Below are 115,343 nucleotides of genomic sequence, written 5' to 3' on the forward strand. Positions count from 1 at the left end.
GCCCATTCGCCAGAAATGTAGTCTGCAGCACGCTCAGGAGTGCCAATACCACCGCCTGCAACAAGCACCAAATTTTCGCACTCGCGCACTTGCGCGTAAGTTGTCATAAGCAAATCGTCAAGAGATTCCCACGAATGGTGACCACCTGCAGCACCGCCCTCAACCTGTACAATAATCGTGGCTGGAGCAACAGCCTTAGCAATTCGCACAACTTGACGAATTTGGTCAACTGTTCCAGGCTTAAACGTTACGTAAGGGAATCCATCAGCTTGCAAAGATGCTACTAATTCCTTGGCTTCGTCAAGTTCTGGAATGCCTGCAGAAATAACTACACCATCAATAGGAGCTCCCGACTGCCTCTTTTTTGGCACGATTCGCTTCGAACCAAATTGCAAATTCCACAGGTAGCGATCCATAAACATGGCGTTAAATTCAATAGTTGCGCCTTCGCGAAGCTGATTTTCAAGCGACTTCATATGACGATCGAAAACTTCTGCAGTTACTTGACCACCGCCAGCAAGCTCAGCCCAGTAGCCCGCATTTGCTGCTGCAGCAACGATTTCCGGCTCTACTGTCGTTGGTGTCATTCCTGCAAGAAGCACAGGAGCTTTGCCTGTAAGCTTGCTAAATTTGGTAAGCACTTTGCGTCCTGCAGGCGTGTTGATTACTCGAGGCGCAAAATCAGCCCAGCAGCCTGTACGCTCTGGTTCAGAAGCTGAGTCAGCTGTTGAAAGCTCAGCGCGAGAGCGCAATGTAGCAGCCTCTACGATTCCAGCGCCGGTTCCTTGCACAAGCACTCCAGTAAGCTTTCCGAGCACCTCGCTAGGACCCATGTCTAAAATCCAAAGCGAGCGCGCGTCGTTCTGCTCCAAAACTTCGCCAATTTGCGCAGCCCAATCAACAGGAGTTACAAGCACAGCATCAGCCAATTCGCGCGCAACTGTAGTGTTCAAACCAGCCTCACTAGCCCACTCTACTACCTGCTCAACTGCAGATTGAAGCATTGGCGAATGGAATGGCACTGTAACATCCAAATATTCAGCAACTGGCGCAAATACAGCTCCACCGCGAACTTTCATTTCGCGCAATTTTTTCGAACGCTTTGTTTCTTTTTGCGCTTCGTTTGCAACAGCTTCCATATCTTCCGGGTATCCTGCAATAACCACGTGATTGTAAGCGTTTTTAACAGCAATTGACACTTCACCGCGCGTGCGCTCTACGCGTGAAATTAACGCTTCTGCCTGCTTTTTAGTAACTCCTTTAAGTGACAGCATTGGCGTGTGCTCGCCGTCACCAGTAATTTCAAGCATTCGAGATTCACGATCTCCTGCAGCTCCAATTAAGTAGGCAATTGCAAGTAATTCTTCGATTTGCGCGCGAGCTTTTTGCCAAGACTTTGCTTTTATGCGAGCTTTTACCATTTCTGCTGCGATTACGCCTTGAGAATGACCCAAAACTGCGCACGGCTTGTTTACTTCAAAGTTGTATCCAAGATTTGTTAAGTCGCGCACTGCACCGAACTGTGCAAGCGTAATTCCAGGCACACTAAGAAGCGCGTTTGCAGCGTTAATATGCTTATTTTCTAGCGCGTCAAACACGTTTATGTCGCCGCCTGCATTTGCTAAAAGCTCAGAATAAATTGGCGATAGCAAAGCTTTTGCGCCTACTTCGTACTCGTGAAGTTCTGCGTTTAATTCTTCGTCTGAACCAAGCTCGCGCAAAGCTTCAACCCACGGAGTTGACTGACCTGCAAACACGAGTGCGTGCGGATTATTAGCGAGTTGGTCGAAAAAGTATGTTGTCATGATGTTTCCTTCTCGTTGATTTGGATAAGTTTTATAAATTCTGTAAGTTTTGTAAGGTTTATAAGTTTTGTAAGTTCTATAGTTTTTAGTTATAAGTTTGATAACCCCTATAATTTTTATAAATCACTTACATTGGCTGATTCCCGTGATGCTTTCCAGTTCTGGAAACTCGCTTTTTACTTCGCAAAAGCTTCAATGAGCCAGCAATCATATCGCGAGTCTGCTCCGGGTCAATCATTGCGTCAATCTGACCAGTTTCCAACGAAAGATTTGCGTTAACAGTAGTCACCTCATACTCGTCAACCAGCTGTTTTCTAAGAGCCGCAACGTCTTGCCCACGCTCTTTAGCTTTTTGCAAATCTTTACGATGAATAATATTTACGGCACCTTGCGCACCCAAAACCGCAATCTGGCTGGTTGGCCACGCGTAATTTACGTCCGCACCCATCGACTTGGAACCCATAACGATATAAGCTCCACCGAAAGCTTTGCGCAAAATCACCGTAACCAGCGGAACTTGCGCGTTCGCGTACGCATAAATCACTTTCGCACCTCGGCGAATAATTCCTGCGTGCTCTTGATCTGAACCAGGCTTATAACCAGGAGTATCTACTAGAGTCACCACAGGCAAATTAAACGCGTCGCACAATCGCACAAATCGCGCGACTTTTTCGGAAGAATTTACATCCAAAATACCAGCGTTCACCTTCGGCTGATTTGCTACGATTCCAACAGGATGACCCTCAATGCAAGCAAAACCAACCACTGCAGAAGCAGCATACAATTCCTGCACTTGCACGAACTCACCGTAGTCAACTATTCTGCGAATCACGTCAAGCACATCGTAAGGCTGACGGTCGTTATCCGGCACAATATTCACCAACTCGCGCGCAGTTTCACGATCCGCGCGCGTTGCAGCGTAGGCAAAAGTTGGAGGCTCTACCTCACAGCTAGATGGCAAATAAGCCAAAACTGTGCGCGCGTAGTCGATTGCGTCAGCTTCATCCTCTCCCAAATAGTGAGCGACACCGGAAGTTGCGTTATGCACAAGACCGCCGCCCAAATCGTCCATGCTAATAGCCTCGCCGGTTGCAGCTTTAACAACATCCGGACCAGTTACGAACATATTTGAGTGCTCGCGAGTCATAATAATCAAATCTGTCAATGCAGGGCAATAAACTGCACCACCAGCGCAAGGACCTAGAATAATTGAGATTTGCGGAATCAAGCCGCTCGCTTCGCAAGTTTTTTTGAAGATACGCCCGTATTGCATAAGCGCGCTCACGCCTTCTTGAATGCGAGCGCCGCCGGAATCAATTACGGCAACAACTGGCACGCGAAGTTCAACAGCCATATCTAAAAGATGGCAGATTTTCTCGCCCTCAGCTTTGCCTAAAGTTCCACCGCGCACAGAAAAGTCTTGTGCGTAAACTGCAACTTTTCTGCCATAAACTTCGCCAAAGCCGGTGATTACAGCGCATCCGGCAACGTCGTTATTTATGTCACCGCCGTTAAAACGTCCGATTTCCACGAATGAGCCGGTGTCAAAAAGCAAGTCAAGACGCTCGCGAGCAGTGCTTTTACCTTTTGCGTGCTGACGCTCTAAAGCTTTTTGTTCTGCGTCACGAGCAAGTTGTGCTGCGTGCTGAACTGCAGCTTTCCCGCGACGAGGCTGCAAGTTTGTATCGTCAGCAGAGCTATTAACAGAAGAGTTATTAACTGTTTTCGCTGAAGTTTCAGAGATTTCAGACTTTTCTTTTGCTAAAGTACTCATTTCTGCTCTCCTTCCGGCTTTTCAGAAGACTTTTCAGAAGATTCAGAAGACTTATCTGCGCTCTTATCCGCGCTTTTATCTCCAGCAAGATCAATCGTCACAAGCTTTGCACCCGATTCCACGCCGTCACCAGGACCCACAAAAATTCCAGTAACAGTACCAGCTGCAGGAGCGTAAACGTAATTTTCCATTTTCATAGACTCAAGCACCACAAGCAAATCACCCTTGGCAACCTGCTGACCTTCAGCCACATTCACGCGCGTAATAACAGCTTGCATAGGTGCTGCGATTACGCCAGGAATCTGCTTTTGTTCTTCAGATTTGTGAGTACTTCCGCGAAGCGAACGTCCACGCAAAGGCTGCGAAGCTCTAGAAACGCTACGAACTCGCGCAGAGCCGGTCAAATTGTCAACAATATCTTGCGGAATCGTAAGCTTTACGCGCTTATTATCAACCTCAATAATGAAGGATTCCATTGCAGGCTGCTTATTTTCGGATTCATCCGCAGACTTTCCAGAAACAAGCGAAGCCGGCTGACCGCCCAAAGAAGCTGCAGGAACGCGGTTCAAATACTTGCGTTCCATCCACTTAGTAGACACATCAAAACTGTGATTTTCCGCAGTAAACTCAGGGTCGTTAAAAATCTGCTCAAAAAGTTTCGCAGGAGTTGGCACGCCCTCAATACAAAGTTCCTTCAAAGCGCGACGCACGCGAGCAACAGCAGTTTCGCGACTTTGCGCAGTAATAATAAGCTTGCCCATCATCGAATCGAATTTTGGCGAAATATTATCGCCAACTTCAACGCCAAAATCGACGCGAATACCAGGACCGGAAGGCCACTTTATTTTCGTCAAAGTGCCGGAACTTGGAGTCAAATTCGTAGCAGGATCTTCCGAAGTAATGCGAAGCTCGAAGCTGTGTCCGCGAGGCTCTGGATCCTTAATCAACTCGCCGCCGTCAGCAATATTGAGCTGTTCTCGCACTAAATCAAGTCCACTAACTTCCTCACTAACCGTGTGCTCAACTTGCAATCGCGGATTAACTTCCAAGAAGTAGACTTTATGCTGAGAAGTCACCATATATTCGCACGTGCCAAGACCAACGTAGTCAACAGCTTCAAATAGGTTACGAGAATATCGGTAAAGCTGATCTTTTTCATCGTCAGTCAAGAACGGTGCAGGAGCTTCCTCAACCAGCTTTTGGTTTCGGCGCTGCACCGAGCAATCGCGCGTGGAATATACGGTGAAATTTCCGTGAGCGTCGCGGCCGCACTGTGTTTCAACGTGGCGAGCCTTGTCAATAAAACGCTCAATAAAATATTCGTCTAAGTCGCCGCCCTGCAAAGCGTCGTGATTCATGTAAAAGCCGCGCAACTCGTCGTCGTTACGAACGACTGTAATGCCGCGTCCGCCGCCGCCATCCGTGCGCTTCATCATCACTGGATAGCCGTGAGTTTGCGCAAAAGTTAAAAGTTCTCGAATATCTTTCACAGGCTCCGAAATTCCTGGAACTGGCGGCACTTTCGCGCGAACAGCCACGCGGCGAGCCGTAATCTTATCTCCCAAATCAATAAGCGCTTCCGGGCGCGGACCAATCCAAATAACCCCAGCATCGTTGACCTTCTTAGCAAAAGACGCAACTTCCGAAAGGAAACCATAGCCAGGGTGCACAGCATCCGTGCCGCTTCTTTTAATAATGTCAAGAATCGCATCTTCGTTTAAATAAGTATCGCGATATGTGTCTCCGGAAAGTGCGTACGCTTCGTCTGCCATTTCTACAAACTGCGCGTTGCGATCAGTCGGTGCGTAAATAGCAACGGTAGAAATGCCCATTTCGTGAGCCGTGCGAATAACTCGCAAGGCAATTTCACCGCGGTTTGCGATGAGGATTTTTTTGATATTCGTAACCATACGTTACAAGATATTAGAAAAGTTGCGTTTACGGATGAGTCGACATACACAAAAGCTAGAGCAAAATTTTGTACACTTCTCCAATGCACATGATTTTTATAACACGTAATGTGATTAGCGAAACGGAAAACAACCGGCAAAACCGTTTAATTGACAACCTATTAGCTGCAAACGGCAAACCGGAAATAACCAAAAGAAGGTTTTCATGACCAACATAGATCAAAATAATGCAGCAACAGCATCAGCAAATTCAAACGTTGCAAATAAGTTGAAAGTAGCTGCAGCATGGCTTGCAAAGCCAGCGCTTCTCACTGTGCTTTTGGCTCTTTCTACCATGGCAGGCGCAATTTATCTTCCTATTACTCCTGTGCCTATTACGTTGCAAACTCTTGTTTTGTGCATTATTGGTTTAACGTTGAGCTGGCGAGAAGGCGTAGCTTCTGTAGTTATGTATCTTGCTGTTGGTGCGGCAGGTTTGCCTGTGTTTGCTGGCTTTAAGGGCGGCTGGGCTGTTTTTGTTGGCCCTACTGCAGGATTCTTAGCCGGTTTCATATTTGGCGTTGCCGCAACTGCAGCTTTGAAGCGCGTATTTGACGTAGCTCTTGACGCAATGATGCCAGAAAACTCCTTCAAGAAGACTTTCGCACGCTTCTGCACTTACTCTGTAGCTTCTATAATCGGCACGATCGTGATTTACGCATTCGGCATTTTCGGCCAAAGCTACCTAACTGGCATGCCACTTTCAACTGCCGCCGCAACCTTGATTATCTTCATGATTGGCGATTTGATTAAGGCTTTTGTTGCGAGCGCGGCTTGCTCCGGCTTGTACAACGCACTTAACAAAAAGCGTGCGTAGCAGAAACGTTATATTGCAGAAAAACGGCATTTCCTTTACACGACTGTAAAAGGAATGCCGTTTTGTATAAGATTGCCGCGCACTTGCTCTTTGACTGAGATAACTAGCAAACAGCTGACGCTTGCGCTTTAAGCGCTCGCTGCTGAGCTCAAGCATGTCGTCAGCGCACGCCAATCACAGCCGAATTACTAATGAACTACCACGCGAATCTGCCCTGCCTTCGTCAATCGAGACGAAGGCAGACCTCGCTTGCGTTGAAAGCACACCGTGCTTTCAACTCTAAGCAAGCTCGGCGCTCCGAGTTGCTTTCGCGCGCTGTGCTGCGCTCAAGCATGTCGTCGCGCTTCATACGCAACCGCGTGCACATCGCCACTTTTTACCACAATTTCCTCGCCAGATGCCTCACGAATTGTAAGCGACGCATCTTCTCCAAGCCGCACAGCAGTTCCTGTCACAACGCTTCCATCAACCGGATGCACGTTCACTTTGCGCCCAAGCGTCCAACACACACCATTTACCTCTTTAAGCAAATCGGCAGCGTTACTTGGATAATCACGCATAAAATCGCACAATCTCGTCCTCAATCCAGTAACTATTTTTGCAGCAATCGTATCACGCAATTCTTTAGATTCCGGCAAATCAGTCATATGCATTTGCAACGAAGTTGCCATCTTAATTGGCAGCACTTCTTGCGGCACGCACAAATTCAATCCGATTCCAAAAATTACTCCAACAACATTGTCTTTGCTTGGATCGGCTACAATTTCTGTTAAGATTCCGCCTTCTTTACAATCGTGCAAAAACACGTCGTTAGGCCATTTAAGTTTTATCGCGCAAGCATCACCGTGTATCGGCGAACTTCCGCACTCTTTAAACGTTTCTAGAAGTGCGTCACGAGCTGCAAGCCCTGCAATAATAGGCAGCCAGCCATTGTGACTTGCGTCCATAACAATTGACTTCGGCAGCAACGTTACGAATGAAACTAAAAAGCTTTCTCCCGGCCGACTTACCCACGCACGCCCTAATCGTCCTCTTCCTGCTGTTTGCTCGTATGCCACAATCGCAACTATTGTTGGCTTTCCGTCATCTCGCGCGATTATTTCGCCTTTTTGTATCATTTCTCGCGCAATATTTTGCGTAGAATCTGTAATTGCGAAATATTTTACCAAATCTGCTACTTCTGATGTCTGCGGCATCAATGCCACACTTTGCGAAGAAAAAATAGTCATATGTATAATTTACATCAGATTATATTTTTGCGCGCGTCATTGCATGTTTTGCGCGCAATAGCAAACAAAATAGCTAGGCATCAATTAAGCAGGTGTTAACACATGGAGCGCATACGTCGCAAAACGCAGTACAAGAAGCCGCGCAAATTGCGTGCTGTTGTAGCACGTTTTTTAGATTACACTCTTGCTGCTTTGCTATGCTTTGTACTTGCTTTTTGCACTAGCTTGGGACCAATTTTCCGCAGTCAAGATATTAAAGTTCATTTAGGATCAATCGCTGATTTTTCGTTGGTTAATGCTTTTATTTTCGTTGCTGCCTTCATAATATACGCATTAATACTGACTGCGCTTATTTACTACGGTAAAAATAAAAAGTTTTTGCCTAAATATCAACGTTTTACGAAATTAATAAAGTCAATTGCGTTAAGAAAAAATAGCGAAAATAAAAAACAGTCAAAATTACAAAAATTTACTACTAAACACACTATTTTCCGCAATATTTCGCATTTTCTTTTAAAATTTGCAAAACTATTTTTTAATTGCGCTAAATGGTTCATTAACCACTCCACTCGCAACAGAAGAAACCTACTTCTTACTTTTTTCGTGGGCTGGATTTGGGTTCCAGCTACGTTACTTGCCGCATACGGTGCAGATATATGCTCGCAAATTCGCGAGTACAGTTGGACTTGGAATAAAATTACAGGCTTAGATCAGCCTTATATCGGCTTCTTTAGCTTTGTCCCAATGGATATTTACCCAACTGCGCACTACTTGTGGCCAACTTATCCAACTTATTTAACAAATCAGCACAACATTGTTCTAACTGTTATTTATGGCGCAACAACAGCAGTCTCCAGATACTTTACCGACTCAAACGACGCTGGAATTGTAGTTCTTGCCTTTGCACAATTTGTATTTGCAGCATGGTGCGTTTCTGCAACAGCACACCGCTTCTTAAACAAACCTTGGCTTGATGCAGAATCTAGCTCAACAAATTGCAGCACAACAACTTTTGCAAGATTCGTTATTCTGCTTATGTTTTTACTTAATCCGCTTGTGTTGTGCTCAACTATTGCGCTTACAAAATCTCCGCTTTTTGCGTTCGCTTTTGTTTGGTGGTTTGGTATAAATTACGAGTTAACTAATTGCTATCATGCGAAGGACACTAAAAATACACCTAGCACAAAGCCAAATGCGCAAAAGCCTAGACTTCACACTGTTTTGGAATTAATTGTTTCAGTGTGCGTAATGCTTATTGCTGCAAAATACGCTTGGTATATTCTGGTTGTTCAATTCGTGCTTTTGATTATTTTTGAGCGCAAACGCTGGCGTTTGTGGGTTTGCGGAATTTTGCTTCCAATCGTTGTGATTCACGGCTCGTTAATTATGCTTATTTCGAGCGGTGCTATTATTAGCGGCGATCCTATTGAGAGTCGCGGCATTCAGTTACAACAAATTGCACGTATAGCTAAGCTCGATCCGCATAGCATACCGCGTAGTGCAAAGCGCATTATTGCACCAATTTTTAATCTGGATCAAACTGCAGAAGCATACAAACCTTATGACGCAGACCCTGTGAAATCTTCCGGATTGCAGTCTAAAAAAGTGAGTTATCGTTGGCGATACGTTACTAAAGATAATATTCGTAAATTAGATTTCGCTTGGTGGCAAATGATTACGCATAGTCCACTCGTTGCAACTGACGCTTTTCTTGCGAAGACTTACGGATACTTTGATATTTTTGACCGCCCGTATGTTGGGCCAGAATATTACATAGACACTGACAGCATACACAAATCTGATTGGATTAAATATTGGAATCCTAAGTGGCGAACTAAATTTGCAGAAGATATTAGCACGTTTAGTGATATTCCTGTTTTAAGTTGGCCAATTCACGGAAATACTTTCGTTATTTTTACACTACTTATTGGTGTTGCAGAAATTATTCTTCGCCGTTGGCGCACATTGTTATGGCACATTCCACTTGCCTTGCTGGTTGGAGTTATGATTCTTGCTCCAGCTAATAATTTTGAGCGACACATGCTACCGTTAGCTTTTGTTTTCTGCTTTGTAGCACTTACTTTTTGGCGAGATACTTTTACTCAATCGCGCTATAATAGTAGAGAATGTTAGGATCAAAGGCATAAGATGGACGAGAAGAATACACCTCAGTTTGCGCAAGATAGCAGCGCTGCTTCTTCTGTTATGTCCGAAGAAAATTATGAAGATAAACTTGCAGGAAACAGCTTACTTAGTAACGATTTTCTTTCGATACTAGCAAGCGTACAGGCAGCAGAAAAGCACGCGGAGGATTCTAATATTGCCAATTCTCTTGAAAATCAACAGTTAAACAAAACGCAAGTAAACGCTGTATCAAATGATCAAGAAAGCTCTTCTACAGCAAAGCAATCTAAAGCAGAGCAAGAAAACGAAGAAAAGCACAAACACCACTTGTGGCATCGTCTTTCATCAAATCAAAGTCGTTCGAGTCATTCAAGTCAATCTTCTGAAAATACTAAAGGTAATAATTCACCGAGTTTTACTCCATTGCCCAGCGCGCAAAAATCAACTAGCTCGGAACCGCTTAGAATTTTCGACAATCGTGATGGCCAAGTTTTTGACGCGGCGATGCGCTTGCAATTACACTCGATTATTGCCACGTGTTTAATGAATGGTATTGCAGACGCTCGTATTGACGCTTTCATGCATTTACTTCAATGGTCAGATTCGCCAAAAGTTATTGTTATTGCAGGAACTTTCGGCACTGCAATTAAGCCAGATGACGGACCAAATCGCAAGCCAGCACCAGATATTCCACCTGATAACACTGACACTTTGCGTCGAAATATTTGGCCACAGCTTGGTAGTTGCAATGCGTATGATGCAATAGTTGAGCGCACACAAAGTAGTGCTTTGCAGCGCATTACGGGAGCTTGGCAAAAAACGCAAGCACTGATATCAGCATCTACGAAAAATTCTTCTACTTTTGCAGCGCCTTCTCATATTATTCTGCTTGCTGTGCGCGAAAATCCTAGCGATCAGGCTTTAGAGAAGCTGTGCAAAGTTTTTGAGAATTCTCATAAGACGATTTGTGTTAGCAGCATGGTTGAAGGCGTTGAGCAGATTTCTTCCGCTCTTACTGCTACTCTTGCCGCGATTGCTGTTGCTCCAGCAGTAAAGCATTTGCCGCAAATCATTCACACAGATGATTTGCTTCCAGAACGAGCGCTTATTGGCGATGCCACAGCTTTTGATACTCTTTACAACAAGGTGTATCAAAGTTTGGCTCCTTACAATCATGACGATCCGACTCTGGAAACTATTGACATGTTCTTACGCTTTGGTGGAGCTCTTGACCAAACAGCACACGAACTTAATGTGCATCCAAATACTGTTCGTTACCGTTTACGTAAAGTTGCGCAAACTACAGGATGGGATGCTACGGATCCGCGCGCCGCTTATGTACTGCAAACAGCTATAACAATTGGCAGAATTCGTGATTCGCACTAAGACGAAGTGCACGACAATAAAGACGCGCGGCCTAAACTACTCGCGCGCGTGATGTTTAGACCGGATTTTCTTGCGTAGGCGACCTAAACTACTCACGCACGTGCTGTTTTGGTCGCTTAGACAACGCATAAGTAGAAGTGTGTTACATATCGAAAATGCAGCTCTTACTGCACATCTCCTACTACGCAGCGCTTACCGCAAAAAATTATGAGTTGAATAGTAATCTTTCAAAGAATCTTTAGTAATTTTTTGAACGCATATTGCCGAACTATTAGTAGCATCATAAGCATTCTTCCATGGATCTTCACTATGTGTCATAGCACTCAAATCACTACCAGAATATCCAGCAAACTTTTCGCATACCTTTTCCACAAGAATCTTTTGGACATCTGTTAAAGAATTATCCTGAAGCTTCTCAGTATTGGGAATTACAAGCTCACCTTTACGAATCAAAAACTTCCCACGATGCAATGCAAATAATTCCGGGCAAACAGGACCATTCCTCCATGCCTGAAAATCCTCGTTAAATAACGGATGCCCAGTAGCAGCCAAAGAATACGCTTGCGAATAGTAAGCTAGCTTCTGCAGCTTCATAGTGGTAATAGTTCCAGTAATATCAAGGATGTACGATGCCACGTTAAAGATTGTTGTCATACGCACCTCCCTTTTATAAAACATACAAGTTATATATTATATTCGTATGACGATAATTAGCCGAAAGCAAGCTAACGCAGCTGGCGAAATACTTAAGGAATTGAGAGATCAGCAAAACTCAGAAGAGTATGGCAAGCAGATATCCATCCTCAACACATGGCGCCATCAGCATGAAGAACCAGCACAAATCTTTTTCAAAAAACTTGTTGGAATCATAAATAAGTACCCAGACGCAATGGCTACGTATCGTCTTAAACGCAAAGAATCAATACTTAAAAAGTTATACCGCAGCAATGGAAATTTTGAGCTTGGTGCAATAGATGACATTGCAGGGTGTAGGGCGATTGTAAATTCTGTGAGTGAAGTTTACAAAGTTTATGATGAAATTCTTAATCTTAAAGAAGCTGGGGAAATCGATATTAAGAAAACGAAAGACTATATAAAAAATCCAGAAGAATCCGGATACAGGTCACTGCACGTAATCGTAAAACAAACATTAAACCAAGAAAAAAATAGATAGACAATATAGGATTGAACTACAAATACGAACCAAGCTTCAACACTATTGGTCAACAGCAGTAGAAGCTATGAGTGAGATAGATAATGTAGAATACAAAGATCCTACTTTGATAAGTGAAGGTAATACTCGAATACAATCTTGCTTACAATTCTTCAAAGTAATCTCTAAGTTATTTGATTGCTGTGAAAATGATGATGATTCTTGCAGTGAGTCTAAGAAAAAACTCGCAAATTCAGTGCGGACAAACAATGATTTTAAAGAAATTATTGAAGATCTTAAAGCTGCGCGCAATAGTGTAACTATTAATATGCAAAAAAATAGTACACAAGGCGGCGAAGGGCTTTACCTATTGGAGTTATCGCGAGAAACGCAAGAATTAACCATACATTCATACACTATGGATTGTGTAGAAAAAGCCATAACGAATTATAACAGCAAAGAAAATAGCAGCATAAACGGTGAAGATAACAAAATTCAGGATGCAGAAATCGATAACAGTAGTGTAAATAAAAACTTAACAGTTAATAAGTCAAGTGCTCAAACATCAGATATAACTGACTTGAACAGCGTACTTATTTATGCACAAAACGAAGAACAGCTAAACGATACTTACCCTAATTACTTATATAACATAGAAAAATTCATTGAAAAAGTAGAAGAACTTATTAATTAATCAATGAATGAATGAAAATTGGGATAATAATCATGAATTCTTATTCACCTGTGTGTTATCTTCGCAGTCAAATATATTCTTTATGCATGATGAGATGGTATTCTGCTTACTTTGAAAAAGATTACATACAATAATGAAAATAACAGATAAAATAATAAACCTGTAAAATCCTAACCACATATGTTCTGTAATAATTTCATTATTTGGCAATTTTGTACCACCACTAACATTGGAGCAATCATAAATCCAATTTAATAATTCTGATAAATACTCAGAAAGTTTCAAAGATAAATACAACATTGCTTCAAAAACTACTGCCATAATATTAATGACAATCAATTTATATTTATTACTATCTGAATCTTCTATTTTTATATCAAATATCCCTTTACATAGAATCTGTAAATTTTCCAATTTAAGCAAAAATACAATGCATGCTGTTATTAAAGTAACTACAGGCCAATTAGACTCATTTATAAATCCCAAAAGTGTAATAAATATTGATAGGCCAAAAATCAATGATTTTTGCTTTTCCAAAAAAATTCTAACGCTTCTATATATTAAAAGACATAATGGTATAAACCATAGAATGAACATTGCTAGCGATTTATAACATTCTGGCAAACCCTTAGTTGTATCATAATAAATATATGCAGAAATACAAAAATATAGATAAACCTGGATAGAAGGTATTAAAAATAGAACTTTATTGTTCTTAAATTTTAAATAAATAAGAAACAATAAAAGTAATATTAAGTACACTACACAAATATTAATAATAGAATATGTTTGCTTTGAGTCTTGAATATTATCACTAACAACTGCAGCTATTGTAATACACAGTAAAAACGCAAATAATATAATTAAAAGCGCGCGTGCCACTAATGTGCAATTCCTAAGACTGTTAAAAAAGGAATATAATTTATCTTTTAAATTAAGCATTTCAAACCCGCTTTTAGTAAGTGCAATATCTGCGTACTACAATGACAACGCAATTAACTTTGTCATAATTGACTTATTCATTAATGGAAACTTTGTTATTAATTCTCACAAATTGTATATCTTCTATTTCAAAATAATATTTAACCTTTTTCTTCATTTTCTTTATAAGACACGAAATTTTTTCTTTATCAATCGACTCCGACTGCATATCATCTTTACTAATTAAATCTTTCACCATAATGTGACTACCCCATTGTCGAGCACCTGGATTTACTTGTTTAGCTTCCGCTAATATCGATTCTTTATATTCCACACAAATATTACTAACTGTAAAATTAATCTTATTAGTAAATACAACTTCAATAGTCTTATATCTAAGCGTCCCACCATGCCCTGCAATAGTTTTTCCAGGATTTAATCTAAACGCACAGCTCTGTGCAACTTTTAATAACCTATCCCTACGTTTCTTCTCATATATCTCTTGTTTTTCAATATCGCTTGCAACTTGTAGTCCAGCAAATATTAACGCACCCCCTGCAAAAATACCACTAACCCATTCACCAATCGCAGAAACCCATTGCGCTGCAGTATCATCCCAGTGAAAACAAATAGCAGCTATTACCAATACCAACGAAGCAATTAAAATCATAAATCCAAAAACAACAAATACAGCAAAATAACGAATACGCAATTTATCAACCTTCATACAATAACTATACGCCAACACAATTTATATAATCAATAGGAAGAATTGTTCACTTAAGAGGTTATAGGCCAGTAAATAAAAAATCGGGCGACGCATAAATGCATCGCCCGCAAAACTTTCGTTTTCAAATCGTATTTAATAAGTTACTATGCTTACTGTACATCATGCACAATCTCTTTACACATACGAAAAAGGACTTGGAGACTGATGCCCCTAGTAGCACCAAACCCAAGCCCTTTAACAAAACCGACTCGTTTCCCTAACAAACAAGCCAGCCAAACACTCAACAGTCACGCCCCCGAAAACCAGCGCACAACACTACCGTGAAGAAAGAGATTTGGCAAAACAGTAGAATCATGCAAAAGCCCGAAAGCAAACCCGCCACAAAACACTAAACAGCATTCGCAGCACGTTGAGTGAAAGATTTAACAAGTGAGCGCACCATACTCACGTACGGCACGCTCACAAATCATTAAACAATCAACACACTTAATGTGCTAAAAGCTTAGTGACGGATCTTGCGAAGAGCAGCACCCATGCCAGCAAGCACAGAAGCAGCAACAGCAGCCAAAGCTACAGCAGCACCGGTCTTAGCCAATGGAGCAGCCTTCTTATCAGACTTCTTGTCAGACTTCTTGTCAGACTTCTTGTCGTTAGCCTTGTCATCAACCTTCTGACCATGACGCTTGAGGTAGTCAGCGACAGCTTTGCACTCGAGAGAATCTTCACCGTAAAGCTTCACACACTTCTTGTAATCCGTGTCCATATTGCCAAATGGAGTATGCTCATACTTATCTTTCTCGTCAGCCGCAACCTTAGCAGCCTTCTCAGCATTCAAACGATCAGCAAGAGCACCAGGGTCCTCAGTCTCATATTGCCAATTATCATCCTTCTCATCCTGAGCAGCAGGCTTATTCTCTGCAGGCTTATTCTCTGCAGGCTTATTCTCTGCAGGCTTATTCTCTGCAGGAGGGTTCTGTGCACCAGCACCTGGTTCTTCTGCCATTGCTGGGGCGGCGAAAGCCAAGCCGGAAACGAGGGTGGCGCCAGCAGCGAGTGCGGCGATAGCCTTCTTATTCAACATAATATTTTCCTTTCTTCTTCTCCTTCACGCCAAACGCGCGAAGAAAAAATTAACATTCACAACTTAAGTTTTGTGAATAACTACCAGCGCAGAATATCCAGCCGGAAGCTGTTATTAACATACCCCCCCCCCGTTCGAAAAAGTCAAGAGCAGACGCACAACTCATTAACAGAAAACATTTATATTTTTACGGAAATATTTCAGTCAAACTATTTTTAAAAGTAAAAAATACAGTATTACGCATTATTTTTCGTAAAAATGTCAATTTCAAGGTTTTTAAAGATTTTTCTCAGAAAACTCTCAGAAAACTCCTGAATACTCCCCCAACCAGCCGCAAAACCGTTGCAATATAGCCACTCTTGCGCGACACGCCGCGCACGACCACGCGCCCTCAACCTCTCCAGTCACCTATTCATTACCAACACAGTTTGCGTACTGCACCAGCAACGCTAATCGCAATTACTCGTTACTAACGCAGAAACGCAGTAACAAAAAACGCTGAAAACATGACTCAAAAGAGCACATTTTCAGCGTTTATAAGTTTTAAACTTAATTTACTACGTACCAGCCATGCTTTCGCATAAGCTACGCAAGCAATAAATCAGGCAGCAATGCTGGCGATATCAACTGGAACACCAGGAGCCATCGTAGAAGTCACAGTTACCTTAGTAATGTAACGACCCTTGATGGTGCTTGGCTTCAAGCGGCGGATTTCGTCTGCGACAGCCTTGAAGTTCTCTTCAAGAGCCTTAGCATCGAAGGAGAGCTTGCCGAAGAGGAAGGACAGGTTGCCCTGGCGATCCACGCGGAACTCAATCTTACCGCCCTTAATGTCAGCAACAGCCTTGGCTACATCCATAGTCACGGTGCCAGTCTTTGGGTTTGGCATCAAGCTACGAGGACCGAGAACACGACCCAAGCGGCCAACCTTACCCATCATGTCTGGGGTTGCAACAACTGCATCGAAGTCAAGGAAGCCACCGGCAACCTTTTCGATCAATTCGTCATCACCAACGATGTCGGCGCCAGCTTCCTGAGCCTCAGTAGCCTTTGGGCCACGAGCAAACACCAAAACCTTAGCGGTTTTACCGGTGCCGTTTGGCAAGTTCACAACGCCACGAACCAACTGATCAGCCTTGCGAGGATCCACATTAAGGCGCATAACAGCCTCAACGGACTCGTCGAAAGCGTGCTTTGGCATGCTCTGCAACAAAGCAATTGCTTCAGCTGGGGTGTACAGGTTATTGCGGTCGATCTTCTCAGCCGCTTCACGATACTTCTTAGAACGCTTAGCCATTTCTACACTCCCTTTCAGTCGGTAACGGTAATACCCATCGAGCGAGCGGTGCCCGCGATGATCTTCATACCGGCCTCGACGTCACGTGCGGAGAGGTCAGGCATCTTAATTTCGGCGATTTCGCGCACCTGAGCCTTGGTCACAGAACCAACCTTGTGAGTCAATGGATTCTCGGTGCCCTTCTGAATGCCAGCAGCCTTAAGCAACAAAGCAGCGGCTGGTGGGGTCTTCAAAATGAAGGTGAAGGAACGATCTTCATAAACGGTGATCTCTACTGGGACAATCTGCCCCATCTTGTCCTTCGTCTGGTCGTTATAGGCCTTGCAGAAGTCCATGATGTTCACGCCGTGGGAGCCTAATGCTGGACCCAGTGGTGGGGCTGGATTTGCCTTACCAGCCTGAATCTCGAGCTTAATAAGCGCGGAGACTTTCTTTTTCGGAGCCATAATATGGTTCTTCTTTCTTGTACAAGCGGTTCAAACGGTTGTTGCAAACGCTGATATAGTCGCTTCTTACAGAAGTAAAGCACTTACGAAACGTTGCTATAAAGCTGTTTTGCAGCTTCCTCCCGCATCTTGTATTGCTGTGCTGTGCTAGCGGATTCCTCCTCCAGTCACAAGCCTTCCTATTATGCCACATCTTCGCGACACGCTGCATTACGAAATCTGCAACTATTTTTACGCAGCTACTTTTGCGCAACTATCTTTGCGCAGCTATCTCAGTAGACAATTCGTTAAGTATAGCGTTTCTAGTCCACGCACTCACAGTCATTTTTCTGCGCTTTGCATCGGCTTCGATTAAATGCCAAACGGTATCACTTAACCTAACAGTACGCGGTTTCAACGGCTGAGTTTCATCTTCCTAAGCTCTTCCAGCAAACTCTGTAATAGTGGCACCAGGAAAATTATCTTCTGCCTCCTCAGCCCACTTATCAACAATATCGTCAGTAATAACGAACCCATTTTCCGCAGTATACGTATTCTTACTCATCTCGCATCCCTTATCTCTTGTAAAAATCCCTTTGTAAGACGATTCGCATGAATTATAAGTATTGCGTTGTTTTCAAGCTACCATATCATGCTTTACTTCTATGCTCTTAATACAAACTCCACAAATCTCGAGCAACGCTATAACTAACTCAGAGCAAATAAGAGAACAAGAGAATATCACATTTACTTAAGCAAATTATGAACTGAATAGTACTCTTTCAAAGAATCCTTAGTAATTTTTTGAACGCATATTGCCGAACTATTAGTAGCATCATAAGCATTCTTCCATGGATCCTCACGATGTGTCATAGCACTCAAATCACTACCAGAACACTCAGCAAACTTTTTGCACACTTTTTCCACAAGAAGCTTTTGACCATCTGTTAAAGAATCATCATTCAACTTATCAGTGCTAGGAAGCACAAACTCCCCTTTACGAATCAAAAACTTACCGCGATGCAATGCGAATAATTCTGGGCAAACAGGACCATTTCTCCATGCCTGAAAATCCTCGTTAAATAATGGATATCCAGTAGTAGCCAAAGAATACGCTTGCGAATAGTAAGCTAACTTCTGACGCTTCATAGTAGTAATAGTTCCAGCAATATCAAGGATGTACGATGCCACGTTAAAGATTGTTGTCATACGCACCTCCCTTTGCGCAACTACATTTGCGCAACAGCAAAAGTTGGAAGTCTACTTCCAAGTTGAGCGCAAAACACTAGAACATTATAAAATGTTAAAACTCTAACTCAGGATTCTTTAACAACTCATCAAACATCGCATGATACAAGCGCAAATTCAAAGACTCTATTCGCGTAATAGTCGAAATTTTGCCGCCAGCATCTTTCGACGAAGCGCCACAAACGTAAACAGCCTCATCATCCGTTCCATAATCTATAACCACATACCTATCGTGATACTTTCTGCCAGCAGTCTTAAACTTCAAATCAACACCAGGACAATCGCTTACAAAATCACCCAACATGCTTTCCGTAAGCATATTCTTGCTCCTAGCGTTATCACTAAAAACTACGATTTCAACCCCTTCACCAGCAAACCGTAATAGTTCCAATGTTTTAAGACCAATATAATTATCAACAACGTAAATGCTTTTCTTAGCTGATTTATATATTTTGCAATACGCAAGATCCGCTTCTATTTTATTGCCGTCCATAAGAAGAAAATGTTTATACGAATCTGGATTAATAAAATTATCCATTACCTTATTAAAATCTTCCTTCGTTGCCATTTGAGATTTTATTTCCGCTATATCATTAGTATTCTGATTCGTTTGAATCGCAAGCTTAGCTAATTCCTTCGCGCCAATAAAATCCTTATTTTCAACAATATAATCCTTCATTTGCTTAAAGGTTCTAATAAGCGCTTTCGACTGAATTATGGCAAGTTCGCCTCTTAACACAGTCATGAGCATATAAATACCTTGCTCCGTAAAAGCATATGGAAGCTTTCTGCGACCACCCCAACTTGATGTAGAATTTTTCGACATCAAGTTTTTGAACTCATCAGCAGTTAGCTGAAACATAAAGTCATCATCAAACTTTTCTATGTTATTTTTTACCTGCTCGTTGAATCTTGCCGTAGTATACCCATATATTTCAGCAAGCTCAAAATCAAGCATGACTTTTTGATTACGAATGTTGTAGATTTTCTCTTTTATTGTTTCAGCGTCTATTATCATTCCAACAGACGCGTTTTTAGAGTCAGCGATAATTAGATTTTTATTCCCCTCTACCATAAGATCACTCCTAAAAAATGTGCGTAAAACCTAGCGCTGTACAACAAAAACTACATTTCTAACACAAAACCCATGAATCGCAAGCAATCAGGGTTATTCCCAAAAATCAATCACAAGCCATAAAACATCTAACAACTAGCAAAACTAGCATGCATCAGCGCATAAATATAATTCTATAAGATTCCACAAATAAAAAGCAACAAAAAAATCGGTTTTAATACAAACGCACAGCACATTTATGTAGTGCGCTTGTACCTGATTTACGGCATGTCATGCCAAATCAGCCAAACGGCTAAGCCGTGAGGAATAAGTGCACTACATAGCAGCGCGAAGGCAGGTCGGAACGCTACACCAATCCACACATATAAAGTGGTAATATTACGAGATTCAAATCTTTTCTAACGCTAAGCTGTTTAGGAGCAAATACATAACTAGTTCCAATTCTTTTTGAAAACTTGTTCTTAAATTTATCAAGAGAAACTGTTTTAAACACATTCCCAGATTTAACTTCAATAGGAGATATACGCATTTTGCCAGCAGAATCCTGAAAAGCTTTAGAAATCAAAAAATCTATTTCCATAGTATTTTCCGAATTTTCTTTGTCTCTATTTGAATAGAAGAATAGGCGATGTCCAGATGCTATTAGCTGTTGCGCAACAACGTTTTCAACTAGCATTCCTTCATTAATTGAGATTTTTCCAAATAAAATTTCTTTATACAGATCATTAGACGCAATACTACTATCTGAAAGTATCATAGAAGTCAACAAACCGGTATCAGCCATATAACATTTTACTAACGCATCATCTGCATTAAGATTCAATCCCACATTTGGATCTGTAGATTTGTAGCAATTATTTGTAATACTCGCATCCGAAAGCCAAAAAAACGCATCCTTATAGTCACGCATACGAGCATTCTTACCTAAGGAAGTAATCCTATATCTTTTTTCATGTCTGGAAAGCTGTGCTGGTATTCCATCAAACACAGACATAACTTTCATTTCATAACCTTTTGCAAACTTTGCAGCATCCTGCCTATAGAGCGAAAGAATACGACGCTTAACCCTATCTACTCGAGCAAAATCTCTCGAATCAACATATTCATTTACAGACTGCGGCATGCCACCAACTAGCATATATTCTCTAAAAAGTCGCATCGCTTTTTTATGTAAAACATCTGGCAAAGGATTTAACTCATCAAATGAATCTTTAATAACTTTCGATAGATTTTCTTCTCCAAAAGCCCACAAAAATTCTTCAAAATCAAGAGGATACATGCGTTCTTCTTGTTCTTCAGATGGAATCAATATTGTTTCAACATTGTGTTTAATAGACAATAACGAGCCAGTCTCTATATAGTCGTATCTGCCATCTGCAACTAGTTGTTTTACAAATTCTCTAGCCTGTGGGAAAAATTGCACTTCGTCAAAAACCATTACCGATTCACGGTTATAAAGTTTCACACCATATAGTGCAGATATGTATGTAAAGAAAGTGCTTAAATCTGAACGATAATCTTCAAATAGCCGAAGCGCATCTTTTGATGCTTGCGAAAAATCAATAAGAATATAAGACTTGTATTCGTTTCTTGCAAACTCTTCAACTATAGTACTTTTCCCAACTCTTCGAGCACCTGTTACTAAAAGCGCTGTTGAACCGCGATCAGCATTCTTCCAATCGAGCATTTTTTGATAAAATTTTCGCCTTAACATATAACACCACTCTTAATTACCACAAAACCGTTGAAAATACTATTGTTTTATAGTATATATTTCACGAAAATCAATGTCAATTTATGCTAAATTTTCACGAAATCAGGGGTAAATATATGCCGAATTTTCACGAAAATCAAGGTGTTATTTCTCTAAATCTTCGCGACACGCTGCATTACAGCAATTCTAAGCAGTTATATGTTTGGCATGAGCAAGTGAAGCAGCACGGCGGTGGCGCTTGCGAACCGCGGCAATAATCATCGTCGTAAGAATCACAGCGCAACCAATAAGCGCGAGCACAAACATCGTCATCCAAAGCGGCCACTGCAACTTATCGCCCGGCGCGGAAACAGGATCCGGCAGCACGCGATAGCCTGTCACCAGCAATCTCTGCGTATTAACACCATACGGCGTACACGTAAGCAGCGTCGCCAGATCACGCCCATTCTCGCGTTGAAGCAACCTAATATCATGCGGATCGACCACGCTAATGCGGAATACCCTGTAACGCAGCGTCTCCCCCTGCACGTCAAAGTAGAAGAAATCACCCTTCTTCAACTCCACTAAATCATCAAACATGGTCGCATTTGGCAAACCCGTATGCGCCGTCACAACAGCGTGACGCGTTTTACCCCCAACCGGCAAATCTGTGCCATACAAGTGTCCAGCGCCATACGCCAAAACCTCCTGCGAACTACCGTGGTAAATCGGCAGCTTAACGCCAATCTTCGGGATTTTCACAATACCCATAATCCCCATCGGCTCATCCAGCTGCTTCGCATACTCCTTATACTCCGGCGTCTTCATATAATCCGTCGTGCCATCGTACGGATCAGCCGTAATAATCGACTTGTGGCGCGCATTATAACGACGAGCCGCGTTCAAAATCTTCTCTCTAGCGCTCGCAGTCTGCTTACGACTCAGCCGATCATAAGCTACAGAAATCTCCTTCGACACCTTGTTATTCCACAACGTTGACGCAATCGGGTACGTGAAGCACAGAATCGCTGCAAGCGCGAGAACGATTGGCTCTAAAATACGGCGGAGTTTGGATTTGGGTTTTTTAGCGGGTTTTGTTGCAGTTGCGGAGGCTGCGGTTTGCGTTGCTGTGGAGGCTGGTGTTGTTTCGGTTGCAGAAGCGACGGGTTTTGCTTTGAGTTGCTTGAAGAAAGCATATACTTTAACAACAGCGTCGTTTAATTTCATGCTTCTTCCTTGTAACGTTTATACACGTAAATTTTGTTTCAAATTACGCGTGAAAACACACGTTTTTAGAGCAAGTGAGTCTAGGATTTAGTTCAGTAAACCCTAGACTCACACTTTGCTATTAGACTACAAGACCAGCTTTAGAAAGCGGATCAAGCGTTCTGCTGCTGTTCCTCTTCTTTGCGATTGCGCATGTAGAGGAACACGCTTGCTGCAATCAAGCCCATGCCAGCAAGCGCAAACAGAATCACGCCAGCAGCACCAGTTGCAGGAAGATTGAACCAGAACTTGTTACCGCCTTTTTCACCATGCAATGGAATGTTAGGGAATTTCAAAGTATCAGGATTATCGTTGGTAGTTGTATCCTTAACAGTTATTTCCTTAACCACAGGAGACAAAGCAAATCCTTCAGGAGCCTTAACCTCAACAACGTACAGCGTTGAACCAGCTTCAGCCTTGTAAGGATTAGAGAATTTACCGCCTTCAACAGTAGTTTCATCAAATGCAGAAGCGGCCTTGCAAGGACTATCTTTCGCATCTACTGCTGTATTTTCCTTAAGAGACTTGGTGCACAAATCTGCTTTACCTTTGTCGGTAAATATCTTGAATTCAGCACCAGAAAGCTTTTTACTCTCATCTTCAGAATTGTACTTATCAACCTGCAAATAACCAAACTTGACTGTAGGCTTACTGCCATCAACATTAGGAATTATAGGATTCGGTGCAGTAGTACCCTCATCATGAGCTGGGAAGAAGCCAGACTTATTAGTAATAGTCTTATCTGTAGTAGAATCCTTGAAGGCTTTACTTATGTCAAACGCAAGCTCAACCTCAACTTGAGGAGCCTCAGATCCAGCAGCAACGTTATTCAACTTAGAAGCAATTTTCTTCAAACCTGCTTCAGTGAACTTCACAAGAATGCGAGTGTGACCAGCAGCAAGACCTTTAGTATCTCCAGCTGTAGCAATCTCAGCATTATCAGAATTAGCCTTTGCAGTAACGGTGTAGTCGTTGTTCTCACCCTTAGTAAGGGTAGAATCACTACCTGTACCGAACTTTACAGACTGCACAGCAGCATCAAGTCCCTTATTAGGTTCTGTAAACGCTGAGGTTGGAGCATCATCGAACACAGCGTAATCCTTGAGATTCTTCTCAGTCAAATCCTTGTCAATCTTAGTCTTGTTCACCTTTGCGGTAATTGTGTAGTAAATTTTATCTTTTACACCAGCAAAAATGTGAGATTTATCAACATTCTTCTTAATTGCAGAAGAAAGATCAATATTCTTTGGCTTAACTACAGGATTATACTCATACACAGTTGTGGTCTTGCCATTATCAGTCTTCTGTTCAATCAAAGGCAAAGTCATGTAGAAACTACTGAAATCGTAAGCACCATAACCATCAGGAACCTTCTCAACAATCTTATACAAACCAACAGAAAGATTATTAAGTGTAGACTTACCATCCTTGTCTGTAGCAGTCATATTGTGCACATCAGTTCCAGTTCCAAGAGTTACAACTCCAGCTTCTTCCGGATGAGCGTTTAGCTTAGAAACAATACCAGCAATCTTCTGCCAAGAATCATACTGAGCAAGATTCAAAGTAACATCATTAGTTCCTTCCTTAATGGATGCAACTTTAGTTACAGTGAAACTAACATCTTTAAGAGGTTCAAAACCAGCAGGGCAAGATGTATCTTGCGTTTTGCCTGTCTCATTAGATGCGGACGCATTAGCAGTACTAGACGAAGCAACGGTAGTAGTAGTTGTAGAGACATCCTTTTTCTTGCACTTAACAATAGTTAAACTACCGCTTTCCGGAGCACCAGTCTCCCACGGAGCCTTAGAACCCTTTTTAACAGAAGGTTGTGGAAGAACCGGCTTACCACCAGCCCACGCAACTCCAGCCACAGTTACAGCGCCGGCGACGCACAGCGTGCCAGCCATCGCAAGCGACGCAACTGCCGCCACGAATTTATTAGTGAACTTTTTCATGTTCACTCCTTTCGTAATGCCGTTTTACGGCAAGTAGAGAATTAGTTTGCATTGATAATGCTCTTGACGAGTAAAGTTTTAAAATTTTTGGCATTTACCTTGTGTTATCACGCTCCCGAATCCCGAAAGACTGCGCAATAAAACAATACGCAATAAAACAATGCGCGAAACAGGAAGGCTTGATACGCAAATGCGTACGTAGTCGCCTTATGCGAAGCACAGCGAGTAAATGCATATACAACTGCTTCATACGTGATTGCATAAGCCTCGCCGCCTTCCAAAAATTAATTTGCGAGCGCACTCACTTTGACTTACCACGAAGCCAGCCGCCAGCAGATTTACCAACAGAGCGGCAAGAATACCAAACTGCAAATTCCAACTCTGACCGCCCGTATTCGGCAAAGTAAAATTACTCGCCAAGTGAATATTGAACGTAAAAGCAGCAAAATCCTTCTTTTCTTTAAAAGACGCTGGAGTAGCAGTTAGCGCAGAGCTTATTGAATCAGGCGTTAAGCTGCCTTTTAGACCATCAAACTTAGTAAGAGCATCAGGCTTCAGCGCAAACACAACGCACTGGTAATCGCCAACCTTAGTCGGCTTTATGCTCACTTCCATAGAAGCTTGAGACGCAATCTTATCCGCAGTACATTCGTTATCGCCTTTTCCTGCTTTATTGCATCTAGTTTGATCCTTATCCCCAGGCACACTCAACCCAAGCTCGTCAAGATTTCTGCTCCAAGTATTGTATTCAAGAGACTTATTCTTCTTCTCGCCCTTCGAGCACAGCACGCGCAACGTAATCTTATTCGTGCTATCCGCCGCAGAAGTAGCATCAACAAACGGCTTAAAACTCATGCCGAGTATCGCAGAAATATTGTTATTGCTGCTAGACAATGCCGCCGGCAACGAACCATCGCTGGTTTTAAACGGATACACTTTCAGCGTAAGATCATTATCACTAATTTTTGGCTTTGGCTTATCTCCAAACTGGATTATTACAGTCTTATAATCCCAGTCAACGCCTTTCGCAATAGATGTTTTATTGTCCCACTTATCTTCAACAATGTTTCGTTCTGGATTATCGAACAATAACTTCATATCTTTATTAGTTTTGACTCTTTTGCCAAACTCTTTTGCCAATTTAGACGATTGTGGCTCTTTATGAGTTGATAAGTCTTGTTTTAAGTCAACATCCTTAATAGCAAACACTTTGCACTCAAAAGTGCCAGCCTTCGTAGGCGTGCCACTAATCCAGCTTTGAGAGCGCTCAGTATAATCATCATTCTCATACACAGCAGAATTCTCTGCATTTTCATCAGGTCGATTCTGATTTTCCATATGCTTGAACTGCTGCGTACTAAAGCTCAAACCATTAACACTGTCTGACGTATAACTATCAGCATTATCACCACTACCCTCTTTATGGCAAATCATATGGTGATAGATAGAACCAGGCTTAGCTTCCGACTGCGAATCAATAAAAAGCTTATTATTAATAGAATCGTAAGTATCTTTCTTATCAGTACTGTCAGTAGTACTGCCGTCAGTACCTCCGCTAGGAGCTGAACCTTTAGACTTTGGTTTTATAATAATTTTATTACCACTTACCGCAACACCATCCTGCGCATTCCCAAAATCGTATAAGCTAGGCGACAAATCACCGGGATGAGCCTTAGGTAAATCCTTTTCATCAAGTTTCTCCCTAATGCTCTTAGATCTGGATTTAGAACCATCTGGATAATGTATTACAAACTTAAACTTATACGTCTTAGCTGCCATCCATTTGCTTACAAAAAAACGTATAGAACCATCGCTATTAGACACACCATACGTAGATTTAACAGTATAACTGCCACTGTTATCCTTGAAAAAAGCATACTTCACAGAATCATCACTTTTAACATACTCTTCCAACCCAAGCCAAACGCCATCAGGTAATGTTTGCTGCACTTTACCTGCAACTTTTATTTTTGGAGTAAGAATCTGAGGAACCCTATTATAAGGCTCACTATCAGTACCTTTAATAATTAACTCACTATTATAAGTAATGCTGTAGCATTTTTCAGGAGTCTTATACCTTTTATTATTCTTACACGCTTCCGGAAGTTCAGGCTTTTCATTCACACTTCTGTCAGTGCCTTTAACAGCTTCCGCAGAATCAGCAGCTTTATTTTTAGCATCTTTAACGTTTTTCTTTACAGCAGTCTCAGCTAACTTAGGCTTATCGACACCATTGTTGTTAGCATTATGCTGCTTCTCAAAAAGCTTCGATTCCTTATTATCTTTATTTAAAGTACTTGAAGTATCAGTATTTTTCTTATTAGGCTCAGTAGTATTATTAGATTCACTCTGCTTAGTCTGCTTATTCGATTCACCATCGTTTTTAGTAGAACCAGCCTTCGCACCCTCAGCCTTCTCAGTAGAAGTAGCACTTTCGCCAGCACTCAACGCATAAGTTGGAGCAATCACAAAAGTAGCAAGCAACATTGTAATTGCCACGAAAAAAGCAAATAACGAACGGCGAATTGAGCGCACTAGTCGAAGGAAACGGCTAAATATATGCGAATTAAACATATACACCTACCTTCTAATTCGCCCTCTTATATCATAATGTCGTTATTACAACGGCACTGAAAAACTCGAATTCTCGCTAAAATTCTCTGCTAAAAACGCTCTTCTCAAACACTCAGCACTATACCCCCCCCCCACGCCTATTTGCAAGCCAAACTAAATATTTGGAAATATTTATTATTTACATTGATAAAAGCACTGTAATTGCAAGAAAATTTAGGATTATTTCCCTATTTTACGGCGTGTCGCGGTAAATAAACAAAACTAAGCAAAAGCAAGCAAAGCAAAAAACAAAAAATAAACAAAACAAAAAAAACCGGAGTGCAATACGCACCCCGGTCTATAAAATCTACAAAAGCTAGCTACAAAAGCCTAGGCTTTCAGCTCAAACAATCGGCTCCACTTGGTTGAATCCAAGCTCCACAGGAGTTTCACGTCCAAAGATGGAAACCAACACCGTAAGCTTCTGAGTTGTAGGCTCCACATCCGAAACCACAGCTGCCATCGTTGAGAATGGACCGTCGGTAACTGTTACCTGATCGCCAACCTTGTAAGCAACCTCAACCTTACGCTTACGTGCTGCAGCCGGCTTATCGCCAGCATTCTTCAAAGCTTCAGAAGCAATCATCGGAGCCATCATTGACACAACTTCTTTGCGGCTCAATGGTGCAGGCTCTCTAGAAGGACCAACGAAACCAGTCACGCCCTCAGTCTCGCGCACAATACGGCGAGCGTTCTCATCCGGCCACATGCGAATCAACACATAGCCTGGCACACGCACGCGAGTAATAACCTTCTTACCCTTTTCCGTATGCTTCTCGACTTCTTCCATAGGAACTTCAATCTGGAAAATCTTATCTTCCAAACCAAAGTTCTGCACGCGGGATTCGACGTTAGTTTTCACGCGCTTTTCGTAACCAGAATACGTGTGAAGAACGTACCACTTGCCTTCCAAAGTGCGAAGTTTCTTAGAAAATTCTGCTACAGCGATTGCGCCGGCATCAGTTGGGTCAGCTTCGTTCGCATCGTCAGCATCAGTAGTTTCATCAGCATCGCTAGTTTCGTCAGTTTCGTTAGAAACATCAGCAACACTGTCAGCAGCAGCGCCATCAGCTACATCAGCTGCAACATCAGCAGATTCCTCATCCACATCAGCTTCAACAGACTCGCTAGAAGCAGCAGCTTCATCATTCACAGCTGACTCGTTTGCTTCGTCAGCATCATGAGAAGCAAAAGCCTCATCAGCTTCACTCGCTTCTTCGAAATTGAATTCATCAGTCATCTTGCATACACCTTCAAAATTTCAACTCAGCCAATTTCAACTCAGCCGAACAGCCACATTACGGACTTACCCAAACCGAAGTCCATGCAGGTGACGAAAGCCATCAAAAATACAACAAATATGAAAACTGCAGACGACCAAGCAAACAACTCTTTGCCATGAGGTGCAATAACCTTGCGCGTCTCGTCAATGGTTTGCTTAACGAACATGCCAATACGCACGAACAAGTTATGCTTTACTGCTTTCTTAGTACTGCGTGCCTGCGCCATGCTTGAATCCTTCGTGTAAAAACTTGAACAAAAAACTGGCAGGGACGGCGGGACTCGAACCCACAACCTACGGTTTTGGAGACCGTTGCGCTACCAATTGCGCCACATCCCTAAGGTGAACTCGCTCATCATACCCCAAAAGGAACGAAATAGCAAACCGCCAGATAGACATACTATCTCATGGGCATGATTTCGTTATATCATCGCACAAAAAGCGAGTGTCGCATTGTGCAACGGCAAGCAAGTTCTTATTTTGCAATACATACTTGCTTAAGCTTCAACCCACTTCTTCATGCGACGCATGCCCTCAGCAAGCTGGTCGTCAGCAAGAGCGCAAGAGAATCGCAAATAGCCAGGAGCACCAAAAGCTTCTCCCGGAACCGCAGCAACATGCGCTTCGTCAAGCAACATTTCAGCAAATCGAGAAGAAGTATGCGGCAGTTCGCGCTTCCCGCCAAGCGGACGCTCAAGCAACGCCTCAATGTTAGCAAACGCGTAAAAAGCGCCGTGAGGAAGAGGACAAGTAACGCCGTCAATATTGTTCAACGCTTCCACAATTGCTTTGCGTCTAGCATCAAAAGCCTCACGCATAGTGGCGACCACATCCAGCGAACCGCCGACTGCAGCAATTGCTGCGCGCTGTGAAATATTAGAAACATTAGAAGTCATATGGCTTTGAAGCTTAATTGCAGCTTTAGCAACATCTTCCGGCGCCACCATCCAGCCAACACGCCAGCCAGGCATTGCGTAAGTTTTAGCAACACCATTCAAAATCAGCAGCTGCTCGCGAATTTCCGGCACCTCGACGCCAATATACGAAGTCGAAATGCCGTCGTAATGCAAGTGCTCGTAAATCTCATCAGAAATAACCCAAATATGGTGTTTTACAGCCCACTCGCCGATTGCGCGAATAGTTTGCGCGCTCCAAATAGCACCTGTAGGATTCGAAGGCGAAGTTACGATAATTGCGCGCGTGCGTGAAGTGCGAGCGGACTCAACTGTCTCAACATCTGGCTCAAAACCGCGATCTGCACCTGCCAAAACCGGCACAGGCACGCCGCCTGCAAGCTTTACTGCTTCCGGATAACTCGTCCAATACGGAGCTGGAATAATAACTTCGTCGCCATCATTTAAAAGAATTTGGCAAGCTTCGTACACAGCTTGCTTTCCGCCGTTTGTAACTACGACTTGATTTGAGGAAACTTCGTATCCGGAATCTCGCTGCACTTTACGAGCAATTGCTTCTCTAAGCTCAGATAAACCTGCAGTAGCAGTATAACGATAGTTGCGCGGATCTTTACACGCTTGTGTTGCAGCATCAACAATGTAAGAAGGAGTAGGAAAATCTGGCTCTCCTGCACCAAAGCTTACGACGTCAATTCCGTCAGCTTTCATAGCTTTTGCCTTGCCGTCTACTGCCAAAGTTGCGCTCGGAGCGACTCGGTTAATACGCTCGCTTAATACGCGCCAATTTTCTGAGGATGAAGTTTCTGCAATATTCTCTGCCATGATTTACAGTGTAACCTTAAGCCGCGAAACGGGCGAAACAAGCGAAACTGTCGAAAACACCAAACCAACCGATGAAATCGACAAAACACAAGCCGCTAGCAATTACACAAGCACGAGATTATCGCGATGAACCACCGGATGCGCATACTGACGGCCGAGTGATTCTTCAAGCTCATCGCTCGTACGCCCCATAATCTCCGGAATTTCCTCCGCGTCAAAAGCCACTAAACCCTTAGCCAAATGGTTACCCTGCTCATCGTCAATCCACACAGGATCCGTCGCCGAAAACTCGCCGCGCACACCAACAATACCAGCCGCAAGAAGGCTCGCACGTCCGCCGCGCACAGCTTTAGCAGCACCAGAATCAACCACCAAAGTTCCGTGCGGATTAGACGCAAACCCAATCCAAAGTCGCCTAGAAGAATCGCGCGTATGCACCGGCGCAAACACAGTGCCAACAGCATCTCCAGCCAGTGCCGGACCAGCATTTCCAGCGCAAGTAAGCACGGTTGGAATACCCGAAACTGCCGCCACATGCGCGGCTTCCAGCTTCGTCACCATACCCCCAGTACCTACACCCGAAACGCTTGCGCCAACTTTCACTTCTTCTAAAGCACGCGTCACATCTGGCACAAAGCTCACTCGTTTTGCGCCAGGTTCGCTAGGCGGCGCAGTATAAAGCGAATCCACATCTGTAAGCAGCACAAGCGCTTCTGCACGCACAATATTCGCAACTAATGCTGCAAGTCTGTCGTTGTCACCGAATCGAATTTCGTTGCTAGAAAGCGCATCATTTTCGTTTACGATTGGAATTACGCCAAGTTCAAGAAGCCGCAGCATTGTGCGCTGAGCGTTACGGTAGCGAGACGGCGAAATAGTAACGTCCGCAGTAAGAAGCATTTGCCCGACTCTGAAACCAAATTGCGAAAATGCTGCTTCGTATTGAGCCATAAGCAATCCTTGACCAACTGAAGCTGTTGCCTGCTGAGTTGGCACATCTTTAGGACGCTCATTAAAGCCGAGCAAACCAAATCCAGCTGCAATTGCACCAGAAGACACAAGCACAATGCGAGCACCTTGCATTTGCGCGTGACTTATTGCAGTCACAAGAGCGCGCAACTTTTGCACATCCAGCTGCCCAGACGCGCTCGTAAGTGAGCTTGAGCCAACTTTTACAACGATTGTGCGCGCCTCACGAATTGAACACCGAACCCCATCTTCGGTAAGCTCAATTTCTGGATTATTCATAAGATTCCCCTTGACCTTGATTCTTCTAGTTTTCTTGCTCTTCGCCACGGCCAAACAAGCTATTTTCATCATGGCGATCGTCATCCACAGAAGGATCCGCCCAGTGACCCGACTTTCGCTCAGCCATCATCGCGTCTCGAACTGCGCTCTTTGCATCCATCATGCTGTGATAATCTCGTCTACGCTCAGCATTCGTGCGCCTTGCTCCGCGAGGATCGTTCGCTTCGATTCGCAAATCCTTGCCACGCGCACCCAAGTTAGCGCCGTCCAATCCTTCTGCACCGGCAGCGATACTTGGATCCCAGTCGAAGCAAACCATATGATTCCCAGTGCCAATACGAATTTCGTCTCCTGGACGCGCGCCCTTCTTGCGCAATTCATCCTCAACGCCAAGCTTTGCCAAGCGATCCGCCAAATAACCAACGGCTTCGTCGTTGTCGAAATTCGTTTGTATAACCCAGCGCTCAGGTTTTGCGCCAGTAACAGTGAACCAAAAATCACCATTCCTGTCTTCCTCGCGCTTAATTTCAAAGTCTGCACTATTTCCACGTCCATCATCGCGGCGACGACGCAAAGCTGAAGTCTGCTGCTCAAGAGGCTGAATGACAACACGCTCTTCTTCACGCGCTGCTTCCTCGGCAGCGAGCTTCTCGCGCATCTTTTCAACCAATCGTCCAAGCGCAAAACCGAGCTCTTTCAAGCCTTCGTGAGACGCGGTAGAAATCTCAAATACAGTCAATCCCATTTTCTCAAATTCACCGCGTACAAAATCAGCCAATTCTTTAGCTTCAGGCACATCGACCTTATTTAGCACAATAATGCGCGGACGCTCAGGAATTGGAATCGCACCCAACGGAAGCTCAAGCTTATCAGCGTATTGCGCAAGCTCATGCTCAAGAGCGTGGTAATCGCTAATTGGATCGCGATTTGGCTCCAGCGTTGCGCAATCAATTACGTGCGCAATAATCTCTGTGCGCTCAATATGACGCAAAAACTCAAGACCTAAGCCTTTTCCTTCGGAAGCTCCTGGAATTAAGCCTGGAACGTCTGCAATTGTGTAGCGATAGTTGCCGAAGCTTACAACACCTAGGTTTGGCACCAAAGTAGTAAACGGATAGTCAGCAATTTTCGGCTTAGCTGCACTAATTGAAGCAACTAAGCTTGATTTTCCTGCAGAAGGGAATCCAACTAAAGCTACGTCTGCAATAGACTTGAGTTCCAAAATTACGTCGCGTTCTTCACCAGGCTCGCCTAAAAGCGCGAATCCTGGGGCACGACGAGTTTTGTTTGCGAGTGCTGCGTTGCCAAGACCGCCAGCACCCCCCTGCGCCACAACGAATTTGTCTCCAACATGTTGCAAATCCGCCAAAACTTCGCCTGGTCGCTTTTGAGAGTCTACAGCACCGCGTGCAGTAAAAACAACAGTTCCAACAGGCACAGGAAGTACTAAGTCTGCACCTTTTGAACCGTCTTTAGTGTCACCTAAGCCCATCGTACCGTTTTCTGCAGTGCGGTGAGGCATGAAGCGGTAGTCAAGTAAGCTGTTTGCGTTACGATCAGCTACAAAAATAACGGAACCACCGTCACCGCCATTACCGCCATTTGGACCTGCTAATGGCTTGTACTTTTCGCGACGAACTCCGGCAGATCCGTTTCCACCATCTCCGCCTTTTACATGCACTGTTACTCGGTCTACAAAATCACTCATACTGCTACCTTACTCGAAGATAAACACTTAAATTCTCGGGAACATGCGAGAACAAAAAAGCCGCACCGAACGGGGGTGCGGCTTAAACGTTTTATTGTCGACTTATTGTCGAATCTGTTTAGGCTTAGCTAAGATTCAGGCGGTAACAACGTCAACAACCTTGCGGTCGCGACGAATACCGAACTTCACATTGCCGTCCACCAAAGCGTACAGCGTGTGATCCTTGCCCAAAGCAACGTTCTGACCTGCGTGGAACTTAGTGCCGCGCTGACGAACGATAATGTTGCCAGCCACTACAGCTTCACCGCCAAACTTCTTAACACCAAGATATTGCGCTTGTGAGTCGCGACCGTTGCGCGAGCTAGACGCACCCTTCTTATGTGCCATCTCACTGTCCTTTCAGGTTTATAACACCGTCAATCAGGCGATGGCCGTGATCTTGACGAGAGTCAACTTCTGACGATGACCCTTGCGACGAGCCACACCAGTCTTGTTCTTATACTTCATAATGCTAATCTTTGGACCTTTGGCTTCGTCGTTCAAGACTTCTGCCTTCACCGTGATCTTAGCAAGATCCTTGGCACTCAAGGTTACCTTAGCACCGTCAACAACGAGCGCGACCGGGAATTCCACGGTATCGCCCTTCTTTGCATCGAGACGGTTCACGAGAATGGCGTCGCCAACCTCGACCTTCTCTTGATGGCCACCGGCCTTCACAATCGCGTACATAATTCGTTCCTTAGCTCAATTGAAAGCTTACTTTTGCCTTGCGCACAGCAAAACACGCGCGGCAAGACACCGACTATCAAAAATACACCTACCCATGTACTAACGTCAAGTCGCTAGATTCATGAGTCAATGCAGACAATATTCAATATTGTACTCAAGGCATATACTTAGTCACTATTCAGAGGCTCAATCATCACTTTCTGTAGTTTCTTGCGTAGTTTCCTGCGTAGCATCTTGCATAGGTTCTTGCGTAGTATCTTGCGCAGGTTCTTGCGTAGGTTGCTCCGCAGTATACTCAGCAATCTCTTGCGTAGTATCCTCTAAATTATTTTCAACTAATTCTTCAGAAGTTTTATCAGCTTCACTAGTTTCCGCAACTTCACTAGTTTCAGCAGTTTCGCCAGCATCCGCAGTTTCGCCAGTTTCATCCGCCTTAGAAGATATAGACTCTTTGTCAGAATTCAAAAAATTGCTATACTGCGTTTCTTCTTCAGATTTATGAGCTGCGTCAGTAATTACAGATGCGGCAGCTATACGCGCTAACTTAGCTCTCACTTCCGCGCTAGAACCCTGCTGCTTAACAGGAGCAGGCTGTTCCGTTGCGCTTCCGTGACCATACTTGTTTGTTTTAACAAAAGGATCTCCGCCCTTAAGCGCGTAAGGATCCGCATATTCCGAAGAAACAGTAGGCTCATCGTGCAAAATAAATCCACGTCCCTTGCACGTTGGACACTCTTCAGAGAACGCTTCAACTAAGCCTTGGCCAACGCGTTTACGCGTCATTTGCACAAGACCAAGAGACGTAACTTCAGCAACCTGATGCTTCGTGCGATCCCTAGCCAAGCATTCCAAAAGCCTACGCAAAACCAAATCGCGGTTCGCTGGCATAACCATATCCACATAATCAATCATGACCATGCCACCAATATCGCGCAAACGAAGCTGGCGCGCAATCTCTTCAGAAGCCTCCAAATTACAACGAGTAACCGTTTCTTCCAAAGACTTACCACGCCCAATAAATCGTCCAGTATTCACATCGATCGTAGTCATTGCTTCCGTACGATCAATCACAATAGAGCCGCCAGCTGGCAAATAAACCTGACGCTCCATGCCCTTACGAAGCTGACTATCAATCTGCCACTTATCGAAAACGTCTTTGCCTTCATGCTCAGCAGGATCCCAATATTCAACCTTGCTGCGCAAATCTGGAGCCATCATCTCAAGATATTCATCAATTCGCTGACGCACTCCCTCGCCTTCCACAATAAGCTTTTGGAAGTCATCGTTGAAAATATCGCGCACAACACGAATTGCCACATCAGGCTCACCCTGTAACAGCTTAGGACGCTTTCCATGCAAGTATTCTTCGCGCTTAGCTTCAATGCGCTCCCACTGCTTAACGAGCGAATCTAAATCTTTTTCAATCGACTCCTCGCTTGCACCGTCAGCAGCAGTACGAATAATAACGCCCATATCTTTTGGTGCAATCTTCGACACAATAGCGCGCAAACGCGAGCGCTCTCGATCTGAAAGCTTGCGGCTTACACCTGTCATACCGCCAGATGGCACAAGCACTAAGAAACGCCCTGCAAGAGTTACTTGCGAAGTCAATCGAGCACCCTTATGTCCAATTGGATCCTTAGTAACCTGTACAAGCACAGGATCGCCAGACTTAAACGCAAGCTCAATTCTACGAGGTTGACCTTCAAGACGAGCCATATCCCAATTAACTTCGCCTGCATAAAGCACGCCATTCCTGGCCTGACCAATATCTACGAATGCAGCTTCCATGCTTGGAAGTACGTTTTGAATGCGCCCAAGATAAATATTTCCAACAGTAGCAACTTCTTGAATATCAGAAACGTAATGTTCTACAAGAATATTGTCTTCAATAACGGAAATTTGCGTGTGGCGATCGCGCTCACGAACAACCATTAATCGTTCAACATTTTCGCGACGAGCAAGGAAATCTTGCTCCATAAGAAGGTTTTGACGGCTACGCTCACGCCTATTATCTCTACGGCGTTGGCGCTTTGCTTCAAGTCGCGTAGAGCCTTCAATATCCGTAATTTCGTCTATATACTGCTGCTTGCGCGAGCGGCGAGAAGTCAAGTCGTCTTCGTTCGCATTAGTGTAGTCGGATGACTCTTCCTGAGAAGACGCAGAATTTGCGTCATCAGAGGATTTAGAACGGCGGCGACGACGGCGACGCGTATAAAGAGTTTCTTCCTCATCTTGCTCACGAAGTTCTTCTGGATCTGGAATTAAATCGCGATCTTCTTGAGAGACTTCATCTAGACTTGTGCGTTTTGTGCGAGAATTCACGTCATCGTCAAGATCATTTGAAATATCAATGTCTAAATCGCGACTTCCGTTGCGGCTTTCATTTCGATCAGTGCGAGAGCTACGACGGCGACGACGGCGACGCGTAATCATTATTTCATCGTCATCGTTGCCATTATTCGCATTATAATCGTCGTTTGTACCTCTGTTATCGCCTTCGTCACTGCTATTACGGCTATCTCTGTTATCTCTGCTATTGCTACCGCCTCTGCTGTCTACTGCACCGTTTTCATTTCGAGCGTCATCATCATTAGAGATGTTATTCGACATATTGCGACGATTAGAACGCCTATTCGAAGTATTTTCTGCAGATAAAATATCGCTAACATCAAGAGTTTCATCGATGCGCGTATCAATGGGAGCATAAACAATATTGTCGTATGCAAGATCCTCTTCAATTTGCTCAACTTCAGCTGCAGCACGTCGCTCAACAGCATTCAATCTGCGAGAACGGCGAGAACGCTGGCTTTTGCGAGTTTTTTCATCGCGATCATCTTGCGAATCCTGAAAATTCTTAGCGTACTCAGAATCTTGAGAATACATAGAATGACTTGTTTCACGCGATGTTTCACGACTATTCCCTCTGCCACTATCACGCTTTATTTCGCTTGAATTCTCGCGTCTTTCAGAACGAGACTTGCGTTCGCTACTATCACGACTATCACGAGAATCACGGCTATTGCGTCCACCGCGCCTTCCGCGAGAAATATCACGTAAATCATCGCGCAAATCATCATTCAAGCCATCACGCGAGTTGTCACGCAAGTCATTACGAGAACTGCTGCTTTCTTCACTACGATTGTTCACTACCTTAGGAAGAACTGGCTCCTGGAATAGGAGCGAAGTTATCGGGCGCGATTTAACAACATGCGGCTCAGAATCCTTCGTACTAGAATCCTCAACTTTTAGTTCCATTGCTTCTCCAGCCGCACCGGCACCACGAGTAACTCGTCGACCGCGACGGCGACGCGTAACGCCAGAGCTTTGCTGCAAAGTATCGCCGGCAGCTATATTACTTTTCGCAAAATCTGTAGATTGCATTATTCCGGACATTTCCGCAGAAGTAGCGGTTTTAGACACAGTTCTACTATTTTCAGCTTCAAATTCATTGAAGCGTTCTCTTATTATTCTGGGCACTATGCTCCTCACGAGACGCTGCATCGTCTCGCATCCCTGGCTTTAAGTTGAGCACGCACGTGCGCGAGCCACCCCAAAGCTCTTTACAAAGTCTAGCTGCGCGACAGCGGACGCCAGCCTCGGAAAACGCTCACGAGGGGATCGACGCCATCGATTGCCTGGCGGCTTGCAGTGCCACCGCTCTCTAGTATGCCATATTGCCGAGTCAAATATATGACTCGTTGAATATTAAAATTTGCATCGCTGTTTTAAGCCAATTAGCAGTTACTAAAAATTCCAATAATTTCAAACTCATCCATAACGCACATAAAAGTTGCGTATCTCTCCTATAGTTACAACATAGGTTCGCACGCATGCAATTTGCGTGCAATTAACGAATTTTGGAGGCAAGAAATGGGCTTAATCAGCGCAATGCAAGGCTTTTGCGTAATTGGCATTGTTATTGCTGCAGGCTACGTTACTGCTCGCATGCGCGTTGGCGGTTCACAGGCTCAAATGGTCCTAAATCGCGTAAGTTTTTTCGTTTCCAGCCCTTGCTTAATGTTTGCAATACTTTCTAAAGAGCCTATTTTTGAGATTTTTCACTCTTCGATTTTTGTTGCATTCTTTTCTGCAATGATTGTTGGAGTTGCGTTCGTGCTGCTTAATCGCTTTTGCTTCCATCTTCCTGCAGCCGACTGCACTATAGGTGCTCTCAATTCTCTTTATTTAAATTCAAACAATATTGGCTTGCCGGTTGCGACTTATATTTTGGGAAATCCTGCGCTTGTTGCTCCGATTTTAGTTATGCAACAGGCTGTATTTACTCCTGTTGGTTTGACGGTTCTCGACATTACAACTACTGGAAAATGTTCGCTTAAACGCATCGCTCAGCAGCCTTTAAAACAGCCACTTTTAATTGGTTCGCTTGGTGGAATTATTATTTCTGCAATTTCCGCAAAAGTTGGCTACTTCCCTGTTCCTAATTTTCTTTACGATCCAATTAAGATGATTGGCGATTCTGCAGTTCCAATGATTTTAATGGCTTTTGGAATGTCGCTTTACGGAAGCAAACCTTTACGAAAAGATTCCAATCGCGCTGCTATTGCCACTGTTGCTGTGCTAAAAAATCTTATTATGCCTGCAATTGCATTTTTGCTAGCTTATTTTGTTATGGGTTTTCGCGGGGCGACTTTGTATGCGTGCGTTGTGCTGGCGGCACTTCCGACTGGTCAAAACGTTTACAATTATGCTGCGCGCTACAACGTCGGCTTAAGTTTTGCGCGCGACGGCATACTGTTTTCTACGGTTACCAGCCCAATCTGTATAGCAGTAATCGCCGCTATTTTGGGGTGATTAATCCGCGCGCAATCGTAGAACTTTGTAATCACAACACTTTGTAATCACAACACTTTGTAATCATCTTGCTTTTTGAGCAAGAAGCAGTTTGCATGCTTCTCGCACAACGTCCCCAACTTTCACACCCTGCTTATCCGCAGAAGCTTTTAGAGCATCAGCATCTTCAGCAGATATACGAAAAGTTATAGGCAACATAGCTTCTTTGTAAAGAGGCGGTCTGCCGAGCGGCTTTTTAATACGCAAATTACCAGCTTTACCGTGATATTTGCCTTTTTCAGCATCACTTTCCCATTTATCAAGCATTTCATCAGTGACATCAACGCCACCTTCACCACGAAAATTAGCCATAATCACTCCTACCTATCTTCTACCAAAAATTTGTCTAATTTCTTCTTGACTAAATCCCATTTCAGCAAGAAACTTTTTAGTTGCAGGCACTACATGAAAAATAATCCATTCCCCATCTTCGCCCTTATATGCAATAAGTTCCGTAATAACTCCGCGAGAATCCCAAGCAAGTGAAAGCATCTGACTAGGCTCATATTCACCTTGCCTGGGAAGCTCTCTACAAGATGAGTTCCACATATTTATTACTTCAGTTTCGCTGAACCAAGGTCGTTTTCGAATAACTCTAGGATGCACTAAAACCTTCATAAATATTATCTCCCAACTCTCAATACTTTCGTATACGAAATATTATCACATTGTGCCAGAGATTATCAAAATATGGCTAATCGAACTAATCAAAGCATGCAAAAAGCCTAATGCAAATTGGCAAAAGTTGGAAGTCTGCTTTCAGATTCCGCAAAACTAACTCATACTTGGAAGTCTACTTCCAAATTGAAGCTAACTTTGCGCAACTACCTTTGCACAGCTAACGAGTCGAGGCAAGAGAATCAAGACACGCGCGGAAACTGTACTGCACACGTACCAGAAGACGAGGTAAATATCAGCATTAAGTGCAGAATTAAAAAGTGATTAAACTCAACTTTTTAACACGGAATCCAAACTCTTTATTCCAGAATTATTCAAATTCTCAAGAGATAAAATCTGCGCTCGCGCCAAATTTCTAAGTTCCACCATTCAATCTTCCTGTGGTAAACCCTTAGAAATCAAAACAGCGTTATAGCTTTCCATATTCGCCAATACCAGAAGTTCATTAATACTCACCTCGTCTCGAATGTTGCCTTTTGACTTAGGATTTGCGTCTCTCCATTGCTTAGCAGTCTTATTAAACAATGCAACATTTAACAAATCTGCTTCATTTGCATACTTATACATCAACTGCTCAGAAGTCAAATCCTTCAACAAATATTCTTTAATAGCATCCGTATGAATCTTGTAATTAATCTTCGAAATCTCACGGTTCAAATTCCAATTCAACGAAAGCTTGGAACCCTCATCAGATTTAAGTCTTTGATAATCTTTGATAATATATAGTTCAAATTCCGCTGAGATCCAAGCCGCAAACTTAAATGCTATATCTTTATGAGCGTAAGTTCCGCCATTCTTACCAGATTTGGAAACTATGCCAATAGCATTTGTTGATTCTACCCATCTTTTAGGAGATAAAGTAAAAGCATTAGAACCAGCCTCATTCTTAAAGGAGTCGAATTCGACCCCTTTAAAATTCGGATTGTTAATACTCTCCCACAATCCCAAGAATTCAATAGTATTCTTTACTCTCAGCCAGTTTTTAACAACATCTTTAGGCTCTTCTTTGTTTTTATATCTCGCAATATCGGTTAAACTAACGTAATCATTCCTAAAATCTTCCGTATAAACCTGAATTGTAAAGCCTTTTACCGTAATAATATCTTTTTTAATATTTGATGCATTAGACATAATTGCCCCCTAATATTTACGCAAATTTACGCAATTAGTTGCTTTATTTGATTTGTTTACTTTATTTCTATGCGCTTAACACAAAACCCATGAATCACAAGCAAAATTACAAAATCAAGCACAAGCCACAAAACATCTAACAACTAGCAGAAAACTAGCATGCATCAGCGCATAAGTAGTATTTTATAAGATTTCATAGATTAAAAGCAACGCAAACACGTAGATAAAATAAAAAAGTTAATTCCCAAAACAATACTCTAAATAAAATTTCGCAAGTTGGAAGTCTACTTCCAAGTTTAGTGCAAAATGGCAAAAGTTGGAAGTCTACTTCCAGATTCCGCAAAACTAACTCATACTTGGAAGTCTACTTCCAAATTGAAGCTAACTTTGCGCAACTACCTTTGCTTAACTAGCGAATCGAGGCAAGAGAATCGAGACGAGCGCGGAATGACGGCCAATCCGTGCGCATTGCCGTAAGCAGCTTCAGCTTAGGCACGTCGTCAATCGGCACCCACTTAATTTCCATACTCTCGTCGTCGTGCGCGCAAGGATTCACACTATGCCCCAGCTTTTCAAACGCAAAAACCGTTGTATAACACCAATTTCCATGATCTTCGCGGTAAGCTCCAACAACTTCAATATCTCCCGAAGTGATATTTGCTTCCTCGAAAGACTCACGCAACGCGCCCTCAATCGCGCTTTCTCCGTCGGAAATTGCGCCACCAGGGATGCCCCAAGTGCCACCTTCAGCGCTCCAAAGAGCACGATGTTGCATCACAACGTGCGTCACGCGACCAGTTTCAGCATCTCGCCTAGCAAGCAGCACTCCAGCAGCTCCGTTATGACCCCAATGTCTGCGGCCACAATCGCAATGCACCCAGCCATCTCCCGGCTGATGCACATTTTCTTTAGGCACTTCCGTGGAAGTCGGATCATTCTTTTCGCCAGTTTCTTCCAAGCTTTCCTTATTCCACAAATCCGGCCAAGCGTATCCAAGCTCCGAAACCATTTGTCTCAGCAGCGGCAAGCTGATTCCAAGAACACCGTGAGGATCTCCATTAATGCTTTCAATAAAAGCTCCGCCAAAACCTTCTAGCGTAAAGGATCCTGCCACTTCCAGAGGCTCACCAGTTGCTACATACGCGCGAATTTCCGCGTCATTCATTTGCGCAAAAGTTACGCTTGCATGACTTGTTTTGCAAATAGTTTTACCGGTTTTTGCGTCGATTAAGCAGTGACCAGTCCACAATTGTCCTGTTTTTCCACTCATCTGCTTGATTCTCTCAAATGCCACTTCAGGAGTATGCGGCTTTCCGTAGCACTCACCATCGAGTAAGAACATGGAATCGCAGCCAACAATCAGCACACCGCTACAATCATGAGAAGATTTACTCGTATATGCAAAATCGTGAATATCGAAAGTTTTTGTAGGAACAGTAACGCCTGAAAAATCGCGAGTTTGCGCCGTATCTACGTTATGCGTTACGTCTGATTGCGAATCGCTTGCTAAAGCATTACCAGCAGATTCAGAAGATTCAGATCCCGCAGGTTCAGCTTCCAGCGGATACCCCACAACTAAATCACCACTAGCTGAATCGGCTGCATCCGCCACAAGTTTCCACGCATGGTACACAGCTTGAGCTTTTGCACGAGCCAAAATAGAAACTCGCTGCTCAACGTTCAACTGCTCAACGCTCGTACCTCGCTCACTAGCGGCATCACGCAAAGCCGCCGGCTCATCCACTTCGCTTACGTGAATTACCGGAATCACGCCAGCGGCCGCCAAAACAGCCCTACGCGCTGGAGACTGTGAGGCCAAAATCAACGAAACTGTCATACCTTACCCTTCCCTTTTACAACTTCACATAGGTTATTCGCGAGTTATTGCAACGCCAATAGAATCAACCTGCACATGCAAAACACGCCAGCCAGCACGCGAAAGCCACGGCTCAGCAATTGAGTCGATTTTTTGAGCTGCACTCTTGTTGCACTCAGCGTCTCCTGCATAAAATACAGCAACGCACGATCCTGCTCCCGAAATCGCTGCAGCAAAACCATGCTCGCGCAACGTTTCCACTAGCTTCCACGAATCTTTCATAAGACTTGCACGATACGGTTGATGAAGAGCATCTTGAGTTGCTGCAAAAAGTAACGCATTTCGCGAAATATCAGATTTTACTGTGCCTAATTTATTTTCAGAATCGCTATTTAACTCACCAAAAGCAACCGGTAGCATTGCAGTTCGCGACACGTTAAATATTGCGTCACCATACGGCACTTTTGCTGGAAGCGCGCGCCTAGCAAGCTCTGTAGAAAGCTCGAAATCAGGAACGAATACAGACACGGAAATATCTTGCGAAACTTTGTATCGTACAGTATGAAAACCGGTAGAAAGCGGAGCTTCGCAATCTCCAGCCACGCGCACAGAGCCTTTGCCTTCCCCAGCATCAAGCTTCCAGCTCATCGTCAAACCGCCAAAAACTGCAGGAGCAACATTGTCTGGATGACCTTCAATTGCGGCCGCGATTTCGAAAATTGCTTCGCGGTTAAGATCACCTTCGTGCACAAAAGCCCAAGCAGCAGCAACTGCAGCAACAATCGCTTCTGCAGAAGAGCCCATACCGCGCGCTTGCGGAATCCGATTATGCGCTTCTAACGTAAATCGCAAGTTTGGCAGACCAAATATTTTACAAGCTTTGCGAAAAGTCGCTACAACTAGATGCGTTTCATCTTTTGGAAGCGTATCCTCGCCTTCGCCGTGAATAATTACGCGCACGTTTCCAGCATAATCGAGCGAATCAAGCGAATTTTTAGAATGATTATCATCCAGAGTAAAAACTAAAGAATCCGCATAATCAAGCGCAATACCGGCTGTATCAAAACCAGAACCAAGATTTGCGCTAGTCGCTGGCACGCGCACGGAAACACTGTTACACACTGGCTTCATACGATCACCCGCAGCTTCTCTGCTGTATAACGCGCAAAACTAGCGGCTTTCCACACACAACATCCAACTTCTGCAAATCCTCACAAATAGCTTGAACTGCAGCTTCCGAACATTCGCGCACAAGCACGCGCACACTGCCAGGTCCACCAAGACCGCACTGTGGGCAATCCGAATCAGCTTCAGCTTGCGCATACTTAGCTTGGCACGCCGAAGCCAAACGTTCAGCCGCAACGCCATGATCTACAAAAACATCCATAACTTCGCTGCACAAAGCCAAAGAAGTATCTTCCATATTGCAACGAATCACAAAATCCGCTCTAGTCTGCTCGCTAGAAGCCGGCACATACTTGTTGTACATTGGCACGCCAAAACCTGCGCATCCACGCACAAGATTTCGAGCAGCACTAACAACATCTCCAACAACAGCACTTGCAGTTGGAGCGCCGCCGGCACCGCGTCCGTAGAACATCAAATCGTCTGCAGCCTGCGCCTTCACAAACACAGCATTAAAACTGCCGTGAACCGACGCCAAAGGGTGCTCCGCACTAACAAGCGCCGGATACACATTAACGCTTACTCCGCCATTCGATTTTGACTTACCGTCGCAATGCCTTTCGACTGCTGCAAGTAGCTTAATTACACGCTTTTCCGCGCTCGCTGCAGCAATATCTTCAGCAGTAATCGCGCTAATTCCTTCAACGGATACGTCGTCAATACTTACTGGCATTTGGAATGCAAGAGTTGCAAGAATCGCAGCTTTATTTGCAGCATCGAAACCTTCAACATCTCCGGTCGGATCTGCCTCAGCATAACCCTTTTCTTGAGCTGCGTGCAAAGCCAAATCAAAATCAAGTCCGCGCACAGTCATTTCGTCAAGAATATAGTTGGTAGTTCCGTTTACAATTCCGAAAATTTGCGTAATTTTGTCACCAATAAGCGACTCTCGAAGCGGTCGAACAATAGGAATCGCTCCTGCTGCAGCCGCCTCAAAGTACAAGTCAACTCCGTGACTTTCTGCACACTCGTATAATTCCGGACCAAACTTCGCAAGCAACGCTTTATTTGCAGTAACAACAGATTTTCCGTGGCATAGCGCACTTTTTACAAAAGTATGAGCCGGCTCAAGTCCGCCAATAAGCTCGACTATAATATCAATGTCTTCGCGAGCGCACAAAGAGGCAGTGTCTGTAGTTAGCAAATCACGCTTAATCCAAGGCGCATCAACTTCTTCCGGGCGTAAGCATGCAACTGCTGCAAGCTCAATTTCAGCGCCAGTTCGCTTCTTAAGCTCATTGAACTGTTCAACTATTAGTCGCGCTGTTTGAGACCCAACAGTTCCAGCCCCAAGTAGGCCTACGCGAATAGTTTTAGTCGACTGATTGCTTTGCATAACTTTCGCCTCCTTCGTTGATTTATTTTATATTTTATTTTTATGCGATTATTTTTTACTCGCTTTTACACAAATAACATTAGCAAATTAAGAAGTATTGAAATAATCAAAAATGCTATTACTCCAACAGTTCCGTACAATGCTTTGTTGCCAGCTTTATTCGGAAGTTCTTGCGGAGCATTGAAGAATACAAGATACTTGCGGCGGCGAACTAGCAAAACCACGCCTACTATAAGCATGGCAATCATAAACATCCCATAAATTCCAGCTAGAATAAAACCGGTTGGCAGTCTAGTTAATTCCTGACGAGACATCTTTTCTACGTCAATCATATTTCCGCTTGCATCAACCAGCTGCTTTTCCAACCACATTGCAACTATGCTTCCTTGGAAATTCACAATCATATGAAGAAATATGCTGTAGCTCAACTTGGACGTACGAATATAAATGTAGCCAAAAACAAGTCCAAGTCCAAATGCGTAGAAGAATTGGAAAATGTTCATATGGAAAAGCGCGAAAGCAAGTGCAGAAAATACAATAGCTCGCTTTTCTCCGTACGCGCGCAAACGAGAAAGCAGCTGTTTTCTAAAAAGCCATTCTTCCACAATTGGCGCAAGAATTACCACGAATATGAAGGTTTCCCACATATTTCCCGCTGCAATAGTGTCTGATACGCGATTTTCTGCTTTGCCACCGCTAAGAACTGTTGCTAGGAAAACGCCAACTATATTACCAATGTACATAATCGGTATGCACACAGCAAAGAATCCGCCAAATTGGCTAAATTTCATAGAGAATTGTCGGGTTTTTGCCACAGGAACAGTGCGCATAATAAGCATTGCGATTGGTAAAGCGACTAAACACTGCGAAATATCCGACACAAGTAATGTGTTAAGAGAGTCGCTTAGCATGCTCTTAGGCACAAACTGTGAAGAAAGAACTCCAAGAACATAGGCAACAGCAATCCAAACTACGAGGAATACGCATAAAGACATGCCAATAGTTCCTTGACGTTTGCGCGCTAACAAATAAGTGTCGTCGCGCCATGAATTTTGCAAATCTTGCATACTTATTCCTTTTTATTGCTGCTTTTTGTTTCTGCTTTACAGTTGATTAAATTATTTCAAAACGCCTTCAATAAGCTTTGTGATTAAATCGTTGTAGCTTATTCCAGTTGCTTCCCAAGCTTTTGGATACATGGAGATTGGCGTAAATCCAGGCATCGTGTTGATTTCGTTAAGAATTACGCGACCATCTTTAGTTACAAAAGAATCTACGCGACTTAGTCCCCGCCCATCTGCCGCTTTGAACGCTGCAAGCGCCGTTTTGCGAACGCGCTCTAAAGTTTCCGCTGGCAAGTTTGCTGGAACTTCAACGTGCGAAGCTGCGGAATCCATGTATTTGCTGTCAAAATCGTAGAACTGGTCTTCACCAGCCTCGCGCTTGTCTAGCACAACTTCTCCAGGCCAGCTTGCTTTCGGTTCTTCGCCGTCGCGAGCTGCAAGAACCGCGCACTCAATTTCTCGTGCATCAATTCCCTGCTCTACCAACACTCGCCAATCGTGCTCTGAAGCCTCAAAAATAGCTTCTGCTAAGGCTTTAGCATCGCGCGATTCAACTTTTGTAACTCCAAAACTGGAACCTGCGCGGCTTGGCTTTACAAAAAGCGGATACTCGAGTTTTGCTGCTTCAACTTGAGTAAGAATTTCTTCTGCGTATGCATCAAAGCGATTTTCCGCGTCGCTTGCAAACTTGCGCGCATCAAGTGCAATTCCAGGAGCAACATTAATTCCGGCAGCTTTAAACAGTTGCTTTGCATAGTATTTATCCATGCACGCAGCCGAAGCCAATACTCCACAACCAACGTATGGAACTTGCATCATTTCTAGCAAGCCTTGCAAAGTGCCATCTTCACCGTTCGGACCGTGAAGAACTGGGAAAACAGCGTCAATATGACCCAAACTTGTAAGTGTACCGTCATTTTCGCGGGCTAAAAATCCGTCTGCGCCTTTGGCAGGGTCTAGCACAACATCGCGCGTTCCAGCAGTTTTTGTTATTACCGGAAGCTCTCCTTCTTCCATACGGAAGTTTCGCGGATCTTCGCCGCCAACAATCCATTCGCCTTGTTTTGTGATTGCGATCCGCACAATGTCAAAACGATTTTCGTCTACAGCACTGAGCACTCCAGCAGCAGATATGCAAGAAATCGAATGTTCGTCTGCCTTACCGCCATACAAGAACACTACACGCTTTTTCGTCATTTTTTTCCTTTATATATTTTGAATTATTCTAATTATTTTGGACTAGTTTTGATTATTTTCGCAAACGCTACTTACTCTTCGCAAACGTCGTCGTCGAAAAGCATTGCGAGCATTTCTTGGCAGGAAATTCCTTCTTCAAGCACGCGAGCCATTGCACTTGCAAGCGGAGTTGCAACACCCAAACGCTTGCCCATTGCAACTACTGCGCTTGTGGTTGGCACGCCTTCTGCAACACCATTGCTCACGGCAGTTGCTTCTTCAACGCTCATGCCTTTTCCAAGATTTGCACCGAAAGTATAGTTGCGGCTTAGAGGAGATCCACAAGTTGCAACTAAATCACCAAAGCCAGCAAGACCTGAAAAAGTGCGCGAATCCGCGCCTTCTGCTACGCCCAATGCCGTCAATTCTGCCAAACCGCGCGTTTCAATCATAGCCGCCGTGTTTTCGCCATATCCTGCACCTCGAGCCATACCAACTGCGAGCGCAACCACGTTTTTAAGCGAGCCACACATTTCTACGCCGATTACGTCTGTTGACACAAATGCTTTAAAGTAGCTGTTTGAGCATGCTTTTGCAACTACTTCTGCCTGAGATTTTTCTGCGCAAGCAACTACTGCTGCAGCCGGGTGGCGAGATGCAACTTCCTTGCTCAAGTTTGGTCCGGAAAGTGCAGCAAAACGGTTACGCGGTAAGTTCAAAGCTTCGCACACAACTTCATCCATACGTTTGCCGGTTGTGCGCTCAATGCCTTTCATCAGCGAAACAACGATCGCATTTTGTGGAATCAAACCCACAAAACCTTCCAACGCAACGCGAGCAAACTGTGCCGCAATCGCCACGACTACAATATCCGCATTTGCAACAGCCTCTGCTCGGTCCCCAGTTGCAGTCATGTTTTCTGGAAGTTTTTCTACGCTAGGCAGACGCACGCCATTATGATGATGATCGCGAATTCCTTCAACAATTTCTGGCTCTATTGCCCACATTGTCACTTGATTTCCTGCATCCGCAAGTACTTGTCCAAACGCAGTTCCCCAAGCACCAGCACCCAACACCGTAATGTTCATGTTTTACGTCCTGCCTTTCGGTTGTGAGTTTTATAAGCTACTGTATAGCTATTTATTTGTAATCACACTATTACATAATTCTACACATGCCGCTTTACGGGATTTTTAAAAGATACTTTATTTTATTCTTCTGTATATTTTTTATTCTTCCGTAACGCGTTTCATCTGCCTGTAATCAAAGTATCCTGCAGGAGATTTTTCTCCACGAATTTCTTCCATAATCTGCGTCATACGCACACGCACGCGACGAGCCAACTCTTCAGCAGATTCAAGAGGAGGTAGCTCTCCCCAATTTTCACTCCCCTTTAGCAAGTCAGCATAATCAAGTTGAGTATCGTAGCACATTACAACATTTTTCTTTGGCCATGGCCACCAGTGGTTAATGCTTGCCGCGCCCCATGTAACCGCGCAAAATAGCGGAATCTGATGTCCGAGTCTGCGCGATGCTTCGAGAGCAATTATACCAATTCCGGGCTTCATGCTCATAGGCCATTTTTTAGGATCGCGCGTAACTGTTCCTTCAGGCCATACACTTAAAGGTCTGCCATTGGTGAGGATTTTAATAGATTCTTCTTCTATTTCTCGCGCTTTTCCGCTTCTGCGAGGAACCGGCTGCATGCCTACAAGCTGGAACCATTTGCCTAAGATTGGCCAGTGAGCGAGTTCCGCTTTTGCCATGTAGCGCGGACGACGACCTTGGTGGAATAGTGCAGTCATAGGTATGAAAACATCAAACATCGTCACGTGTGTGCAAGCTGTAATAAACACGCCTTCTTCTGGCACGTTTTCCAATCCCCACGCCTTTACTTTGCAGCGCGAACGCAATACGCGCGACGTTCCTTCGAGCAGTCTTTCGGCGGCTTTAGGATTTTGCGCGTCAATTTCTACCTGATTTGGCTTGCGTTTTCCTGTCGGATAGTAATACGTTGGGTCAACTAAATTGTGTTTACTTGCTAAAAGCTTTACTTGCTCATCACTGAGTGGTTTTACTGCACTTCTTGGCGAAGGTTTTCCTTTTGATACCATGCTTTCTATTGTGCAGCATGCTATAAACCTACGCTACGACCTACTTTTGCAATCAACCCATGTTTAGGAGAGCACGCCCAAGCGAGCACAAAGAGAGCGGTTGCTACGAGCACAATTGTTCCGCCCGTTGCCGTATCAAAGCTCCACGAAATATACATTCCAACAATCGAAGAAACGCAACCAATAACAGGAGCTAAAACCATCATCCTAGATAGCCGATCAGTAAGCAGTCGCGCAGTTGCAGCAGGAGTCACAAGCAGAGCAAGCACAAGCACGTTTCCAATAATTTGCACGGAAACAACTACAGCGATAGCCACTAACACGTACAACATTCCATCTAGCCATGCAACCGGCAATCCCATTGCGCGCGAAGTTTCTCGATCCATCGATACGCACACAAGCTCTTTGTGGAACATGCATAATATAGCCAAAATAATCAAACCAGTAATAGCAACAACAGCAATATCTGAATCAGGAATACCTGTAATCGAGCCAAACAAGAAGGATTCCAAGGATCCAGCGTAGCCAGATGCTTTAGAAATAATCACAATTCCAAGAGCGAAAGCAGATACGAAAAATACGCCAATAAATGAGTCTTCGCGAAGCCTACGGTTTTGGCTAAAAATAGATACGATTAGCGCGGTTGCAACTCCTGCGAGTGCTCCTCCAAATAGCAGATTTCCTTGCAATACGAAGGCTATAGCAAGTCCTGGGAATACTGAGTGAGCTACAGCATCTCCGATAAACGCCATTCCTCTAAGTACTACGTAGCATCCAACTACACCGCAAATTACGCTAGAAAGGCACGCTACAATAAGTGCTTTTAGCAAAAACCAAAGGTCTGGATTTGTTAAATCTTGTATAAATTCTATTGGAGATAACATTACTCTTTCACCACACTTTCCTTACCAATTACGCGCTCAACTGCTTTAATAAGCGGATTTTGCGGAGCTACGTGGAAGGTTCGTACCCACTGTTCTGTTTGCAAATTTTGCGGATCGTCGTCACCCACAATAGTGCCATCAAATAGCATTATTCTCGAGCATGAGTTAATTGAGCCAATAATATCGTGTGAGCTCATGAGAATTGCTTCACCAGAAGCAGACAATTTTAAGAACAAATCGGTAAGCAGCTCCTGAGTAGGCATATCAAGTCCAGTAAACGGTTCGTCTAGCAAAAGTAAACGCGGCTCTCCAGCCAATGCTCGCGCAACAAGAACGCGTTGCCGCTGACCTCCAGAAAGTTCACCAATCGTGCGATCTTGGAAATCAGCCATTCCTGTGCGTTCAAGCGAGTTTAATGCAATCTCGTAATCTTCTTTTTTAGCGCGACGAACGTAACCAATATGACGAATCCTACCCATCATCACTACATCTAAAACAGAAAGTGGGAAATCCCACGCAATATCGTGACGTTGAGGCACGTATCCAACGTAAGATACGCGAGAATTAAGTTTTGCACCTTCCATATGAGGAGCACGCACTTCGAGTTTTCCAGTATGCGGAATCAAACCCATAATTGCACGAAATAGCGTTGTTTTACCGGCACCGTTTGCACCAAGTAATCCCACGAATTCGCCACTATTAATGGTAAAAGAAACGTCTTTTACAACAGCGCGATTCCCGTACGAAATATTCAAATTTTGTGCGCAAATTACTGCATTTTCTTCCATATTTATTACCTTTAACACTTTCACTTCAAACATTTCGCTAAAGAATCCGCGTTAGCTCGCATCATATCCGCGTAAGTTCGCACATTCGCGTCGAAAGCGTCACCATAAATTGGACAAACTTTCACATGCGCTTCAGATGCAAGCTCTTTAAGCACAGACGAGCGCGAAATTAAATTTGGCTCTAAAAACACTGCAGGGATTTCCAAGTCGTGTAAAATTTGCGAAAGCCTACGCCTATCTTGCACGCTCGGTTCGCTTGAAGGATTGATTGTTACAAATCCCGCAATATTTACGCCATAAGCTTTACCTAAGTATGCAAAAGCGTCATGCGTTGTAACCAAGTTGCGACGCTCTTTTGGAATTGACGCAACTTTTTTACGCATATAAGCGTCTACGTCGAGAAGTTTATTAATATATCGATCCGCATTTGCGCGATATTTGCGAGCATTTTTAGGATCGACTTCGCACAAGCGGTCAGCTATTGTGCGCACATAAGCAATTCCGTTTTTCACTGACTGCCATAAATGCGGATCAATATCTCCGTGAACATGTTTTCCAAGAACAGCTTGTGGAAGTTGATAGATTTTCTGCCGCGCAAATCCAAGGAATCTATAGCCTTGTTCAGCTGGAATTTCTTTTAAAGCATTAGTCGGCACTTCTACTACTACATCTCGCGGCTCATAATACACGCGCTTTGGCGCAACCGACCGCTTTTTTTGCAAAGTGTCAACTCTGTACAAAAATCCGCGTTTAGCTAAATCGTAAGCCAAATCTGCATGGCCTTGATTCAAAACTACGCTAGCTCCACGCTTTTTCGCTAATTTCTGCGCGTTAATGCCGACAGCAAAACGCATAGTTGCGTTTCCTAAACTTGCAACTCTTTCGTTTTGAGCATTGAGCATATCTGCATGAAAGTCGAGAGTGTATTCTCCTGGCTTACTAAAAGCCCAACTTAAATGCGTGTGCGCGTCCGCAGGCAAATCTACATGATCTTCATCGTTAATTCCGTTTGCTGAATTAACGTAAGTTTCTACACTTCCAAAAGTGCCAGTAAGGTAAGCGAAAAGCGAACCAGGACCAGTTACTTTAGTTGCAGTTAAGCGGATCCTGTCCGAACGCTTCATGTTGTATGCTTTTGGCTTTATTACAGTAGCGCGTCCTTCTTTCGTTACAGTGGAAGGCGCGTTTGATTGCGAAGATTGAGAAACCTGAGAAGACTGCGACTTATCAGGTTTCTCTTGAGATTTTTGTTGCTCTTTAGCATCTTTAGCTTCCTCAACCGTCTGCGAAGTTTGGCGTTCTGTAGCAAGACCAAGCCAAATAGTGTCCAACGACACATCTTCGACCATTGGAATAATATCCGCCGCATGTTTCACGCTTTCTTCAGCAAGTTGCACATTTGGCACGCCTTTTCGCAAATTTGCGTCTAAAGCAGTAATAACACCATGCTCCTCAAGCATCATGTAATTACTAAAAGCCACATCCGCATACACAACGTCTCGAATTGAACGCAATCGTGGCTCGTAAGAGTGCGGATCTGCATTATCAGGTACGATTGAACTCACATTTGCAGCATCCCCTGCTACATTCGCCACCATATCACGCAAAACGCCTGTAGTTGTAACTACATTAATGCGACCATCGCGATGTCCTGCACGATTCCCGTTAACACTACCACAAGCAGAAAGCGGCAAAATAAGCGCGACGACTGCAATTGCACCAATCGAAGAAAACAAAGTTTGCTTTACTCTTCTGGGCCTATGAATCACCCTCACACACTCCTACTACTAATAGCGCAACAGCCAGTTGAAGTTAATAAGTCCGCGATTGTAGAGATACCAAATCCCTGCACCCAAAACGCCAAGCACAGCAATAATTCCACCAGCAAGAAGCGAATAAGCAAGTAAAGGATTTCGCTTAAATAATCCTGTTACACCTTTTGCTTCAGACTTCGCAACATCGTCATTATCGTTCAATTTCTGTCGGTACAAACTTTTAGCGAGCCTCTTGTTACTAATTTTTGAAACAAGACCTTTATGCTTTTTAGCTTTTCTTGGCAATTGTTTTCCAGAGTGTGAATTGTTCAATCCTAAACCACGACCACCAACAAAAGGATTTCCGCCACTACCATTATTGCCGCTAGGACGAAGCAACTTATTAGGTTCTGCTGGACTATAAGGTGCAGGAGGACCAACTTTTTTGCCTTGTGTATCTTTTTTCCCCTTGCTTGGCCCGCCGTCAGCATACCCCATTGGCGTTTCTTGTGGATCAACACCAACAGCAAAATGAATATTGCGAGTTACTGTAGAATTTCCGTCAGAAGCTTGGAATTGCAATGTGTAATATCCCGGTTCGTCGAAATCCCAATTCGCATGAGCATGCGTATTCGCAGGTATCGTATAATCTGTTGCTCCTTGAGTGGAGAAAATCTCTTGATCTCCACCGCCCAAGCCGCCGAACATCCAAACGCGTACGTTTCCAGGACCTTCAACTCCTGTTAGGCTCAATTGAGTTGGCTTATGCGGATTCATAGACTGATTATTCCAACCCATCCATGGCACACCATCAATTTGAGTTTGAGGTATACGATACACGCCGTTAGTTTTGCCAGCATCACCAACTGCGAACACAACTGTATCTGTGTCTCTAAATACGTGACTTCCTGTCACATCTTCTTGCACAGCCATATCAACTTTATTTGAATCGCCAGTATATACAGCAATATCAACATGACCGTGGTCTATAACGAGTTTGTCACCCTTGATGTCTTTGAACTTTGTCGCAGCAGATTGCTGACTTTGAGAATCTTGCTTTCCGCTTTTCGCGTTATGTTCCCCATGAATAAGACCACCGTTATTACTCCCAAAAAGTCCTTGTTGTTGCATTTTTGCTCCAGACCATGGAGTCACATACACAGTGTTGTTGTTACCGTTAATGAAGAAAGATCCGTTACTTTGTTGCACATTAATGCTGTGATCCTCACCTTGAGAATCATCATTATCATCTGAATCTTCTTCGTCATCTTCACCATCTTCATCACCGTCATCACCGTCAAAAGATACGCCATCATAATCAGCAAAATCCCCAGCTGTTACATCATGATTAGTGACGTGGAATGTATAGACTTGCTCAGAACTTTGCTCCTCGTCACCAACGGTAGTAGTAGCCTTCATTTTTAACTTGTACACACCAGGACGGTTAAAAGACCAATACATGTGCGAATGCTTGCCACCAGTCTCAGTGATGTCAACATCTTTCGGCCATCCGTCAACAGAACCAAGCATTTTCTCATAATCGTCACCGCTGCGAGTGTACATAAAAACTTCGCCGTTGTGGGGTGCTTCGATACCAGTTAGCGACAATTTAACTGTTGGATTAACTTTTGTTGTAGAACCAGCTCCCTTATATAACGGTCTAGTATCTAAACCAGGCCATAATGCACCAGTATTTCCAGCTCCAGATTGATCAAAGAACCAGACTACACCTTCGCGAGTTGTTGCGTAGATTTCTTTTATTATCGGATCGTTCTCATCTTTGGAAAACTGCATGATATTTTTAGAGCCGACTTCAAAAATAAGTCGATTCGTATCATACCGAGTGCCATTATGATCTTCACTTTCAAACGCATCGCCCAAGGTACCTAATACCATGCGCTTGCTTGTAGCATCAAAGAAAGTTGCAAAAACGTCAGTATGACCTTTATACGCGTGGCACATTGTAGCTTTACTATCAGCCGCAGGTTGTGAAGCAGTTTTATCTAATCTAGCAGCAGTACACGCTGCAAAATTGGCTTTTTTTATGGCAGTAAAATCTTTAGAAGATTTCTTTCCGCTTACAACAGTTGCTTCACTGCCATTGTCAGCAAAAGCCGTGGGAGTTCCCATCATCATGCCACACAAGCACACGCCCACCAACAAAGCGCGAGATAATTTCTTTATACTATTACGAACCATTTTCGTCACACCATTATTTCCACTGAGTGCCATCAGATTGCACATTGTCTGATTGAGAATATTGAGAATTATTAATTGGTGACATTACTGTCGTTTCTTGATCACGCACTAGATTTGGCAAGGTATTGTCACCATTTGCATTATTCACAGAATTTGCATTATTTGCATACTGTTGATTAGCTTGTGCAGAAACTTGCTTAGCAAGCGCAAGATTTCGTGCTTTCTTGCTTTTAACTACAGCTATTAGTACAAAAATCACAATAATTACGGCAATAATAGCCACAAAAATACCTACAATTTGAAGAACTAAAGCTGTATCGTCACTTTTTTCAGATACTTTGTGAGAATGCTTATGCTTGTTGTGAAGGAGTTCGTGATGATGATTAGCTTCATCTTTTTCGGATTCATCGTTATCTTCTTCATCTTGACCCTCTTCGTCGCCCTCGTTGCCACTTGCTCCAGCAGCACCCGCACCTAAAGCAGCATTAGGATCGGTATTATCTCCAACTGCAAAATTAAGAACACGCGTATCGCTTACTGCGCGTCCATTTTTAAGCTTTCCTGAAAAAGTAAGCTTCACATGATAAATTCCAGGCTTAGAAAACACCCAATTCACGTGAGTATGAGCGTTGGCTTCAATCCAGCTGTTTTGCGGATATCCTTTAGTACTATCCCAAAGTTGCTGTGGATTGTTGTTGCCATTTTCTAAGTAAACATGCAGTTTACCCGGGCCGCTTACTCCTTCAAGAGAAAGGTTTGCACCGCGATCGAGCTCGTTAAGCACGCCACCTTCCTGCGTATTCCAACCAAGCCACGGCACATCAGGATTTTGAGTTTGTGGAATTACGTAAAGCTTGGTTCCAGGCTTTTCGCCAATAAAACTGTAGGCAGCATCATCAGGCATAGGAATTATTGAATTGCCACCTAATTTAAATACCACATTTTCTGGGTCTCGCCACACTGGTTCGTCACCAGTATCATCACGAATCTTCAATTTCCATTTGCCGTCGATTAGCGTTGGTCCAAAATCAGCATGACCTGCTTGAATCATAACTGGCTGATTGCCTTCATTAGCATAAGCAGTTTCCTGCATTGGATTTGGTGCGCATAAAGATGCAACCAAAGTTACTAAAGAAAATATGAGCGCAAGCAACGCAGTAGAATATACATGCTTTCGTTTTACTTGCAATGTTTCATTTTGTTTGTAATTCATTATTTAAACTTTCTAGTAATAATACGAATACCATTTACAACAATTTCAATTTAGAACGTATCAATGCTCCGCATGCGCCAGTTATTGTGCATAAGCCGACGCTCGCACCTGAAGCTGCAACCGCAACCCACTTAGTCGAGGAACCATCACCTTTTGTATCATCTGAATCATCTTCATACGCTTCATCAGATTCTTCGTTGTATTGCCTTGCACCTTGCAAAGCATGACGTTCAGTATTCTTAACAAAATCAGAGTTATTGACAGAACTATTTTTAGACTTATTGCCAGAATTATTATCTGTTCTTACGAAATTACGAATAGTCTGTCCACTTTTCTTAGAGCTCTTGTTCTTAGTATGAGTTCCGCCAGAAGTTCGTCGCGATGAATTATGTAACGATGTTCCGCTTGAATTTTCTGTTCTTGTAAAAGAACTAGAACCAGAACTAGCACCACTTTGCGTATTATTTTTAGAATTATTCTTACGATTAGTGCGGTTAGTCTTATTGCGATTCTTCTTTGTGCGCTTGAATTTTCTGTTGGATTTCTTAAAGAAATTAGATTCGAATTGGAATCCACCATTAGAACTAGATCCAAATAGTCCCGAATTTGCAGTGCCGCCGAATACACCTTTCAAAAAGTTCTTTCCACCAACAAAATGCTTAGTCTTATTTTTGCGCTTATTACGATGCTTCTCATGGTGCTTTTTCCCGTGAGGGTTCTCATCATCTTCAGAATCAGAACCACTTTGATCATCATCGCCATCATGGTTATGAGAGTGAGGAACACCTTTCATCTCAATAACATAATCGCAAAACTCATCAAACATTTTATTACGGTAAAGTTCACCGTTCTTTAAAACTAAGGAAGGACGAATCGTTGCACCTTGCATTGACGCATCAAGTTTTAGCTCCAACTTGCTGTTCACGGCACCAGGAATGCGCTTAAATTCGCTTTCTCCTTCCTTTTTTATCAACCAAACATAATCTTTAACAATGGAAGTTACTGGACTTGTCGGATCGTCAATTGGCGTACCGGTAACACCGTCGGTTGCAACATGAGGGTTAAGCAATACTGTTTTCGCGTGTAAAGTATCCCCTGGTTTGAAACGCTTATAAGGAGCAATTGCTTTTACTACAGGATGTCCGTCAGCACCGTGATCTTCAACGGCGATGGTTGCAGACGCAGTATCTTTGCCAACTTGCGTTTCACCTTCAGTTGCGTGAGCATACACTTTCATCTTGTTCATTGCAGGCTCAGCTGGAAGCTGCAATCTCTCAGCAAAAAGAGTGGTTCCATACGCGTCAGGACCTTCGTCAGCACGCACATATCTCCACTCAATACGAGCACCCTTTGGTTTGTTAACTACTTTTAAGTCTAAACCGCCATAACCTTCGTATGAATGATAATGTGGATGAGGTCCGGAATCACGAATATTGCCGATGCGCATATCTCCGCCATCGTCTTCATCTGTGTCTTTATGATCTTTGGAAGCTTCGTGCGCTTCTTCATCATCGTCAGGATTAATAAAATCACCGCGACGGTGCAAATCAAGCGTTTCTGTAATGCCAGAAGCAGGTACTTCGCCCGAATATGTATCTTCTACTTCAAAAGTGTATTCTGCAGGTTCGGTTGTGATCTGCTTTTTAGTGTTTTTATTTGTAATAGTTGCTGCCACTTTTAGTTTGTAAATGCCAGGTTGAGTAAATCCCCAGTTTGCATGCACGTGGCCAGCCGTATGTTGGTGAATTACGCCAGGTAACATAAATCGACTGCCATCAGTATCAGGTTCGTCGTCTAAATCATTCTCTTCAAATGATAATTTCTTCGAATTTTTTCCAATGCCATCGGTAGTCCAAAGCAGAATGCGCCCGTTCATTGGTCCAGTAACTTGCTGAATTGCAATATCTGCTGTTGCATCATCTGCGTGAGATGCGCCAACTAAAGATGCAGCATAACCTGTGTCCCAACCCGGGAAAAGAGGGTTTCCTTTTTGATTTCCGGAACTATCGAGATAGTAGTATTCAGTAGCGAGAGCAGGAAGTTGCGATTTTGTAGTGTACGTGCTTTTAGCTACGCGCAAAGTAGTGTTTTCAGGCTTTAAGAAAGTAGCAGCGTCTTTTTCGACGGCCATAATGAATTTACCATTGTATTGAATTGGGTAAAACACGTCTGTATGGCCATGACTTAGCACTTCCTTTTTTGTAGGATTGTATTTTTCGCCAGGATTACTATTTTCTAATGCAACTGCCGGTAAAGCTGCACTAAATCCTGATGCAAGCACCGCAAACGCAAGCACCACAACGCCGCACATCGCGAACGCGCGTTTTACCATATTCTTAATGACCTGAGTCATATTACTGTTTCGCTCTCTACACTTCATCTTCTCTATTTCGCCTATTCGCGCTCTTCTTTCACGAATGACTATTGAAGATATCTTTACAACGTCTATCAATAATAATAATGATTCTCATTAATAGTCAAGTCGACACTCCGATTAAACAAAAACGCTGGCAGTTTAGAGCAACCAGCGTCGATTATTTAATGATTGATTATTTAATAATTATTTATATTTTTAGCTAAGATCTTAGCCTTCTACAATATCCGCATTAAGGCAAGTCTTAAAGTGGCGCAAAGCCCATTCGTGACCTTGCGGATCAAAGCTTGCGACTGCATCTTTGTGAACTACGATTTTGAAGCCAAGATTATACGCATCAACAGCAGTGTGAAGCACGCAAATATCCGTGCAAACACCCACCAAGTGCAACTCCTCAATATGACGTTCGCGCAGCTTAATCAGCAAATCCGTGCCATTAAACGACGAGTAGCGAGTTTTATGAATGTAATACACATTGCTTTTATCTTTATTTTCCTCGTAAAAATCACCAAGCGCGCCGTACAGCTTCTGACCGTGAGTTCCGGCGATATTGTGAGGTGGGAAAAGTTTAGTTTCAGGATGATACGGATCGTTCAAATGATGCGTATCAATCGCAAAAACCACGAACTCTCCAGCGTCAAGAAATTCCTGCGAAATCTCAGTAATACACTTCTCAAGCTTTTGCGCAGGCTCACCTACAGTCAGAGAGCCATCGCTTGCCACAAAATCATTCGTATAATCAATGTTAATAAGGGCTTTATTCATACCTACTCCTTGTATGAAATTTACAGAATAATCGCAAATAGCATTACTGCTAACAGCATTATTGCAAATAGCTCTACTGCAATAGCATAATCGCTTTAGTTACAATATTCCGCATTCTTAATTGCTTGATTTTATTTCAATTGATAGCCCAATTATCAACTCAATTGCTGGCCCAATTGCAATCGGCGCAATACCTTAATATTCAAAGAATACTCAAAGCTCACTTGCTTCTGCACCGACTATCATCATTTAATCACTACCTTGCGGCAAATGATGCTACAAAACGTTTGCCGGGGATTTTTCGTTACTGGTGCAGTACGGTTTCTGCGCGCATGTCTCTGTTGTCTGTTTTTAACTACATTTGCCGTAAGTTTTCCTCGCGTTTGCGAGGCGACCTGCTTGAGCGCAGCATTGCGCGCGCGAAAGCAATTCGGAGCGTGAGCTTGCTCAGACGGAAAGTCCAGTGGACTTTCCTTGCAAGCTCAGCAGTGAGCGCTTATAGCGCGAGCGTTGTCCAGAGTTTGGAGGATTACAAAAACAGTAGTATACGAAAATAAAAAAAGCGGGGAGTGAAAACTCCCCGCTAGAAAAATAATGCGGCAGCGTGCTAGTCTCCCACACCCTATCGAGTGCAGTACCCTCGCCGTGTCAGGCCTTAGCTTCCGGGTTCGGAATGGGACCGGGCGTCTCACCTGAGCCATGACCACCGCAAAACTAGATTATACACTCAAAACCATTGAGTGGCAACACGTGGCGGTTTGGGAACCGGACATGAACGCGAATAAAAACTCTCTTACCAACTGATCGTTAAGCAAAACATTCAGTACTCATTAACGCTAGAAGAATAATACTCATAAGGAACTCACCCTCCCCACTAGTAAAAGTGAGGAAGAATGTCACCATCGCCCGTTAGTACTAGTCAGCTCCACCCCTTACAGGGCTTCCACATCTAGCCTATCAACCACGTGTTCTACATGGGGGCTCACACACTAAAGTGCAAGGAATGCTTATCTTGGAGCAGGCTTCCCGCTTAGATGCTTTCAGCGGTTATCCCTTCCGAACGTAGCTAACCGGCAGCGCCACTGGCGTGACGACCGGCATACCAGAGGTTCGTCCACCCAGGTCCTCTCGTACTATGGGCAGGTCTCCTCAACATTCCAACGAGCGCAGAGGATAGAGACCAAACTGTCTCACGACGTTCTGAACCCAGCTCGCGTGCCGCTTTAATCGGCGAACAGCCGAACCCTTGGGACCTGCTCCAGCCCCAGGATGCGACGAGCCGACATCGAGGTGCCAAACCATCCCGTCGATATGGACTCTTGGGAATGATCAGCCTGTTATCCCCGGGGTACCTTTTTATCCGTTGAGCGATGCCACGTCCGTACGCCGGCACCGGATCACTATCTCCGACTTTTCGTCCCTGCTCGACCCGTCAGTCTCACAGTCAAGCCCGCTTGTGCGATTACACTCAACACCCGATTGCCAACCGGGCTGAGCGGACCATTGAGCGCCTCCGTTACTCTTTTAGAGCAAGCAACCGCCCCAGTTAAACTACCCGCCAGGCACTGTCCCCTGACACGGATAACGTGTCGAGGTTAGACGCCAGATATGGAAAGAGCGGTATTTCACCTGTCGACTCCACGCAAGCTAGCGCCCACGCTTCACAGCCTCCCGCCTATGCTACACGATCCACACCTAACGACAATACCAAGGTATAGTAAAGGTCCCGGGGTCTTTTCGTCCTTCTGCGCTTAACGAGCATCTTTACTCGTACTGCAATTTCGCCGGGCTCCTGGCCGAGACAGTGGGGAAGTCGTTACGCCATTCGTGCAGGTCGGAACTTACCCGACAAGGAATTTCGCTACCTTAGGATGGTTATAGTTACCACCGCCGTTTACCGGGGCTTAAATTCACCGCTTCACCGAAGCTAACGGATCCTCTTAACCTTCCGGCACCGGGCAGGCGTCAGAGCGTATACAGCGGCTTACGCCTTCGCACGCTCCTGTGTTTTTGGTAAACAGTCGCTACCCCCTAGCTTGTGCCACCCCCAACAGCTCCGCTTGTAAAAAACATCACCATCAGGGGTCTCCCTTATGCCGAAGGCACGGGAGTAATTTGCCGAGTTCCTTGGCCAGGATTCGCCCGATCGCTTCGGTATACTCTACCAGACCACCAGTGTCGGTTTAGGGTACGAGCGGAATCACACCTCACGTTGAAGCTTTTCTTGGCAAGCAGGATCACCGGAATCAGCCTTACAGCCTACCCATCACGCCTCAGCTTTAACATCCCCCGGATTTACCTAGGAGACAGCCCACACGCTTAGCCACGGAAAACCACCTCCGCAGCCGGCTACCTACCCGCGTCACTCCCACGCTAACCTACTACCGATACAGTCCCAACACAAACCAGCCAACAACCCCGAAAGGCAATCAACCAGCAAATGAAGGTTAGTACTCTCAGATTCAGTTCGAACGGTGTAACACCGGTACGGGAATATCAACCCGTTCATCCATTCGACTACGCCTGTCGGCCTCGCCTTAGGACTCGACTCACCCGGGGACGACGAACGTGGCCCCGGAACCCTTAGTCATTCAGCGGACGGGATTCACACCCGTCTCTCGCTACTCATGTCTGCATTCTCACTCCTGTAAAGTCCACGACAAGTTCACACTGCCGCTTCACCCCATACAGGACGCTCTCCTACCCCGCATGAAACAAATCATGCAGCCGCGTCTTCGGTGGCGTGCTTAAGCCCCGCTACATTGTCGGCGCGGAACCACTAGACCAGTGAGCTGTTACGCACTCTTTCAAGGATGGCTGCTTCTGAGCCAACCTCCTGGCTGTCTATGCGACTCCACATCCTTTCCCACTTAGCACGCGCTTCGGGACCTTAGACGACGATCAGGGCTGTTTCCCTTTTGACGACGGAGCTTATCCCCCGCCGACTCACTGCCGTGATAAACCTAACAGGTATTCGGAGTTTGGCTGCTATTGGTACCCGGTATGGGCCCGCAAGCATCCAGTAGCTCTACCCCCTGTAAGCAATAACACGACGCTGCACCTAAATGCATTTCGGAGAGAACCAGCTATCACGGAATTTGATTGGCCTTTCACCCCTAACCCCAAGTCATCCCCCCAGTTTTCAACCTAGGTGGGTTCGGTCCTCCACACGGTCTTACCCGCGCTTCAACCTGCTCAGGGCTAGATCATCCCGCTTCGGGTCCAGGACATGCGACTCAAACGCCTTTTAAAACTCGCTTTCGCTACGGCTCCCCCACCCGGGTTAGCCTCGCCACATACCACTGACTCGCAGACTCATTTTTCGATAGGCACGCCGTCACCCCACAAAGAAGGCTCCGACGGATTGTAAGCGCACGGTTTCAGGAACTATTTCACTCCCCTCCCGGGGTGCTTTTCACCTTTCCCTCACGGTACTAGTACACTATCGGTCAGACAGGAATACTTAGGCTTACCCAACGGTCTGGGCAGATTCACGCGGGATTCCACGAGTCCCGCGCTACTTGGGAATAAACATAAAGAGACATCGCACGACAAGCTACGGGGCCATCACCCTCTACGGCTGGGAATTCAATCCCATTCACCTAGCACGACATTTTATCACTCTCCTCAACCCCGTCAGAGGCTGAACAGTCCATCCCACGACCCCGAATGCGCAACACCTGACGGCTATCACACGCACCCGGTTTAGCCTGATCCGCTTTCGCTCGCCACTACTCACGGAGTATCCTTTCCTGCAGGTACTGAGATGTTTCACTTCCCTGCGTACCCCCCACAAAAACTGTGGTGACCACTCATAACAGTGGCCGGGTCTCCCCATTCGGAAATCCTCGGATCAAAGCCCACTCGGCAGCTCCCCGAGAGCATATCGCAGCCCGTCACGTCCTTCATCGGTCCTGTCTACCAAGGCATCCACCATACGCCCTTACCAGTGACAAACACTAAAGTAAGAACCCATCAGCAAAATTCTCTAGACAAAAAATCATCACACTAAACGATCACAAAACGATCAAGCGACTCCAACAAAAGGAGCCGGTTGAAATTGATAAAAGCAAAAAAATCGAAACAAAAAAGTTTCGCATTTTACTCGCGTCCACTATCCAGTTCTCAAACCACCACAACACCACAAAACCCAAGCCAAACACTCAAAAGCATCAACCTGAAATCCTGTGAGTCAAGGACCGCAACCCCAAACAAAGGGGGGTGGCAATCCGGGAACCCAAAAGCATGCCCAACAAACTCATCTAAAAAAACGTTAACTATTGTTTTTCCACACCAGTAACCACACTCAAAACCGAGCGTGCACAAAAAAACTCCGTAGAAAGGAGGTGATCCAGCCGCACCTTCCGGTACGGCTACCTTGTTACGACTTAGTCCCAATCACGAGCCTCACCTTAGACGGCTCCATCCCAAAAGGGTTAGGCCACCGGCTTCGGGTGCTGCCCACTTTCATGACTTGACGGGCGGTGTGTACAAGGCCCGGGAACGCATTCACCGCGACGTTGCTGATTCGCGATTACTAGCGACTCCGCCTTCACGTAGTCGAGTTGCAGACTACGATCCGAACTGAGACCGGTTTTAAGGGATCCGCTCCATGTCACCATGTCGCATCCCGTTGTACCGGCCATTGTAGCATGCGTGAAGCCCTGGACGTAAGGGGCATGATGATCTGACGTCATCCCCACCTTCCTCCGAGTTAACCCCGGCGGTCCCCCGTGAGTTCCCGGCATAACCCGCTGGCAACACAGGGCGAGGGTTGCGCTCGTTGCGGGACTTAACCCAACATCTCACGACACGAGCTGACGACGACCATGCACCACCTGTGAACCTGCCCCGAAGGGAAACCACATCTCTGCAGTCGACAGGCACATGTCAAGCCCAGGTAAGGTTCTTCGCGTTGCATCGAATTAATCCGCATGCTCCGCCGCTTGTGCGGGCCCCCGTCAATTTCTTTTGAGTTTTTAGCCTTGCGGCCGTACTCCCCAGGCGGGACGCTTAACGCGTTAGCTCCGACACGGAACCCGTGGAATGGGCCCCACATCCAGCGTCCACCGTTTACGGCGTGGACTACCAGGGTATCTAATCCTGTTCGCTCCCCACGCTTTCGCTTCTCAGCGTCAGTAACAGCCCAGAGACCTGCCTTCGCCATTGGTGTTCTTCCCGATATCTACACATTCCACCGTTACACCGGGAATTCCAGTCTCCCCTACTGCACTCTAGCCCGCCCGTACCCGGCGCAGACCCACCGTTAAGCGATGGGCTTTCACACCAGACGCGACGAACCGCCTACAAGCTCTTTACGCCCAATAATTCCGGATAACGCTTGCGCCCTACGTATTACCGCGGCTGCTGGCACGTAGTTAGCCGGCGCTTATTCGAAAGGTACACTCACCCGAAAGCTTGCTCCCAATCAAAAGCGGTTTACAACCCGAAGGCCTTCATCCCGCACGCGGCGTCGCTGCGTCAGGGTTTCCCCCATTGCGCAATATTCCCCACTGCTGCCTCCCGTAGGAGTCTGGGCCGTATCTCAGTCCCAATGTGGCCGTCCGCCCTCTCAGGCCGGCTACCCGTCGAAGCCTAGGTGGGCCATTACCCCGCCTACAAGCTGATAGGACGCGACCCCATCCCATGCCACTAAACACTTTCCCAACAAGACATGCGTCAAGTTGGAGCATCCAGCATTACCACCCGTTTCCAAGAGCTATTCTGGAGCATGGGGCAGGTTGGTCACGCATTACTCACCCGTTCGCCACTCTCACCAACCAGCAAGCTGGTCAGATCCCGTTCGACTTGCATGTGTTAAGCACGCCGCCAGCGTTCATCCTGAGCCAGAATCGAACCCTCCACGAAAAACTTCAATGAAGAGCCAACAAAAGGCTCCAATATTAAAAAGAAAAAGACGAGACATTCTTTAAGGAAAGAACATCCCAACAAAAAACCTCACCACCATTTAACCATCTCTCAGGCACCCTGCAATCTGCAAGGCAGGCAATGAACTGGCAATAATTAACTAATAAGTAGTACAGACACGCTCTTGAGTTCTCAAACCACCACCACACCAGCCGGCCCATCAACCTCAACCGAGGAGAACCAGCCGCGCTGAGCAGCAAGAGATAAACTTACACCAACCCACGCTAAAACGCAAACCCACCAAAAACAAACACCCCAAAACCATTGAAAACAAGCCAAAACACCGGCGTGTCGAAAATCGCGAAAAAACACCAAAAAAGCATGCTATCTGATATTGAATCTATAAAAACTTTTTAAAAAATAATAGATTTCTTAAAAAAATACACAAAAATAGGATAAAAATACGCAAAAAATCAATAACGCTCACGCATCAACACGCATATTAAAGATTTCTGCCAGACCTGCAATATCTGGCTCACCATATTTCGCAACCAATTGCATCCAACGATTAGCATTGTCTTCGCCAAATCGCGCAGCCTTGCGACGATAAGAATCGACTGTCAAAAAACGAGGAGGTATCGATTTGCTGTTATATTTATCCGCAACCATAACAATTTCTTGCTCAACTGTTTGCGGAATATAGTCTTCAGCAGGAAGAGACAAATTTTGCGCAATAACTTGCTCTCGAGTTAAGCCAACTCCAGTATGATTGCGCGCAAATTGCGCAGCATCCTCACTAAAACCATTATCAATTAAATATTTATATCCGCGCAAGCCATGCAAAATATAATTCGGACCATCAAAGCGCAATATACCACCAGCGTTGCTACTGCCATCACTTTCAAGCACAAAATACGTGCCAATATCGTGCAACAATCCACCTATTAAAGCTGCGTATTCATCAATATACTGTTTTGGAGCTAAGCCACCACTAAGCGCAGGTAATATTGCATAACTATCTCCGACAAGCTCCTGAAGGCAATTTTTTGCTATTTCAGCACGCTTACGCAAAGTTTCACTCATTTGAGCAGCACGATTTTCAGCGGACAAAAGCATATTGCAATGATGAGCAATTTGCCAAGCAATTGTTGAGATTACAACACAATGACCGTGAATAAGCTCATAAGCAGCAGAAGATGGTGCAGTTGCACTATGCAATTTCTCTACTTCACCAAAATCAGGTAAATCAGCGAGTTTTATCGAGTTGCAATTAAGTATACTTTCTGCACCATTTTCCATTTTAAGGCTCTTCCTTAAGATTCTTACTTAAGATTATTTTTTGCACTCTTTTCAGTTGCTGCACTCTTTTCAGATTTCACACTATTCGCATCATTGGCACGAGCAGCATCCTCCACAGCCTGCACAACAGCATGCGTTACATTCGCTGCATCGATATTTGCTCCATCTTTATTAGGCTTCTTCACGCTAACTTTTTTTGTCTCTTTAATTGGAACTGGGCTAATTTTCCCAGTATTGGCAAGTTTTTCGTTAGCAAACATCACATTAGCAGCAGCAATATCTCGTGCGTTCATAACAGCAGTCTGCTCCGCATCAGTAGGTCTGATATCTTTCACAACGTGAATATTAGTTTCAAGCGCTGAGGCACCTTGCAAAGATTGAACTGCTCGCTGAGAACAGTCTTCACGCTTCAAACGCGGAGGTCTGCGAGTAGAAATAAACAACGGCTGCACTTCAACAACCGGATTGTAAGGAGCCAAACCAAACCATTTAACAGGCGTACCAGCAACATGTCTAATTGCATATTTCATCTTTAAAGATAACGCTCCACGCACAGAAATATTAGATTCCGGCATCAACGCTTTGTGCAACAGAACATATCGAATTGGTCCAATATCTGGATCTGCATCAACCTTCGGATACACGGATTTTTGCTGAGGAAGTTCGCCCGTGTGCGACAAGTCATGCATAATTTGGTGAAGATACGCTGGTATAGAAGGCGACACTTTAAATCCGAGTTTAATTTTTACGCGGAATAAGTAGTCCGTACCGAAATTCTCTACACAATACTCACGAGTAAACGGAGCGTCATCTGTTTCTACAGAAACAGCCCACCAAGCTCTAGCACGCTTTGGATGGTCGGCAAAAATAGAGAAGAAGATTCCAGTATCGAGACGCTTCATTTCACAATCGGAAGTCAAATACACAATATTGTCAGCGAAATACGGAATACGGAAATCTCCGTGCAACTTATCTAGCACAGGTAGGAAATCTTTCGGTTTCATGTGCAAACGTTGCGAACGCTCAATTTTAGTTCCATCTTTCCAAGTGACCATAATGATCAAAATTGAAACACCGAGCAGCATAGTAAACCAGCCACCGTGCATGAATTTCGCCATGGAAGCCACAAAGAACATCATCTCAATCATGAGGAATACGATTGCAAATATGAAGGCACCAAATCGCTTCTTCTGATACCACATGTGCACTGTAAGCAAAATAGTCGTAGCAAGCATAGTTAGAGTTAAAGCTAAACCGTATGCGCCAGAGATATGTTCAGAATCGCGGAATACTGCAAGAACCGTAATAGTGGCAACACACAGCACAACATTCACAACTGGAATATACAGCTGTCCACGAGTTCTAGCAGGATATCGCACTTGCAAATGTGGCATCCAATTTAGGCTTGTTGCCTCAGAAACCATTGTGTATGCGCCTGTAATCAGCGCTTGAGAAGCAATAATGCCAGCAGTAACCGAAAGAATAACGGCAACATATCGCACATTCGGTTCAAGCATTTGGAAGAACGGGTTCAAACCTTCTATTGACCATAATGCTTTATCGTTTTGATTTTTCAACATCCAAGCGCCTTGCCCAAAGTAATTCAGCAGCAAAGCAATTTTAATAAACGGCCAGGTTGCGTACACATTGCCTCTACCAACATGACCCATATCAGAATATAACGCTTCAGCACCGGTAGTAGAAAGGAAGATCACACCCATAACCGCTAATCCCTGCACATTATGCGTGCTAAACAGGAATTTTATGCCATAAATCGGGTTAAGTGCTTCAAAAATAGTCCAATCTTGGCCAATGTTCATGACACCAACCAGCGCAAGGAAAGCAAACCAAAGCATCACAACAATGCCAAATACTTTGCCAATTCGCTCGGTTCCGCGTTGCTGTACAGAGAAAAGTATGACGATTATAATAACCGTAATCATCATCGACAAATTCTCATTTTCTAAGAATATTGGCTTAAACACTGCAATAGTGCGCAAACCTTCAACTGCTGAAGAGATGGAAACTGCAGGAGTCAGCACAGAATCTGCCAAAAACGCGGCTCCACCAATCATTGCCGGTATTGCAAGCCACGCGCCTTTTTTACGTAGAAGCGAATATAAAGCAAAAATGCCGCCTTCGCCTTTGTTGTCTGTTCTCATTGCAACAAATACGTATTTTACGGTTGTAATTAATGTGATTGACCAGAACAGTAGCGAAAGCATTCCGTAGATAGTCGCGCGATTTATGTTTTGTAAGCCGCCTTGACCTGCTAAAAATGTTTGCGCAGTATAAAGCGGAGAAGTACCAATATCGCCATAGACAACGCCAAGAGCAACAATTGCCATTCCCAATGTAAAACGATCGGAACTGGTTTGCAATTTTGCCCACCATCTACCTAACGGACCTCGTACTGCACTAGCAACAAGCTTTTCTGCTTCTTTTACCTCTTGCGCTTGCTGCTGAGCTATTACTTTGCGCTCTTCGCGTGTTGTCGTTTTTTTTGACACCTGAGGAGCCTTAGTAAACGAGGCAGCTCGCAATATAGCATCCTTAGTACCTTTTAAGGATTTAGTGCTTTTCTCGGAATCTTTCGCGCCGTTGCGAGGATCCTTTGTACTATCGTTTGATGGTACAGTAGTGCGTGACTTAGTCATGCTTAATTGTTCCTCCATATATGAGGTTTCTTCTTGATGCCAACAAGAAGTCGCATAAACCTCACACCTCACAGTTTTATTTCCGTACTTGGATATTGTATACAACAATAGTGCATCGCGCAAAAAATATTAAAAAATCCTTGAAAATTAAGGATTTTATATTCCTAAAATTCGTAAATTTTTCGCGTATTTTCGCGTGTAACTTTCGCTGCTTGCAATAACGATATATTTAGAACTTCAGAAAGTGTTTCTAGCGTATAAGGAACCATATAAGGCGCGTTTGGCCGTCCACGATACGGCATTGGCGTTAAATAAGGCGCATCCGTTTCAACAGTTATATGGTCTTCGCCAATAATTCGCGCAGATTCGCGTAATTCATCATTGCCTTTGTAACTTATAGTTCCAGAAAAACTTGCGTACCAACCGTGCTCTTTCAATATTTCGGCTAAATCCACACCACCAGCATAACTGTGAAATACTGTTCGCTCAGGAGCGCCATCTTTTAGTAAGACTTTTACTACGTCTTCATGCGCATCACGATCGTGAATTTGTAAAGGTAAATTCAGCTCTTTTGCGAGCGCAATATGGTCGCGAAAAGCCTCTATTTGTGCTTCTCGCGCAGGCTCTCCCGTACGAAAGTAGTCTAAGCCAGTTTCGCCTATTGCCACTACTTCTTTTGGATGAGCAATTACTAGCGAGCGCAAATGTTGCATAGCTTCGTCAAATGGAATATCGTGATACGGCTTGTAAACTATTGGCAATCCGTCAGGACCTTTAGCTCCTTTGTGACCGTGTAATACTGCTTCGTTTGGGTGTATTGCTATTGCTGCGCGAACTGAATTTTCATGCGTTTGAGCAAACTTAATCGTCGGCTCCCAATCTGGATATTCACATCCGACTTCTAGCATGTGCGAAACGCCTGATGATTTTGCTTGAGCAACTAAGTCGTCTACAGTAGGTTCCGCTATTACATCGCGGCCTTTTTCTGCTAATTCTTGATTTAGATTATGCGCAAAATCCACAACGCTAAGCATGTGCGTATGATCGTCTGCAATTGTTATTCCTTCTTGTAGCAGATTTTCCCATACTGCAGATTGCGTTGCTAAAGCCGGCGCCCAATTATGTTCGCGATGATGTTTACTCATATTTTTAAGTCTACTCGCAAACTCAACTGTCAATTTTTATTGAATGATAAGTATTTATAAAACTGCTTTGCGAATTGCATCATATTGCGATTTTACAAGACGATAATACGCTCCTCTTGCCTCCATAAGCTCGTTATGAGTGCCTTTTTCAACAATTTCTCCATGATCGATTACACAAATCAAATCCGCATTCTCAATCGTCGAAAGCCTATGCGCTATTACAAAAGATGTGCGATTTTTAAGTAATTGAGCTAATCCTGCTTGTAATGCTTCTTCTGTACGAGTATCAATATTACTTGTTGCCTCATCTAGAATAAGAATTCGCGGATTCGCAAGCAATACTCGCGCAAACGATATAAGCTGACGCTGACCTGCAGAAAGAGTGGCTCCGCGCTCTTCAATTTCAGTATCGTATCCGTTCGGTAATCCTTCAATAAATTCGTGAGCATGAACTGCACGCGCTGCAATCTCAATTTCTTCATCAGTGGCATCGAGCTTTCCATAACGGATGTTCTCGCGTACGGTTCCACTGAAAATAAAACTATCTTGCAACATTACGCCCATTTGTTTTCTAAGAGATGCGAGCGTTACTGAACGTACATCGTACCCGTCTATAGTAATCGAGCCTTCTGAAACGTCGTAGAATCTAGAAAGAAGACTTACGAGAGTTGTTTTTCCTGCACCAGTAGGTCCCACAAGAGCTACAGTAGTGCCAGGATTAACATGCAAATCAACCAAGTTTAATATTGGCCTTCCATCTTCTTCGTAACGGAAAACAACGTCGTTTACGTCTACTTTTCCTTCGATTTGAGGCAATTGAATAGCATCTGGCTTATCTACGATATTTGGCTTAATTCGTAGAGTTTCAAAAATTCGTTCCAAATAAACTGAGCACGTTACAAGTTGCGTATAGAAGTTTCCAATATTTACTACTGGATCCCAGAAAGTAGTCGAATACCAAACAAATGCTATAAGTGTTCCCGTGCTCACGTTCATTGCACCTAAGTTTGCTATGCCAGAGTAATACAAAAGCGCTATTGCTGCAGTCTCAATAATTGAAGCACCAGGCCAAAGTAACATTTGCACTCTAACGTTTCGCATCCAAGCACTTCTTACTTCTGCTTGTTGCTCTTGGAAAGTAGCGTATGCTGTAGCTTCTCGCGCAAAAGTTTGCGTTGTTTTTACTCCTGCGATTGATTCGTGCAAATACGCATTTAAATTACTTTGTTTATTTGATAATTTTTTAGACGCTTTTCTTTGCAAAATTTGTAAAGTTCGCGTCCAAATTATAAATATTGGGAATAGCGCTAAGCTCCACAAAGCCATTCGCCAATCTATAACAAACATTGTTATTAATGTAATAATAAGCACAAAAACGTCGGAAAATACGTTAATTAAACCAGACGAAAGCGTGTCAGAAAGCGTATTGATGTAGTTTACGATGCGAATCAGAATTTTCCCATGCGGACGCGAATCAAAATAATCAAAAGATAATGATTGAACATGCGTAAAAATATCGCGTCGCATGTCTTTGATTATCATCTGGCCGATGCGCGTAATTGCTAAAGTTCTGTACGCTAAACCAAGCTCATACAATATAATGAGCAGTGCGAATACGGCAATAATTGTATATAAATAATTGACGTTTTTCTGAGACAATACAACGTCGATTAGCGTTTTCGTAATCATTGGCATCGCTGTCATAATGATGCTGCCGCTAATAACTACCATAATTACGAATAGAAGTTTAGTAGCATACGGCTTCATATATTTTCTAACGCGCATAAGTTCGTGCACGTTTATGTGTTCTTCTTGACCTTCGTCTTCACGATAAGTATTACGTTGTGCCATTTCTACTCCCCCTTCGTTTCGAATCCTGCAGACCTGCCAGTTTTAAAGCCAAGTTGCTTTCTATAGATCTCCCAATACCTCCCGTGCGCTGCAACAAGCTGAGCATGCGTGCCGCGTTCAATAATTTTCCCGTGATCTAGCACAACAATCATGTCTGCATCTTTAACGGATGAGATTCTGTGCGCAATAGTGATTATTGTGCGCGTGCCATCAAGCTTTTTCAGCTCCTGCTGAATATGCTCTTCCGTTTCCATATCTACAGCAGAAGTTGTATCGTCCATAATCAAGATTGCAGGATTATTTGCCAACGCTCTAGCTAAGCTCAAACGCTGCTTTTGCCCACCAGAAAGACCTACCCCACGCTCGCCTACTACTGTTTCATAGCCTTCTGGCATATCCATAATAAAATCGTCTGCTGCAGCAATTGTTGCCATCGTGCGAATGGTATTATCTAATTCCTTACAATTTTCTTTAGTTTGAGGTAATCCAAAACTAATATTTCCTGCAATAGTGTCCGAAAATAGGAATGTTTCCTGCGCAACTATGCTAACTTGGTTACGAACAGTTTCTAACGGCCATTCGCGCACGTCTTTTCCGTCAATTAAAACACGACCACGCGTAGGATCATAGAATCTTGCTATAAGACTTACGAGAGTTGATTTGCCGGAACCAGTTTCACCAAGAATACCCAGTTTGCTTCCAGCAGGAACGTCTAAATCAATATCTTTTAAGATTGGAGAGTCTTGATCGTCTGGGAATGAAAAATCAACATGCTCAAAAGTAATTTTACCTCTAATTTTAACGGTTTCGTCCGCTTCTTTTGGATGTCTAATATGCGATTCTTGCGTAAGAAGTTTGCGAATATTCACGCATCCTGCGTTAAAACGCTGCCAATCATTAATAAGCCAGCCCACCATTCGTACAGGCATGTGTAGCATCCAAAGGAAGCTATTAAAAGTGACGAATGCACCTAAAGTCATGTTGCCATTCAAAACAAGCCATCCGCCGAAACCAACTGTTATAAGCTCAAGCACAAAACCCATGCCATCGAGCCAAGGCATGTATTTTTGAGTATTTTTTGCAAGCGTAATATTGCAATTAAAGTAGTCTTCGTTGCACTTATCGAATTTCTTAGTTTCGTAATCCTCACGCACGAAAGCTTTTACTACGCGATTCCCCTCGATATTTTCTTCCACCATTGAATTCATGCGCGCAAAGGATTCACGAATTGCAAGGAATTTCGGTCTAGCTTTTTTGCCCATAATTTTTGCGAGCAGAAACAAAAATGGCGTAATTGACATAAGTGCTAAAGCGAGCTTCCACTGAATTGAAAACATTATAACCAGCGCTAGCACGAACATTACTACACAATCTAACGCCATATACGAAACCCAACTTAAAATATGACGAATCGCGTCAGTATCCGATGTCATACGACTCATAATGTCGCCTGTGCGCGTGTGATTAAAGTACGTAAAATCGAGAGAATGAAGCTTTTCGTACTCGTCGCTCACCAGGCGATACACGGCATTTTGACCAAACTTTTCCATTAAAAGCTGGTAAATATACCTTGAGCCAACGCGAACAATCATCATTGCTACCATCAAAACGCATACGCTTATAAGCAAATTATGCTGTTTGCCAATAATGATTTTGTCTACAATAAAGCCCGAAAGCAACGGCATTGTCATTGCCATCGTGTCATTGATAATAAATAGAAAAATAGCAAGCCAAACTTTCCACATGTCCGGCTTACAGTATTGCAATACCCAGCGCACGTTACTCGCATCTTTGCGTTTATTCGGATTGACGTACATGCGCCAGCTTCTCCTTTGTTTCCGATTTTGCTTTTTGAGACTTAATTTTAAATTTATACTATTTTCTCACATTAGCATACACAAAAAGATGTGGCGTGTAGCCAAAAGACTACACGCCACATGCTATAAGTTAAGCAATCAGCTTAGTAAACTTGCGCGAATTATCGCTACAAATTTACTTACTTCTGCCAGCCCATATCCTCTGGGTAGGTGCTTGCGTAACCAGCAGGGCCGTTGTTAGCAAAGCCCTTCTTGAACACCTGGTAAATAGGAGGAGCAGAAACTGGAAGAGTTCCGTAGAGTGCGAGAGCTGCAGACTCTGCCTTGTTTGCATAATCAGTCTGTTCCTTGTAATCGTAGGTCTTGCCAATCTTGTTGAGCATAGCATCAATCTTCTTATTGCCAACGAGACCGAGGTTGGAATCGCTATCAGACTTGTAAACCTGGCTTGCTGCAGACAAGAAGCTCAATGGAGATGTGGACTGCCATGCCAATGGAAGCACCTGGTACTCGTGCGAAGCAACAACCTCGGAGAACTTAGCAACAGCATGGTTCACAGTCTTGCACTTAATTCCAGCCTTCTTCATCATGGCCTGGAATGCGTTAGCAAGAGCTGCCTGAGTAGAATCATCGCCGAAGAAGGTGAAGGAAATCTCAAGAGTCTTGCCATTCTTGGCGTAGTAGCCATCCTTGCCCATCTTGTAACCAGCAGCTTCAAGGGTCTTCTTAGCGTTTTCGGTGTTGTACTTGCCGTCAGCAGGAAGATTGTTCTTGTAGCCAGCCTGGAACATGGAGAGAAGCTCAGAACCTGGCTGCTCGCTCTTCCAGTTCATGCCCTGGAACTGAATCTTGTTGTAGGTAGCAACGTCGAATGCCTGAACAACAGCCTTACGAACTGCAAGCTCGTTAAGTGGCTTGGACTTAGCGTTGAAGTTAAGCACGCGAACCTTGGTGCTGTAGCCGTAACGCAGCTGAGCGCCCTTAACGCTACGAGCAGACTTGATTGCGTCCTTAGAAGAAATGGTATCGGTTACAGCATCGATTTCACCGTTCTGGAAAGCGTTCAAAGCTGCAGTATCTTCCATACGCTTTACAACGACCTTATCGAGCTTTGCCTTCTTACCCCACCACTTTGGATTGCGGGTGAAAACAACCTGATTTTCGGTTGCGGATTCAATCTGGAATGGACCTGCACCCCACTCGTTGTGAGGATTGTTTACCCAACCCTGGTTGAAGGTCTTAACGTCACCGGCCTTTGGATGAACCAGTGGAGCGAAAAGCATTTCCCATGTTGCGCATGGCTTCTCATAAGTCACTATAACCTGCTTTGGAGTGGAACCTTGTTCAACACTCTTGATGCAGTCATAGCCTTCAGTACTTGGGACGGAGTATTCCTTGTTCTTTCCGTTCAAAGCCTGCCAAGTAGCCTTAAATGCGGTGTAATCAATATCAGTGCCGTCATTCCACTTGGCCTTTGGGTTCAAGTTGTACTGAACAACGAGTGGCTTATCGCTAACCTTCTTGACGGAAGTGATGTAGTCAGGGTTGTACTTAAGCTTTTCACCCTTAACGGTGTCATAAGCCATAAGATTTGGCTGGTAGAAGCCCCACAAAGTATTCATGTAACCAGAGTTACCGTCGTTAGAAGCGTAATTCCAGTTTGGACCGAGAACAGGAAGAGCAACGGTGTAAGTGCCGCCGTCCTTAACGTTGTCACGTGACTGTGGATTATCGTAACGCTTGTTGACATCTGGCATTGGAAGTTCGCCAGTGTAAGAAGTGTCAACACCAGCAGCTGGCTCTTCAGTCATACCTGCTTTACCAGCATTGTTAGTAGCACCGCCGCAAGCGCCGAGCAGCATTGCAACAGAAAGTGCAGCTGCGGCAAATACAGTCAGTTTACCTGCATTTGTATTTTTCATGATTCCTCTCATTCCCCGGATGATGTCCGTCTTCCGGTATGTTGTATGAGTATATACAACTCTATGACATTCGACAAATCGTTTTCACAAAATATTGATTTTTTTCTTTTCAACTTTATGAAAATTAGGCAAAAAAGAATAATTTATTATCTATAATGAGCAAAACAGAAAATTTTTTAGTTTATTTTGGCTAAAAAACAAAATATATTACGTTTTTTAAATTTATGTTACACAATAAAAAATCGCGCATGTTGTAATAAACATGCGCGACTAAGTAATTTATTCAGATTGATGAAGATTAACTAAAATCAACAAGTCATGAATTACCTAACATCGTCAAAATTATCTTCTTCAGAAAGAATAATACGCTTACGGTTCTTCTCAATTGTAGGATCCGGAATTGGCACAGCGCTAATCAAAGCCTGAGTGTAAGGGTGCTTTGGATTATCAAACACCTCATCCGTTTCACCAGATTCAACAATTCGACCGTGATACATAACAGCAATACGGCTAGAAATGTGACGAACCACAGCCATGTTGTGAGCCACGAACAAGTAAGCAACACCCAACTTGTCTTGCAAATCTTCAAGCAAGTTAATAATTCCAGCCTGAATAGAAACATCCAAAGCCGAAACTGGCTCATCAAGAAGCAAAAGCTTAGGATTCACAGCCAAAGCGCGAGCAATAGCGATACGCTGACGCTGACCGCCGGAGAACTGCGTTGGGAAGCGATCAACTTGATCAGGATTCAACTCAACCAATTGCATAAGCTCAGCAATACGCTGGCGAATTTCTTCCTTCGACTTCTTTTGCACGAGCAAAGGCTCGGCCAAAATATCGTAAACAAGCATACGAGGATCAAGCGAGCTCATTGGGTCCTGGAACACGTACTGAATCTTAGAACGAAGTTCGCGACGCTGCTCACGAGTCAACTTATCGTTCAACTCAGTACCAAAAACTGTAATAGAACCAGACTCAGGCTTCTTCAAGCCCATAATCTCCATCAAAGTCGTGGACTTACCAGAACCAGACTCGCCAACCAAAGCAACTGTTTCGCCTTCACGAACCTCAATACTCACACCATCAACCGCGCGAACTTCGCCAACCTTGCGTCGCAAGAAGCCACCGCTAGTAATTGGGAATGTTTTAACCAAGTTCTTAACATCCAAAACAACTTTTCGTTGTTCACGAGGAATGCCTTCAAACATTGGCTTAATTGGCTTTTCGGTTTCCGCATGAAGCAACGAGCGAACAGTTTCGCTTTCAGCTTCAAGACCCATCATTGTGCTGTCGTCGCCGCTTTCTTCTTCAGCCATAAGCATATCCATAGTCGGCTTAGAAATTGGAGTCAAACGACGAGTGCGCTTTTGATCAACGCGAGGAACAGCACCCAACAAGCCAATAGTGTACGGCTGAGTTGGGTGAGCAAAAATCTCTTCAACGCTATTATGCTCAACCAAATGACCCGCATACATAACAATAACTTCGTCTGCAACGCCAGCAATTACGCCCAAATCGTGAGTAATAAAAATCATTGCAGCGCCGGTTTCGCGCTGAGCTTTCTTCAAAACTTCCAAAACCTGAGCCTGAATAGTCACATCCAAAGCGGTAGTAGGCTCGTCGGCAATAATAATGTCAGGATTATTGGCAATAGCCATAGCGATCATCACGCGCTGGCGCATACCACCAGAAAACTCGTGAGGGAAAGCCTTCAAACGCTCAGCCGGCTTAGTAATACCAACCAAATCAAGCAATTCAATAGAACGCTCGCGAATCTGCTCTTCAGTCATGTCAGGATTATGAATAACCAAAGCTTCCTTAAGCTGATCACCAATAGAGAAAACAGGGGTTAAAGCAGAAAGAGGATCCTGGAAAACCATGGCAATATTCTTGCCACGAATCTTACTCATTTCTGCATCAGACTTAGTTAAAAGCTCCTCGCCCTTATACTTTACAGAGCCTTTAACGCTAGCGTTTTTATCCAGCAAGCCCATAACAGCCAAGGACGTAACCGACTTACCAGAACCGGACTCGCCAACGATACCAATAGTCTTTCCGCGGTACAAATCAAAATTCATTCCGCGCACAGCATGCACAGTACCAGCTTCAGAAGCGAAGCTAATTTGCAAGTCGCGTACTGAAAGCAACGGTTCGTTGTTTTGATCTTCCATCGTGGTTTCTTCCTTAATAGCGTTATTTGCAATATCAGTCATGTTTATCACTCCAAACGCTCGTTAGTCGGCCTTACCAACAGACCTAGAATATGGATCAATGGCATCACGCAAACCGTCACCAATAAGCTGCACGGAGAAGGTTAGCAAAACAAGCACTGCAGACGGCACCAAAAGCACCCACGGAGAAGTCTGCACAACGCTTTGGCCAGCATTAAGCAAAGTACCAAGAGAAGTATCCGGAGCCTTAATACCAAGGCCCAAGAAGCTCAAAGCAGTTTCGCCGTTAATCGCACCAATAACACCAAGAACCGTGTTAATAATCAATACAGAACCCAAGTTTGGAACCAAGTGGCGCACAATAATGCGGAACGAAGAAACGCCCTCGAACTTAGCTGCACGAACATACTCACGTTCGCGCAAGCTCAAAGTCAACGTACGAAGAGTACGAGCGTAACCAATCCAACCAAAAGCTGTTAAGCCAAATGCCAACCACAGCCAATCGCTACCACCACTAGAAGCACTAATGATTAAAGCAATCAGCAGGAAGGAAGGAACAATCAGCAGCATGTCCAAAAGCCACATACCAACCTGCTCAAACCATCCTTCGAAGTAAGAAATAGCAGTACCAACCAAAGCAGCAATAACTGTAATGGTAATAGAGCTAACAATACCAATGGAAAGTGAACGACCAAGTCCGCGCACAACCATTGCGTACATGTCTGAACCGCCTGGCGTAGTTCCCAGCCAATGCTCTGCAGAAGGAGGAGTTGCTAGAGAAGAAAAGTCTGGTTCGTCGTAGCTCCACTTTGAAATCTTTGAGCCAAACAAAGCAAAAAGAATCAAAATTACGAACATAACCAAGCCCACAACTGCAGACGGGCGACGGAAGAATCGACGCGTATAAAGCGTCATCTTACCAGTGCGCTTAAAGTTGCCCCAGGCACCAGCAGTAGCTTTTCTATCTGCAGCAGATTCTTGAGGTTTTGAAGATACATCTTTTTTATTCATATCAAATTCACCTACACTGTTCTGCTAGTTCAAACGAATACGTGGGTCGAGCCAAGCAGAGAAGATATCTGCAAGCAGAGCACCAACTAAGGTACATACAGCACCAAACGCTGCAATAGCAACAGAACCGTTAATATCGTTCTGCATAATGGTCTGAACGAAGTAGCTACCAAGACCGTTAATAGCAAACACGGTTTCAGTAATCACAGCACCCGTAAACACGCCTGCAATAGAGAAGGCGACGTCAACAGCTGTTGGAATCAAAGAAGTACGCAAAGCGTGGCGGCGAATAGCCAAATTCAAAGGTAAGCCCTTAGCGCGAGCCGTACGAACGTAATCAGCATTCATAGTATCGAGAAGATACGTGCGCTGCGTTAAATGATACCCAACCATGCCAGGAATTGTCATAACAATCGTCGGCAAAATCAAATGCTGAAGGAAGTCAAGAAGGAACATGAACGGGTCAGAACCCTGGTAAGAGTGCAAACCAGTAACGTAGAAAAGTCGCACGCCTGTTGCGTGGTTAATGCTAATAGCAGCAAGCACAACCATCAAACCCAAAACTGCTGCAGGAACAACCAACAGGAAGGTTGCGGTGGAATTAAGAACTCTATCTTGCCACTTGTACTGACGGATAGCAGTGTAAACACCAACGCTAACACCGAGAACAATGCCAAGAATTGTAGCGCCTGTAACCAGCTGAACAGATGCGCCAATACGAGACATAATTGCCGGACCAACTGGAGCTTGATCTGGGCTCAATCCCCAATCCCACTTAGTAAAAATGTTGTAAATCCAACGGCAATAACGAGTAAACACTGGAGTCTGGTCGTTAATATTTGCCAAATCCAAAGAACGGTTGATTGATGCAATAGGTGGATGCGGATGCCTAGACATGTAGTTCGAACGCGGTCTCATAAAAGCACTTGTCAAGAAATACGTCATGGATACGGCAACAAACAACATCACCACATAATTCAGGCATCGTTTAACGATGTATCGTATCATTGTGACTCTTTTCTACGACTAGCCATTTTTTACCTCCATTCGGCATCCATAAATCTTGTGATTTACAGTATTGCCGATCTAACACTCGACCTTGAAAAGGGCGTGTTTGAATCAACCCTTGTCAATCCGGGACACATAATTAGTATATTTTTAGCCAAGCTATGTACAAAGAGACAAACAGAAAATATTTTTGCACAACACTTTTCTCAATACCCAAGGGAAAAATTTCGTATATATAAGTTACATTATACATATCTAAACATGCAAAAAAACGCAAAATATCAGTGATTTCTAGCTATATTTTTACACAAAGACATGTATTTTAAAATCAAAAAAGTATTTTTATACATACAAAATACGTTTTATAAGCAAATATAATAAATTCAAAATTTAATTACAAAAACTGAATATTTACCGAAAAAATTGTAGTTTTACTAAAATAATTAATAGTATTCAAGCAAATGCCGAAAATAGGCATAGACAAGAAACACACGCGAGACATTGAGCAGTATACAATATTTTTTATTCGTACTTTCAACTCTAAAAGGAGAATGAATAAGCTCATGGCTGAAAACGTCAAAGCCGTAACTCTGGAACATGTAAAAAATTATTCCAAACATTTTAACGAACAGCGCGCAAATCTTCTCGCCGCGAATGCAGCAGTAACAAATGGTGTGCTTAAAGCCGCAACAAGCTACCAAGGCAAGCGTGCTCTTCCTCGCGAATTCTCAATAGAATTAAAACAAGGCAGCATTACCAATCAGAAGCGCTCCGGACGCTGCTGGATGTTCGCCTCACTTAATACTTTGCGATACGAAGTAATGCATAAGTGGAATTTAGACGACTTTGAGTTTTCAGAAAGCTACCTATTCTTCTGGGACAAGATTGAAAAAGCAAACGCTTATTTGGAAAATGTGCTTTCAACACTTGATGAAGATGTTAATAGCCGACTTTTTGAGAGCATTAACTATGGTCCAATCGATGACGGCGGCTGGTGGCAAATGTTCGTCAACTTGGTAAACAAGTACGGACTTATGCCAAAGAGTGCATATCCAGATTCACAGAACTCAGTCGACTCTGATGCATTCGTACAATACATCAATACCAAGTTGCGCGAGTTTGCATACGAATTGCGTGAAGCTCATAAGAACGGAACTTCTTTGGAAGAATTGCGCGAAATGAAAGTTCGCGATTTGGAAACCGTTTATCGTATGACAACTATTGCCCTGGGTGAACCACCTGCACAGTTTGACTTCTTCGCACGAACTAAAGATGACGATGACGATAAGAAGGACGGCGAAAAAGACGAAACCAAGAAAGATGGCGAGAAAACCGGCAAAGCTGACAAGCCAAAAACCGGCAAAGATGAGCGTCCAATGATTTGTGAATACGGAATTACTCCACTTGAGTTCGCAAAGAAGTACGTTCCAGTTGACGTAAACGACTTCGTAACAATATGCAACGCACCTATGGAACGCACACCATTCAACAAGCTCTACCAATTTAAGTACAGCACCAACGTAGCTGAAACAAAGGAAATGGAATTTGTTAATGTGCCTCTCGATGTATTCAAAAAAGCAGCTGTAGACCAATTAAAAGATGGTCATCCAATCTGGTTTGCATGCGATTGCACGCAGTTCTCCTTGCGTGACAGTGGATTCTTCGATCCTGCAGTTGTGCGCGTAGATGAATTGTTTGACGTGAAGTTTACATTCGATAAAGCTCACGGCTTGGAATATATGGATTGCCCAGGAAATCACGCAATGACATTCACTGGCGTGAATCTTAACAAAGATGGCGAGCCAGATCGCTGGAAGATCGAGAACAGCTGGGGCAAGGATGCTGGCGAAGATGGCTATTATGTTGGCTCAGCAGAGTGGTTCGATCGTTATGTGAACGAAATAATCATCAACAAAAAGTACCTTGACAAAGAAACTTTAGCTGTATTGGATCAAGAACCAGTAATGCTTGAACCGTGGGCGCCACTTTCGAAGCGTTGCCGTTAAATCGTTACCATTAAAATTAAGTTTGGTAACTATGTGAGCGCAGATTGTTTTTGCAGTCTGCGCTTTTATTGTTGTTTTACTTTTTTCACAAATTAAAAAGAAGCCCGGCGGGAAGAGAAACCCGCCGGGGCAGAGAGAAAGAGAGAAGAAGGTTTCAATTATGGGGTTCGAAAACGAACCTCGCTAATGGCGAACCATTAACATATGTTAGTATAGCTAAACATTCGTCCAAAGAAAAGAGTTTTTCCTTAAAATTTCCTTAAAATATTTTCTTTTAGAGAACCATTTGCTATGTTCTTTAATTTTACAATTTATTTATTGAGAATTTCAACCTATTTCTCACTATTTTCCAAAGATTTTTTTGCTGCAGCAAGTCTTTCCGCCTCGACACGCTGACGCTCGGACAAAGCAGATGCAAAACGCTCAAGCTCCTCCTCAACTGCTTCTTTTGGAATCTTGGCAAAAATAGGACTTGGCTTAGGCACAGGCGTACCTGCTACCAACTCCTCACTCTCCCAAGGATGAACAGTTTCCCCCAAGCGATAATCGCCCGTAATAATCGGATACTTGAAGTCTGGATTATCCAAATCTTCAACTTCTTCAATATGAGGCAAAGGCGAGAATACGCCAGTGCCACCAAGTGCTTCCCAAACTTTTTGAGCTGCATGAGGCAAGAATGGCGCAAGCAGATGATTAGCATCCGAAACAGCCTGAGCTGCAACATGCAACACAGTACCAAGGCGATCCTCATCATCTTTAATTTTCCAAGGCTCAGTTGCAGAAATATATTTATTAATATCCGCAACTACTCGCATTGCTTCAGTAAGAGCATTCTTCTGACGATGACGCTCAATCAAACTACCAACCAAAGCAAAAGCATCAGAAGTTTGATCGAGAAGAGCGCGATCCATTGCAGTCATAGAATCTTCATCAAGAGGAGGAATTGCACCAAAGTTCTTATTAATAAGATTTGCCACACGATTGACAAGATTACCCCAGCTTGCAGCAAGTTCTTCGTTATTGTGACGAGCAAACTCAGCCCAAGTAAAATCAGCATCAGAATTTTCTGGACCCGCAATAGAAATGTAGTAACGCACAGCATCTACAGGGTAACGTGCCAAAATATCCTTCACATAAATCACGATTCCGCGCGAAGAGCTGAACTTCTTGCCTTCCATAGTCATGAACTCAGAAGCAACAACCTGTTCAGGCATGTTCAATGGGCCATAAATGCCAGCCTCACCACCTTTAGAACCAGCACCGTTGTAGGCAAGCATTTCCGAAGGCCAAATCTGAGAATGGAAAGTAATGTTATCTTTGCCCATGAAGTAGTATCCAGGAGACTTAGGATCACACCACCAATCACGCCAAGCGTCTGGCTTGCCTTGTCGACGAGCCCATTCAATAGATGCAGACAAGTAGCCAATAACAGCATCAAACCAAACATATAAACGCTTATTTGGATTATCAATCCATCCTTCAACAGGAACAGGAATGCCCCAATCAATATCGCGCGTAATAGCTCGCGGCTTTACTTCATTAAATAATCCAAGCGAGAAATTAATAACATTCGTGCGCCAACCTTCGCGAGAATGAAGCCAGTTAACATTCGCTTCAGCCAAAGCAGGCAAATCTAGGAAATAATGTTCAGTTTCTTCAAAGCGCGGAGTTTCACCATTAATTTTAGAAACTGGATTAATAAGCTCATCCGGATCAAGCTCGTTTCCACAAGCATCACATTGATCGCCACGAGCACCATCTGCGCCACACAATGGGCATGTGCCTTCAATATAACGATCTGGCAAAGTACGACCAGTGGAAGGAGAAATAGCAACCTTCTGAGTGCCCTTGTAAATATAGCCGTTCTTTAAGCACTGACGGAACATTTCTTGCACAACATGCTCGTGATTTGCAGTGGTAGTACGCGTGAACAAATCGTAGCTCAAACCTAAATCGCACAAATCCTTAGTAATCACACGATTATAACGATTAGCAAGCTCTTGTGCAGAAACGCCTTCCTTATCTGCTTCAACCAAAATAGGTGTACCGTGCTCATCCGTGCCAGACACCATTAATACGTCATTACCTTTCATGCGCTCGTAACGCGCATATACGTCTGATGGGACCCCGAAGCCTGCGACGTGACCAATATGACGAGGGCCGTTAGCATACGGCCAAGCAACATTCACCAAAATATGACTCATAGACAATTATTATCTTGTTCAACGCGGACAGTACATAAGAACATTGCAAAAAGAATCCCAAATATACGAGAAAAACACGCTGGATAACAAGCCTCACACGAGTTCATCCACATATCCACAAGTTATAAAACCAGCCTGGAATTGAAGCAAATATAAACATAATCTCAACTTATGCACTACGAAACTAATGCACTAGAAAACATGCACTAAAAAACAACAATATGCACAATACGAATCGTAAATAATCGCGCTGAAAAATAAATATGCAAAAAGAAAGGATTAAAGAAAATTGAAAAACCAACAAAATATGCGCAATTTATTGGATATTTGCGAAGAAACACAAACGCAATTCCCAGAATTACTTGACGACAACCATTTACCAGGTCCAATGTGCATGAAAAAACTTTCTCAAATTGGTGTATTCAATAGGCTTGATTTAAATGTAGGATATTCAAATAAGGCAGCTATTTCCACTCAAGGAAGAAGCAATATTGTGAGCAATCTTATGCCTACAGAAAGCATAGCCTGTTTATTTACTGCAGCATGGGTTTGGATAGGAGGTCATTTTCCTGAAAATATAGATGTTATTGATTATGGGCACAGAAGAAAAAAGCCACACGGTCATGCGATTCGCGCATTTCGAAGACACTTAAACAATGAAGAATACGTAATACTTGGGAAAATTAGAATAACAACGCCAGAACGAACAATTTGCGATTTAGCGTACACTCCAAGCGAAAACGAAGAGTACGAACCTTATAGAAAAGATATTGCTCACCTATTGATATCTAAATACAGCATTGACTTGCGAAAATGCAAACGTACTATTGACGGAAACCCATATTTCCCAGGCTCAATACATGCAAGAAATTGGATACGAAACATTGCGAAAGAAGCAAACAAACCATGGAAATGAAGAACTCTTATGCAACTAAAACAAACAGCCCTCCAAAACCACCTATAATACTCACGCCATCTGTTGCTATCGACCCTGCAACAAAAACGGAAGTGCTATGGTACATCGCGCAAAAAATACCGGAACTTCGAAAATGGATTATTGCAAACCCTTCAGCAGACGCGCAAATTTTAGAATATATTTCTCAACAAGGTGGACCTGACGTTCGTTACAGTTTTGAAGTGCTATTTTCTGCGTATGACAGCAATGAATAGAAAGCAAAAAATAGTAGCAAAAGCAGAAATCTTATTTTTGATCAGGTTTATGCTCAAGACAAGACGCATAAACTTGCTTACGATTAGCAAAAGATCCGTCAGCAAACGGATGCTCTTTTACTACTTTCGTAATGGCTTCTTTTATGCGCAAGCCTTCAGATTCTGCACATTCAAGCGAAAGCTTTGCAAGAGCATCAATGCTTAAATCTGTGCTTTCAGACTGTACTTCTTCGTCACTTGCACCACCGATAACTAAAACTATTTCACCTCGAGGAGGATCCGCTAAAACACCATCGTGAATACTTTGCACAGTTCCACGACGAATTTCTTCAAAATCTTTTGTAAGTTCACGGCATAACGCCATTGGACGATTAGAGCCAAGTACTGCCAATATGTCTTCCATAGCTTCTGCAATACGATGTGGAGCCTCATAAAATACTATTGTTCGTCGCTCGGCTTTAAGCGAGCGCAAATGCTGTTGACGCTCACCAGATTTACGAGGCAAAAAGCCTTCATAACAGAAGCGATCGGTTGGCAATCCAGAAAGAGCAAGCGCATCTAAAACTGCACTAGGACCAGGCGCGCAAGTAACAGGCAAATCTCGCTCTATTGCACGTCGAACAACAGCAAGACCCGGGTCGTTAATGGTAGGCATACCTGCGTCTGAAACAACAAGAACAGTGCTACCCTGCTCAACTTTGTCTAGCAAGCCATCTGCCTTATTTCGCTCATTATGATCGTGGTATGCGATTACGCTACCAGAAACATGCACACCAAGGCGATTCGCTAAATCATAAAGCCTACGCGTGTCTTCAGCAGCAACAATATCAGCAGTTTCAAGAAGATTAATTAATCGTGCAGAAGCGTCTGCCATATTCCCAATAGGCGTAGCAGCTAAAACAACTTTACCTAAACTATCTTCTTCGTTACACATCTTGAATCTCCTTATAAAACTTCTTAAAACTCTACACGAATTTATAAAAGAACGCACTTACAAAGCGAGGTATTTGATTAGAATTATGCTTAGTGTAATTGCAATATAAGCGAAACGAAAAGAGACACTATGAAGATTATAAATCAGAAAATAAAAAGTATAGATGGAAGCGATGCGCAGCTTATTGGGTATATTTTAGACGATAATTTAGATAGCAAAGGCTTGCAAAACCGTCCTGCAATTCTAATTTTGCCAGGCGGTGGCTTCTTGCGCGTATCGAATCGTGAGGCAGAGCCTGTTGCCATGAAGTTTGCTGCAGAAGGATTCCACACTTTTGTGTTGCGATACTCGCTTACTCCAAGCACATACCCAACTCAGCTTTTAGAAGCAGCAGAAGCGATGAGCTTAATTCGCAAAAACGCAAAAGAATGGCACGTAGATGCGCAAAAAGTTGCAATTATTGGATTCTCCGCTGGAGGGCATGTGGCTGCAAACCTTGCAACTAGCGTTAGCGACGAAGTTGAGGAAGCAAACGGGTATGCTGCTGATGACGTGCGACCAAATGCTCTTATGCTCGCATATCCTGTTATTTCTGCTGGGAAATATGCGCATAAGCCAACGTTCGATCGTCTATTTGGAGAAGTTAGCAACGAAGAGCGAACTGAACTTGTCAATAAACTTTCGCTGGAAAATCACGTGGATCGTAAAACTCCACCTGTATTTGTATGGCAAACCATTACTGATCAAACAGTTCCAGTAGAAAATTCAATAATGTTTGTGAACGCTTGCGTTGAAGCTGGAGTAAGTGTTGAAGCGCACCTGTTCCCTAAAGGACCTCACGGCTTAGCTTTGGCAGTTAAAGAAACAGCAAAACGCGACGAAAACGGAAATGTGCTTACTGAATTTGTTCAGCCAGAAGTTCAGCAGTGGGTTAAGCTTGCTTGCGATTGGTTGCATCGCACTTTTGCGTAATTTAACTTCAACTCTCCCGCGTTTGTTCCCTTTTTAACCCATTTGGTAAACAAAGCAAAAACAAAACGTCGCCCACACACCATGATTGATATGTCGACGACGTTTTGTTACTTGCTATTAATAAGTAATTTTAATTAATCTCAATATTTAAGAGAAAATCACACTATTAATATTTCACACTATTTTTGGCATTGGAGTAGTTAGTGAAGATGTGAGATTTACTTGCACAACTCCAGCTCCAGCGTGAACTTCCACTTTCTTCAATGTCACAGTGCGCTCTTCAGCAGACTTATGATCGTCGTCAGTCATAGTTGCAGGAGATTTAACAGCAACTAGCGCAAGACTGTTAAAATCAGCGCCAGCATTCGCGCACAAATCCTCAGCTGCAGATAACGAATCTTCAAAACCAGCTTTTTCAATCACACGTTCAGTTGGAACACCGTAAGCTTCTGCGCACAGCAAGTTAATTCGCTCCCTAAGCGTCTTTCCACGCCTACTTTCTGGAACTTTCGTTTCAACATCATCAGTTATTGCAGACACAAAATCGTCCAGCTGATTTGCCAAACCATCGCCACCATCGCGGAATAAATTGCCAACAATCGGCTTTCTGAATCCTAAAGACTTAGCTTGTTCCAACAATTCAGGAACTTGATTATCTTCACCTTCCCACAAATTAATCAACGGGAACGTAGGGATGTTAAGAAATTCCAAACGAGAAACATGGAATGGGTAACGCCAAGCCAAAGTTTCGTCATCTCGCCAAGTAGTTGCGCGAGTAACTACAACTGCAGCAGCAGGCCACTTTGCACCAAACTCGCGAGCAGCAATATCTAACCACTTTTGAGCACCAGCATCCGTACCATAACCTGCTTCTACAACCACAACATCATGCTCAGCGCAAGCCATTTCAACACTTACAAGGCTTGGAATACCAAGCGAAACGTTCGCAAACGGGCCACAATGAACGTAAATTGGAGAACCATTAATCGTCTCAGTTTTAGCAGGCTTTACAGCGTCGGCAAGAATATTGGTGATTCGCCACAAATCCACAAACTCGCCAAACTGAACAGGCTTACCGTCTTTTGTGCCAGCAATCATTGAAGAAACACGATGAGAAATCTCGTCCATACTGCGCGACAACACTACGATTTGCATGAGCTCGCAAGTTGGCGTCAAAACGACGCGCTCAGGAACAGTCCCCTTGCCAAAATCAACAGCAATGCTTCGCAAAGATCGCGAAGGAACTTCGCTAACTCGAGGAACTAAAATAGTATCAAGGGCACCCTCGTCGACTGCTTTTTCCGCAAACGACACAAGCAAATTCTGCGCGCAAGCAATAGCAGCCATTTCACCACACAAACCCCAGTCAATCAACTCAGGGTGAGAAAGCGAAGACTTACCGCCACCACTTGCACCACCTTTAGAACCAGCAGCTGTAATGCCCATGCTTGGCTGACGAAGAACTGCAGCTGCGTCCACACCTCGCTCACGCAAAGCATCAACCAACGCAATAGTTGTAGTCGTTTTACCTTCTCCGCGAGAAGCTTTCAAAGGAGTATCAGCAGTAACAAGCAGAACTTTACCGCGCTTCCTAGGCTCCTCTGGATGTTGCTTTAAATAATCCAAGTACCCAAAGGCATCAATTTTTTTAACCAAACCGAATGTTGTAGTGTATGAATCAAGAATGCTCATGTACCCCTCTTTCATAGGCATATTGGCACAACTATGCATGCGGATAATGTTAATTACATGATTCATACTATACGATTGTTTGTTCGCAGCATAGGCACCACACGCAATATCTATACGCGCTATTAGCAACGTCTATAGCAAAATAACAAAAGATAACAAAAATGCCTTCCACATGAAATAAAAAGTTCATTTCTTAGGAAGGCATCTGAGTTATTAAATTATTTTCGTAAGTTTTTCCATATCAATTACGAGAAAACTTATTTAATTGCATTTCAGTGATCGGAACGATTAAAACCATTCTTCATACGCATGCTAGTGATGTACAGAACTGTGTCAAGCAAAGAATCGGTTTCTTTCTTCAACTTTGCTGCCATGTCGTCATTTGCTTCAGCCAAAGCCTCACGCACTTTGTCGTTACGGAGCTCTGCAATAATAGCTTCAGGATCGCGAACTAAATCATCGTAATCTTCACCTTCATCACCTTCACGCTCTGGCTCGTAATCAGCCAAATCAACGCCAAGAAGATCTGCCACGGCAGCATCCGTAGACTTGACCATTGCGTGACCAAGGGAACCGACAACTTCCTGGTAGCGCTCAATCGAATTTGCAGTATCGTTAAATGCGGCATCCGCAAGAGCAGCAATAATGCGATTCTCCCAATAGAAGTTTTCGCTTGTTACGCGAGTAGTCGTATCTTCCAAATACTTTGGAGTGCGATTTACGTTTGGATAGAACGGAATCAAAGAATTGAAAGGATTAGAACCGTAAGTAATCCACTGAATTGCACGCATTGCTTCCGGCATGTAAGGGCGGATTTGCATTACAGCAAGCTCGCTTTGACGGTTAATGCCGATTGGACGCAACATGTGACGAGTATGCTCATCTCCAAGCTTGCCGTAAGGATCATACTCAGTGCCCTGATAGTGAGAGCTCAAAACGTACTTAACGTCTTCAATGGTTACCTTGCGCTCAGGCTGGCGAGCCCAAGGAATATCGTTGCTGTCCGGACGATGATCAGCGTCTTTACCATCCCACACTTCGTCATACGGATTCAAGAAGCGCTCCATGAACCATGCACGAGGAGTGTTGTAAACGTGGTCGGCATCCGAATGAGAGCCGAAAGCGTCGCGAGGATTGAAAGGAGAAGCGTTTTCAACCGACAAATCCAAGTAATTTTCTTCAATAAACTCAAGCAAATCAGCCGAGCACATATGCTCCTCTTGAGTGTCAAAAGCATCATCTAAATCGAACTCGTCAATTCCAAGCTGGTTTGGCATAACAACATAAGCTTCATCCGGCACACGCTTAGCAATCCAATGATGACCACCGACAGTTTCAAACCACCAAATCTCGTTCACATCCGAAAATGCAACGCCATTCATCTCATAAGTGCCGTACTTTTCAAGCAATGCGCCCAAACGCTCAACACCTTCGCGAGCGCTACGAATATAAGGCAAAACAAGCGTTAAGAAGTCTTCTTCACCAATTCCACCCGGCACTTCCGGCTTATAGTCAGCATCCCCAACTTTGCCTTGCGCTTTTTGAAGCTCAACCATTGGATCTGCGCCTAACACACGCTCGTTGGATGTAAGCGTTTCAGTTGCGCTCATTGCAACGTTTGCTTCGTTAACGCCAGCTTCTCCCCAAATTCCTTCGCGCAAGTCTGCGTTTGGCACGCTTGTGTATTGCATTGGATTATCCGGCAACTCAACTGTTACGTGGCTAAGAACAGACTTATAAACGCGAGGTTGATCTTCCGGCTTTACTACCACTAAGCGCTTTGGATTAAATTCGCCATTTGCGGAGTCTTCGTTACGCGCAATAAGCGTAGATCCGTCGTAGCTTGCTTTTCGACCAACAAGAATTGTTGTGCATGCCATATTTGCATCCTCTGTTTTTAGATTTTATATTTTATTTTTAGATTTATTACTGTTTGATTCTAACGCTTAGGCGTTAACTGCTGACCTAATTGGTTGCCCTCGTGCTTGCGTTTAGGCTTTACCAGTAAGGAACATGCCATCAGCATCTACACCTGAAGTTACGTTTCTTACTTCACGCAACAATTCATTCATATAGAATCCCGGTTTAAGGTTTGGCAAAGGCTTTTCTGTACCAAAAACTTCAAACATGTATTCGTGATCTTTATCAGGAGGCTGCGGGCCGTTGTAACGCATAGTAATTGCTGGATCAGTGCAACCAATAAATCTGCTAGCTTGCGAGTTACGTCCTTGAAGCGCTTCTGGAATCATAGAAGTCATCGTGCGAGAAAAATCTTCCGGTATTTGCAAAGCGTGAGAATCGTTAAAATCAAACATTAACGCTTCAACAGGCACGTTTGCAGCAGTCCAGTGAATCCACTCAAAACCGCATACCGGTATTGCGTCGTCGTCAACAAAACGCCAATGCAAATAATGCACGAAAGATGGCAATTTATCTATATAAAATGGAAACGAAACTACTGGAATTCCATTGATTTTATTCTGCTCCGGCGCAGCTTTAGAATAATCGTCTGGAACAGTAGTGAAATCTGTAGAAATATTCATAATTTAAGTATCTACCATTACACAACACTAATCAACTGCGCGAGTAACAAATAAACGCAAACGTTCACGTAATTTAATTGTTCAAGCAGATTGTGACGCTCAAGCAAAAAACACTACAGAAACAACGCTAACTGCATAATTTGACGGTCAATATAAAACGTGCGCCCAGAAAAATCTAAACTGGGCGCATTAACTAAAATGTAATTTTTTACCGTACTCTATTTATTTTGTAACAGCCTCCTCATGAGTTTCAGCAGCCTTAGCTGCCATAGCTGCTTTCTTAGCAGCACGCTCTTGCTTCTTAATTTCTTCAATGAACTCAGCATGCTTTACTGCAGGAAGCCAGCCAGTGTTAACAACCTTAACCTGCCATACCCAAGCCAAGGCAAACAGAATAACAGCAACAATAATCAAGCTTATAGCACCAACGCCAGCACCGAGGTGAGCGAAGTTACCCACAACAGTACCAATCCAACCAAAGTCAGCATCGCCGAAGGTGGAGTTTGCCAAGCCGAAGGAACCCATAACAGTAAGCAATACTGCTGGAAGGAATGTAATAATTAAACCGTTAATAAAACCACCGAGAATAGCACCACGACGACCACCGGTTGCATTACCAAACACGCCTGCACCACCACCATCGAAGAAGTGAGGCACCATTCCTGGGAGAATTAATGCCAATCCCCAAGCTGGACCCATCCAAATTGCAATAAGTCCGAGAGCTACAAGACCTCCAACGAAGGAAGACAAGAAGCCAATAAGAGAAGCATTAGCACCGTATGGGAATACGATTGGAATATCCAATGCTGGACGAGCGCCTGGAACGACCTTGTTAGCAATACCCTGGAATGCAGGAACCAATTCACCTAAAATAATACGAACGCCGTAGAGGATGACACTAACACCAATTCCAAATTGCAAAGCCTGAGCAAAAGCCGCCATGTAGAAGGCACTATAGTCCGTAGGATGAGACGCGAAAATCTTGAAGAGTTCCTTTACTGGCAACACAACCGAAGCCCACACTGCGAATACCAAATACAGCACAACCATCAACAAAGTCGTGGAGACCATTGAATCACGCAAGAAGCTCAATCCCTTAGGGAAGTTGATATCTTCAGTAGACTTAGACTTCTTACCAACAGCAGCACCAACAGCACCAGAAACAATGTAACTTAAGGAGTTAAAGTGACCAATCGAGAGCTTATCGCTACCAGTAATACGGTTCATAAAAGGCTGCGCAAAAGCTGGCAGAACAACCATAACCGTTGCCATAATGACAGAGCCGACAATAACAATAAGCAACTGGTTGCTTGCGCCAAAACCAACGGAAAGAACTAGAGCCAAAAGCATAGACATGAACACCATGTGGTGACCAGTCAAGAATATGTACTTCAGAGGAGTAAAGCGTGCAGCAAGAAGCATAAGAACGAAGCTGAGCACAATAATGTACGCAGAAGTAGCACCGTACTGACCTGCAGCCTGAGCAGTAATAACCTCATTTGTAGGTACAACACCATGAGCACCAGTAGACTTCAAAACCAAGTCACCAAATGGAGCAAGAGCGCCAACAACAACGCCAGCACCTGCACCCAAAATGAGGTAACCCATAGCAGCCTTTAAGCCGCCTGCAATCACCTGTCCTGCACTACGCTTGAGTGCGATAAGACCGATTGCTGCAATAATACCAATCAAATAAGCCGGCACATTCAAAATCTGCTGACTTATGAAATTTAAAACCTGAACTACAATGTTCATCTTATTTCCTTCTTTTTATTTAGAAAAAGCGAATAGCGCATGAAATAACAGTATGACTATGCCAAAGCAGTAAGCACGCAATCAGCATAATCAAACGTTTATTTGTTACACATAATTTATGCGTAACGCTCAAGCACACCCTTCACCTCTTCAACATCCATGAAATTTTCAATTGTTTCTACAGGAGTGGTAGTGCCCTCAAGCTCTGGAGCAAGCTGAGGAGAAGTGAGCACAAGATCATTCATATTGGCAGTACCTTTTGCACTTCCAGCATCGGAAGTAGTAACTGTAACATCAAGACCTAAGTCTGCTGCCGCAGCCTCAACATTGATTTTTAAAAGTACAGACGTGCCAATGCCGTTTCCGCATACACATAGAATATTCATAGATAACCTCTTTCGTTGAGTTGTATTTTTTTAATTTTGCAAAATTAGCTAATTCTTTAATATTTAACTTTTAAGAATTGCGCGAATTTCTTTAGCGTTTTTTGCTTGCGCAAGTTCTCTAGTCTTCACAGGATTAGACAAAGCTGCAGCAACCGCGGACATAACGCCAATATGCTCATTTTCATCGTGACCTGCAAGACCAATTACTAAAGAGACCGGATCGTTGGCAGTGTTACCAAATTTAACAGGCGTACTTAAACGAATCCAGCTCAAACCACTTTTTAACACTGCTTCCGACGGGCGCGAATGCGCCAAAGCCAAGCCTGGGGCAATAACAATATACGGACCCATTTTTTCAACTGTTTCAATCATCTGATCCGTATATTCATCAGTAGTAAAGCCAGACTCCTTCAAAGCATTGCCCGCAAGACAAATAGCATCACGCCAATCTTTCGCTGCAATATCAAGGTTTACTGCAGAATCCGGGAGAAGCTCATCAATATCAGCACTCATATTTTCTCTTTTCTAAGCATGTTAATTATTCTTGATTATTTCTGATTGGTAATCGAATTTTTAATGTTCTTCGTAACGATCATATTTTGAATTACTCCCTTGGCTTATTCTTGCATGATTGAGTGGTAGAACTTTCCAGCTAAAGCCTCATGAGCTTTAGCTTTAGCTTCATCAAATGTAGTTTGAGCAAGTTCTGCTCGAACATCGTCCAAAGCAACTGACGTCATAGAAAGCGAGTTAATACCGAGACCTGTAAGAACAATCGCTAAGTCTGGATCTGCTGCAGCTTCTCCACACACTCCGACTGGCATACCATGTGCGTTACCAGCGTCTGCAATCATTTTGATCGCGCGCAACACTGCAGGGTGCCAAGCAGTTTGATAATTAGAAACAGACCCAAGGGTTCTATCTGCTGCAAGAGTGTATTGCGTCAAATCATTCGTTCCGATAGATACAAAATCAGCAACTTGAGCAACCTCCTCGGCAACAAGAGCGATAGAAGGCACCTCTGCCATAATGCCAACCTTTTTAAGACCTTTAGATTTACCAAGTTTTACAAAATATGCTGCTTCATGTTCGTCTGAAACCATTGGAGCCATCACCCATAAGTCAGCATTCGTCACAGCATCAGCACGAGATAATGCCTCCAGCTGACCATCTAGAACATCCATATGCTGTCTTAGAGTACGCAAACCTCGAAGTCCGAGGGCAGGATTTGGTTCATCTTCAGGAGTCAAGAATGGTAACGGTTTATCTGCTCCAGCATCAAGCAATCGAATAACAACTTTCTTGCCTTCAAACTGAGATAGTAACTCTGTATAAGATTCTGTTTGTTCTTCTATACTAGGCGGTTGCTCGTTACCAATAAACAGAAATTCCGTTCGGAATAGACCTACTCCTTCTGCTCCATACTCATGAGCAGTTACGGCATCTGAGGGCTTTCCTACATTTGCCAAAAGAGGAATCAAATGACCATCTTTTGTACTTCCAGGCAATCCACGCAATTCACGAGCGCGGCTTAAACGCTCACGAGACTCTTTAACATGCGCGATCTCTTCTTCACTAGGACTGCTTATAACATGACCATTAACGGCATCTACTACAACAATTTGATGATTCTTCAGCTGAGAGGCATCGTGTGCTCCAACAACAGCAACAATTCCACGAGCACGAGCAAGAATAGCAGTGTGACTTGTAGGACCACCATCAAGAGTGACAATTGCCTGAACCTTGCTTAAATCAAGTGAAGCTGTATCAGCAGGTGAAAGATCCCTAGCAACCAGCACAAAAGGCGAATCACTTTCCGGCACCCCAGGAGCTTCAACACCAATCAAAGATGCAATAACACGCTGGCCAACATCATGCAAATCTCCTGCACGCTCAGCCATGTAACCACCAAGATTACGCAACATGTCTTCAAATTGTGCGAACCCTTCCCAAGTGGCACGTTCCGCTGTTTTCCCCTTATCAATACCAGATTCAATTGCACTTATTAACGCTGGATCCGATGCCATCTGTGCAAGAGCTTGCATAATTGGTGCTGCTTTTCGAGTCCCCTCATCCTTTGCTTCAAGAGCCTCACTTGCACGATGGTTTAGGTCTTTATTTACTTCATTTAAAGCATTTTTAACAGCCTTTTTTGCATCCTCAGCCAACAACACTAACGCACGAGGAGAATCCTCTGGCTCATGCAAAGCAGGTGCCATACACAATACTTCACCATATGCCATCGAGCGCCCAATGCCAACACCAGTGATTACCATACTTAAAACCCTCCTTTAGGTTTAGAAACTTTATTACGGCCGCAACGCCGCATAAGCATTTCTTGTAGGTAAACGTTTCTTACTAATGAAACTATACACCATTAAAAACGTTGTTACAACAAGTGAAAACGTTTTCTGTATTTTTCAATTAATTATGCTACACTTAATGTTGAAAATAGCAAACAAAAAAACCTTAAGAAAAAAATATGGTTTGCTTTTATATGAAAAATAAAAATAAAAGCAGAATTTGTTAATTATTATTCAAAGGAGAAAAAATGGCAATTGCAACTCGTACTGTTACTATTGAAGACTCAGTTGGAATACATGCTCGCCCAGCGTCAGAATTTTCTCAAGCCGCGATGTCCTCAAATTGCATTGTAACGATTGCGAAAGGCGAAGGTACCCCTGTAAGTGCGAATAGCATTCTTTCAATTATGGGATTGGGTATTACTAAAGGAGATTCAATCACAATTACCGTTGATGGTGAAGACGCTGAAAATGTAGCTAACAATCTTGTCGATGTAGTCACGAAAGGCGAATAATATAAATAAATAAGTGTACATAAACTGACAAATAAATAATATTCAATTTGCGGTGCTGTTTACCAATAATTACAGCACCGCACTTATTCGGGGGCAAATATGACAAATCAAACTAATCAAAACGCCTCCATAACTCATGTAGCAGCTCTTGCAAAAGTTTCAATTGCAACAGTATCTCGTGTACTTTCTGGTAGACGAGCCAAAGATGACGATATTGCAAAACGCGTAAGAAAAGCTGCAGAGCAGCTTAATTATTCAGTAAATTATGCAGCAAGCGCATTAAGAAGTGACACAACTAATACAATCGGCGTAGTAATAGGCACAAGCAACGTAGATGATTCATTCAGTGTAAATATGCTTTCTGCATTGGATGAAGCAGCTCATGAAATAGATAAAATACTTCTTGTTGGAACTGGAAAAGACGCAGAAGCTCAAGAAGAACGCATAGAAGAGCTTATCGGTCATAATGTTGACAGTCTTATTGTCATGCCATCTAACAATAGTGATTTAACAAAAACACTTGAAAACTACGTTGACAATCTTCCCATTGTGCAAATTGGTGGCACTGCTACTTCATTCCACGTCAATTGGGTTGGCATGGATCAAGAATCAATGATGGAAGCTGCTTTAATACATCTTTCGCATCACGATGCCCATAATATTGCTTATTTAAGTGGAAATGTTGACTCCACACAAAGCGCAAACCTATTTGCCAATTTTCAGACTGCTGCAAGCCGATTAAGTTTACTTTCTGAGCCAGATTGGACAACTTTTGGAGAACTTACTTATCAACGTGGATTCAAGGATACAATGCGGCTTTTTTCTGATTCTACTGCTAAGCAATCTCGCAAACCAGACGCTGTTATTTGCGCAAATGACGCTGTCGCACTTGGAGCACTTCTAGCTTTAGATGAGCTTTCTTTGCAAGTTCCGCAGGATGTTCTCGTAATAGGTTACGGAGATAGCAGACAGGCAGAAATATCTGAACCAAAGCTTTCTTCAATCCGTCCTCCGTACCAGCAAATTGCACGCGAAGCAATCCGCCTAACCGCTGTCAACAAATCAGAGCAACATTGGTTACCTGCACATATGGAGTTTAGACCAGAAATCATGCGACGCGAATCAACAAATTCACCAAGAATAGGCACAAGCGATATGTCACTTCCGTGGAGGATATGATACTTTTGCATTTTATTGACTTTGCAAAAGTGAGCAAAATAGCGCTTCAAAAACAAGAGTTGCGTTACCATTTCTCGAAAGCCGACGACGAGCAGTAGCAATACTGTCAACGCAATCCAAGGCTCTACTTGCTGTCATGCTTTGTGCCAACTGGACAATTCTAGACTTGTATTCCTGATTTATAATTGGCGAAGACTTTTGCGCGTCGTTAATAACAACTAAAACGTCTCTATACACGCTATCGATTGCGTCAAGAGAACGGCATAACACGTCACGGCTTACACGAGTTACTTTACGTTTTACATCATCCTTTTTTCCAATTGCATTGTAGTTTGCGCGCAATTTGGGCGGAATGCGATCCTCATCGCCTAATCCGTTAATTCTGCGAAATTCTTTTTGTTGATCCTCAACATTTCGCTGAACCTCATCTTCTGCTTGTGCTTTTGCATCGTCAATAAGCATTGCAGCAAGCATAATTGCGTCGGCAGCATCATGCATACGAAGCAATCCTGCAACAAGCTCATCTCGCCTACTTAAAGCACGCTCATCGCTTGCGTAAATAAAAGCAGTTGCTATATTTCCTTGAGAAAGCCTGGCTGCACGACTCGCTAGCTTATTATCCGCATCCGTTTTTTTAGTAAGATATTCTGCTATAGACTGCTCGTTTGGAGTAGCTAATTGCACAAGTTGTGTACGCGAACGAATTGTTGGAAGCACATCCATAACACTTGAAGCGCATAAAAGCCAAATCGTATGCTCACTTGGCTCTTCAATCTCTTTAAGAAGAACGTTCGTGCTACGTTCCAACATTCGGTCAACATCTTCAATAATTATGATTCGCCAAGGAGCAGTGCTAGGCATCTGCTCAGAAATCCCAATTGCCTCACGCACATCGTCAATGCTAAGAGTTACGCCTTTTGTTGCAAGCGTATGCACATCAGGATGCGATCCTGCTAAAACTTCTTTGGCAGTTTTACTAAGCTCACCTTCGCCACTAATTCCATCACTGCCTTCTCCATGATCCGGACTTTCGAGAGCTGCAGCGAAAGCGCGCGCAACTTGCGCACTACCGAAGCCAGCAGATCCGCAAATCAGCCAAGATTGCGCTATTTTGCTAGCGTCCGCACAAGCAATGTTTCGCAATCGCGAAACTACCTGTTCTTGCCCAATAACGCTATCCCACACACTCATCGCTTCACCCCCTGCATAGCTTCTCTACTTCTTCACTTTATAAAGTTCGCCATTTTATTTAGTTTCAATTTCTTCAATTAAGTTATGTACGTCTTGCACAATAAGTTCAAATAATGATTTCGCCGAGAACGTTGCGTCTAATACGCGATAACGATCTGCAGACTCCTGCGCTAAATCTAAAAATGCTTCTCTAGTGCGACGAGCGAAATCTATTCCAGCTGATTCCATGCGATCTTGCTCGCGATGCAAACGCTTAAAAGCATCTTCCGGTTGCATATCTAGCAAATAAGTGCGATTAGGCCATAGCGAATCCGTTGCCCACTCACTTAAAGTTCGCACATCATCCTTAGTCAATTCGCGACCGCCTGCTTGGTAAGCAAGCGAAGAATCAATATAACGATCCGTTATTACTACTGCACCACGGCTAAGTGCCGGGCGAATCACTTGCGCAACATGCTGTGCACGATCCGCAGCAAAAAGCAAAGCTTCTGTTCTGGCAGATACACTCGTGCCATGCAACAGTATTTCGCGCAAAGTTTTACCCAACTGCGTACCGCCAGGCTCACGCGTCACTACAACTTCTCGCCCCAAAGATTGCAAATGATCTTTAAGAGCCTCAACTTGCGTAGTTTTGCCAACGCCATCAATGCCCTCGAAAGAAATAAATAAACCTTTATTTGCATAAGATTGCTCACTTCTGCAGCCGCAGTTTCCTCCGCAAGCGCAGCCACCAGAAAAATCGTCATTCTTAGATGCCATATTTTTTTGACTCCATATGCAAGGTCTATTTAATCTTTAGATTTTATTCTATGCTTTTTTAGCGGTAGATTTCTTTGAAGTAGTCTTCTTTGTAGAAGTTTTCTTTGCGATAGATTTTTTCGCAGTAGACTTCTTTTCAGAAGATTTTGCAGTGCTCTTAGTCGCGCGCTTTTTGCGTTTTACGGGACCTGCGGCGCGCTTTTGCGCCAAAAGTGCAAACGCATCCTGCGGATCAATCGATTCAGGCGTATACTGCTTTGGCAAAGTGCGATTCGTTTCACCATCAGTAATATAAGCTCCGTAGAAACCATCCTTAATCACTACTGGCTTTCCAGTTTCAGGATCTGCGCCAAGCTCACGAAGAGGCGGCTTGGCGGCACCACGAGTACGCTTAACGTACTTTGGTTGCGCAAATAAATCTTTCGCTTCTTGCAAAGTAACAGTAAAAATAGCATCTTCACTAGAAAGGGATCGCGTATCCGGCTTAGATTCCACAGTTTCTCCAGCAGAAGTATCTACAGCAGAATATGTTTTAGTTAAATATGGACCGTAACGACCATTATTTGCTTCGATACGAGCTAGTTTTACAACGCCTTCGGCATCAACTTCTTCATACTCACCAACCAAACGTGGCAAATTCAAGAGTTGCAACGCTTCTTGCAAAGTCAAAGTCGCTGGATCCATGGTTTTAAACAAAGAAGCCATTTTTGGACGAGCTTTAGAAGCCTTAGAAGACTTAGAATCTTCCGCGTTATCCTGCTCTTCTACCAGTGCCACGTACGGACCAAAACGACCATTGCGCACTTCTACGTTCCCACCCGTTTCTGGATCTACTCCAAGCACACGTGGACCTTCAGCATTATTCTCAAGCAATTCTCGAGCAGCATCAACAGTTAACTCATCTGGAGCTAAAGTTTCTGGCAAAGAAGCATGACGAGGGTTGCCTTCAGCATCAAGATTCTTAATGTCTTCCAAGTACGGACCATAGCGTCCAATACGCACATGCAAACCATCGCCAATGTCTATGGTATTTATTTCACGCGCATCAATTTCACCAAGCTCTGCAACCTGCTGTTGCAAACCAATATGAGCTTCATCAGCAGAATTAGCAGCACCCTCACCGGAACCGAAATAGAATCTAGTTAGCCAATCGCGACCGGTTTCTTCACCATGCGCAATTCTGTCCAAACCATTTTCCATATCAGCAGTAAACGCGTAATCAACATACTTTGGGAAATTCGCTTCCAAAAGTTTAATTACAGCAAAAGCAAGCCAAGAAGGAATTAACGCACGTCCACGCTCATACACGTATCCGCGATCAATAATTGTAGAAATAATCGTTGCGTAAGTAGAAGGGCGTCCTATTTCCTTAGCTTCCAAAGTTTTAACTAAAGAAGCTTCAGTATATCTTGCAGGAGACTGAGTTTCGTGAGAATCCGCACTAACACTTTTAGCTTCAAGAACATCCCCAGCTTGCATTTGAGGAAGTGCCTTATCGCTTTCACCTTCAGTTGCATGAGCATTGCCAAAAACCTTCATAAAACCAGCAAAAGTAATTACTGTTCCAGAAGCTTGGAACAAAGCTTCTCCATATTCTCCAGCAGAAGCATTTAACTTAACAGTTGCTGTAAAACCTGTAGCATCAGCCATTTGTGACGCAAGGGTTCGTTGCCAAATAAGCGTATACAATTTTAGCTGATCCGCAGGTAATTTATCTGCAAGCTCGTCCGGGCTTAAGAAACGCGCTCCAGCAGGGCGAATACATTCATGAGCTTCCTGCGCTCCTGCAGACGTAGTTGCGTACTGCTTAGGAGATTGCGAAACATATTCGTCGCCAAATGCTGCACGAGCAGCACTACGCGCAGCTTCGATAGCTTCTTTGGAAAGCGTTACGGAATCCGTACGCATGTAAGTGATATAGCCGTTTTCGTATAGAGATTGTGCAGCTCGCATAGTTTGGCGAGAGCTCATTGAAAGTCGGTTTCCAGCAGTTTGCTGCAAAGTTGATGTAGTAAAAGGTGGCAAAGGACGACGACGATACGGCTTCGTTTCCATAGAGTCAACTACAAAATCTGAATTCTCAAGAGCTTTAGAAAGCTTAGATGCAAAATCAGCATCAACATGCAAAGCTTTTTGTGATTCATCTTTTGTAGAGACCAACTCACCTTTTGAATTGAAATCTTTAGAACCAGCCAAACGACGACCAGAAAGCTCGCTCATGCGCGCTTCAAAATCAACATTTTCGCCATCTGAGCCTTTAGAACTTAAAACCGCGCTAATATCCCAGTAAGACGCCTTAGTAAACGCCATACGCTCGCGTTCGCGCTCAACAATCAACCTAGTAGCAACAGACTGCACGCGTCCAGCAGAAAGACCAGGACCAACTTTCCTCCACAAAACAGGAGAAAGCTCATATCCATACAAACGGTCTAACACACGACGAGTTTCTTGCGCATCAACCATATTGTCGTCAACATTTCGAGTATTACTAAGCGAGGCTTGAATTGCATCCTTAGTAATCTCATGAAACACCATACGCTTTACTGGCACAGTTGGCTTCAACGCTTCTACCAAGTGCCACGCAATAGCTTCACCTTCGCGATCCTCATCAGTTGCCAGATATAATTCGTCAGCTTTTGCGAGCGCAGACTTTAAATCGGAAACAGTTTTCTTTTTATCTGAGCCAACTACGTAATATGGCGCAAAACCATGATCGACATCTACACCAAACTTGCCAAACGCTGCTTTGCGTGAGGCTGGAACTTGGCTTGGCTGAGCGAGATCGCGAATATGCCCAACTGAAGCCATGACGGTGTAGCCATTTCCTAAATACCCGCCAATTTTTCGCGCTTTCGTGGGAGACTCCACAATGACTAGCTTATTCTGTGCTGCCATATTCGCTCCTTTCCTAACACAATCGAACATATAATTCCGAACTATATGTTTCACGCTAACTGTATCGCAACTTAAGTTATACGTCTATTACATTCCACCTCGGTGGATAAAAGCAGATAGAGTAGACAATATTACTTAGAAGCAGATGGAGGCGTCGGCGGAGCGCCTACTAATCCAAGCCTACTCAACGGCGAAGCTGTAGAGTGACGCATTACCATAATTACGCCAAAAACAAGCAAAGACACGCCTATAATCAGCCAATAAGTTGCTACATAAGATACGCTTGCAGCCCATTGAGCAAAAATATCAACACCAGGAAGAATTTGCCATATTAAATAAAGTGCATACAAACACGCCAACACACCAATCGTAATCATAGAGCTTCCTACAATTTGAACGCTAATTGAGGAACGTCGATAAGCTGGCATATCCATTCCACTACTGCGAGTGCATGCGAGCATAATAAGCGTTACAGCACCAACGATAAGTAATGACATAAGAACGTCAGAAACTCTATGCCAATGCGCTGCAACCAACGAAAGTTCCACAAGAACGCTTATAAAAGCTGCAGCTACCGCTGCCCATGCGCGCCAAACACGCGAAACTGCGCAAATAAGCAACGCACATGATGCAGTAATAAGTAAGGTATGACCTGAAGGTGCTGAATTTGCAGACAAATATTCAATACTTATAAGCATTGGGCGCGGAAGAATTTTTTTCAATGGTTCAGCAGCAGCCGAAAGAATAATAATTCCAGCACATTGACCAAGAAGCCACCAACGTTTACGAATACAAACTACTATGAGTGAAACAAGAGCAATTATTATGCTAGTAACTATAACAACCATAGAAACGCTTATAGGTCGCAAACAAAATGCAAGCCAAGATGGCGTACCATGAGAACCAAATCCATCAATTACCATTTCTTCATAGCTTTGACCAAGTACTGTTTGCACACTAATAAACCATATGAACGCAGCAGAAGCCAAGAAAACAATTGCAATAGCAACACACCACAATATGGTAGATATTCTAGGACGCTTTACAAGCTGACCAAGCTGATCAATATCATCTGCATCTGATAGAGAATCTTTAGAAGATAACTGATTAGTCGAATACGACAAATCGGACGAGCCAGACAAATCAGACAAATCAGATTGACGCTTAGTTTGTTTCACAAACTGTTTTACAGACTGTTTAGAAGATTTTTCTTCATTATTTTCTGGAAATAAAGGCGATATTTTTTCGTCATTATCTTCAGATGAGATTGGAGAAAATGGCGTAATAGTATTAATCGAATCCAAAGGATGCGAATAGTCACCACCTTCACTGTTGCGATTAACATCTTGCGAAGTTCCACCTACCGGCAGCGCATCATTTTTCTCAGCAGAATCATCATGCTGATTGTCAATGCTATTGGATTGAATTCCTGCAAATTCTTCACTCATACTTTAGACTTTACGACAGTATTTACGACCGCGCTAGTTTTACGCATAATAAAACCTCCGCGCACCCACCAGAGGCCACTTACCCTTGCTGCATTTCTGCCCTAGGGGGATTGGGTGACTTAGTGCCACACGGAGGCTCTATCTATATTACACGATTTTCGCTACATGTCGAGTAGTAATAAATTATGCGCGCCACACGCTCTTGCCGTGCTCTTTTGCAAATTCAGTATCTTCATCAAGCTGAGACTCGTTAGCTTCAACATCACCAGCAATATAGCGTTCAACTAATTGACGAGCTTCACTATCTTCATGCTGAACTGCAGGAGACTTCATAAAATATGAACTTGGAGCCAAAACCGGACCAGAAAGCTTGCGATCCAAAGCAATTTTTGCGGCTCGAACAGCATCGATAACAATTCCGGCAGAATTTGGAGAATCCCAAACCTCAAGCTTGTACTCCAAATTCAAAGGAACATCACCAAAAGTAGTACCTTCCAAACGCACGAAAGCAAACTTGCGATCATCCAACCAAGCTACGTAGTCAGAAGGCCCAATATGAACATTATGCTCATCCATTTCATGAGGCACGATTGAAGTTACTGCACGAGTCTTAGAAATCTTTTTAGACTCAAGTCTTGAACGCTGAAGCATGTTCATAAAGTCCATGTTTCCACCAACATTCAGCTGATACGTGCGATCCAAACGCACACCGCGATCCTCAAAAAGTCGAGCCATAACGCGGTGAGTAATAGTTGCACCTACCTGACTTTTAATGTCATCGCCAATAATAGGAACTCCAGCATCACGGAATTTTTGCGCCCACTCAGGATCAGAAGCAATGAAGACTGGCAGGCAGTTTACAAATGCGCATCCAGCTTCCATTGCAGCAGTTGCATAAGCTTTATCGGCTTGCTCAGATCCTACTGGAAGATAAGAAACAAGCACATCCACATGCTTATCTCGCAAAACTTGAGCAACGTCAACAGGTTCAGCTTCGGACTCATCGATCATTTCACGGTAATAATCACCTAAGCCGTCATAAGTTGGACCACGCAATACTTCTACACCCAAATTTGGTACATCAGCAAAACGAATTGTGTTATTTTGTGAAGCGCCAATTGCTTCACTTAAATCATGCCCAACCTTTAGAGAATCAACATCAAACGCCGTAACAAACTCAATATCGCGCACACGATACTGACCAAATACAGCGTGCATCAACCCTGGAATTTTCTCACCGTCATCAGCGTTTTTGTAATATTCAACGCCCTGAACCAGCGACGAAGCACAATTGCCGACACCGGCAATGGCAACGCGGATGCTCATATAGACTCCTTGCCCTGCAAAATAAGCGACATTACATTATGCCGCACCATACACATTTCATAATACTATTGCTTTAACAAATATGTACTAATATTCAATATTTTTAATCTTTTCTAAACAAAAACATGCTGTTTTGTAGAAAAATTCAACACCGGACGCTACGGTGGAATGTATGGTTGCACGTAAAGATGGAAGACGAGCGTCTACTTCGCATGAGAAAGCTACTCGAAGCGTATCGTCACAATCACAAAAAAATACGAATATGCCTTCATCTGTCCCACCACGCGGACAAGAATCATATCGTCCAAATTCGTATTCTTTTGAATCAAACAAAAGCAGCCGTAATTCAAGATTCGAACGTTCTCGCGCAGCAACACGCAGAAGGCGTCGTAGAACTTGGCGAGGCAGACATCCTATTATTTTTTGGGCGCTTATCGTTATTTTTGTGCCAATTTTGCTAGGCACAATTGTTTTTGCTTATCTGTATGCAACTACAGACATACCGGCACCAGACAAAGTTGCTATGGCAGATAAGACGAAAGTGTATTATTCAGATGGCAAAACTGAATTAGGTTCGTTCGCTGAGCAAAATCGCGAAATTATCAATTGTTCAGTACTACCTAAATATGTTGGTAAAGCAATAGTTGCTTCAGAAAATCGTTCCTTCTACCACGATGGCGGAATAGATTTTAAAGGAATTGGACGCGCACTACTTCATAACATCACAAAGCACGGGCGTTGGGGCGGCTCAACTATTACGCAACAATATGCGGAAAGATATTATCTCGGTGAAACAAAAACTTATTTTGGAAAACTAAAAGAAGCTATTTTAGCTTTGAAAATTGCGCAAACTCAAGATAAAGATACAGTACTTTGCAATTATATGAATACTATTTACTTGGGTAGAGGAGCATACGGAATTCAAGCTGCAGCCAAAGCATATTTCGGCATAGAAGCAAAAGATTTGTCACTTTCGCAAGCTGCACTTTTAGCAGGTATTATTCCAGCACCAAGTAGCTGGGATCCTGCAATTGGTCCAAAAGAAGCAGGCATTCGTTTTAAGCGCGTGTTACGCATTATGAAAGAAGATGGCTACATTACAGCCTCTCAGGCAGCGCAAGCAAAAATGCCTAAAACTATTACTCAGACGACTCAAAACATTTACGCAGGTCAACAAGGTTACTTATTGCATATGGTTCGCGATGAGTTAACTAGGAATGGCGCTTTTACACAGGAAGATCTCGACAGTGGTGGATATCGCATTATTACTACTATCGATAAAGCTAAGCAAGATTTAATGTTCAAAGTTGCAAGTCCTTCTCAAGATGGACGAGGAATTGTGCCAGAAGGACTGCAAGTTGGCGGAATTTCAATAAATGCAAAAGATGGTTCAATCATTTCCGTTTACGCAGGAGACGATTATCTAAAGAAACAGCTTAATAACGCCACACAAGCGCTTTATGAGCCAGGCTCTACTATGAAGCCTTTTGCGCTTATGGGAGCAATTCAGGCTGGCACTAGCTTGGATACGATGTTCAATGGCAATTCTCCACGCAAGTTTGATGGGATCGATAAACCTGTTGGAAACTTTGCAAACATGAGCTATGGCACCATTAACTTATACAATGCAACTGCAAATTCTGTGAACACAGTGTATATGGATTTGCAAAGTAAACTTGGCGCTAAAAAAGTTGCTCATACCGCAGTTATGGCAGGCTTAAATCCTGAACGAGTCAATGGTAAGAATCCGTTTACTGTGCTCGGAAACGATTCTGTACATGTAAGCGAAATTGCGCGCGCATATGCAACATTTGCAAACCAAGGAAGACGCCCAGATTTGCATATTGTTGCCAGCGTAAAAAATCCTGACGGTAAAGAGTTCTACCGTGCACCAACAGCTGGAAAGCAAGTATTCTCACCAGCCGATGCCGCTTTAGCTACAAAAGCAATGATTGGCGTAGTGCAACATGGTACAGCAACTGAAGCTCGCGCTGTAGGTAGAGAAATTGCAGGAAAGTCTGGAACAGCAAACGATGAAACTGCTGGTAGCTTTGTAGGATTTACGCCAAATATTGTTACCGCATTTGCCATATGGAATCCAGACGCAAAAGGTAGCCCACAAGTAATTAAACCGTTCCACGGATATCTTGGCGGAAGCGACTACCCTGTACACTTGTTTACAAGATACATGCGTCAAGCGGTAATAGGAACCCCGAATACTAAATTCCCTGAAGCAAAAGACACAGGCAAAATTGGCGGACCTGATGGAAAATGGGGATTAGGCGAACAACACACATTCACGCACGCAAAAACTGAGAATGAAGATAAGGATAAAAACAAGGACAAAGATAAAGACAAGGACAACGACAACGATTTAGACCTTGATAGCCAGCTGTATGGTCGTGACGATTCATCATCGGGCGGCGTTGGCAGTTACGATAATAATTCTGGCGGTCATGGTTATGACAATAACTATGACACAACTGGAGGAAACTAGTAAATCAACTGTAGCTATTTATAAACAAAACTGTAGCTAATTTACGAACAGATATGTTAATAGCTAGCTAAGTAAATAGCTAGATAGTTTGTTAATTAGTTTCGGCTCAAAACAATGTTCTCAAGCATTTTAGCAGTAACATTTTCATAACCGTTAAGTTCTGCATGATGCTTGCTTTCAGATATGTTTGCGCGCGAAAAACCTGTTTGCGCAATTACAGTTGCTCCGGAATTAACTGCGGCAGTAAGACCAGATAGAGAATCTTCTATGGCAATGCAATTAGCCATCTGCTTCGCAACTTCCTCGTCCGTACCCTCAATGCCAACCATTTTTCCTGCAGCAAGATATGGCTCAGCACTAGGCTTTGGTTTAAATCCATCATCTCCACACACATACCCAGCGAAAGCGCCTTCTGGAGCGCGATTCACAATATTTTCAACCAAACAACGCGGCGAATTACTCACCAAAATTGAAGGAATGCCAGCATCCGTAAGGCTTTTAAGTACGTCTAAAACTCCTGGAACCCATGGCACGGATTCAGCTTCACGAGCAGCAACGTAATCAACCATACCTTTGCCGATTTCTTCTACAGTAAGTTTTGTACCGCTTGGAATCATTTTATTGGCAACAGTTTCAAGGGATCCGCCGGAACATTCCCAAGCTAAATCTTCATCCCAGTATCCACCATATTTTTTTACTAAATAAAATTCCGACTCATGCCAATACGGCTCGGAATCTATAAGAGTACCATCCATATCCCAGAAAACTGCACGCAACACATGTTTTTCTTCACTAGAGTTAAGAGTATTTGCACACACATTTGTCGTCTGTTCAGCCATTCACAATCCTTTATATTGCATATATTTGCTTTAGCTTTTATAGCACATCATTTTCGCACTAATTCTGCATTACTTTTCGCACTATTAATTCTTCTCGTTAATTCTCGCTAATTTCTCACTTAAGCACAATAAGTAGCCATACCTACGTTACTATATGCTCCACGCTCTCCACAACACCACAGATTTTTCATCCGAAGACTTTCGATTTTTATAATTACTGTTATAGCTTTCTGAAGAATACGACGAAGGTAACGCTCGTCTCTCTGCAAGAATGTCCCGCCTCCAGCGACGCGCATTGCGAGAACGCTGCATTTCCACAATGTCACCATCTGCATTTGCAGCAAAAATATTGCGCTCTGAAGACTCTGCAGAATCAAGCAAATGCCTTACTTGTCTTTTCAGCTGTCGATTTTCTTCTTGCAAATCAAGTATTTGCATGATGCCAGCAAGATTAATACCTTCATTTTGGCTTAAATGCTGAGTTTGCACAATCCTGTCTATATCTCGCAAAGAATAGCGGCGAGCGCCACCTTCAGTTCTATTCGGCATTATTAAATGAAGCCGATCATACTGTCGTAAAGTTTGCGGGTGCGTATTGGTTAGGCGTGCCACATGGCTTACGGTAAATATTGGCAAATCAAGAACAAATCCTACTTCATCTGCCCCGTCAAGCGTTGCAGTACCACGCACTAAAGCAACTGCACACATTTCATACAGTGCTTTAGTTTCACGCGTTATTGGTGTCATAGCACGCCTTCCTTTGCCCTTTTTAGTATGTTTAAAGCACTGTTACAAGCAATTCAACAGTGTTTAACCTGCTAAATTATTGTTAACTTAGTTTTGTCTTAATTTTTTAATTTCTTCAGCATAAGTTTCGCCAGCAGTTTTATCAAATTCTTTTGCAACGCGTCTAAGAGACATACTTGAACGCTTTGGCAAACGAATCTGCACAACGCCAACAAAATCGCCATTTTTCCCCGGCACTCCAGCACCTTCTATACGAACTTCATCGCCGCTTGAAACACAAGCTGGAACTTTGAAAGTAACAGGATTGCCGTCTATGTCGTTTACACTAACCTTTGCACCATGCACTGCTTCACTTAACGTTAGCGGCAATGTAGAAATCAAATCGTCGCCTCGCAAAGTAAATTTATCTGATGCTTCTACTTGAACATGCAAGTATAAGTCACCTGCAGCACCACCAAACTTACCTGGTTTGCCTTTGCCTTTCAAACGAATTTTCTGTCCGGTTTTTACACCAGCTGGAATATGCGTTTTAAAAGTTTCACCAGCCGCACGCAACGATACTGTAGCGCCTTTAAAAGCTTGCTTAAATGTGAGCTTTATATCGGTTGTTATATCTTCGCCAACTTCAGGCACATCAGCTTCCTGCGGTTGAGAATACCTCTCACCACCAAAGCCACTCGTACCCTGGAATCCTGCTGAATCTTGAGAGCGCTGACCTCCACCAAACATAGAGAAAATGTCGCTCATATTTGGTCCAGCACCGTTGGATGTAAAGCGAATGCGCGAACCGTTTCCGCCCATGCCACCCATGCTGCCCATGCCAGAGCCGCCGTTGAACATAGAGAAAATGTCCGAGAAGCTCGACGCATCGAAACCACCAGCACCACCTGCTCCTCCAGCGAAACGAGCACCACCAGCACCAAATTGGCGGATAGCATCATAACGTTGACGAGTTTGACTATCTTTTAGTACGTCGTAAGCTTCAGAAACATCCTTAAATTTTTCTTCAGCTTCTTTTGTTTTGTTTAAATCAGGGTGATATTTACGAGCAAGTTTGCGATACGCTTTGGTAATCGTTGCCTCATCTGCGTCTTTGGAGACACCGAGAACCTTATAAAAATCCTTAGCTAACCATTCATTTTCAGCCATTTGTGCCTCCTTTCTTCACAAGCACATTGGCTATTTCGCTTTTGACCAAATATAGTCTGCTCGTGCCAACTCTTATGAGTCAGCACGAGCAAGTTATGCAATAAAGTCACGACTAAGAGTTTCGTTAGTCATTACTTGGCGAAGAAACGACCACACGAGCGGCGCGAATAACGCGATCTCCTATTCGATATCCTGCTTCAACTACAGCATCAACAGTTTCTTTTGTAGCGTCTGGATCTGGCCTGTGCAAAATTGCATCATGCTTGGTCGGGTCAAAATCTTCGCCCTTCTCACCAAACTTTTCCACACCAAACTTTTCAAAAGCTTTATCTATCTTAGTTGCAACAGCCTTGAATGAATCATCCATTTCGCTATGCTCGCGAATGCGGTCAATGTCATCCAATGCCGGAAGCAATGCTGTCAGCACGTCAATAATTCCATGCTGTCTGAAACGATCCTGCTCTTTGGCAGAACGATTTCTGAAGTTTATAAACTCAGCACGCTCTCGCTGTAACGCTTCCAAGTACTCTGCAGCTTCTTTCTTAGCTTTACCTAAGGGAGTTAAACTGCCGCTATCCGCGTCTTGGCTGTCTTTCGATTCTGAGGATTCAGTGGAATTCGCTGTATCCTCAGAATTTGCGGAATCCGCAGAAACGTTAGCATCAGCTTGTGCATCAGCTTTCGTTTCTGCAGGATTTGCATCTTCAGCAGCTTTCGATGAAGATTGCGCAGACGATTTCGCAGAATCACCTGTAGCTTTTACATCCAGCGAGTCAGCATCTTCCATATCTTGCAAATATTCGTTGGCGTTAAAGTCGGACATTACTTGTTGTCCTTATCGTCCTTGTCGTCGTCCACCACTTCGGCGTCAACTACATCATCATCCTTAGCTGCAGAGCCAGCCTGAGCGCCAGCAGCAGACTGAGTACCAGCCTCGGCGCCAGCAGCACCTTGAGCACCAGCGGCACCTTGAGCACCAGCGGCACCTTGCTGAGCGTAAAGCTGCTGACCGATCTTCTGAGCAGAAGTCATCAACTCGCTTTGAGCAGACTTAATCTTCTCAACGTCGTCACCCTTCAAAGCTTCCTTCAAAGCATTAACCTTGTCGGTAACTTCCTTAGAGATTTCATCGGAAAGCTTGTCTTTATTGTCGTTCACAAGCTTTTCAGTCTGGTAAGCAAAGGCTTCTGCTTGGTTGCGAACTTCAGCTTCTTCCTTACGCTTCTTATCTTCAGCTTCGTGAGCTTCAGCTTCCTTCACCATGCGGTCAATTTCGTCCTTTGGCAAACCAGAACCACCGGTAATAGTCATGGACTGTTCCTTACCAGTGCCCTTATCCTTAGCGGAAACGTGCACAATGCCGTTAGCATCAATATCGAAAGTGACTTCAATCTGCGGAACGCCACGAGGAGCTGGAGCAATTCCAGTCAACTCAAAAGTGCCAAGAGGCTTGTTATCGCGAGCAAACTCACGTTCGCCCTGGTAAACCTGAATCAACACGGATGGCTGATTGTCTTCAGCAGTAGAGAATACTTCCGAGCGCTTAGTTGGAATTGCGGTATTACGCTCAATAAGCTTTGTCATAATTCCACCCTTGGTTTCAATACCCAAGGAAAGTGGAGTTACATCAATAAGCAGAACGTCTTTGCGATCTCCCTTAATAACGCCCGACTGCACGGCTGCACCAACGGCCACGACTTCATCTGGGTTCACGGACTGGTTAGCTTCCTTACCGCCAGTAAGTTCCTTCACCAAATCCTTCACAGCTGGCATACGAGTAGAGCCACCAACAAGAACCACGTGATCAATCTGGCTTACTGAAATTCCAGCGTCAGAAAGAACGTTGTTAAATGGCGTACGGCAGCGGCCGAGCAAGTCGGAAGTCATTTCCTCAAAGTGAGCACGAGTCAAAGTCTCATCCAAATGCACTGGAGTGCCGTCAGGAGTCATTGCCAAGTACTGCATAGAAATTGAGGTGGAAGTAGAAGAGCTAAGCTCCTTCTTTGCCTGCTCAGCAGCTTCCTTCAAGCGCTGCAAAGCAATCTTATCCTTGCTCAAATCAACGCCATACTTGTTCTTAACCTCGCCAACAAGCCAGTCGATAATCTTCTGATCCCAGTCGTCGCCACCCAAGTGGTTATCGCCATTAGTTGCTTGCACCTGAATTGTGGAGAATCCGTCATCATCCTTACCAATTTCAAGCAAGGACACATCGAAAGTACCGCCACCCAAGTCGAATACCAAAATGCGCTCGTCTTCCTTGCCCTTTTCGAGGCCGTAAGCCAAAGCTGCAGCAGTTGGTTCGTTAATAATACGAAGCACGTTCAAGCCTGCAATCTTACCTGCATCCTTAGTTGCCTGACGCTGAGCATCGTTGAAGTAAGCTGGGCATGTAATAACGGCATCGGTTACCGGCTCGCCCAAGTAAGCTTCAGCATCGCGCTTCAACTTCATTAAAACCTGTGCAGAAATCTCTTGTGGAGTCCACTTCTTGCCGTCGATATCAACAGTCCAATCAGTGCCCATATGACGCTTTACTGAGCTAATCGTGCGATCAACGTTTGTTACAGCCTGACGCTTAGCAACTTCACCAACCAAGATTTCGCCGGATTTGCTGAATGCCACAACAGATGGCGTGGTACGTGCGCCTTCAGCGTTCACAATAACGGTTGGGCTGCCACCTTCAAGAGTAGCAATGCAAGAGTTGGTTGTTCCCAAATCAATACCTACTGCGCGTCCCATAATTTCTCCTTAACTAGGTATTGCACCTTTTGTGCAATTACGCTTTCCTTCAAGTTTTGCAGTTACGTGAGCTGAGCTTTATTTAGATTCCTTATTGGAAACTAGGTAAATCACCAGCTTTTTTACTTTCCAAAACTTGAGCCTACTACACTCAACTTGTAAAAGTCAACTTTTATTCCCAAAAATTACAAAAAACTTTATACAACTAGACTCAAGTTTTGCAATTTAAGCAAAATTAAGGGGAAATTCTGCAAAATTCAGTAGCATTCACGCGCTGAACTTAAAACGACGCAAAGAATTATCCAGAGCATTGTAGCGCGCCAAAACACCAATAAGCGGCGTGCCAATACCGGTTATGAGTTTGATTGCTTCAGTTGCCATCATTGCGCCAACAATAGCTGCAGTCGCGCCCAATACTGCCGATTTTGGCACTTTTTCTTTAGGCGGAGGACAAGGGTACAAGTCGCGCAATCCTGGTCCCTCCCCAAGCATAAAAACGCTTACTTGACCTTCATAATAAAGCACCGATCCGTAAACTTCTGGCGTACCAGCACTCCAAGCAGCATCCGCAATCAAAAAGCGAGTAGCAAAATTATCGCAACCATCAATTATTAAGTCGTGACTTTCTACAAGTTGCTTTGCGTTGTCTTCATTAAATCTATCTACAAGGTTGATTTTTAAACCCGGAGATAACGCTTGCAGACGCTTAGCCGCAAGTTGCGCTTTAGATTTGCCACACTGATCGACAGTATATAAAGTCTGCCTTTGCAAATTAGAAAGCTCAACAACATCGTCATCACAAATCGTAATTTCGCCAACTCCTGCTGCAGCAAGCGAAAGCAAGCATGGCGAACCAAGTCCACCTGCTCCGACCATGCAGATTTTCGCATCGCGAAGTAACTGCTGATGTTCATGCGTAAAGCCCGGCAGGAGCAAGTGGCGGCTAGTGCGTTCCACCTCAAGCTCCTGCAGGTTGTCGTAAATTTTATTAATCGTCATGTTGAATAATATGCCGAAAAATTACAGTACAAAATTTACAGTACAGAATCAGCCCAAGCGCGACCTTCAACAGGCGAAGAAGCGAGCGCATGTTCACGCTTAGGAATACGGCCAGCATCGTGAGCAAGCTTTCCAGCAGTTACAGCAGCAGCCATTGCACGACCCATCTTCACTGGGTCTGGACAGCGAGTTACAGCGCTTGCAAGAAGCACACCAGAGCAGCCAATTTCGAAAGCTTTAACAACATCGGAAGCAGTGCCAACGCCGGCATCCAAAATCACAGGAACGCCAGCTTCCTTGCATTCTTGGACAATCAGCTCAATATTTCGAGGATTCAAAATACCAAGACCAGTTCCAATTGGAGCACCACCAGGCATAACAGCCTTCACACCAAGCGAAACCAAGCGACGAGCCACAATCGGGTCGTCATTCGTGTAGCAAAGAACGCTAAAGCCTTCTTCAATAAGCTTTTCTGCAGCAAGTAATACTTCACGAGTATCTGGAAGTAAAGTATCGTCGTCTGCAATCACTTCGAGCTTAATCCAATCAGTTCCAAGCGATTCACGAGCCATTTTTGCTGTAAGCACAGCGTCATGCGCAGTTTTGCAACCAGCAGTATTTGGCAAAACGTTAATATTGTGACGCTGCAACATGCCGTAAATATCCACGCCTGTTTTTGCGTGACGGCGCATTGCAACCGTAGCCACCTCCGCACCTGAAGCTACAAGTGACTTTTCCATAATGTCAATGCTCGTCATGCCGCCAGTGCCAAGCAAAAGCCTTGAATGTAAAGTCTTACCGCAAAGCTGCCAAGTATCGGCACTTTCTTCTGTATTATTTTCTGTCATTTTAAGCCTTTTATTTAATATTTATATTTAAACCTAATTAAAATTAAATAATTAAGCGCACTAATTTCACGCTTAATTTTGTGGTGTTTCAGCCGCCTTGAACTGCGCTAAGAATCTCGATTTGATTACCATCACATATGACGGCTGATTCCCATTGTGCGCGAGAAAGCACATCGTCGCCAATTGCGACCGCTATACCAAGTCCTGCATCCGAACCATAACGTTG

The 115,343-nt window shown here is 43.8% G+C and carries 86 protein-coding genes, 1 tRNA gene, 3 rRNA genes, 1 other RNA gene and 1 pseudogene (2 of these 92 cut by a window edge); 13 read left to right on the plus strand and 79 right to left on the minus strand.

Translation table 11 applies throughout. The annotated features are described in order from the left end of the window. The 3 genes from K9E37_RS02410 to K9E37_RS02420 all read right to left on the minus strand — a co-directional run. Nucleotides 1–1,805, minus strand: the beginning of a protein-coding gene (locus tag K9E37_RS02410; RefSeq protein ID WP_248893518.1) for a type I polyketide synthase. Its footprint begins 7,762 nt before the window's first position; 1,805 of the gene's 9,567 nt are visible here — the first part of the coding sequence; it begins with the start codon at nt 1,803–1,805; the stop codon falls past the left edge of the window. A 127-nt stretch (nt 1,806–1,932) separates the two neighbouring features. After that, a complete protein-coding gene (locus K9E37_RS02415; protein WP_012914467.1) occupies nt 1,933–3,579 on the minus strand; it encodes an acyl-CoA carboxylase subunit beta in 1,647 nt (548 codons plus the stop codon). Next, nucleotides 3,576–5,489 (minus strand): ATP-binding protein, encoded by a 1,914-nt coding sequence (locus K9E37_RS02420; protein ID WP_004109191.1) that lies wholly within the window; start codon nt 5,487–5,489, stop codon nt 3,576–3,578. The genes K9E37_RS02415 and K9E37_RS02420 overlap by 4 nt, the downstream gene beginning before the upstream one ends. A 205-nt stretch (nt 5,490–5,694) precedes the next feature. Between K9E37_RS02420 and K9E37_RS02425 the strand changes: the two genes are divergently transcribed. Next, on the plus strand, nt 5,695–6,345 hold the full coding sequence (locus K9E37_RS02425; protein WP_012914468.1) for a biotin transporter BioY: 651 nt from the start codon (nt 5,695–5,697) through the stop codon (nt 6,343–6,345). 326 nt (nt 6,346–6,671) lie between these two features. On the opposite strand, the gene K9E37_RS02430 is transcribed toward K9E37_RS02425, so the two are convergent. Continuing rightward, complete coding sequence (locus tag K9E37_RS02430; RefSeq protein WP_012914469.1) at nt 6,672–7,574, minus strand: biotin--[acetyl-CoA-carboxylase] ligase; 903 nt, start codon at nt 7,572–7,574, stop codon at nt 6,672–6,674. Between the two features lie 102 nt (nt 7,575–7,676). On the opposite strand from K9E37_RS02430, the gene K9E37_RS02435 reads away from it, so the two are divergent. Further along, nucleotides 7,677–9,707 (plus strand): DUF6020 family protein, encoded by a 2,031-nt coding sequence (locus tag K9E37_RS02435; RefSeq protein WP_012914470.1) that lies wholly within the window; start codon nt 7,677–7,679, stop codon nt 9,705–9,707. Nucleotides 9,708–9,722: 15 nt separating this feature from the next. Continuing rightward, nucleotides 9,723–11,084: a PucR family transcriptional regulator gene (locus K9E37_RS02440; protein ID WP_004109186.1), complete on the plus strand. Its 1,362-nt coding sequence runs from the start codon at nt 9,723–9,725 to the stop codon at nt 11,082–11,084. A gap of 192 nt (nt 11,085–11,276) precedes the next feature. Here the strand turns inward: K9E37_RS02440 and K9E37_RS02445 are convergent, their stop codons facing one another. After that, nucleotides 11,277–11,738 carry a Panacea domain-containing protein gene (locus K9E37_RS02445; protein ID WP_012914471.1) on the minus strand — a complete coding sequence of 154 codons (462 nt, stop codon included), beginning with the start codon at nt 11,736–11,738 and terminating at the stop codon, nt 11,277–11,279. A 46-nt stretch (nt 11,739–11,784) separates the two neighbouring features. Here K9E37_RS02445 and K9E37_RS02450 point away from each other — a divergent pair, with 46 nt between their 5' ends. Beyond that, nucleotides 11,785–12,258: a RelA/SpoT domain-containing protein gene (locus K9E37_RS02450; protein WP_219705471.1), complete on the plus strand. Its 474-nt coding sequence runs from the start codon at nt 11,785–11,787 to the stop codon at nt 12,256–12,258. Between the two features lie 67 nt (nt 12,259–12,325). Next, nucleotides 12,326–12,931 carry a hypothetical protein gene (locus K9E37_RS02455; RefSeq protein WP_012914472.1) on the plus strand — a complete coding sequence of 202 codons (606 nt, stop codon included), beginning with the start codon at nt 12,326–12,328 and terminating at the stop codon, nt 12,929–12,931. A gap of 30 nt (nt 12,932–12,961) precedes the next feature. On the opposite strand, the gene K9E37_RS02460 is transcribed toward K9E37_RS02455, so the two are convergent. The 21 genes from K9E37_RS02460 to K9E37_RS02555 all read right to left on the minus strand — a co-directional run bounded on the left by K9E37_RS02460 (nt 12,962) and on the right by K9E37_RS02555 (nt 37,418). Then, nucleotides 12,962–13,468 (minus strand): hypothetical protein, encoded by a 507-nt coding sequence (locus K9E37_RS02460; RefSeq protein WP_219705468.1) that lies wholly within the window; start codon nt 13,466–13,468, stop codon nt 12,962–12,964. A gap of 478 nt (nt 13,469–13,946) precedes the next feature. Next, the gene (locus K9E37_RS02465; protein WP_116994979.1) at nt 13,947–14,579 is read right to left on the minus strand and encodes a hypothetical protein; all 633 of its coding nucleotides are present in this window, start codon (nt 14,577–14,579) and stop codon (nt 13,947–13,949) included. A 505-nt stretch (nt 14,580–15,084) separates the two neighbouring features. After that, on the minus strand, nt 15,085–15,663 hold the full coding sequence (locus K9E37_RS02470; RefSeq protein ID WP_248893520.1) for a peptidase: 579 nt from the start codon (nt 15,661–15,663) through the stop codon (nt 15,085–15,087). Nucleotides 15,664–16,264: 601 nt separating this feature from the next. Then, on the minus strand, nt 16,265–16,960 hold the full coding sequence (rplA, locus tag K9E37_RS02475) for a 50S ribosomal protein L1 (RefSeq protein WP_004106273.1): 696 nt from the start codon (nt 16,958–16,960) through the stop codon (nt 16,265–16,267). Between the two features lie 14 nt (nt 16,961–16,974). Further along, nucleotides 16,975–17,406, minus strand: a complete 432-nt coding sequence (gene rplK / locus K9E37_RS02480; protein WP_004118588.1) for a 50S ribosomal protein L11 — start codon at nt 17,404–17,406, stop codon at nt 16,975–16,977. Between the two features lie 415 nt (nt 17,407–17,821). Next, nucleotides 17,822–17,950: a hypothetical protein gene (locus K9E37_RS06445; RefSeq protein WP_004109178.1), complete on the minus strand. Its 129-nt coding sequence runs from the start codon at nt 17,948–17,950 to the stop codon at nt 17,822–17,824. A 182-nt stretch (nt 17,951–18,132) separates the two neighbouring features. After that, nucleotides 18,133–18,594, minus strand: coding sequence for a Panacea domain-containing protein (locus K9E37_RS02485; RefSeq protein ID WP_116994980.1), 462 nt, complete (start codon nt 18,592–18,594; stop codon nt 18,133–18,135). Nucleotides 18,595–18,688: 94 nt separating this feature from the next. Then, nucleotides 18,689–19,708 carry an ORF6N domain-containing protein gene (locus K9E37_RS02490; RefSeq protein ID WP_012914476.1) on the minus strand — a complete coding sequence of 340 codons (1,020 nt, stop codon included), beginning with the start codon at nt 19,706–19,708 and terminating at the stop codon, nt 18,689–18,691. 346 nt (nt 19,709–20,054) lie between these two features. Next, entirely contained in the window at nt 20,055–21,422 is a 1,368-nt protein-coding gene (locus K9E37_RS02495; protein WP_033888488.1) for an ATP-binding protein, read from the minus strand. Nucleotides 21,423–21,608: 186 nt separating this feature from the next. Further along, nucleotides 21,609–22,628, minus strand: coding sequence for a class C sortase (locus K9E37_RS02500; protein WP_102703256.1), 1,020 nt, complete (start codon nt 22,626–22,628; stop codon nt 21,609–21,611). 152 nt (nt 22,629–22,780) lie between these two features. Next, nucleotides 22,781–24,622 (minus strand): SpaH/EbpB family LPXTG-anchored major pilin, encoded by a 1,842-nt coding sequence (locus tag K9E37_RS02505; RefSeq protein ID WP_248893522.1) that lies wholly within the window; start codon nt 24,620–24,622, stop codon nt 22,781–22,783. Nucleotides 24,623–24,868: 246 nt separating this feature from the next. Beyond that, complete coding sequence (locus K9E37_RS02510) at nt 24,869–27,196, minus strand: hypothetical protein (protein ID WP_116994981.1); 2,328 nt, start codon at nt 27,194–27,196, stop codon at nt 24,869–24,871. A gap of 382 nt (nt 27,197–27,578) precedes the next feature. Beyond that, nucleotides 27,579–28,475 carry a transcription termination/antitermination protein NusG gene (nusG, locus tag K9E37_RS02515; protein ID WP_004109157.1) on the minus strand — a complete coding sequence of 299 codons (897 nt, stop codon included), beginning with the start codon at nt 28,473–28,475 and terminating at the stop codon, nt 27,579–27,581. A gap of 41 nt (nt 28,476–28,516) precedes the next feature. Next, nucleotides 28,517–28,744, minus strand: a complete 228-nt coding sequence (gene secE / locus K9E37_RS02520) for a preprotein translocase subunit SecE (protein WP_004106254.1) — start codon at nt 28,742–28,744, stop codon at nt 28,517–28,519. A gap of 36 nt (nt 28,745–28,780) precedes the next feature. After that, nucleotides 28,781–28,856: transfer RNA gene (locus K9E37_RS02525), tRNA-Trp, on the minus strand. A 158-nt stretch (nt 28,857–29,014) separates the two neighbouring features. Then, nucleotides 29,015–30,253 (minus strand): pyridoxal phosphate-dependent aminotransferase, encoded by a 1,239-nt coding sequence (locus tag K9E37_RS02530; RefSeq protein ID WP_116994982.1) that lies wholly within the window; start codon nt 30,251–30,253, stop codon nt 29,015–29,017. A gap of 102 nt (nt 30,254–30,355) precedes the next feature. Continuing rightward, entirely contained in the window at nt 30,356–31,501 is a 1,146-nt protein-coding gene (proB, locus tag K9E37_RS02535) for a glutamate 5-kinase (protein ID WP_004109151.1), read from the minus strand. Between the two features lie 25 nt (nt 31,502–31,526). Then, the gene (gene obgE / locus K9E37_RS02540) at nt 31,527–33,209 is read right to left on the minus strand and encodes a GTPase ObgE (RefSeq protein ID WP_116994983.1); all 1,683 of its coding nucleotides are present in this window, start codon (nt 33,207–33,209) and stop codon (nt 31,527–31,529) included. A 135-nt stretch (nt 33,210–33,344) separates the two neighbouring features. After that, a complete protein-coding gene (rpmA, locus tag K9E37_RS02545; protein ID WP_004106248.1) occupies nt 33,345–33,596 on the minus strand; it encodes a 50S ribosomal protein L27 in 252 nt (83 codons plus the stop codon). A gap of 33 nt (nt 33,597–33,629) precedes the next feature. Next, nucleotides 33,630–33,938, minus strand: a complete 309-nt coding sequence (rplU, locus tag K9E37_RS02550) for a 50S ribosomal protein L21 (protein ID WP_004111933.1) — start codon at nt 33,936–33,938, stop codon at nt 33,630–33,632. Nucleotides 33,939–34,124: 186 nt separating this feature from the next. Beyond that, complete coding sequence (locus K9E37_RS02555; RefSeq protein WP_248893524.1) at nt 34,125–37,418, minus strand: Rne/Rng family ribonuclease; 3,294 nt, start codon at nt 37,416–37,418, stop codon at nt 34,125–34,127. A 393-nt stretch (nt 37,419–37,811) separates the two neighbouring features. Here K9E37_RS02555 and K9E37_RS02560 point away from each other — a divergent pair, with 393 nt between their 5' ends. Next, nucleotides 37,812–38,753: an AEC family transporter gene (locus K9E37_RS02560; RefSeq protein WP_076003077.1), complete on the plus strand. Its 942-nt coding sequence runs from the start codon at nt 37,812–37,814 to the stop codon at nt 38,751–38,753. Nucleotides 38,754–38,816: 63 nt separating this feature from the next. On the opposite strand, the gene K9E37_RS02565 is transcribed toward K9E37_RS02560, so the two are convergent. The 30 genes and pseudogenes from K9E37_RS02565 to K9E37_RS02710 all read right to left on the minus strand — a co-directional run bounded on the left by K9E37_RS02565 (nt 38,817) and on the right by K9E37_RS02710 (nt 80,018). Next, nucleotides 38,817–39,104: a toxin-antitoxin system antitoxin subunit gene (locus tag K9E37_RS02565; RefSeq protein ID WP_248893526.1), complete on the minus strand. Its 288-nt coding sequence runs from the start codon at nt 39,102–39,104 to the stop codon at nt 38,817–38,819. A 12-nt stretch (nt 39,105–39,116) separates the two neighbouring features. Beyond that, entirely contained in the window at nt 39,117–39,410 is a 294-nt protein-coding gene (locus K9E37_RS02570) for a hypothetical protein (RefSeq protein ID WP_041160532.1), read from the minus strand. Nucleotides 39,411–39,740: 330 nt separating this feature from the next. Further along, nucleotides 39,741–40,601: pseudogene (locus K9E37_RS02575) on the minus strand (KilA-N domain-containing protein). Nucleotides 40,602–41,010: 409 nt separating this feature from the next. Next, the gene (locus tag K9E37_RS02580) at nt 41,011–42,438 is read right to left on the minus strand and encodes a Maf family nucleotide pyrophosphatase (RefSeq protein ID WP_248893530.1); all 1,428 of its coding nucleotides are present in this window, start codon (nt 42,436–42,438) and stop codon (nt 41,011–41,013) included. A gap of 33 nt (nt 42,439–42,471) precedes the next feature. Next, on the minus strand, nt 42,472–43,548 hold the full coding sequence (gene thrB, locus K9E37_RS02585) for a homoserine kinase (RefSeq protein ID WP_248893532.1): 1,077 nt from the start codon (nt 43,546–43,548) through the stop codon (nt 42,472–42,474). 4 nt (nt 43,549–43,552) lie between these two features. Then, the gene (locus K9E37_RS02590) at nt 43,553–44,938 is read right to left on the minus strand and encodes a homoserine dehydrogenase (protein ID WP_248893534.1); all 1,386 of its coding nucleotides are present in this window, start codon (nt 44,936–44,938) and stop codon (nt 43,553–43,555) included. A 65-nt stretch (nt 44,939–45,003) separates the two neighbouring features. Further along, nucleotides 45,004–46,005, minus strand: a complete 1,002-nt coding sequence (locus tag K9E37_RS02595) for a CPBP family intramembrane glutamic endopeptidase (RefSeq protein WP_248893536.1) — start codon at nt 46,003–46,005, stop codon at nt 45,004–45,006. 51 nt (nt 46,006–46,056) lie between these two features. Further along, the gene (locus tag K9E37_RS02600; protein ID WP_116440651.1) at nt 46,057–47,199 is read right to left on the minus strand and encodes a D-alanine--D-alanine ligase family protein; all 1,143 of its coding nucleotides are present in this window, start codon (nt 47,197–47,199) and stop codon (nt 46,057–46,059) included. A gap of 71 nt (nt 47,200–47,270) precedes the next feature. Then, a complete protein-coding gene (locus K9E37_RS02605; RefSeq protein ID WP_248893538.1) occupies nt 47,271–48,266 on the minus strand; it encodes an NAD(P)H-dependent glycerol-3-phosphate dehydrogenase in 996 nt (331 codons plus the stop codon). A 141-nt stretch (nt 48,267–48,407) separates the two neighbouring features. Continuing rightward, nucleotides 48,408–49,292 carry a lysophospholipid acyltransferase family protein gene (locus K9E37_RS02610; protein WP_064340516.1) on the minus strand — a complete coding sequence of 295 codons (885 nt, stop codon included), beginning with the start codon at nt 49,290–49,292 and terminating at the stop codon, nt 48,408–48,410. Between the two features lie 20 nt (nt 49,293–49,312). Further along, complete coding sequence (locus tag K9E37_RS02615; protein WP_064340515.1) at nt 49,313–50,176, minus strand: anchored repeat-type ABC transporter permease subunit; 864 nt, start codon at nt 50,174–50,176, stop codon at nt 49,313–49,315. Next, entirely contained in the window at nt 50,176–50,964 is a 789-nt protein-coding gene (locus K9E37_RS02620) for an anchored repeat-type ABC transporter ATP-binding subunit (protein ID WP_004109106.1), read from the minus strand. The genes K9E37_RS02615 and K9E37_RS02620 overlap by 1 nt, the downstream gene beginning before the upstream one ends. 20 nt (nt 50,965–50,984) lie before the next feature. Further along, nucleotides 50,985–52,700 (minus strand): anchored repeat ABC transporter, substrate-binding protein, encoded by a 1,716-nt coding sequence (locus K9E37_RS02625; RefSeq protein WP_248893540.1) that lies wholly within the window; start codon nt 52,698–52,700, stop codon nt 50,985–50,987. A gap of 51 nt (nt 52,701–52,751) precedes the next feature. Then, entirely contained in the window at nt 52,752–54,917 is a 2,166-nt protein-coding gene (locus K9E37_RS02630) for a choice-of-anchor M domain-containing protein (RefSeq protein ID WP_248893589.1), read from the minus strand. Between the two features lie 13 nt (nt 54,918–54,930). Beyond that, the gene (locus K9E37_RS02635) at nt 54,931–56,130 is read right to left on the minus strand and encodes a choice-of-anchor M domain-containing protein (RefSeq protein WP_004109103.1); all 1,200 of its coding nucleotides are present in this window, start codon (nt 56,128–56,130) and stop codon (nt 54,931–54,933) included. 34 nt (nt 56,131–56,164) lie between these two features. Next, the gene (locus K9E37_RS02640) at nt 56,165–58,483 is read right to left on the minus strand and encodes a choice-of-anchor M domain-containing protein (protein WP_248893542.1); all 2,319 of its coding nucleotides are present in this window, start codon (nt 58,481–58,483) and stop codon (nt 56,165–56,167) included. 231 nt (nt 58,484–58,714) lie between these two features. Continuing rightward, entirely contained in the window at nt 58,715–59,269 is a 555-nt protein-coding gene (locus tag K9E37_RS02645; RefSeq protein ID WP_248893544.1) for a cysteine hydrolase family protein, read from the minus strand. A gap of 594 nt (nt 59,270–59,863) precedes the next feature. Further along, nucleotides 59,864–59,980: ribosomal RNA gene (gene rrf, locus K9E37_RS02650) — 5S ribosomal RNA — on the minus strand. A gap of 179 nt (nt 59,981–60,159) precedes the next feature. Then, nucleotides 60,160–63,226: ribosomal RNA gene (locus K9E37_RS02655) — 23S ribosomal RNA — on the minus strand. A 382-nt stretch (nt 63,227–63,608) separates the two neighbouring features. Then, nucleotides 63,609–65,137 (minus strand): 16S ribosomal RNA (locus K9E37_RS02660). The 16S, 23S and 5S rRNA genes sit together here, the layout of an rRNA operon. A gap of 192 nt (nt 65,138–65,329) precedes the next feature. Beyond that, complete coding sequence (locus tag K9E37_RS02665; RefSeq protein WP_162720529.1) at nt 65,330–65,476, minus strand: hypothetical protein; 147 nt, start codon at nt 65,474–65,476, stop codon at nt 65,330–65,332. 144 nt (nt 65,477–65,620) lie between these two features. Continuing rightward, entirely contained in the window at nt 65,621–66,436 is an 816-nt protein-coding gene (locus K9E37_RS02670) for an HD domain-containing protein (RefSeq protein WP_004107986.1), read from the minus strand. Between the two features lie 23 nt (nt 66,437–66,459). Next, nucleotides 66,460–69,093, minus strand: a complete 2,634-nt coding sequence (locus tag K9E37_RS02675) for a KUP/HAK/KT family potassium transporter (RefSeq protein ID WP_033888418.1) — start codon at nt 69,091–69,093, stop codon at nt 66,460–66,462. 164 nt (nt 69,094–69,257) lie between these two features. Next, nucleotides 69,258–70,238 carry a TatD family hydrolase gene (locus K9E37_RS02680; protein ID WP_033888403.1) on the minus strand — a complete coding sequence of 327 codons (981 nt, stop codon included), beginning with the start codon at nt 70,236–70,238 and terminating at the stop codon, nt 69,258–69,260. Nucleotides 70,239–70,292: 54 nt separating this feature from the next. After that, nucleotides 70,293–72,089: an ABC transporter ATP-binding protein gene (locus tag K9E37_RS02685; RefSeq protein WP_004107992.1), complete on the minus strand. Its 1,797-nt coding sequence runs from the start codon at nt 72,087–72,089 to the stop codon at nt 70,293–70,295. Nucleotides 72,090–72,091: 2 nt separating this feature from the next. After that, complete coding sequence (locus K9E37_RS02690) at nt 72,092–73,906, minus strand: ABC transporter ATP-binding protein (RefSeq protein WP_033888404.1); 1,815 nt, start codon at nt 73,904–73,906, stop codon at nt 72,092–72,094. Nucleotides 73,907–74,085: 179 nt separating this feature from the next. Then, entirely contained in the window at nt 74,086–75,828 is a 1,743-nt protein-coding gene (locus K9E37_RS02695; protein ID WP_064622146.1) for an ABC transporter family substrate-binding protein, read from the minus strand. Nucleotides 75,829–76,151: 323 nt separating this feature from the next. Beyond that, the gene (locus K9E37_RS02700; protein WP_064621661.1) at nt 76,152–78,041 is read right to left on the minus strand and encodes an ABC transporter ATP-binding protein; all 1,890 of its coding nucleotides are present in this window, start codon (nt 78,039–78,041) and stop codon (nt 76,152–76,154) included. A 21-nt stretch (nt 78,042–78,062) separates the two neighbouring features. Beyond that, nucleotides 78,063–79,010 (minus strand): ABC transporter permease, encoded by a 948-nt coding sequence (locus tag K9E37_RS02705; RefSeq protein ID WP_064621662.1) that lies wholly within the window; start codon nt 79,008–79,010, stop codon nt 78,063–78,065. A 24-nt stretch (nt 79,011–79,034) separates the two neighbouring features. Next, the gene (locus K9E37_RS02710) at nt 79,035–80,018 is read right to left on the minus strand and encodes an ABC transporter permease (RefSeq protein ID WP_033888405.1); all 984 of its coding nucleotides are present in this window, start codon (nt 80,016–80,018) and stop codon (nt 79,035–79,037) included. A gap of 563 nt (nt 80,019–80,581) precedes the next feature. On the opposite strand from K9E37_RS02710, the gene K9E37_RS02715 reads away from it, so the two are divergent. Then, the gene (locus tag K9E37_RS02715) at nt 80,582–82,024 is read left to right on the plus strand and encodes a C1 family peptidase (RefSeq protein ID WP_102703489.1); all 1,443 of its coding nucleotides are present in this window, start codon (nt 80,582–80,584) and stop codon (nt 82,022–82,024) included. A gap of 332 nt (nt 82,025–82,356) precedes the next feature. On the opposite strand, the gene metG is transcribed toward K9E37_RS02715, so the two are convergent. Further along, entirely contained in the window at nt 82,357–84,228 is a 1,872-nt protein-coding gene (metG, locus tag K9E37_RS02720) for a methionine--tRNA ligase (RefSeq protein WP_004108005.1), read from the minus strand. 289 nt (nt 84,229–84,517) lie between these two features. Between metG and K9E37_RS02725 the strand changes: the two genes are divergently transcribed. After that, a complete protein-coding gene (locus tag K9E37_RS02725) occupies nt 84,518–85,144 on the plus strand; it encodes a hypothetical protein (RefSeq protein WP_420842988.1) in 627 nt (208 codons plus the stop codon). Continuing rightward, the gene (locus K9E37_RS02730) at nt 85,135–85,398 is read left to right on the plus strand and encodes a variant leucine-rich repeat-containing protein (RefSeq protein ID WP_012914504.1); all 264 of its coding nucleotides are present in this window, start codon (nt 85,135–85,137) and stop codon (nt 85,396–85,398) included. Before K9E37_RS02725 ends, K9E37_RS02730 begins: the two co-directional genes overlap by 10 nt. Before the next feature lie 31 nt (nt 85,399–85,429). Here the strand turns inward: K9E37_RS02730 and rsmI are convergent, their stop codons facing one another. Then, the gene (gene rsmI / locus K9E37_RS02735; RefSeq protein WP_004108018.1) at nt 85,430–86,332 is read right to left on the minus strand and encodes a 16S rRNA (cytidine(1402)-2'-O)-methyltransferase; all 903 of its coding nucleotides are present in this window, start codon (nt 86,330–86,332) and stop codon (nt 85,430–85,432) included. Between the two features lie 129 nt (nt 86,333–86,461). Here rsmI and K9E37_RS02740 point away from each other — a divergent pair, with 129 nt between their 5' ends. Further along, nucleotides 86,462–87,304, plus strand: a complete 843-nt coding sequence (locus K9E37_RS02740; protein ID WP_004108020.1) for an alpha/beta hydrolase — start codon at nt 86,462–86,464, stop codon at nt 87,302–87,304. Between the two features lie 174 nt (nt 87,305–87,478). Here K9E37_RS02740 and K9E37_RS02745 read toward each other — a convergent pair whose 3' ends face one another. From K9E37_RS02745 to ptsP, 7 genes are all read right to left on the minus strand, one after another. Next, nucleotides 87,479–88,996, minus strand: a complete 1,518-nt coding sequence (locus tag K9E37_RS02745) for a formate--tetrahydrofolate ligase (protein ID WP_248893592.1) — start codon at nt 88,994–88,996, stop codon at nt 87,479–87,481. A gap of 272 nt (nt 88,997–89,268) precedes the next feature. Next, nucleotides 89,269–90,876: a C69 family dipeptidase gene (locus tag K9E37_RS02750; RefSeq protein WP_116440692.1), complete on the minus strand. Its 1,608-nt coding sequence runs from the start codon at nt 90,874–90,876 to the stop codon at nt 89,269–89,271. Between the two features lie 111 nt (nt 90,877–90,987). Continuing rightward, nucleotides 90,988–91,539, minus strand: a complete 552-nt coding sequence (locus K9E37_RS02755; RefSeq protein WP_004108030.1) for a YbhB/YbcL family Raf kinase inhibitor-like protein — start codon at nt 91,537–91,539, stop codon at nt 90,988–90,990. Between the two features lie 222 nt (nt 91,540–91,761). After that, nucleotides 91,762–93,294: a PTS ascorbate transporter subunit IIC gene (locus K9E37_RS02760; RefSeq protein ID WP_012914509.1), complete on the minus strand. Its 1,533-nt coding sequence runs from the start codon at nt 93,292–93,294 to the stop codon at nt 91,762–91,764. A 116-nt stretch (nt 93,295–93,410) separates the two neighbouring features. Further along, the gene (locus K9E37_RS02765; RefSeq protein ID WP_004104746.1) at nt 93,411–93,680 is read right to left on the minus strand and encodes a PTS sugar transporter subunit IIB; all 270 of its coding nucleotides are present in this window, start codon (nt 93,678–93,680) and stop codon (nt 93,411–93,413) included. Between the two features lie 63 nt (nt 93,681–93,743). Further along, the gene (locus K9E37_RS02770) at nt 93,744–94,193 is read right to left on the minus strand and encodes a PTS sugar transporter subunit IIA (protein ID WP_004108034.1); all 450 of its coding nucleotides are present in this window, start codon (nt 94,191–94,193) and stop codon (nt 93,744–93,746) included. Between the two features lie 104 nt (nt 94,194–94,297). Then, nucleotides 94,298–95,956, minus strand: coding sequence for a phosphoenolpyruvate--protein phosphotransferase (gene ptsP / locus K9E37_RS02775; RefSeq protein ID WP_248893547.1), 1,659 nt, complete (start codon nt 95,954–95,956; stop codon nt 94,298–94,300). A gap of 275 nt (nt 95,957–96,231) precedes the next feature. On the opposite strand from ptsP, the gene K9E37_RS02780 reads away from it, so the two are divergent. Together K9E37_RS02780 and K9E37_RS02785 are read left to right on the plus strand one after the other, a co-directional pair. Continuing rightward, a complete protein-coding gene (locus K9E37_RS02780) occupies nt 96,232–96,498 on the plus strand; it encodes an HPr family phosphocarrier protein (RefSeq protein ID WP_102155823.1) in 267 nt (88 codons plus the stop codon). Nucleotides 96,499–96,597: 99 nt separating this feature from the next. Continuing rightward, nucleotides 96,598–97,677: a LacI family DNA-binding transcriptional regulator gene (locus K9E37_RS02785; protein ID WP_004108041.1), complete on the plus strand. Its 1,080-nt coding sequence runs from the start codon at nt 96,598–96,600 to the stop codon at nt 97,675–97,677. A 12-nt stretch (nt 97,678–97,689) separates the two neighbouring features. Here the strand turns inward: K9E37_RS02785 and K9E37_RS02790 are convergent, their stop codons facing one another. The 6 genes from K9E37_RS02790 to K9E37_RS02815 all read right to left on the minus strand — a co-directional run bounded on the left by K9E37_RS02790 (nt 97,690) and on the right by K9E37_RS02815 (nt 105,296). Next, entirely contained in the window at nt 97,690–98,868 is a 1,179-nt protein-coding gene (locus tag K9E37_RS02790; RefSeq protein ID WP_064621982.1) for a DNA polymerase III subunit delta', read from the minus strand. 54 nt (nt 98,869–98,922) lie between these two features. Next, complete coding sequence (gene tmk / locus K9E37_RS02795; RefSeq protein ID WP_064621984.1) at nt 98,923–99,627, minus strand: dTMP kinase; 705 nt, start codon at nt 99,625–99,627, stop codon at nt 98,923–98,925. Between the two features lie 48 nt (nt 99,628–99,675). Further along, the gene (gene topA / locus K9E37_RS02800; protein WP_033888407.1) at nt 99,676–102,522 is read right to left on the minus strand and encodes a type I DNA topoisomerase; all 2,847 of its coding nucleotides are present in this window, start codon (nt 102,520–102,522) and stop codon (nt 99,676–99,678) included. A 131-nt stretch (nt 102,523–102,653) separates the two neighbouring features. Further along, nucleotides 102,654–103,970, minus strand: coding sequence for a phosphatase PAP2 family protein (locus tag K9E37_RS02805; protein WP_076003094.1), 1,317 nt, complete (start codon nt 103,968–103,970; stop codon nt 102,654–102,656). A 45-nt stretch (nt 103,971–104,015) separates the two neighbouring features. After that, nucleotides 104,016–104,112, minus strand: an RNA gene (gene ffs, locus K9E37_RS02810) — signal recognition particle sRNA small type. Between the two features lie 41 nt (nt 104,113–104,153). Further along, nucleotides 104,154–105,296 carry an inositol-3-phosphate synthase gene (locus K9E37_RS02815; protein ID WP_033888408.1) on the minus strand — a complete coding sequence of 381 codons (1,143 nt, stop codon included), beginning with the start codon at nt 105,294–105,296 and terminating at the stop codon, nt 104,154–104,156. Between the two features lie 172 nt (nt 105,297–105,468). Between K9E37_RS02815 and K9E37_RS02820 the strand changes: the two genes are divergently transcribed. Then, the gene (locus tag K9E37_RS02820; protein ID WP_248893549.1) at nt 105,469–107,793 is read left to right on the plus strand and encodes a transglycosylase domain-containing protein; all 2,325 of its coding nucleotides are present in this window, start codon (nt 105,469–105,471) and stop codon (nt 107,791–107,793) included. A 95-nt stretch (nt 107,794–107,888) separates the two neighbouring features. On the opposite strand, the gene K9E37_RS02825 is transcribed toward K9E37_RS02820, so the two are convergent. From K9E37_RS02825 to thiS, 8 genes are all read right to left on the minus strand, one after another. Beyond that, nucleotides 107,889–108,632 (minus strand): HAD family hydrolase, encoded by a 744-nt coding sequence (locus K9E37_RS02825; protein WP_064621749.1) that lies wholly within the window; start codon nt 108,630–108,632, stop codon nt 107,889–107,891. Nucleotides 108,633–108,782: 150 nt separating this feature from the next. Next, a complete protein-coding gene (locus K9E37_RS02830) occupies nt 108,783–109,379 on the minus strand; it encodes a heat shock protein transcriptional repressor HspR (protein WP_064621750.1) in 597 nt (198 codons plus the stop codon). 87 nt (nt 109,380–109,466) lie between these two features. Next, nucleotides 109,467–110,528, minus strand: coding sequence for a DnaJ C-terminal domain-containing protein (locus tag K9E37_RS02835; protein WP_064621751.1), 1,062 nt, complete (start codon nt 110,526–110,528; stop codon nt 109,467–109,469). Nucleotides 110,529–110,652: 124 nt separating this feature from the next. Then, nucleotides 110,653–111,351 carry a nucleotide exchange factor GrpE gene (gene grpE / locus K9E37_RS02840; RefSeq protein WP_004108116.1) on the minus strand — a complete coding sequence of 233 codons (699 nt, stop codon included), beginning with the start codon at nt 111,349–111,351 and terminating at the stop codon, nt 110,653–110,655. Beyond that, complete coding sequence (dnaK, locus tag K9E37_RS02845; RefSeq protein WP_248893551.1) at nt 111,351–113,270, minus strand: molecular chaperone DnaK; 1,920 nt, start codon at nt 113,268–113,270, stop codon at nt 111,351–111,353. The genes grpE and dnaK overlap by 1 nt, the downstream gene beginning before the upstream one ends. Before the next feature lie 267 nt (nt 113,271–113,537). After that, nucleotides 113,538–114,269: a HesA/MoeB/ThiF family protein gene (locus K9E37_RS02850; RefSeq protein WP_248893553.1), complete on the minus strand. Its 732-nt coding sequence runs from the start codon at nt 114,267–114,269 to the stop codon at nt 113,538–113,540. Between the two features lie 35 nt (nt 114,270–114,304). After that, on the minus strand, nt 114,305–115,117 hold the full coding sequence (locus tag K9E37_RS02855; protein WP_004104776.1) for a thiazole synthase: 813 nt from the start codon (nt 115,115–115,117) through the stop codon (nt 114,305–114,307). Nucleotides 115,118–115,205: 88 nt separating this feature from the next. Beyond that, nucleotides 115,206–115,343, minus strand: the 3' portion of a protein-coding gene (gene thiS, locus K9E37_RS02860) for a sulfur carrier protein ThiS (protein WP_004108127.1). It continues 69 nt past the right edge of the window; only the last 138 of its 207 coding nucleotides appear in the window; its start codon lies beyond the right edge, outside the window; it ends in the stop codon at nt 115,206–115,208.

This window comes from Gardnerella swidsinskii (assembly GCF_023277705.1).
In the GTDB taxonomy this organism is placed as follows: Bacteria; Actinomycetota; Actinomycetes; order Actinomycetales; family Bifidobacteriaceae; genus Bifidobacterium; species Bifidobacterium swidsinskii.

Coding starts and splice junctions, on each gene's coding strand:
- K9E37_RS02415 (WP_012914467.1), bottom strand. CDS start 3,579: ATGAGTACTTTAGCAAAAGAAAAGTCTGAAATCTCTGAAACTTCAGCG.
- K9E37_RS02420 (WP_004109191.1), bottom strand. CDS start 5,489: ATGGTTACGAATATCAAAAAAATCCTCATCGCAAACCGCGGTGAAATT.
- K9E37_RS02425 (WP_012914468.1), top strand. CDS start 5,695: ATGACCAACATAGATCAAAATAATGCAGCAACAGCATCAGCAAATTCA.
- K9E37_RS02430 (WP_012914469.1), bottom strand. CDS start 7,574: ATGACTATTTTTTCTTCGCAAAGTGTGGCATTGATGCCGCAGACATCA.
- K9E37_RS02435 (WP_012914470.1), top strand. CDS start 7,677: ATGGAGCGCATACGTCGCAAAACGCAGTACAAGAAGCCGCGCAAATTG.
- K9E37_RS02440 (WP_004109186.1), top strand. CDS start 9,723: ATGGACGAGAAGAATACACCTCAGTTTGCGCAAGATAGCAGCGCTGCT.
- K9E37_RS02445 (WP_012914471.1), bottom strand. CDS start 11,738: ATGACAACAATCTTTAACGTGGCATCGTACATCCTTGATATTACTGGA.
- K9E37_RS02450 (WP_219705471.1), top strand. CDS start 11,785: ATGACGATAATTAGCCGAAAGCAAGCTAACGCAGCTGGCGAAATACTT.
- K9E37_RS02455 (WP_012914472.1), top strand. CDS start 12,326: ATGAGTGAGATAGATAATGTAGAATACAAAGATCCTACTTTGATAAGT.
- K9E37_RS02465 (WP_116994979.1), bottom strand. CDS start 14,579: ATGAAGGTTGATAAATTGCGTATTCGTTATTTTGCTGTATTTGTTGTT.
- K9E37_RS02470 (WP_248893520.1), bottom strand. CDS start 15,663: ATGTTGAATAAGAAGGCTATCGCCGCACTCGCTGCTGGCGCCACCCTC.
- rplA (WP_004106273.1), bottom strand. CDS start 16,960: ATGGCTAAGCGTTCTAAGAAGTATCGTGAAGCGGCTGAGAAGATCGAC.
- rplK (WP_004118588.1), bottom strand. CDS start 17,406: ATGGCTCCGAAAAAGAAAGTCTCCGCGCTTATTAAGCTCGAGATTCAG.
- K9E37_RS06445 (WP_004109178.1), bottom strand. CDS start 17,950: ATGAGTAAGAATACGTATACTGCGGAAAATGGGTTCGTTATTACTGAC.
- K9E37_RS02485 (WP_116994980.1), bottom strand. CDS start 18,594: ATGACAACAATCTTTAACGTGGCATCGTACATCCTTGATATTGCTGGA.
- K9E37_RS02490 (WP_012914476.1), bottom strand. CDS start 19,708: ATGGTAGAGGGGAATAAAAATCTAATTATCGCTGACTCTAAAAACGCG.
- K9E37_RS02495 (WP_033888488.1), bottom strand. CDS start 21,422: ATGTTAAGGCGAAAATTTTATCAAAAAATGCTCGATTGGAAGAATGCT.
- K9E37_RS02500 (WP_102703256.1), bottom strand. CDS start 22,628: ATGAAATTAAACGACGCTGTTGTTAAAGTATATGCTTTCTTCAAGCAA.
- K9E37_RS02505 (WP_248893522.1), bottom strand. CDS start 24,622: ATGAAAAAGTTCACTAATAAATTCGTGGCGGCAGTTGCGTCGCTTGCG.
- K9E37_RS02510 (WP_116994981.1), bottom strand. CDS start 27,196: ATGTTTAATTCGCATATATTTAGCCGTTTCCTTCGACTAGTGCGCTCA.
- nusG (WP_004109157.1), bottom strand. CDS start 28,475: ATGACTGATGAATTCAATTTCGAAGAAGCGAGTGAAGCTGATGAGGCT.
- secE (WP_004106254.1), bottom strand. CDS start 28,744: ATGGCGCAGGCACGCAGTACTAAGAAAGCAGTAAAGCATAACTTGTTC.
- K9E37_RS02530 (WP_116994982.1), bottom strand. CDS start 30,253: ATGGCAGAGAATATTGCAGAAACTTCATCCTCAGAAAATTGGCGCGTA.
- proB (WP_004109151.1), bottom strand. CDS start 31,501: ATGAATAATCCAGAAATTGAGCTTACCGAAGATGGGGTTCGGTGTTCA.
- obgE (WP_116994983.1), bottom strand. CDS start 33,209: ATGAGTGATTTTGTAGACCGAGTAACAGTGCATGTAAAAGGCGGAGAT.
- rpmA (WP_004106248.1), bottom strand. CDS start 33,596: ATGGCACATAAGAAGGGTGCGTCTAGCTCGCGCAACGGTCGCGACTCA.
- rplU (WP_004111933.1), bottom strand. CDS start 33,938: ATGTACGCGATTGTGAAGGCCGGTGGCCATCAAGAGAAGGTCGAGGTT.
- K9E37_RS02560 (WP_076003077.1), top strand. CDS start 37,812: ATGGGCTTAATCAGCGCAATGCAAGGCTTTTGCGTAATTGGCATTGTT.
- K9E37_RS02565 (WP_248893526.1), bottom strand. CDS start 39,104: ATGGCTAATTTTCGTGGTGAAGGTGGCGTTGATGTCACTGATGAAATG.
- K9E37_RS02570 (WP_041160532.1), bottom strand. CDS start 39,410: ATGAAGGTTTTAGTGCATCCTAGAGTTATTCGAAAACGACCTTGGTTC.
- K9E37_RS02580 (WP_248893530.1), bottom strand. CDS start 42,438: ATGACAGTTTCGTTGATTTTGGCCTCACAGTCTCCAGCGCGTAGGGCT.
- thrB (WP_248893532.1), bottom strand. CDS start 43,548: ATGAAGCCAGTGTGTAACAGTGTTTCCGTGCGCGTGCCAGCGACTAGC.
- K9E37_RS02590 (WP_248893534.1), bottom strand. CDS start 44,938: ATGCAAAGCAATCAGTCGACTAAAACTATTCGCGTAGGCCTACTTGGG.
- K9E37_RS02595 (WP_248893536.1), bottom strand. CDS start 46,005: ATGCAAGATTTGCAAAATTCATGGCGCGACGACACTTATTTGTTAGCG.
- K9E37_RS02600 (WP_116440651.1), bottom strand. CDS start 47,199: ATGACGAAAAAGCGTGTAGTGTTCTTGTATGGCGGTAAGGCAGACGAA.
- K9E37_RS02605 (WP_248893538.1), bottom strand. CDS start 48,266: ATGAACATTACGGTGTTGGGTGCTGGTGCTTGGGGAACTGCGTTTGGA.
- K9E37_RS02610 (WP_064340516.1), bottom strand. CDS start 49,292: ATGGTATCAAAAGGAAAACCTTCGCCAAGAAGTGCAGTAAAACCACTC.
- K9E37_RS02615 (WP_064340515.1), bottom strand. CDS start 50,176: ATGTTATCTCCAATAGAATTTATACAAGATTTAACAAATCCAGACCTT.
- K9E37_RS02620 (WP_004109106.1), bottom strand. CDS start 50,964: ATGGAAGAAAATGCAGTAATTTGCGCACAAAATTTGAATATTTCGTAC.
- K9E37_RS02630 (WP_248893589.1), bottom strand. CDS start 54,917: ATGGTTCGTAATAGTATAAAGAAATTATCTCGCGCTTTGTTGGTGGGC.
- K9E37_RS02635 (WP_004109103.1), bottom strand. CDS start 56,130: ATGAATTACAAACAAAATGAAACATTGCAAGTAAAACGAAAGCATGTA.
- K9E37_RS02640 (WP_248893542.1), bottom strand. CDS start 58,483: ATGACTCAGGTCATTAAGAATATGGTAAAACGCGCGTTCGCGATGTGC.
- K9E37_RS02645 (WP_248893544.1), bottom strand. CDS start 59,269: ATGAATAAAGCCCTTATTAACATTGATTATACGAATGATTTTGTGGCA.
- K9E37_RS02670 (WP_004107986.1), bottom strand. CDS start 66,436: ATGGAAAATGGTGCAGAAAGTATACTTAATTGCAACTCGATAAAACTC.
- K9E37_RS02675 (WP_033888418.1), bottom strand. CDS start 69,093: ATGACTAAGTCACGCACTACTGTACCATCAAACGATAGTACAAAGGAT.
- K9E37_RS02680 (WP_033888403.1), bottom strand. CDS start 70,238: ATGAGTAAACATCATCGCGAACATAATTGGGCGCCGGCTTTAGCAACG.
- K9E37_RS02685 (WP_004107992.1), bottom strand. CDS start 72,089: ATGGCACAACGTAATACTTATCGTGAAGACGAAGGTCAAGAAGAACAC.
- K9E37_RS02690 (WP_033888404.1), bottom strand. CDS start 73,906: ATGTACGTCAATCCGAATAAACGCAAAGATGCGAGTAACGTGCGCTGG.
- K9E37_RS02695 (WP_064622146.1), bottom strand. CDS start 75,828: ATGAAAAATACAAATGCAGGTAAACTGACTGTATTTGCCGCAGCTGCA.
- K9E37_RS02700 (WP_064621661.1), bottom strand. CDS start 78,041: ATGACTGATATTGCAAATAACGCTATTAAGGAAGAAACCACGATGGAA.
- K9E37_RS02705 (WP_064621662.1), bottom strand. CDS start 79,010: ATGAATAAAAAAGATGTATCTTCAAAACCTCAAGAATCTGCTGCAGAT.
- K9E37_RS02710 (WP_033888405.1), bottom strand. CDS start 80,018: ATGATACGATACATCGTTAAACGATGCCTGAATTATGTGGTGATGTTG.
- K9E37_RS02715 (WP_102703489.1), top strand. CDS start 80,582: ATGGCTGAAAACGTCAAAGCCGTAACTCTGGAACATGTAAAAAATTAT.
- metG (WP_004108005.1), bottom strand. CDS start 84,228: ATGAGTCATATTTTGGTGAATGTTGCTTGGCCGTATGCTAACGGCCCT.
- K9E37_RS02730 (WP_012914504.1), top strand. CDS start 85,135: ATGGAAATGAAGAACTCTTATGCAACTAAAACAAACAGCCCTCCAAAA.
- rsmI (WP_004108018.1), bottom strand. CDS start 86,332: ATGTGTAACGAAGAAGATAGTTTAGGTAAAGTTGTTTTAGCTGCTACG.
- K9E37_RS02740 (WP_004108020.1), top strand. CDS start 86,462: ATGAAGATTATAAATCAGAAAATAAAAAGTATAGATGGAAGCGATGCG.
- K9E37_RS02745 (WP_248893592.1), bottom strand. CDS start 88,996: ATGAGCATTCTTGATTCATACACTACAACATTCGGTTTGGTTAAAAAA.
- K9E37_RS02750 (WP_116440692.1), bottom strand. CDS start 90,876: ATGGCATGCACAACAATTCTTGTTGGTCGAAAAGCAAGCTACGACGGA.
- K9E37_RS02755 (WP_004108030.1), bottom strand. CDS start 91,539: ATGAATATTTCTACAGATTTCACTACTGTTCCAGACGATTATTCTAAA.
- K9E37_RS02760 (WP_012914509.1), bottom strand. CDS start 93,294: ATGAACATTGTAGTTCAGGTTTTAAATTTCATAAGTCAGCAGATTTTG.
- K9E37_RS02765 (WP_004104746.1), bottom strand. CDS start 93,680: ATGAATATTCTATGTGTATGCGGAAACGGCATTGGCACGTCTGTACTT.
- K9E37_RS02770 (WP_004108034.1), bottom strand. CDS start 94,193: ATGAGTGCTGATATTGATGAGCTTCTCCCGGATTCTGCAGTAAACCTT.
- ptsP (WP_248893547.1), bottom strand. CDS start 95,956: ATGGTAATCACTGGTGTTGGCATTGGGCGCTCGATGGCATATGGTGAA.
- K9E37_RS02780 (WP_102155823.1), top strand. CDS start 96,232: ATGGCAATTGCAACTCGTACTGTTACTATTGAAGACTCAGTTGGAATA.
- K9E37_RS02785 (WP_004108041.1), top strand. CDS start 96,598: ATGACAAATCAAACTAATCAAAACGCCTCCATAACTCATGTAGCAGCT.
- K9E37_RS02790 (WP_064621982.1), bottom strand. CDS start 98,868: ATGAGTGTGTGGGATAGCGTTATTGGGCAAGAACAGGTAGTTTCGCGA.
- tmk (WP_064621984.1), bottom strand. CDS start 99,627: ATGGCATCTAAGAATGACGATTTTTCTGGTGGCTGCGCTTGCGGAGGA.
- topA (WP_033888407.1), bottom strand. CDS start 102,522: ATGGCAGCACAGAATAAGCTAGTCATTGTGGAGTCTCCCACGAAAGCG.
- K9E37_RS02805 (WP_076003094.1), bottom strand. CDS start 103,970: ATGAGTGAAGAATTTGCAGGAATTCAATCCAATAGCATTGACAATCAG.
- K9E37_RS02815 (WP_033888408.1), bottom strand. CDS start 105,296: ATGAGCATCCGCGTTGCCATTGCCGGTGTCGGCAATTGTGCTTCGTCG.
- K9E37_RS02820 (WP_248893549.1), top strand. CDS start 105,469: ATGGTTGCACGTAAAGATGGAAGACGAGCGTCTACTTCGCATGAGAAA.
- K9E37_RS02825 (WP_064621749.1), bottom strand. CDS start 108,632: ATGGCTGAACAGACGACAAATGTGTGTGCAAATACTCTTAACTCTAGT.
- K9E37_RS02830 (WP_064621750.1), bottom strand. CDS start 109,379: ATGACACCAATAACGCGTGAAACTAAAGCACTGTATGAAATGTGTGCA.
- K9E37_RS02835 (WP_064621751.1), bottom strand. CDS start 110,528: ATGGCTGAAAATGAATGGTTAGCTAAGGATTTTTATAAGGTTCTCGGT.
- grpE (WP_004108116.1), bottom strand. CDS start 111,351: ATGTCCGACTTTAACGCCAACGAATATTTGCAAGATATGGAAGATGCT.
- dnaK (WP_248893551.1), bottom strand. CDS start 113,270: ATGGGACGCGCAGTAGGTATTGATTTGGGAACAACCAACTCTTGCATT.
- K9E37_RS02850 (WP_248893553.1), bottom strand. CDS start 114,269: ATGACGATTAATAAAATTTACGACAACCTGCAGGAGCTTGAGGTGGAA.
- K9E37_RS02855 (WP_004104776.1), bottom strand. CDS start 115,117: ATGACAGAAAATAATACAGAAGAAAGTGCCGATACTTGGCAGCTTTGC.